The 114859-nt window shown below is 59.3% G+C and carries 104 protein-coding genes, 2 tRNA genes and 1 pseudogene (1 of these 107 cut by a window edge); 45 read left to right on the top strand and 62 right to left on the bottom strand.

Translation table 11 applies throughout. The annotated features are described in order from the left end of the window. Positions 1-1431, bottom strand: the 5' portion of a protein-coding gene (locus AC097R_RS18400; protein WP_479599670.1) for a hypothetical protein. It extends 57 nt beyond the left edge of the window; only the first 1431 of its 1488 coding nucleotides appear in the window; it begins with the start codon at positions 1429-1431; the stop codon falls past the left edge of the window. Positions 1432-1959: 528 nt separating this feature from the next. On the opposite strand from AC097R_RS18400, the gene AC097R_RS18395 reads away from it, so the two are divergent. From AC097R_RS18395 to AC097R_RS18385, 3 genes are read left to right on the top strand one after another with little or no spacing between them, the layout of a single operon-like run. Then, positions 1960-3528, top strand: coding sequence for a recombinase family protein (locus AC097R_RS18395; RefSeq protein WP_479599669.1), 1569 nt, complete (start codon positions 1960-1962; stop codon positions 3526-3528). Beyond that, positions 3528-4421 (top strand): plasmid partitioning protein RepB C-terminal domain-containing protein, encoded by an 894-nt coding sequence (locus tag AC097R_RS18390; RefSeq protein WP_479599668.1) that lies wholly within the window; start codon positions 3528-3530, stop codon positions 4419-4421. The genes AC097R_RS18395 and AC097R_RS18390 overlap by 1 nt, the downstream gene beginning before the upstream one ends. Beyond that, entirely contained in the window at positions 4418-5314 is an 897-nt protein-coding gene (locus tag AC097R_RS18385; protein WP_479599667.1) for a plasmid partitioning protein RepB C-terminal domain-containing protein, read from the top strand. The genes AC097R_RS18390 and AC097R_RS18385 overlap by 4 nt, the downstream gene beginning before the upstream one ends. Before the next feature lie 145 nt (positions 5315-5459). Here the strand turns inward: AC097R_RS18385 and AC097R_RS18380 are convergent, their stop codons facing one another. Both AC097R_RS18380 and AC097R_RS18375 read right to left on the bottom strand, forming a co-directional pair. Then, positions 5460-5690: a helix-turn-helix domain-containing protein gene (locus tag AC097R_RS18380; protein WP_479599883.1), complete on the bottom strand. Its 231-nt coding sequence runs from the start codon at positions 5688-5690 to the stop codon at positions 5460-5462. 520 nt (positions 5691-6210) lie between these two features. After that, on the bottom strand, positions 6211-6423 hold the full coding sequence (locus AC097R_RS18375) for a hypothetical protein (RefSeq protein WP_479599666.1): 213 nt from the start codon (positions 6421-6423) through the stop codon (positions 6211-6213). 117 nt (positions 6424-6540) lie between these two features. Here AC097R_RS18375 and AC097R_RS18370 point away from each other — a divergent pair, with 117 nt between their 5' ends. The 10 genes from AC097R_RS18370 (at position 6541) to AC097R_RS18325 (ending at position 16851) form a co-directional block, all read left to right on the top strand. Continuing rightward, on the top strand, positions 6541-7809 hold the full coding sequence (locus AC097R_RS18370; RefSeq protein ID WP_479599665.1) for an AAA family ATPase: 1269 nt from the start codon (positions 6541-6543) through the stop codon (positions 7807-7809). Positions 7810-7923: 114 nt separating this feature from the next. Continuing rightward, on the top strand, positions 7924-8727 hold the full coding sequence (locus AC097R_RS18365) for a metallophosphoesterase (RefSeq protein WP_479599664.1): 804 nt from the start codon (positions 7924-7926) through the stop codon (positions 8725-8727). 1 nt (position 8728) lies between these two features. Further along, the gene (locus tag AC097R_RS18360; protein WP_479599663.1) at positions 8729-9391 is read left to right on the top strand and encodes a hypothetical protein; all 663 of its coding nucleotides are present in this window, start codon (positions 8729-8731) and stop codon (positions 9389-9391) included. Further along, complete coding sequence (locus tag AC097R_RS18355; protein WP_479599662.1) at positions 9388-10185, top strand: metallophosphoesterase; 798 nt, start codon at positions 9388-9390, stop codon at positions 10183-10185. The genes AC097R_RS18360 and AC097R_RS18355 overlap by 4 nt, the downstream gene beginning before the upstream one ends. A gap of 444 nt (positions 10186-10629) precedes the next feature. Beyond that, positions 10630-10938 carry a hypothetical protein gene (locus tag AC097R_RS18350; RefSeq protein ID WP_479599661.1) on the top strand — a complete coding sequence of 103 codons (309 nt, stop codon included), beginning with the start codon at positions 10630-10632 and terminating at the stop codon, positions 10936-10938. Between the two features lie 147 nt (positions 10939-11085). Further along, positions 11086-11967 carry a Tn7 transposase TnsA N-terminal domain-containing protein gene (locus AC097R_RS18345; protein ID WP_479599660.1) on the top strand — a complete coding sequence of 294 codons (882 nt, stop codon included), beginning with the start codon at positions 11086-11088 and terminating at the stop codon, positions 11965-11967. An 81-nt stretch (positions 11968-12048) separates the two neighbouring features. Further along, positions 12049-14034: a hypothetical protein gene (locus AC097R_RS18340; protein WP_479599659.1), complete on the top strand. Its 1986-nt coding sequence runs from the start codon at positions 12049-12051 to the stop codon at positions 14032-14034. A gap of 9 nt (positions 14035-14043) precedes the next feature. Continuing rightward, positions 14044-15033 (top strand): TniB family NTP-binding protein, encoded by a 990-nt coding sequence (locus AC097R_RS18335; protein WP_479599658.1) that lies wholly within the window; start codon positions 14044-14046, stop codon positions 15031-15033. Continuing rightward, on the top strand, positions 14990-15940 hold the full coding sequence (locus tag AC097R_RS18330) for a TniQ family protein (RefSeq protein ID WP_479599657.1): 951 nt from the start codon (positions 14990-14992) through the stop codon (positions 15938-15940). The genes AC097R_RS18335 and AC097R_RS18330 overlap by 44 nt, the downstream gene beginning before the upstream one ends. Next, the gene (locus tag AC097R_RS18325) at positions 15928-16851 is read left to right on the top strand and encodes a TniQ family protein (RefSeq protein ID WP_479599656.1); all 924 of its coding nucleotides are present in this window, start codon (positions 15928-15930) and stop codon (positions 16849-16851) included. Before AC097R_RS18330 ends, AC097R_RS18325 begins: the two co-directional genes overlap by 13 nt. A gap of 73 nt (positions 16852-16924) precedes the next feature. On the opposite strand, the gene AC097R_RS18320 is transcribed toward AC097R_RS18325, so the two are convergent. Together AC097R_RS18320 and AC097R_RS18315 are read right to left on the bottom strand one after the other, a co-directional pair. Continuing rightward, positions 16925-20602 carry an SIR2 family protein gene (locus tag AC097R_RS18320; RefSeq protein WP_479599655.1) on the bottom strand — a complete coding sequence of 1226 codons (3678 nt, stop codon included), beginning with the start codon at positions 20600-20602 and terminating at the stop codon, positions 16925-16927. Positions 20603-20874: 272 nt separating this feature from the next. Beyond that, entirely contained in the window at positions 20875-21165 is a 291-nt protein-coding gene (locus AC097R_RS18315; protein WP_479599654.1) for a hypothetical protein, read from the bottom strand. 211 nt (positions 21166-21376) lie between these two features. Here AC097R_RS18315 and AC097R_RS18310 point away from each other — a divergent pair, with 211 nt between their 5' ends. Continuing rightward, entirely contained in the window at positions 21377-22345 is a 969-nt protein-coding gene (locus AC097R_RS18310; RefSeq protein ID WP_479599653.1) for a Bug family tripartite tricarboxylate transporter substrate binding protein, read from the top strand. A gap of 15 nt (positions 22346-22360) precedes the next feature. Here the strand turns inward: AC097R_RS18310 and AC097R_RS18305 are convergent, their stop codons facing one another. The 12 genes from AC097R_RS18305 to AC097R_RS18250 form a co-directional block, all read right to left on the bottom strand. Further along, positions 22361-24292, bottom strand: coding sequence for a YhgE/Pip family protein (locus AC097R_RS18305; RefSeq protein WP_479599652.1), 1932 nt, complete (start codon positions 24290-24292; stop codon positions 22361-22363). Between the two features lie 218 nt (positions 24293-24510). Continuing rightward, entirely contained in the window at positions 24511-25638 is a 1128-nt protein-coding gene (locus AC097R_RS18300) for an FAD-dependent oxidoreductase (protein ID WP_479599651.1), read from the bottom strand. Between the two features lie 12 nt (positions 25639-25650). After that, on the bottom strand, positions 25651-27939 hold the full coding sequence (gene selD / locus AC097R_RS18295; RefSeq protein WP_479599650.1) for a selenide, water dikinase SelD: 2289 nt from the start codon (positions 27937-27939) through the stop codon (positions 25651-25653). Then, on the bottom strand, positions 27940-30123 hold the full coding sequence (locus AC097R_RS18290) for an FAD-dependent oxidoreductase (protein ID WP_479599649.1): 2184 nt from the start codon (positions 30121-30123) through the stop codon (positions 27940-27942). After that, a complete protein-coding gene (locus AC097R_RS18285) occupies positions 30120-30725 on the bottom strand; it encodes a CDP-alcohol phosphatidyltransferase family protein (protein ID WP_479599648.1) in 606 nt (201 codons plus the stop codon). Before AC097R_RS18285 ends, AC097R_RS18290 begins: the two co-directional genes overlap by 4 nt. An 8-nt stretch (positions 30726-30733) precedes the next feature. After that, positions 30734-31240, bottom strand: a complete 507-nt coding sequence (locus AC097R_RS18280) for a TlpA family protein disulfide reductase (RefSeq protein WP_479599647.1) — start codon at positions 31238-31240, stop codon at positions 30734-30736. An 80-nt stretch (positions 31241-31320) separates the two neighbouring features. Next, complete coding sequence (locus AC097R_RS18275; RefSeq protein ID WP_479599646.1) at positions 31321-31950, bottom strand: ATP-binding cassette domain-containing protein; 630 nt, start codon at positions 31948-31950, stop codon at positions 31321-31323. Further along, positions 31947-32348: a Rieske (2Fe-2S) protein gene (locus tag AC097R_RS18270; RefSeq protein WP_479599645.1), complete on the bottom strand. Its 402-nt coding sequence runs from the start codon at positions 32346-32348 to the stop codon at positions 31947-31949. The genes AC097R_RS18275 and AC097R_RS18270 overlap by 4 nt, the downstream gene beginning before the upstream one ends. 36 nt (positions 32349-32384) lie before the next feature. After that, on the bottom strand, positions 32385-34007 hold the full coding sequence (locus tag AC097R_RS18265; protein WP_479599644.1) for an ABC transporter permease subunit: 1623 nt from the start codon (positions 34005-34007) through the stop codon (positions 32385-32387). 8 nt (positions 34008-34015) lie between these two features. Continuing rightward, a complete protein-coding gene (locus AC097R_RS18260) occupies positions 34016-34669 on the bottom strand; it encodes a peroxiredoxin (protein ID WP_479599643.1) in 654 nt (217 codons plus the stop codon). A gap of 68 nt (positions 34670-34737) precedes the next feature. Beyond that, on the bottom strand, positions 34738-34983 hold the full coding sequence (locus AC097R_RS18255; RefSeq protein WP_479599642.1) for a hypothetical protein: 246 nt from the start codon (positions 34981-34983) through the stop codon (positions 34738-34740). A gap of 31 nt (positions 34984-35014) precedes the next feature. Beyond that, entirely contained in the window at positions 35015-35947 is a 933-nt protein-coding gene (locus tag AC097R_RS18250; protein ID WP_479599641.1) for a class I SAM-dependent methyltransferase, read from the bottom strand. A gap of 130 nt (positions 35948-36077) precedes the next feature. On the opposite strand from AC097R_RS18250, the gene AC097R_RS18245 reads away from it, so the two are divergent. Continuing rightward, positions 36078-36581: a pyridoxamine 5'-phosphate oxidase family protein gene (locus AC097R_RS18245; protein WP_479599640.1), complete on the top strand. Its 504-nt coding sequence runs from the start codon at positions 36078-36080 to the stop codon at positions 36579-36581. A 26-nt stretch (positions 36582-36607) separates the two neighbouring features. Here AC097R_RS18245 and AC097R_RS18240 read toward each other — a convergent pair whose 3' ends face one another. Beyond that, positions 36608-36934, bottom strand: coding sequence for a plasmid stabilization protein (locus AC097R_RS18240; protein ID WP_479599639.1), 327 nt, complete (start codon positions 36932-36934; stop codon positions 36608-36610). 171 nt (positions 36935-37105) lie between these two features. Between AC097R_RS18240 and AC097R_RS18235 the strand changes: the two genes are divergently transcribed. After that, positions 37106-37381, top strand: coding sequence for a hypothetical protein (locus AC097R_RS18235; RefSeq protein ID WP_479599638.1), 276 nt, complete (start codon positions 37106-37108; stop codon positions 37379-37381). 31 nt (positions 37382-37412) lie between these two features. Here AC097R_RS18235 and AC097R_RS18230 read toward each other — a convergent pair whose 3' ends face one another. After that, positions 37413-38822: a DHA2 family efflux MFS transporter permease subunit gene (locus AC097R_RS18230; protein ID WP_479599637.1), complete on the bottom strand. Its 1410-nt coding sequence runs from the start codon at positions 38820-38822 to the stop codon at positions 37413-37415. 151 nt (positions 38823-38973) lie between these two features. On the opposite strand from AC097R_RS18230, the gene AC097R_RS18225 reads away from it, so the two are divergent. The 5 genes from AC097R_RS18225 to AC097R_RS18205 all read left to right on the top strand — a co-directional run bounded on the left by AC097R_RS18225 (position 38974) and on the right by AC097R_RS18205 (position 42237). Further along, positions 38974-40209, top strand: a complete 1236-nt coding sequence (locus tag AC097R_RS18225; protein ID WP_479599636.1) for a zinc-binding metallopeptidase family protein — start codon at positions 38974-38976, stop codon at positions 40207-40209. After that, entirely contained in the window at positions 40145-40384 is a 240-nt protein-coding gene (locus AC097R_RS18220; RefSeq protein WP_479599635.1) for a hypothetical protein, read from the top strand. Before AC097R_RS18225 ends, AC097R_RS18220 begins: the two co-directional genes overlap by 65 nt. Before the next feature lie 52 nt (positions 40385-40436). Beyond that, positions 40437-40832, top strand: a complete 396-nt coding sequence (locus AC097R_RS18215) for a BON domain-containing protein (protein ID WP_479599634.1) — start codon at positions 40437-40439, stop codon at positions 40830-40832. A 189-nt stretch (positions 40833-41021) separates the two neighbouring features. Beyond that, a complete protein-coding gene (locus tag AC097R_RS18210; RefSeq protein WP_479599633.1) occupies positions 41022-42008 on the top strand; it encodes a diguanylate cyclase domain-containing protein in 987 nt (328 codons plus the stop codon). A gap of 10 nt (positions 42009-42018) precedes the next feature. After that, positions 42019-42237: a DUF2835 family protein gene (locus AC097R_RS18205; RefSeq protein ID WP_479599632.1), complete on the top strand. Its 219-nt coding sequence runs from the start codon at positions 42019-42021 to the stop codon at positions 42235-42237. A 19-nt stretch (positions 42238-42256) separates the two neighbouring features. On the opposite strand, the gene AC097R_RS18200 is transcribed toward AC097R_RS18205, so the two are convergent. From AC097R_RS18200 to ftsY, 8 genes are all read right to left on the bottom strand, one after another. Continuing rightward, positions 42257-43525 (bottom strand): Hsp70 family protein, encoded by a 1269-nt coding sequence (locus AC097R_RS18200; protein WP_479599631.1) that lies wholly within the window; start codon positions 43523-43525, stop codon positions 42257-42259. Then, positions 43522-44199: an alpha/beta hydrolase gene (locus AC097R_RS18195; protein ID WP_479599630.1), complete on the bottom strand. Its 678-nt coding sequence runs from the start codon at positions 44197-44199 to the stop codon at positions 43522-43524. Before AC097R_RS18195 ends, AC097R_RS18200 begins: the two co-directional genes overlap by 4 nt. Before the next feature lie 109 nt (positions 44200-44308). Then, positions 44309-44743: a DUF2846 domain-containing protein gene (locus tag AC097R_RS18190; RefSeq protein WP_479599629.1), complete on the bottom strand. Its 435-nt coding sequence runs from the start codon at positions 44741-44743 to the stop codon at positions 44309-44311. Positions 44744-44839: 96 nt separating this feature from the next. After that, a complete protein-coding gene (locus AC097R_RS18185) occupies positions 44840-45487 on the bottom strand; it encodes a hypothetical protein (protein WP_479599628.1) in 648 nt (215 codons plus the stop codon). 86 nt (positions 45488-45573) lie between these two features. Then, positions 45574-46686, bottom strand: a complete 1113-nt coding sequence (locus AC097R_RS18180) for an SMP-30/gluconolactonase/LRE family protein (RefSeq protein ID WP_479599627.1) — start codon at positions 46684-46686, stop codon at positions 45574-45576. After that, positions 46683-48128, bottom strand: a complete 1446-nt coding sequence (locus AC097R_RS18175) for a cache domain-containing protein (protein ID WP_479599626.1) — start codon at positions 48126-48128, stop codon at positions 46683-46685. Before AC097R_RS18175 ends, AC097R_RS18180 begins: the two co-directional genes overlap by 4 nt. Before the next feature lie 15 nt (positions 48129-48143). Next, complete coding sequence (locus tag AC097R_RS18170) at positions 48144-49337, bottom strand: ABC transporter substrate-binding protein (protein WP_479599625.1); 1194 nt, start codon at positions 49335-49337, stop codon at positions 48144-48146. Positions 49338-49339: 2 nt separating this feature from the next. Then, on the bottom strand, positions 49340-50407 hold the full coding sequence (ftsY, locus tag AC097R_RS18165) for a signal recognition particle-docking protein FtsY (protein ID WP_479599624.1): 1068 nt from the start codon (positions 50405-50407) through the stop codon (positions 49340-49342). 29 nt (positions 50408-50436) lie between these two features. Between ftsY and AC097R_RS18160 the strand changes: the two genes are divergently transcribed. Both AC097R_RS18160 and AC097R_RS18155 read left to right on the top strand, forming a co-directional pair. After that, positions 50437-51891, top strand: a complete 1455-nt coding sequence (locus tag AC097R_RS18160) for a M16 family metallopeptidase (RefSeq protein WP_479599623.1) — start codon at positions 50437-50439, stop codon at positions 51889-51891. A 16-nt stretch (positions 51892-51907) separates the two neighbouring features. Continuing rightward, positions 51908-53260: a M16 family metallopeptidase gene (locus AC097R_RS18155; RefSeq protein ID WP_479599622.1), complete on the top strand. Its 1353-nt coding sequence runs from the start codon at positions 51908-51910 to the stop codon at positions 53258-53260. 16 nt (positions 53261-53276) lie between these two features. On the opposite strand, the gene AC097R_RS18150 is transcribed toward AC097R_RS18155, so the two are convergent. Further along, entirely contained in the window at positions 53277-54707 is a 1431-nt protein-coding gene (locus AC097R_RS18150; protein WP_479599621.1) for an esterase-like activity of phytase family protein, read from the bottom strand. Between the two features lie 141 nt (positions 54708-54848). Here AC097R_RS18150 and rsmD point away from each other — a divergent pair, with 141 nt between their 5' ends. Genes rsmD through AC097R_RS18130 form a run of 4 tightly spaced genes read left to right on the top strand, consistent with a single transcriptional unit; the run spans position 54849 to position 56746 of the window. After that, entirely contained in the window at positions 54849-55481 is a 633-nt protein-coding gene (rsmD, locus tag AC097R_RS18145) for a 16S rRNA (guanine(966)-N(2))-methyltransferase RsmD (RefSeq protein ID WP_479599620.1), read from the top strand. A gap of 24 nt (positions 55482-55505) precedes the next feature. Continuing rightward, positions 55506-55994, top strand: coding sequence for a pantetheine-phosphate adenylyltransferase (gene coaD, locus AC097R_RS18140; RefSeq protein ID WP_479599619.1), 489 nt, complete (start codon positions 55506-55508; stop codon positions 55992-55994). A 15-nt stretch (positions 55995-56009) separates the two neighbouring features. Further along, complete coding sequence (locus AC097R_RS18135; protein ID WP_479599618.1) at positions 56010-56456, top strand: universal stress protein; 447 nt, start codon at positions 56010-56012, stop codon at positions 56454-56456. A 38-nt stretch (positions 56457-56494) separates the two neighbouring features. Continuing rightward, the gene (locus AC097R_RS18130) at positions 56495-56746 is read left to right on the top strand and encodes a YfhL family 4Fe-4S dicluster ferredoxin (RefSeq protein ID WP_479599617.1); all 252 of its coding nucleotides are present in this window, start codon (positions 56495-56497) and stop codon (positions 56744-56746) included. Between the two features lie 3 nt (positions 56747-56749). Here AC097R_RS18130 and AC097R_RS18125 read toward each other — a convergent pair whose 3' ends face one another. The 8 genes from AC097R_RS18125 to AC097R_RS18090 all read right to left on the bottom strand — a co-directional run bounded on the left by AC097R_RS18125 (position 56750) and on the right by AC097R_RS18090 (position 62912). Further along, on the bottom strand, positions 56750-57124 hold the full coding sequence (locus AC097R_RS18125; protein WP_479599616.1) for a hypothetical protein: 375 nt from the start codon (positions 57122-57124) through the stop codon (positions 56750-56752). Next, on the bottom strand, positions 57121-57771 hold the full coding sequence (gene pth / locus AC097R_RS18120; protein WP_479599615.1) for an aminoacyl-tRNA hydrolase: 651 nt from the start codon (positions 57769-57771) through the stop codon (positions 57121-57123). Before pth ends, AC097R_RS18125 begins: the two co-directional genes overlap by 4 nt. Before the next feature lie 91 nt (positions 57772-57862). After that, a complete protein-coding gene (locus AC097R_RS18115) occupies positions 57863-58492 on the bottom strand; it encodes a 50S ribosomal protein L25/general stress protein Ctc (RefSeq protein ID WP_479599614.1) in 630 nt (209 codons plus the stop codon). A 98-nt stretch (positions 58493-58590) separates the two neighbouring features. Continuing rightward, entirely contained in the window at positions 58591-59565 is a 975-nt protein-coding gene (locus AC097R_RS18110; RefSeq protein WP_479599613.1) for a ribose-phosphate pyrophosphokinase, read from the bottom strand. A 78-nt stretch (positions 59566-59643) separates the two neighbouring features. After that, a tRNA-Gln gene (locus AC097R_RS18105) sits at positions 59644-59720 on the bottom strand. Positions 59721-59751: 31 nt separating this feature from the next. Further along, on the bottom strand, positions 59752-60633 hold the full coding sequence (gene ispE / locus AC097R_RS18100) for a 4-(cytidine 5'-diphospho)-2-C-methyl-D-erythritol kinase (RefSeq protein ID WP_479599612.1): 882 nt from the start codon (positions 60631-60633) through the stop codon (positions 59752-59754). Between the two features lie 36 nt (positions 60634-60669). Continuing rightward, on the bottom strand, positions 60670-61176 hold the full coding sequence (locus tag AC097R_RS18095) for an outer membrane lipoprotein LolB (protein WP_479599611.1): 507 nt from the start codon (positions 61174-61176) through the stop codon (positions 60670-60672). Then, positions 61173-62912, bottom strand: a complete 1740-nt coding sequence (locus AC097R_RS18090) for a tetratricopeptide repeat protein (RefSeq protein ID WP_479599610.1) — start codon at positions 62910-62912, stop codon at positions 61173-61175. The genes AC097R_RS18095 and AC097R_RS18090 overlap by 4 nt, the downstream gene beginning before the upstream one ends. A 38-nt stretch (positions 62913-62950) precedes the next feature. Here AC097R_RS18090 and mutM point away from each other — a divergent pair, with 38 nt between their 5' ends. The 3 genes from mutM to mutY are packed head-to-tail and all read left to right on the top strand — an operon-like array spanning position 62951 to position 66840. Beyond that, positions 62951-63766, top strand: a complete 816-nt coding sequence (gene mutM, locus AC097R_RS18085; RefSeq protein ID WP_479599609.1) for a bifunctional DNA-formamidopyrimidine glycosylase/DNA-(apurinic or apyrimidinic site) lyase — start codon at positions 62951-62953, stop codon at positions 63764-63766. 54 nt (positions 63767-63820) lie between these two features. Further along, positions 63821-65794 (top strand): dynamin family protein, encoded by a 1974-nt coding sequence (locus AC097R_RS18080; RefSeq protein WP_479599608.1) that lies wholly within the window; start codon positions 63821-63823, stop codon positions 65792-65794. A gap of 2 nt (positions 65795-65796) precedes the next feature. Then, complete coding sequence (gene mutY / locus AC097R_RS18075; protein WP_479599607.1) at positions 65797-66840, top strand: A/G-specific adenine glycosylase; 1044 nt, start codon at positions 65797-65799, stop codon at positions 66838-66840. On the opposite strand, the gene rapZ is transcribed toward mutY, so the two are convergent. From rapZ to AC097R_RS18060, 3 genes are read right to left on the bottom strand one after another with little or no spacing between them, the layout of a single operon-like run. After that, positions 66832-67707: an RNase adapter RapZ gene (rapZ, locus tag AC097R_RS18070; RefSeq protein WP_479599606.1), complete on the bottom strand. Its 876-nt coding sequence runs from the start codon at positions 67705-67707 to the stop codon at positions 66832-66834. The two genes, mutY and rapZ, sit on opposite strands and share 9 nt — an antisense overlap. Next, positions 67707-69356, bottom strand: a complete 1650-nt coding sequence (gene recN / locus AC097R_RS18065; protein ID WP_479599605.1) for a DNA repair protein RecN — start codon at positions 69354-69356, stop codon at positions 67707-67709. Before recN ends, rapZ begins: the two co-directional genes overlap by 1 nt. A gap of 3 nt (positions 69357-69359) precedes the next feature. Beyond that, entirely contained in the window at positions 69360-70256 is an 897-nt protein-coding gene (locus AC097R_RS18060) for an NAD kinase (RefSeq protein WP_479599604.1), read from the bottom strand. A 39-nt stretch (positions 70257-70295) separates the two neighbouring features. Here AC097R_RS18060 and hrcA point away from each other — a divergent pair, with 39 nt between their 5' ends. Then, positions 70296-71300 carry a heat-inducible transcriptional repressor HrcA gene (gene hrcA, locus AC097R_RS18055; protein ID WP_479599603.1) on the top strand — a complete coding sequence of 335 codons (1005 nt, stop codon included), beginning with the start codon at positions 70296-70298 and terminating at the stop codon, positions 71298-71300. 91 nt (positions 71301-71391) lie between these two features. On the opposite strand, the gene AC097R_RS18050 is transcribed toward hrcA, so the two are convergent. Then, the gene (locus tag AC097R_RS18050; RefSeq protein WP_479599602.1) at positions 71392-72462 is read right to left on the bottom strand and encodes a hypothetical protein; all 1071 of its coding nucleotides are present in this window, start codon (positions 72460-72462) and stop codon (positions 71392-71394) included. Positions 72463-72639: 177 nt separating this feature from the next. Here AC097R_RS18050 and AC097R_RS18045 point away from each other — a divergent pair. Then, positions 72640-72716: transfer RNA gene (locus AC097R_RS18045), tRNA-Ile, on the top strand. 211 nt (positions 72717-72927) lie between these two features. Further along, positions 72928-75000 (top strand): AsmA family protein, encoded by a 2073-nt coding sequence (locus AC097R_RS18040; protein WP_479599601.1) that lies wholly within the window; start codon positions 72928-72930, stop codon positions 74998-75000. 76 nt (positions 75001-75076) lie between these two features. Here AC097R_RS18040 and AC097R_RS18035 read toward each other — a convergent pair whose 3' ends face one another. The 3 genes from AC097R_RS18035 to AC097R_RS18025 are packed head-to-tail and all read right to left on the bottom strand — an operon-like array spanning position 75077 to position 76657. Further along, the gene (locus tag AC097R_RS18035; protein WP_479599600.1) at positions 75077-75883 is read right to left on the bottom strand and encodes a cysteine hydrolase family protein; all 807 of its coding nucleotides are present in this window, start codon (positions 75881-75883) and stop codon (positions 75077-75079) included. A 14-nt stretch (positions 75884-75897) separates the two neighbouring features. Next, positions 75898-76371 (bottom strand): MerR family transcriptional regulator, encoded by a 474-nt coding sequence (locus AC097R_RS18030; RefSeq protein WP_479599599.1) that lies wholly within the window; start codon positions 76369-76371, stop codon positions 75898-75900. Further along, positions 76361-76657: an SCP2 sterol-binding domain-containing protein gene (locus AC097R_RS18025; protein ID WP_315478793.1), complete on the bottom strand. Its 297-nt coding sequence runs from the start codon at positions 76655-76657 to the stop codon at positions 76361-76363. Before AC097R_RS18025 ends, AC097R_RS18030 begins: the two co-directional genes overlap by 11 nt. A gap of 155 nt (positions 76658-76812) precedes the next feature. On the opposite strand from AC097R_RS18025, the gene AC097R_RS18020 reads away from it, so the two are divergent. The 4 genes from AC097R_RS18020 to AC097R_RS18005 all read left to right on the top strand — a co-directional run bounded on the left by AC097R_RS18020 (position 76813) and on the right by AC097R_RS18005 (position 81600). Beyond that, on the top strand, positions 76813-78423 hold the full coding sequence (locus AC097R_RS18020; RefSeq protein WP_479599598.1) for an acyl-CoA carboxylase subunit beta: 1611 nt from the start codon (positions 76813-76815) through the stop codon (positions 78421-78423). Between the two features lie 33 nt (positions 78424-78456). After that, on the top strand, positions 78457-79623 hold the full coding sequence (locus AC097R_RS18015) for an acyl-CoA dehydrogenase family protein (protein WP_479599597.1): 1167 nt from the start codon (positions 78457-78459) through the stop codon (positions 79621-79623). A 415-nt stretch (positions 79624-80038) separates the two neighbouring features. Further along, complete coding sequence (locus AC097R_RS18010; protein WP_479599596.1) at positions 80039-81088, top strand: hypothetical protein; 1050 nt, start codon at positions 80039-80041, stop codon at positions 81086-81088. Between the two features lie 56 nt (positions 81089-81144). After that, positions 81145-81600, top strand: a complete 456-nt coding sequence (locus AC097R_RS18005) for a helix-turn-helix domain-containing protein (protein WP_479599595.1) — start codon at positions 81145-81147, stop codon at positions 81598-81600. 487 nt (positions 81601-82087) lie between these two features. On the opposite strand, the gene AC097R_RS18000 is transcribed toward AC097R_RS18005, so the two are convergent. After that, the gene (locus AC097R_RS18000) at positions 82088-82576 is read right to left on the bottom strand and encodes an HAD domain-containing protein (RefSeq protein WP_479599594.1); all 489 of its coding nucleotides are present in this window, start codon (positions 82574-82576) and stop codon (positions 82088-82090) included. 139 nt (positions 82577-82715) lie between these two features. Beyond that, on the bottom strand, positions 82716-83006 hold the full coding sequence (locus tag AC097R_RS17995; RefSeq protein ID WP_479599593.1) for a helix-turn-helix domain-containing protein: 291 nt from the start codon (positions 83004-83006) through the stop codon (positions 82716-82718). Between the two features lie 106 nt (positions 83007-83112). On the opposite strand from AC097R_RS17995, the gene AC097R_RS17990 reads away from it, so the two are divergent. Further along, on the top strand, positions 83113-83415 hold the full coding sequence (locus tag AC097R_RS17990) for a hypothetical protein (RefSeq protein ID WP_479599592.1): 303 nt from the start codon (positions 83113-83115) through the stop codon (positions 83413-83415). Positions 83416-83526: 111 nt separating this feature from the next. Here the strand turns inward: AC097R_RS17990 and AC097R_RS17985 are convergent, their stop codons facing one another. Then, positions 83527-83853, bottom strand: a complete 327-nt coding sequence (locus AC097R_RS17985) for a helix-turn-helix domain-containing protein (RefSeq protein WP_479599591.1) — start codon at positions 83851-83853, stop codon at positions 83527-83529. Positions 83854-84131: 278 nt separating this feature from the next. On the opposite strand from AC097R_RS17985, the gene AC097R_RS17980 reads away from it, so the two are divergent. Then, on the top strand, positions 84132-84971 hold the full coding sequence (locus AC097R_RS17980; protein ID WP_479599590.1) for a metallophosphoesterase: 840 nt from the start codon (positions 84132-84134) through the stop codon (positions 84969-84971). A gap of 231 nt (positions 84972-85202) precedes the next feature. Here AC097R_RS17980 and AC097R_RS17975 read toward each other — a convergent pair whose 3' ends face one another. The 12 genes from AC097R_RS17975 to AC097R_RS17920 all read right to left on the bottom strand — a co-directional run bounded on the left by AC097R_RS17975 (position 85203) and on the right by AC097R_RS17920 (position 103104). After that, positions 85203-89138, bottom strand: a complete 3936-nt coding sequence (locus tag AC097R_RS17975; RefSeq protein WP_479599589.1) for an EAL domain-containing protein — start codon at positions 89136-89138, stop codon at positions 85203-85205. Between the two features lie 14 nt (positions 89139-89152). Then, entirely contained in the window at positions 89153-89422 is a 270-nt protein-coding gene (locus tag AC097R_RS17970) for a response regulator (RefSeq protein ID WP_479599588.1), read from the bottom strand. An 848-nt stretch (positions 89423-90270) separates the two neighbouring features. Then, positions 90271-93396 carry an efflux RND transporter permease subunit gene (locus AC097R_RS17965; RefSeq protein WP_479599587.1) on the bottom strand — a complete coding sequence of 1042 codons (3126 nt, stop codon included), beginning with the start codon at positions 93394-93396 and terminating at the stop codon, positions 90271-90273. Then, entirely contained in the window at positions 93393-94889 is a 1497-nt protein-coding gene (locus AC097R_RS17960) for an efflux RND transporter periplasmic adaptor subunit (protein WP_479599586.1), read from the bottom strand. The genes AC097R_RS17965 and AC097R_RS17960 overlap by 4 nt, the downstream gene beginning before the upstream one ends. Then, on the bottom strand, positions 94886-95878 hold the full coding sequence (locus AC097R_RS17955) for a TolC family protein (protein WP_479599585.1): 993 nt from the start codon (positions 95876-95878) through the stop codon (positions 94886-94888). Before AC097R_RS17955 ends, AC097R_RS17960 begins: the two co-directional genes overlap by 4 nt. A gap of 370 nt (positions 95879-96248) precedes the next feature. Next, positions 96249-96653, bottom strand: a complete 405-nt coding sequence (locus AC097R_RS17950; RefSeq protein WP_479599584.1) for a hypothetical protein — start codon at positions 96651-96653, stop codon at positions 96249-96251. 13 nt (positions 96654-96666) lie between these two features. Next, the gene (locus tag AC097R_RS17945) at positions 96667-99015 is read right to left on the bottom strand and encodes a heavy metal translocating P-type ATPase (RefSeq protein WP_479599583.1); all 2349 of its coding nucleotides are present in this window, start codon (positions 99013-99015) and stop codon (positions 96667-96669) included. A gap of 53 nt (positions 99016-99068) precedes the next feature. After that, on the bottom strand, positions 99069-99542 hold the full coding sequence (locus tag AC097R_RS17940; RefSeq protein ID WP_479599582.1) for a DUF411 domain-containing protein: 474 nt from the start codon (positions 99540-99542) through the stop codon (positions 99069-99071). 123 nt (positions 99543-99665) lie between these two features. Continuing rightward, the gene (locus AC097R_RS17935) at positions 99666-99995 is read right to left on the bottom strand and encodes a copper-binding protein (protein WP_479599581.1); all 330 of its coding nucleotides are present in this window, start codon (positions 99993-99995) and stop codon (positions 99666-99668) included. Positions 99996-100049: 54 nt separating this feature from the next. Beyond that, the gene (locus tag AC097R_RS17930) at positions 100050-100532 is read right to left on the bottom strand and encodes a cupredoxin domain-containing protein (protein WP_479599580.1); all 483 of its coding nucleotides are present in this window, start codon (positions 100530-100532) and stop codon (positions 100050-100052) included. Positions 100533-100564: 32 nt separating this feature from the next. Next, positions 100565-101968 carry a multicopper oxidase family protein gene (locus AC097R_RS17925; RefSeq protein WP_479599882.1) on the bottom strand — a complete coding sequence of 468 codons (1404 nt, stop codon included), beginning with the start codon at positions 101966-101968 and terminating at the stop codon, positions 100565-100567. Positions 101969-101988: 20 nt separating this feature from the next. Beyond that, positions 101989-103104, bottom strand: coding sequence for a hypothetical protein (locus AC097R_RS17920; protein ID WP_479599579.1), 1116 nt, complete (start codon positions 103102-103104; stop codon positions 101989-101991). Between the two features lie 141 nt (positions 103105-103245). Between AC097R_RS17920 and AC097R_RS17915 the strand changes: the two genes are divergently transcribed. From AC097R_RS17915 to AC097R_RS17905, 3 genes are read left to right on the top strand one after another with little or no spacing between them, the layout of a single operon-like run. Next, positions 103246-103932 (top strand): heavy metal response regulator transcription factor, encoded by a 687-nt coding sequence (locus tag AC097R_RS17915; RefSeq protein WP_479599578.1) that lies wholly within the window; start codon positions 103246-103248, stop codon positions 103930-103932. Next, the gene (locus tag AC097R_RS17910) at positions 103929-105320 is read left to right on the top strand and encodes a heavy metal sensor histidine kinase (RefSeq protein ID WP_479599577.1); all 1392 of its coding nucleotides are present in this window, start codon (positions 103929-103931) and stop codon (positions 105318-105320) included. The genes AC097R_RS17915 and AC097R_RS17910 overlap by 4 nt, the downstream gene beginning before the upstream one ends. A 38-nt stretch (positions 105321-105358) precedes the next feature. Continuing rightward, positions 105359-106552 (top strand): MFS transporter, encoded by a 1194-nt coding sequence (locus AC097R_RS17905; protein ID WP_479599576.1) that lies wholly within the window; start codon positions 105359-105361, stop codon positions 106550-106552. A gap of 9 nt (positions 106553-106561) precedes the next feature. Here AC097R_RS17905 and AC097R_RS17900 read toward each other — a convergent pair whose 3' ends face one another. From AC097R_RS17900 to AC097R_RS17890, 3 genes are all read right to left on the bottom strand, one after another. Then, positions 106562-107380: an FTR1 family iron permease gene (locus AC097R_RS17900; protein WP_479599575.1), complete on the bottom strand. Its 819-nt coding sequence runs from the start codon at positions 107378-107380 to the stop codon at positions 106562-106564. 16 nt (positions 107381-107396) lie between these two features. After that, positions 107397-107735: a cupredoxin domain-containing protein gene (locus tag AC097R_RS17895; RefSeq protein ID WP_479599574.1), complete on the bottom strand. Its 339-nt coding sequence runs from the start codon at positions 107733-107735 to the stop codon at positions 107397-107399. A 200-nt stretch (positions 107736-107935) separates the two neighbouring features. Further along, a complete protein-coding gene (locus tag AC097R_RS17890; protein ID WP_479599573.1) occupies positions 107936-108940 on the bottom strand; it encodes a sodium-dependent bicarbonate transport family permease in 1005 nt (334 codons plus the stop codon). Positions 108941-109024: 84 nt separating this feature from the next. Here AC097R_RS17890 and AC097R_RS17885 point away from each other — a divergent pair, with 84 nt between their 5' ends. From AC097R_RS17885 to AC097R_RS17875, 3 genes are all read left to right on the top strand, one after another. Beyond that, positions 109025-109921 carry a LysR family transcriptional regulator gene (locus tag AC097R_RS17885; protein WP_479599572.1) on the top strand — a complete coding sequence of 299 codons (897 nt, stop codon included), beginning with the start codon at positions 109025-109027 and terminating at the stop codon, positions 109919-109921. A gap of 184 nt (positions 109922-110105) precedes the next feature. Beyond that, complete coding sequence (locus AC097R_RS17880) at positions 110106-110573, top strand: glycine zipper 2TM domain-containing protein (protein WP_479599571.1); 468 nt, start codon at positions 110106-110108, stop codon at positions 110571-110573. Positions 110574-111067: 494 nt separating this feature from the next. Beyond that, entirely contained in the window at positions 111068-114319 is a 3252-nt protein-coding gene (locus AC097R_RS17875; protein ID WP_479599570.1) for a PAS domain S-box protein, read from the top strand. 287 nt (positions 114320-114606) lie between these two features. On the opposite strand, the pseudogene AC097R_RS17870 reads toward AC097R_RS17875, so the two are convergent. After that, a pseudogene (locus AC097R_RS17870) lies at positions 114607-114859 on the bottom strand (methyl-accepting chemotaxis protein); the annotation flags it as partial.

The raw sequence follows: 114859 nt of genomic DNA, 5'->3' as shown, positions 1-114859 counted from the left end.
CAAAGTAGTCATCTCTTGATTTCCGTTGACTACGCACTTGAGAACATCGGAAGGAGCCAGAACTACATTTGGTTGTCCAAGAGCATTTTCCGCAGTAAATGATCCAGAAATCTCGGGAATTGTCATAAGCCAGCGAAGTACGACGTCAATTTCTTTTTGATGAATGAAATCAAATTGCACGCTGCTGACAGACCCGGGATGGCGAGGAGCCTGCGCCAATATTTCCTGTGGTGTTTGCGGTCTAGGTTGTTTGAACAGTGGATTTCCTCCAATTTTCCCTCCCATGGTAGGACTGGCAGGCAACAGTCCCCCGACCAAATGAAGGTCTAACGTGTTTGTGATCGACCGAAACGTCCGCCGGTCCTCAGCCGGGCCGATGGGCAGAGGATGAGCATGGATGGCATTACCGGGGGCAATGCTCGCTTGTCGAGGTATTGCCAGCGGATGCCAGAGGATCGCATCCCAAGTAAAGCCGGCGAGCCCCGTCTCTGCTAGATCAAGCACCATCAGATTAATTGGCCACGCTCGCTTGTTCCTATATGGCTCTGCAAAAAAGATCGTAGCCACCGTTACTGGAAGTAGAAACTGGTAGCGGGAATAGTCCTTTGACAGAGCAAGTGTCTCCCCTTTCAGGAGCGAACGAATTGCCTTCGCGATCGCGGGGGCACGAGCAATAGTGCTCCAAGTTAGTACAGCCGGGGCACCTCCCTCTTGTATGAGCTTGGCACGGCTTTGCTCATAGATCTTTCCGGGATCCACGAACCGATCCGCCAGGCGCTGGTACTCCGGGGCATTGTGTGTATTGCTGTCAATCCAATCTTGAAGTGTAGATTGATCATCTTCATGGAGATATGAAAATGGTGCAGTACCTGCACCAGCAGCCTTTGCCGCTGCCACGATCACCCTAGACAAATCAACAGCAGTCCACGTCGTCGGCGCTTTACCAGTAAGCCTAATGTGGCGGAGTGCATGTACAGGTATTTCGCCAGGCCACACCTTGAGGATGCCATCTCGCATCGCCGAGTCATAGATAGCTTTTCTCTGGAGGGAACCATCTGGCATCACTGAGTCATAGATATCTGTTCTCTGAAGTCTTGGCAGTCTTCCATAGCGCCGCTCGAAGGCCTTACATGCTGCTTCGACCGCCGTTTCTGCTTGCAGATAGGCAGGACCAAGATCAGACATGTAGACTCGCTGGTCCTTTTTTATAAGTCGCCCGGCGACCTTGAAGTAGACGTCTGGTCGACGCGCATTCCTCCATAGCTCGACCCAGTCGGCAGCAGAATCCATCACATAGGGTGAGGATGCAGTTCCTTCCCCAACAATATTGGGAAAGAGATGCGCCTCCAGCATCAGCTTCTCAATAAGGACGAGCAAGTGAAATCCGTCGATGTAGACGTTCGACGTTCGGTGCTTCAAATAGCGCGGCATTTTCCTCCCCCAAAATTCTCTCGTCCCGCACGAATGCCCTCGTGGTGGAATTTTTTGTCATGTTAACCCGGCCAACCTGTTGCTTTGCCGTGGAGGAATTGACTTACGACTAACGAGCGCTGGCGGTCAGCAAACTCCAGTAGTACTTTGTCATCCCTTCTGCAAGTAGCCATACTTTTGTATTCAAATATGGGGGCGGGAACTTGCGCCTAACTCAACTTTCCGGAGAGCTCGAACTGCTTTCGTGGCTTCAGTAGCCACTTCTCCCACGATTCTTCCACCATGAGTCTGAAGTCACTGTTCAGGCTCACACGCTGCTGAATAAGGCATTGACAACCCGCTGAATGAGGTTCACGATGAATTGTTGCGTTACCGACACACAAACCTTTCACTGCTTTTGGCAATCCTAGGCGCGGAATAAATCTCGGGTAATTGCTCCAACTGGAAAACCGTCTGTGCGGGCCGATACTGCGCACAAACCGTCTTCCAGCAGCAAAACGAGGTTGCAATCTTTTCATAAGGATTGTCGTGGCCGCTGTGTCGTCAAAGAGTGCTTTGGGGCAACCTGAACAAGGTCTAGTACCTGTGGCTCAGTATGTACGCATGTCCACGGAACACCAGCGCTACTCCACGGAAAACCAAGGCATGGCCATACAAGAGTACGCCGACAGCCATGGCATGCAGATAGTCCGTACCTACGCGGATGCCGGAAAAAGTGGCCTCAGCATCCGTGGCAGAGCGGGCCTTCAACAACTGCTGCATGACGTTCAACAACCCAATCCCGGTTTTCAGGCCGTTCTTGTCTATGACGTAAGCCGTTGGGGGCGGTTCCCTGATCCTGACGAGGCCGGGGAATACGAGCGGACATGCAAGCGGCGCGGGATCAAAGTTATTTACTGCGCGGAGCCATTCGCCAACGATGGTTCCACTACTGGTAGCGTCATGGTGGGCCTCAAACGCAGCATGGCCGCTGAATACAGCCGCGAGCTGTCAGTCAAAGTCTTTGCAGGGCACAAAAATCTGGTGCAGCTTGGCTACAGGCAAGGTGGGGCACCTGGATTTGGCCTGCGCCGCCAATTGGTGGATGAGCACCATGCCGTTAAAACCATCCTCTCCCGCGGTGAGAGAAAAAGCATCCAAACTGACCGCGTTTTTCTGGTCGCTGGGCCACCAGAAGAAGTCACCGTTGTCCATGAGATTTATCGGCTATTTCTTGAAGGTGGCATGCCGGAGCGTGTCATTGCGTCCACTCTGAACCGGCAAGAAATCAAAAACGACACCGACTCCGCTTGGACACGGGGGACAGTGCATCAAATACTGACGAACGAAAAGTACATCGGCAACAACGTCTACAACCGCACCTCCTTCAAACTGAAGATACAGCACCAGAAGAATGCGCCAGCGGAGTGGATTCGCAAGGACGGGGCATTTGCCGCCATAGTTCCTGTGGAAGAGTTTCTGCGTGTTCAAGAAATCATCGCCAACAGGTCCCTGCATCTGGACAACGCGCAGATGCTGGAATTGCTCAAGCTGACGTTGGAGCGGTACGGTGCACTCTCGGGGATGGTGATTGACGAAGAGGATGGCATGCCCTCCAGCTCTGCCTATCGCAATCGGTTCGGTAGCCTCTTGAACGCGTACAGCTTGGTTGGGTTTACGCCAAGGCGCGACTACGCCTATTTGGAGATCAATCGTGAATTGCGGCGGCGTCACCCAGAGTTAATAACGGAGATGACCTACGGCATTCAGGATGCCGGCGGCTGGACACAGCGCAATCCCATTACGGATCTTTTGACCGTCAATGGTGAGTTCACGACCTCCCTGGTTATTGCCCGCTGCAAGTCGCTGCCCAGTGGAAACTTCCGATGGAATATCCGATTCGACGCCAGTTTAGAACCCGACATTACGGTGGTGGCACGGATGGACATCACGAATCAACGGGCACTCGATTACTACGTCTTCCCGTCCATCGATTTTTCACAGGACAGGCTCCCGACTAAAGAAGACAACGAATTCACATTGGATGCCTACCGGATGCCGACTCTGGAGTATTTCTACTCACTCGCTGGTCGTGTGCCGCTCAAGGAGGCTGCTTGATGACTGAATCCACCAAGGTCGAAATGATCCCGATCAGCGAGATTGTGGTCACCAACCCTCGCACCCGTAATCCCAAAGTGCATCAAGAGATCACTGACAATATAGGAATGGTGGGTCTGAAACGGCCTATCACCGTTCGGCGCAACCATTCAAAGCAAGGTGGTCAACAGTACTCGTTGGTCTGCGGTCAAGGGCGGCTTGAGTCCTGTCAGATGCTTGGAGAAACCGAAATCGCAGCCATAGTGATTGATGCTGACGCAGAAACCGGACATGTGATGAGCATTGTCGAAAACGTGGCTAGACGCATGCCGAGAGCCAATGAGACCATGGAACAAGTGAGTAGCCTGCGTAGCCGCGGATACAACGATGCCCAGATTGCGCTGAAGATTGGCTGCACCCCCTCATGGGTGAACAACGTGGCAAACCTAATGGAACGCGGAGAGAAGCGCCTGTTGGCGGCTGCGGAAGCCGGGCATATTCCCATGCATTTGGCGGTGATCATCTCCCGCGCAACGGAAGAAGAAGCACAGGTGCTCTTGCTCGAAGCCTATGAACGAGGCGACTTGAAGGGCAAGAAAATCAACGTTGTCCGGAAAATTCTGGATCAACGCATGCGTAGCGGTAAGAAGGGCTCCAACAACTTCACAAAGACGAATACCAAAAGGCATATGAGTCCAGACGACCTAGCCAAACTGTACCAACGTGACGTGGACCACCATCGATTGATTCAAAAGAAGGCGGAACACACGCAAAATGCATTGCTCCTGGCTCAGCAGATATTCCGAGAGCTGTTTGCAGATAGGGGTTTCTGCAACCTGCTCAAGGCGGAAAAGTTGACCAACATCCCACAACCACTTGCGGAGTTGTCCAGTCGCGCCAGGGTGCAAAGATGAATCGCCCAAGAAAGCCGGTTCAGCTTGGATTTGAAACCGATTGCGTCGATGTTCTGCTGGACATGATGCGGCCATCGAAGACGCTACCAGCGGGCGTCAAGACTTCTGTCAAATACCAGCAAATCTGTACCTCCATTGGGTCTCTTGGTTTGATTGAATCCATTGTGGTGGTTCCCGACACGGAGCGGCATGATGGTTACATGGTCTTGGACGGTCACCTTCGTGCAGAAGCCTTGCGAGACCTTGGACATACCCACGCACGGTGCCTTGTCTCCAAGGATGATGAAAGCTACACGTACAACAAACGAGTTAACCGGCTGTCCATTGTGCAAGAGCACAAAATGATCGTCAAAGCGGTAGAGGGAGGAACTCCGGTAGGAAAACTCTCCGAAGCTCTAGGTCTATCGGTCGATGTGATCCGTCAACGCTTCAAACTGTTGGATGGAATCTGCCCAGAGGCTATCGCCCTTCTGGCGGAGAAGCCCGCTACCCGTGGGATGTTCGGTGTTTTGCGGCAAATGAAGCCATTCCGCCAAATGGATGTGGCGCAAGCCATGATCAACCTCAACAACTATTCCCTCAAACTAGCCCTGGCCATGCTCAATAGGACTGCGGCAGATCAGTTGGTGGGGAAAGCCGCCACCAAAGCTCAAAGCACTGGCCCGTCGGAAACACTACGAAGACTTGAGCGCGAGCTGGCTGCTGTCCAGGCTGACACCAAGTTGCTGGACGAGAGCTACGGACCAGCGAACCTACAGCTCACCATCATCAAAACCCATATCAAGAGTTTGCTGGAGAACATCAATGTGGTGAAGTGGATGGCCAAATTCCACCGGGAATACCTTACGGAATTGCAACTGATTGCAGACATCAAGCGGCTGCCCACTGACTGAAATCCTTTGTATTGGCCTCTCGTGACGGAAAGTATGGGCACCTTGATGCTTGAAGCAGAGAAGCTGGCCGTCTGGCAAGTATCGAGACAACCCAATCCTGAAAGCAGCCGCGTAAATAGAAGAAAATCCGCAAATCCAGACGGACTTATAGCGACTCGTCGAACGCCGAAGCAAAATCCTCATCATCTGGTGGGACCAGCAGCATCCACGGCTTGGTACCCAGTGCATTCGCGATGACCTCAATGCTCGAAAGCGAGACATTCCAAACAGAGCGCTCCAGCGCCGACACATAGGTGCGATCCAAATCGCACTCCAGAGCCAGCCTTTCTTGCGACCATCCCAGTTGCACCCTCAGAGCCCTGATCCGATAGGCCACCACAGCGCGCAAGTCGTCGCTGTTCGGTAAGTTCTTGGGTGGTGAGGGCTTGGCTGACACCCTCTGAATATCTCAATCTGCTATATTTGCATCCACGGAGTTTGCTATTCATTTAAAGCCAATTTAACTATTGGCAGCGTGCAGTGAGTGACCTCCCGTATTTCAATGCCTTTCAATCAAGGGAGTAGCAGGGGATGGGAGAAAAAACAGTCGATCCTTTTCGTGGATACGGACCCAAGTGCGCGTTCTGTCACACGGCGGTACCAGCCGAAGCGTCCGTGTGCGCCGCGTGCGGTGCCCGAAAAGGCTCCACTGGTGAGAAATCACCCGGCATCGTGTTCATGGCGCTGGCACTCCTGTTCGGAATCGGCGCTGGCATCTGCGGGCTGTGGGCGACTGCAGTGAACTATTTCATCCCCTACTTGATGGGCCCCCTGTTCGGGCCTCCGACCATCACTGCGTGGATTGCGGGGATCGTGACCGGAGTGGTTCTCCTTCCGGTCGGTCTGTTGACGTTTCTCTATTGCTGGAAGATCGTGATGTACCCATTTACACAGCCCAGGTGGCGTCGTTGAAGTGCCGTGGAATGGCGCATTGAATAAGCGATATCGTTTATTTTTTGCACCACACTTTCATGGAAATTTCTGTAAAAACATTTGTCAGAGACCCACCAGACCGCTACGCTCAACCCCATGGCAAACCGCTTCTTCTCCACCACCAACACCACGGTCATATGCATGTCCGTCGTGGGTCGTGGCCGCGCGCCTAAGAACTGAACCCCAGTTCTGAAGCCGGCCCTTAAAAGGAGTCGGCGGTCACCACCACTGGCTCCAGCAACAGGAGTTTTGTGATGAGTGAATTTCAAGAATCCAAGATTTGGCACTTCGACAGCGAATCAGAGCGCATTGACCACATTGCGCTGTATCTGCCTCTGACCGTGTCAGAGGAGGTCCAAGACGCTACGCGTGAAGCTGCGCTCAGAGCCCGTACCGAATGCGATCAGAGAAAAAACGGACTCTCTGAGGGGCCAATGCCGGCTCCAGCTTCCGGAAGGAGCGCTGCGTTCGGTAGAGATGCGCCCAATGTCGATGAGACCAAACGCCTGCAGAACCGTGATCGATCCCTCTCACGCAAGAGGAGTACGGTCAAGATCTTCAACACGCAGGATGCGCTGACCCTCCTGGAGAAGTGCAAGCTGGGGGACCGTGAATCCCAGTCCACCAATACCTACTGGTACAGGACGCTCTTCAAGGACGGACTGGGCAGCACGCGTCGAACGATCTCCACTCTGCCGGCCGGAGATCTTGCGGCGTCCTTCGATGCCCTGTGCAATGAGTTCCCCCACTTCAGACACGTCATCGCGCACATCCGTGGGTGTTTCGAGCTGGCCCATGCCCGCAAGTCTCCACCCAAGATCCGACCGGTCTTGCTGGTGGGGCCACCTGGGGTTGGCAAGACACACTTCTGCGCGAACCTCGCCCAGCTGCTCAGGGTGCGTTTGCACAAGATTGCCTTTGACACGGAGGTGACTAGCTCCCGGCTCCTGGGAAGTGATCGCAACTGGGGCAATAGCGCCCCCGGTGAGGTCATTGAAGCGCTGACCGACGAAGTGGCTAATCCTGTGGTGCTGCTGGATGAGATCGACAAGGCCCGAGGTTCCGGGCAAGAGACGCACCAAAGTCCCATTGCATCGTTGCATGGGCTGCTGGAACCAGTGACGGCCACCAATGTTCAGGACATCGCACTGAGCCTGCGGTTTGACGCCAGCTGGATCACGTTTGTGGCCACGACCAACAACCTGGGCGCGATTCCCTTGTCCTTGCGGTCACGGTTCTCGGAGTTCCTGGTGCTGGAGCCCACGGGGGAAGATGCCCTGCGGTTTGCCAGCAACCTCCTCAACGTTACCCACAAACGGTTGGCAATCCCTGGCTTTGAAGCTCCCAGTCTGAAACTGAGCAAACACGCCGCCCATCTGGAAGCGCGTAGCCAGATCAAGGCCTATGAATCCGCTTATTCGGCGGCTGTGGGAGCCGGCAGGAATCGTCTAGAGGAGCGCGATCTTCTGGGTGCCCTGGGAGAAGTGTCGTCGGATGTGCTGGCAGGCTTGCGTCTGCATTGAGCGGTGCTCAGGAACAGACCGTCCAACCCCACGACCATGGTGATGCACCCCATGGGTGCATCGGAAGACAGGCAACCCATACGTCCCCAACACCAACCAACAAAGGCCCCTCTTATGAAAATCCACCTAGCCTCCGACCTCCACCTGGACCTCCTTCCCAGCTTCGACGGTCCCAACAGACGCATCATCCAGCCGATCCCAGGCACCGACGTCCTGATACTCGCCGGCGACATCCATGAAGCGTATGCCGGCATCGAGCAGTTTGCTAACTGGCAGGAAGGTACGGAAGTCATCTACGTGGCAGGCAACCACGAATACTACGACCACGTCCTTGGACCCACGGAAGCCAAGATGCGGGAGCGCGCTGCAGAGCTGGGCGTGCACTTCTTGGAAAGAGATGCCGTGGTGATCAAGGGGGTCCGGTTCCTGGGAACCACACTCTGGACGGACTACAAGCTGCGCGAACCCGCTTACACGTCCGGAGAAGCGGGGATGGAGGCAGAGCGGCGTCTGAATGACCACCGCCTGATCCGCACGGGCAGACGGTTGTTCACCAGCGTCGACGCACGGAAAATCCACAACGGTTCCCGGGCCTGGCTCCAGGCGGAGCTGGCCAAACCGTTTGAGGGCAAGACAGTGGTGGTGACCCACCATGGCCCGCATCCCTTGTCGGTTCATCCCAAGTACAGCGCAGAGCTGTTAAGTGCGGCGTTCGTCAGTGACCTGAGCGAACTGTTACCCGGCGCTGACCTCTGGATCCACGGCCATGTCCACGACAGCTTTGACTACCAAGTAGGCCGATGCAGGGTGGTGGCCAATCCGAGTGGCTACGTATTGAACCGCCGATCCATCACAAGCATGGACCAAGCGCTGTACGAGAACATGCACTTCGACCCCAACCTGATCGTGGAGGTCTGACATGAAAATGGAACCACCCCATGGCTTTGCCAACTGGCTGGACTACGCGGTCGCAACAATGGATGCTCGGCAGCTCCAGGTCGAAGAGGCGTTGTTGCGAGAAAATCTCTCGACCCAGCAGATTCGTGATGCTGCAGAAGATGAACTCGCGGATCTGCGTTTACGCTGTGCTTCGAGCAGCCGTGCAGTTCTCGCGCGCTGGACTCCCCAACTCGCTCAAAAACTAGGCCGACCGGTGGCCGATATTGCAGAAAACGGGCTCCTCGACAGTGACTTTGGTGACGGTGTAGTTCGAATCCGGTTTGGAGACGGGAGCCGAGTTGATTTCAACCATGCGTTTTCGATGGGGGAGCCCGAGCCAGATGGCGCTATCCATGTGTTTGCGGTGTTCACCTTGCAGCACGGGTATCACCAGCTCTGGATTGGTCCCAATGACCGTGTTGAAGTCAAACCGAGTGCTGACCGGATCACGGCTTGGACCGCTGTGTTTGAGAAAGACCCAGAGACTGGTGATGTAATCCTGCCCTTGGATGACGAGTTTCTTCGCCAAGAGGATTGGCGAACGAGCGATCGGATCCGGTTCGAGGATGTGAAGCCGGGAAGCATGACCCTGGTCAATGTCTCCAAGAAGGACCGAGAGAAGCCCGCGGGGGATGCAGGATGAAACTGCTTGTCTACTCCGACCTCCATCTGGACCACGGACCATTCAATCCTGTATTGTCAGATGGCAGTCGCGTGGATGATCAGGCGGATCTGGTGGTCCTGGCGGGTGACATTGACAATGGCCTCAAAGGGATTCGCTGGGCAAAGGAGACGTTTCCGAACAAACCGGTGGCGTATGTCCTGGGCAACCACGAGTTCTATGGTGGGCATTGGGATCGTACCCTGGACAAGGCCCGTGAGCTGGCCAGCCAGCATGATGTACATCTGCTGGAGAACGATTCCCTCACGATGGGTGAGATCACCTTCCTGGGAGCGAGCCTGTGGACGGACTTCCTACTGTTCGGTGAGGACAGGTTTGCGGCCATCCAGGAAGCCAGGGCAGTGATGAATGACTACCGCCATATCAAGATCAGCCGCAGTGCGGAGATGTACTGGGTCAAGAGCAAGCATCTGATCCCTGACCTGACCACTCGCCGGCACCGGGCTTCATTGGAGTGGCTGGATCGGCAATTGGAAGTGGCTGATCCACAGAAGACAGTGATCATCACGCACCACGCGCCCCATGCCAACTCGATTCCCGAGGAGTACAAGACGGACATCCTGTCGTGTGCCTACGCATCCGATCTCACCCGTTACCTTGGCAAAGGTGCACTTTGGATCCACGGGCATGTCCACACGTCTGTGGACTATGCGGTGAATGGGACTCGGGTGGTGAGCAACCCACGGGGCCACAGGCGGAACAACGGGGAGGAGCAGAACCCTGGGTTTGAGATGCGGTTTCTGGTAGATGTCTGACGATGGGACCGATAGTACGCTGTCCAAGGTGTTGGGAGCTATCTTGCCGCTTGGTATCCTCATCGGGACTGTGCTGGGGATCGCGATCTTGAGCAAGACCGGTAAGCGTTGGGTGATGATCGATCAGAATTTATAACAGTTACAAAAGCACCGGCAAAGTGTAGTTTTATATAGCAATGGGTTCAATTCGAGCCGTTGTAGATGACAGCAGGTATCAATTTCCTGCTTGTGGCGAGGTACGAAGGACCGCACACATATGCAAGTATTCGTGCGGACGTACGTATCGCACTTGATACTGACAAATTGAACAGAAATGTGATCGATTGGATTTAAGTGAATTCAGTTTGCAGAATTGTATATTTGCAAAAAAATTACTTATAAATCAATAACTTACGTAGAAAATATTTATTGCAGAATCGGGAATATCGTTGAATAATCCCGAAAATGAAAGTCGAGACCACTCTAGATCAACCTTCAGTTTCTGGCGCTGAAGAGGAGGTTGGGGCTTTGTCTCTTGAGGCCTTGACCTTCAAGCACCTGTTCGACAAACACGGCCCGATGGTGGCGGTGGACGATGCAATATTTCTACTAGGCTTTAACACCCGTGGCGCTCTTCAAAGGGCAATTAGTCAGGGGCGCCTTCCATTGCGACTAATCCGGCCGCAAGGACGAAAGAAGACCTTTTTAGCAACACAGGCCTTGGCCAAGTACATGGCCGACATATCAAGCGGAGCAGGGGAGGACACCATGTAAAAGCAAACGCCGACACCCCTCGCGAAAGGACTGCCGGCGCTAGCCGATGCGGTCGGAGCCGAATCTCAGGAATCTTGGAGGACACCCTGAGACGAAGTATCCGTCCTGTCATTGGTTGTGTCAACTCGTCCTTTCTTTTCCCAAGTTATGAAAAGCAAGGAATTTGTCATGACGAAAATGTCAAGAGTACGTAAGGTTGTAACCCGCTCTCCCAGCCGCAAGGTCGGTCTGATCAATTGCCGGTGGTTTCAGTCGTCAGCAATCGAGCACGAATCTCAACTAGAGAAGCGCTTCGTGCAAAGCGCAATGCTGTGCCGAGGCATAAAAGAAATCAAAAGCCAGCCTTTCAAATTAAAGCTGAAAACTGGGCAATACACCCCAGATTTTTGGATCGATTTCGGAAATTCCAAGGCAGTCATTGAAGTCAAACCAAGTACTAAGGTGTCGGCATATGTCGAGACGTTCAATGCCGCGTCAAAATATCTGTCCGACAAAGGACTGCTCTTCTATGTTGTGACGCAGAAAGGTATTGACCATGGCCATCTGGCTGTAGTCGCCGCGGAGATTCTTCGGTACGCCAAGGCAGAACTCCCATTGGCAGTAAAGCACATGGTGCTAAAGCAGGTTCCGACTCACGCTGCAATCACACTTTTTGATCTGGAGAAGAAGGCGGAGGTAACCCGGGAAGTCATCTTGCACCTAATTGCAATTCGTTGGCTTCAACTGGATGCAGAGGATTGTGTTGAAGACTATGCAAGGATCCGTCGCCATCACTATTCCCCAGAGCGGGACATACCGGCGTTCGAGCAGCGATTTCAAGTCAAGCCGTGGACACATACAGAGCTGTTGCCTGCTGTGCCTACCAAAATCGAGCGAAAGCGTGGGGCCATTCCCAAACGGCCAAGTCTGCGTCGAAGCTCCTTTCTTCGTGAACCCAGCGATGAGCTTCATGCGAAGGATCGGGACCCCTTGTCGGCTATAGCTGGCGGTCTTCCGCTCGCACCCAAGCAAAACGACAGCGACGCCTGATTTATCCCCAATTGTGATAGTTCCCTCCCAATCGATTGGGAGGGAACTCAATCGCATGTCCAAAACTCAAGGAGATAAACATTGGCAAATATATTTTCGATCGACAAATCGCTCGTCGTTCGATTTGGAAATACCACGTATCAGTTCGTTCGCTATTTGGAAGACCGAAGCAAAGTTCAGTTTGAAAATCAGCTTACGGGGGAATTCAGAGTCTTTGAGCTTCCGCGCTTCTTCTCAATGCTTGACAACGGTGAGCTACAAGTTGTACTGGGAAATGAAGAACCTAATGCGGTCAGTGAAAAGCCGAAAACAAGTCAACGAATATTGGATCTGAATTCGTTACCGGAGCACATTCGCAAGGAGCTTGAGTTTCGGCAGAAGGTCGTCCGTTTTATTAAAAAAAAGAATATACGTAGAGGGCAGCGTACTCGAATCGCCAAGGCATTGACCGAATTCTGGGAACTCCTACGCAATAAAAAGGAGGAATTGAAGCACCGGAAAGTATCCGATTCGACGGTCATGGAATGGCTCCGAAAGTATGAGACTTCGGGGAAGAATCCTGCTTCGTTAATTACGAAGAATCTCGATCGAAAACGACAGTCGAATATCCACCCGCTTGTCGAAGAAGCCATGGAGTGGGCATTGAAGACTTACTACCTCAAGCCGGAGCGCCTATCACTGACCTACGCTCATGAGCGGTTAGAGCGTAAGTTGCAGGACCTAGAGAGCCAGAAGAAGATTTCTGGTGCCCAGGCTAAGGTATCACTGGCGACTTTTCATCGTCGCAAAGATGAGCTTGATCCTTACGCGGTATCTGTCTCGCGATATGGAGCAGAGTATGCCAATCACCAATTCAGAGCCACGTATCGCGGGACAACCGTTCCGCGTGCAATGGCTCGGCTCGAGGTTGATCACACTGTACTCAACTGGATCGTAATTTGCGACCGCACGGGACTTCCTTTGGGAAGGCCCACTCTCACCGTCGTTGTGGATAGCTATTCCGGCTACATCGTGGGACTGTATGTGAGCTTCAATGGACCTGGTTTGACGTCCGTTGTGAATGCCATCAAAAACAGCATTCGGCCTAAGCACGATTTGGCACAGGCGGCTGGGACGTTGAAACCATGGATCTCATGGGGACTCGGCGATTGTTACTTGCTAGACAACGGCATGGAATTCCACTCACGAGCATTTCAATTAATGGCATGGGAGCTCGCGGTCGATCTTGAGTACTGCAGGGTGCGCTTTCCTTGGGTGAAGCCGCATGTCGAAAGATTTTTCCGGGAGTTGGACTTTTTGACTCTGACGAGCGGAAGAGTCTACAAGCCTATACCAAATATGTTGAATCTGGACCCCAGCAAAGAGGCAACCATTACCCTGAGTGCCTTCTGCAAGGGATTGATTATGTTTGCCGTTGACCAGCATGCTTTCACGCCGAACAGCAAGACGTTGGAACTTCCATTCGAGCGCTTCTCTGCAAGTCTTGCGAAAAATCCTCCACCACAAATGTTGGATACCCTGAAAGGTCTGGATTTCATCGCCGCATTGAGCAAGGAGCTTGTGGTGTCAAACGGTGGCGTTGCGTTCTATGGATTGAGCTATGCCGGCTCAGAATTGCGGGAACTGTTGATCTCGGCCGGGGGAAATTTCAAGACGTCGGTGAAATGGAATCCAGACGATCTTGGATGCCTCCATGCCCAGCATAGCCGCACAAATGAATGGGTAACTCTGACATGCACTCGCCCTGACTATGCGAACGGCCTCTCTTGGAACCAGCATCGTCTGGTGCGAGATTTCGCTCGGAAGCAGTTGCAAATGAGCGGAACTGTTGAGCATCTTTTGCTCGCAAAAGAAAGACTGCATGACATCTGGGTTGAGCCCTTGGCACGGAAAAACCGCCCTTTGGAGTTTGAAAGTGCCAAACGCATGGGGCAGCTATGTGCAACGGCGTCTACGTTGCAGACAGCTGATTCACGACAGCCACTTTCACCAAGCAACGTTCTATCTGAAAAAGAGATGGTGTATGTGGAGAGGGAAATTCCTGACTTCGACGCAATTTCCATGTAAGGAATCATAATGGCCAAAGAAACTATTTCATTCAATGAACTGCCAGGCTTTGACGAATTGGATGGTGAGGAGAAAGATATCCAGATTCGACGGATCAAGACCTACAGCAAAGTGGCATTGAAAGCTGGGCAAAAGATAGATGCACTATACGTTCTTCATTCCCAGTTCAAATTGCCGTTGGACTCTTGCGATCGAATATTTCAGATTTCTCGGGAGCTGAAAATCCCACATGGCATGCGTCTGATTGGTGCACCAGGGACTGGAAAAAGCTCTGTATTCAAATATTTCAGAGACTCACTGCCATCATCAACGCTCTTTGCTCCAGGCTGGGGAGCTATTGGTATCCGAGCCTATCAGAGGGCAACTGTTGGACATATGGTCGCCGCACTTTTGCGAGCCTACAAGTACCCTTTCAGTCAAATTTCTGAGAAAAAAGTATATCTGCGTAGAGGGTTGGTGTTTGAATTGGTAAGGCAGAAAGGAACGCGACTGATCTTCATTGATTCGGCACATTACCTTCTCATGCATGGGCAGACAAATAGTATAGAACCTACGGCCAATGATTTCATTGTGGAGCTGATGGATGAAACTGGAGTAGGCGTAGTTTTGGCAGGCAATGAATTGCTTGGGAAAGATGATCTCTTCGATTCCGAGTTGAAGAGTCGCATTGTGGAGCGCAACCAAATGAATAACTTCCCTCCCAATGAGCAATGGGAGGGGTTTCTGAAGTCATTTGTGAAGTCGTGCTCTTGTTTCGATATTTCATTGCTGTTGTCATCTGGCATTCCCAAGATTAGTCATGGCGCGTGTGACGGAAATCCACGCGCTTTCAAAAGACTTCTGACCGAGGCGGTAATGGTTGGTGTGCAGGACGGAGCAACTGCCTTAGAGCAGCGTCATCTGGAGTTGGCATTCACGCGTGTTTATGGGAACGCAGCGTTGCGCATGAATCCTTATGTTCAGTCCTCAACTACCGTTGAATCTCCCCCCGTCCGCTGACGAGTCCGGACTTGGGGCATGTTTGCGAATCGCAACTAAAAACCATGTCAACTTGCACTGGTTAAGACGGACTGCTGGTATTCGAGAATGCGGTGCGTTAGTGTCTCGGGATTCATTTGTGCTGGCTGCAGTCCTGCAGATTAATCCTCAGTGGCTGCATGACCATCTTGTGAATCAGATAGTACGTGGAGGACAGAGGTACTACATGATTCATGGACATCAGATGAGGGCAAGGAATCATTTGAGGCAATTCTCTCCTCAAGTGTGCCCAAAATGCGTTAATCATTTCGGCTATTGCCAGGCGAATTGGGAGTACGCGCTAGTCACCATGTGCCCCATACATGGAGAAATACTGATTGATCGTTGTGAGCGATGCAGGAAACCGCTGCGATGGGATCGACCGAGTGTTGATATTTGCGCTTGCCGATGGCCAATTTCTCCTTCCTCAGACGCACTTTCCGACGCCGAAATGGCGATCGGAGAAATAGTGCAGGCTTGTGGCGAAAGAGAACCGATACGGTCGCTGTTGTCTCGATACGGATTCCCCCAGTTTTTGGAGTCATTGTCCTTAGATGGATTCTTTTCAGTGGTGCATGCCTTTGGGGCCCTTCAAAACCCTATGTCACGTACATCGGCTGGCATAGAGACGCGGGGAATGACAACTCAGTATTGGAGGACGGTCGGCTCACGTGCATACGAACGCCTGCGGGGACTGAATACTGACGTGGCTATGTCTAGATCATCAATCTGTATTCCCATCTTGATGCAAATGTTTCGGAACGGCGTCAATGAGGGCGACCGGAGGATTGCGACTTCCTTGCTGCAAACTATGCCGTCTGCCTGCGTTGGGTTCAAAGCTACTCCAGAGATACTCAAACAAGGAGATCTATTCGAATGGACGAATTAGTTCCAGAGTTCGAGGTAAGGCAATCTAGAAATCCGGAGGTCGAATTTCGGTGGGACAGGCGGCAGGTCCTTGTGGGTGTTCCTATTCCTGAGCTCGCAGAGTCACCGTCATCATGGATCACTCGAGCGGCGCTAGCTCAGGGTGTGTCTGTGAAGGAATTGACGGAAGTTCTTGGTTTTCTACAACTCAAGGACTTTGATTTGGGATTTGTGCGAAACAGAAAAAAGCACTTGGCAGCACGATGTGGAATTCCAGAAGACGCTTTTGATTTGATGTGCACAATGTTTGGCCGTCTGATCAGCATTGACGTGGCGGGGAAAAAATATCTACTCAGTCAGGATGAATTTCCGCGCTACCGTTATTGCGCGCAGTGTCTGGTTGAGCAGAGGGTGAGTTTTTTTCCGATTCAATGGCGATTTAAGGCGTGGCGCTGGTGCCCGATACATGACGTTTTGTTAAATGATCGATGCCCTCACTGTTCCGCAGTGGTGGTCCTTCCCAACGATCAAATTTATGGTGGTGCGCGCAAAGCGGGGATTGCCAAGGTCTGCGACTGCTTCGTTTGCGGAAGAGGTCTCTACAAAGGAGGTTCAACAGGCGATATTGATCTGTCACCCTCCCATTTTGGCCCTGTTGAGAGGATGCTCGTTCGAAATGGGCGGGCTTTGCTTGCTGCTTTATTTCACGGCTATGTCATTCTCGGGCGCAATCAAAGCCCTAGAGATTTACGGAGTCTTACGGCGATTGAAGCAGCAGGTCTGCTGCCTCATGAAGAAATGCATTACGAGAAAAAGAACGGTTCCTACGTGAAATACCGTCATCCGGAGACGCACAAATTGGTTCACATTAACAAGGAGTCTTCCGAGAGTTCAAAAAATACTCCTTGGATATGTGGACTTTTTGATGGATAGTCTCATTGCTGTTCGGCATATGCCAATGTGCTTGAGAAGAATGACTATTCGACTTTTGTAGCAGGTGACTCAGCTAGTCATTTTGTGCAATTGCAAAGCGTACTTCAGGTAACGGATCTCCCTTAGATTCTTGAACGAGACGATGGAGTCCGTGCGCATCAGGATGCAGAATGAGTAGTGCAGAGGCCAATTTCACACACGCCTGTCGTATGCTCGAAGCACTAACGGCATCTCGCCCTTTGGGATCGATATGCGCGTAGTGCGCAGCGTTGAATGCATTCGGTGTAGCCTCCACCAAAGTGGCAACTTGCTCCTCTGTTAACCATTGTGTCTTTAACAACTTCGCAGCTAACGTTATAAGTAACGGCAGGCCGACGGTTCGACCAGATTCGACGATGGCAATCAATCGCGATATCAATCGCCGTAGTTGTGGATCTTCATCTTTCGAAAGTTGGCTCCATTTCTCTATGGCAACGGTTGCATAGGCCACTCTTCCGGCGTCCCGATCCTGCATGAATTTCTGGATGATCTTTTCCACAGTTGATGCAATCCCTTCGTCAATCGGGACGAAATATATGAGTGCAGGGATCACGGAGAAGGCTCCTTCAATCTCATCCACAAAGAGTCTCAGTTTTTTAAACCTCTCAAATGTCTTGTCCTCAATCGGTAGTGCAGGAGTTATCGCGTAAGAAAGCGCCTTGCCGAGGCTGTCAGCAACTTCTCCCCGAGTGTGGATGACTTCATCCAAGAAGTCATCTTTGACTTCTTGGGGACGCCACGCAACCAATTGATCAAATAATATGGAGGCTTGTGCTGACGTTGGAAACATACGTGTCGTCACACTGGAAGCAGCATATGCCATTCCCATATGAACCATTACGATTTGCTCTATTTCTGGGGACGGAAACTGACGCAGCTCCTTCTGCGCATCCATCAAAACTTTGGCGCTGCGCTCGTAGAGGCTCTGCCGAATTAGAAATTCCATGCGAGACTTGTCTTGGGCGGGAAAACACATCAGTACACCAGGGAAAAGATTCGTTGCAGGCAAGTGTTCATAGTCGGGGTTGTTGCCCCAGATTGCAACTGCTAAAGCCGTGCATTCGGCTTGTGTGAGAAACCTATCTTTTTCTACTAAGGGTAACAATCTGACTAATGCATCCGTTCTAGAAGTAGAGTCACTTTTAGCTACGGCCGCTATCAGTTGATGAATACGGGTATCTAGATTGCTATCCACATTTCGTTCACTGGGAGTGTCGACGTGTGGGTTTGGCCAGCGCAATAGAGGGCGATTAACTAATTCATCTTGCAGAGGAAAATTGAGCGTCTCAGTAAGCAAATCACCTTGCTCCGATTCTGGGATGCTACTCAATGAATGACTGAGAAGGTGATCGGTGGCAGCGTGTAGCCAATGATGCTGAGTTTCCGGTTGATGTCCAATTGAAAGTGCTAATAGGAACACTCGCTTGGCTTTTTCGGGGGAGACGCGTACGGTTAGGCGTGACAAGACCTCCATCAATACCCGTAACGCCGAAGGTGCATGACTTTGTTGGTCTTCCGTCCCATGGCTGTTTTTCAGACGCCAGTAGTCGATGGCGGTGACAAGGCGATCGACCAATAGCTCGACACATTCTTTAGGTGCGCACGCCACTCCAATCCGGCTAAAAACTTCCCCTAAAGATCGCGAATCCTCGCTGCTGGCAGCACGAATCGCCAATGTGTAACCCCGAATGCCGGCACCATCGGACATTGCCAGTTTTTCAGCGGACTCGGTAAGTAAAGGAACCCGCAACCAACTGCTACCAGAACGCAATGGAATGCCCGCATTGCCAGTCAATCCTTCGAACAGTAGATATTCCGAGACACCATAGTTGTACGTGCGCGAATTTGTGTTGTCCCTATAGTGACCTTGTCCAAATAGCGGTTCGATTGGGTTTCTGTCTTTGAAGAGCGATGCCTCTCTCTTGTTCGCCATTTCTTCAATCTCGTCAAGCCATACGCGAGGGTCACATTTCCATTTTCGGAAATTTCTCTCCACGAAGTCTGGCAACTCTTCTAGTAATTGATCCCGGCTTCCTCTTTGCGCAGCGTTGAGTAGAAAATGGGCCCAAGTCAAACGGCTAAGTATCGGTATTGAATGGAGATCTCGTCGATGAATTCTGCGCAACTCTCCATATGCAACCGCGATGAGTTCTTGACCCTCATCGAACCGCCCCAACGTCATTAGCAATGCGGCTTGCCGAAGTTTCCAGACGGGATCTTCACCCCTGACTTCTACAATCAAAGCTTCCAAGGCCGCGTAGTCGAAATTGTCCCGTGCAATCAGGCATCGGTAGTACGCGAGTTCCGCTGGACCGTCTGGCAAAGAATGCCCATTTCTTTCCAAAAGGGCCGTCAAAGCTTGTACATATTCCTCCTGAGGCGTTTGGTTGGTATCCTCATTTTCCATAGACCAACGGCTGTTTTTGAGCAAAGTCAGGGCTATCTCCATTCGCTGACGTTTGCTGAGCACACAGGGCTCATTTTCATTGGCTACCTCAAGAAGGAGCTTGACTAACCAGGGTTGGATGTATTCAAAGGTAATGCTGTGTCGCCATGCAATCTCGTAAAGCAGTTTTACTCGTTCGTTGGGGGCAAGCGCGGCAATGTTATTTGGATTGGGTCGTGGGTCAATGATTTGGCCTTGCAGCCTCAATCGAAGTCCCGGTGGGCACACAAGCCACCCAGGGTAGGACTCCCGACTACTTTGCAGGGCAGCCAAGTGCGCCTTTAGTAGTTCAGCGGCATGCGCATGGTCTTTGAATGTGCGCGTGTGATCTTCTGACGTAATTTGTTGCCGCTGAAGGCTCACCGGGCTCCATTCATGTGGACTCGCTTTGGCTTTGCCCGCTTCATGCATCGCTTCCAGAAACATCTGTATCGCTGTTTGATGCCTGAGATCTCGGTCGAGAATATGCTCGACAGCACCCCACAAATCTACCGGCGCAATGTTTATCGACTCCAAATAGACCCGCTGGGGAGCCGATAAATTCAATGCACCGACGAGGTAGATTTTTCGCGCATGACTAGCCAGATGATCTCGTACCCATCCAACCCACTGCAAAAAATTAGGGTCCTCCCCTGAAAATCCCAAAAGACAAAGTTCATTTTCAATAAATGCCTGTCGAGCAAAATTGACGAATGGTGCGAATTTCTCTGGATATGTGCGAAAGTCTTCTTGTGTGGCGATAAAGGTATCTGTAATACCAATCGTTCCGTGAAGTTTGACGATCCTTGGCGATGGCGCCCAAGCCAAGTCCGAAGGACGGGTCACTGGGGTGTAGTAGGGCCCATGAATAGGTTCTGCTGCCCGTTCCAGTAACGTGTCCCAATTTGTAGTCATGACCTCGGACCAAGGTAGCTTCAACAGCGAGTCGTACAGTGCACTCGGTTCCCATGCTTCGTCATTGATCTGTGCGCGGATCTGGTCGTTCAATGCAGCTTGTCCGAAATACGCGCGATATTCCTCTGCCACTCGCAACGGATCCGAAAAACTTACATCTTTCTCGCTTGGATTGAGCTCTGAGAGCAGTTTCTTGCTGAAAGCATTCCACAAGGGCATTCGTCTGTCGTCACCGACATGGCGGGCGGCAGTTCGACTAAACCCAGCACCAATCATGATGGCTGCGCCATGCTGGTTGCTCCCCAGTCTATGCAGTGCAGCTGCCAGCTTCTTTATGGCGGAATAGTCTGGAAGGCTGGTGAACTTATGCATGATTTGTGACAGGAAAGAAAATGCTCTGGATTTTTACTTCTCCGAGTATTAAATGTGATTTCCGGTCAACGTAAGTGCTGGCTCCAAAAGATTCAAAGTTAGCTGAGAAAAATGACCGAAAATCCAGAGTTAAGTGAGAAATGAGTTCAACGTTGAAGTCGAAGTACTCTCGTAACCTATTGATTTTTAATAGGTTCCTATTCAGACTTCATTGAGAATCAACACCATCCGAAGATGGCGTGAGATTCAGCGCAGACGGGATGGTCTGGCGATCAGGCGGCCTGGGTGGCCAGGGCTTCGCGTTCCACCCGGTCGGCCATGGCGTACAGGTCTTGGGCAAAGCCGGGGTCTTTGGCCAGGGCGTCATCGGCCAAGCCACGCAGGTAGTTCACTTCATCCGGAGCCGTAGGCGCCTTGGCTTGCACGGGGGTGCGGGCAGTGGCCGTGTTCCACAGCGCCAGGGCCAGGTGCTGGGCCGATACGCCCAGCGCCCGCAGGGCCTCGCCCACGTTGTGGCGGGGGTCTTGGGCAAAACGGGCGGTTGGCAGGGCGGTGGTGGTCATGGTGGCTTCTCCGGAAGGAACGATGTTGCACTGCAGTATAGGGTAAACCCTAGTGTCTTTCAATCCCTGGGCCTGAATTCCCCTATTTCTGCGGTTGGCACCATCGCCAAGGGTGTGCATGGTCTTGTACTCAGCCACCGGCCTTGCGGCAGAATCGGTGGCCTCCGTGCGGATTGCGCGGCCCTTTCCTGTCTATTCCCTGGAATTCACTATGTTGAAAAAGTTGCTTGCAATGGCTTTGGTTTCCGTGGCGGTGCTGCCCGCTGCATGGGCGCAGGGCAGCTATCCCACCAAACCCATCCGCATGGTGGTGCCTTTTCCTCCGGGCGGCGGCACCGACATCCTGTCGCGCCTGGTGGCCAACAAGCTGACCGAAGCCAACCACTGGACCGTGGTGCCCGACAACCGCGCCGGAGCCGGCGGCACCATCGGCATCACCGAAACCGTGAAGGCCGCCCCCACGGGCTATGACATCGTGATGGGCCAAAAGGACAACCTGGTGGTCGCCCCCTGGCTCTACGGCAACCTGCCCTGGGACCCGACCAAGGACTTGATCGCGGTGGCCCACGTGGCCTACACGCCCGTGGTGATTGCCACCAGCGCCGGTTCCCGCTTCAAGACCCTGGCCGACGTGGTGGCCGCTGCCAAAGCGGCGCCCGACGCCATCACCTACGGCTCACCCGGCAACGGCACCACCATCCATTTGGCGGGGGACCTGTTTGAAAAAGCGGCGGGCATCAAGATCCGCCACATCCCGTACAAGGGCTCCAACCCCGCGCTGATGGATGCGCTGGCGGGCAACATTGACCTGCTGGTGTCGTCGGTTCCGTCGGCCATTGCGCAGATCAAGGCTGGCAAGTTGCGTCCCTTGGCCGTCACCTCGGCTGCGCGCAGCAGCTCGCTGCCCGATGTGCCCACCGTTGCAGAATCGGGTTACAAGGACTTTGATGTGAGCACCTGGTACGGTGTGTTCGTGCCCGCGGGCACGCCGGCCGCCGTGGTCACCACGCTGAACACCGAGATCAACAAGCTGCTGGCCAACCCGGAGGTCAAGGCGGCCATTCAGGCCCAGGGCGCCGAGCCCCTGGCCATGAAAACCGAGCAGTTCTCCAACCTGTTGAAGACCGACTACGCCAAGTGGAAGGGCATCGTGCAGGCCTCTGGTGCCAAGATCGAATAAGGCGACAGGCAGGTCTTACAGGTCTACCGCGGGCCGCATGCTGCCCGCTTTGACATAGCGCCAGCGCCCCAGGTAGGCCGCTACCAGCAAGGCGACGGTGCCTGCGGCCGCGACCAGTACCAGGGGCTGTTGCCAGCTCCCATCGTAGGCGCCGAACATGCTGGCCTTGATGGCCCGCACCACCCAGGTCAGCGGCAACCAGGGGCTGATCTGGGCGAACAGGCCTCCACTCAGCTCCACCGGCAGCACACCACCTGACGAAGACAGCTGCACCGCCAACAGCACCATGGCCAGGGCCTTGCCCGCGTCGCCAAAGGCCTTGGTCAGCAAAAACACCAGCGCCAAAAACGTCATGGCGGCCACCCCCAGCGTGAGGGCAAAGGCCTCAGGTGCCAGCACGCGAATCTTCAGCAGGTACAGCACCGTGGTCCACACCAGCGCGGCCTGCACAAGCACCACGGCCATGGGCAATACCAGCTTGCCCAGCAGCCGTGCCGCGCGGGAGAACCGTTGCGCCTGGCGTGGCAGCGAGCGCACATGGATCAGAAACGCCGCAATGCCGGCGCCCAGCCAGAGCGACGCGGGGATGATGTTGGCGGCAAAGCCGCTGCCACTGTTTTGCACCTGGGCTTCCACCTCCATCACGGGCTGCACCGAGTTGGCCAGGCCTTCGGCACTGCCCTCGGGTGTCTCGATGGTGGTGGGCAGGGAGTTGGCTAGCAGCTCCAGCCCGCCATGCAGGGTCTGGCTGCCTGACTTCACTTTTAGCAAGCCCTCCGCCAGCGCATTGCTGCCGCTGGCCACAGCGCTCGCGCCCGTTCCCAGCTCGTCCAGCTGGCCATCCTCCGGCAGCTTGGACACCGCAGTGCGTATGCCCCCGGTGAGGGCCCGCACGCCATTGGTCAGCGTGCCCACGCCAGCGCTGAGGCGGCTGGCCCCTTCGCTCAGTTTTTGCTGTGCTTCGGCCGCGGATTTCAGGCCGTCGTCCAGTTGCGTCAGGCCACTCGACAACTGGCCAATGTTTTCCTTGACCTTGGTGGGCACCAGCATGCTGTTATTGGCCTCTTCCTTGAAGCCATTCACGCCTTCCTGGATTTTCTGGGCGCCGTACTGCAGTGCCTCCATGCCTTGGCCCAACTCCACATGGCCTTCGGCCAGGGCATCGGCCCCGCTCTTGAGGCGGTTGAGTTCGGAGTTCGGCGGGCGGCGTGCGTCCATGGTGCGCAGGCCGGCGCCCAGCTGCTTGACCCCGCTGGTGAGCAGGCCCACGCCATCGCTGACGCGGCTGGCGCCATTGGTCAGCGTCTTGGCGGCGGTGGCGGTTTGCGTGGTGCCTGTGCTGAGTTCCTGGGCCCCCACCTGCAGCTGGTGCACGCCCGCGCGCAGCTGCGACACGCTGCGCTGCGAGCCCGCAGCGTTGGTCAGCACCAGTGCCCAGCGGCGCTCGTTCAGGCTTTCGTTGACCTCGTGCCCCAGCTCGGTGGCAAACTGCCGTGCGATCGACGCAGCCTCGTAGTTGTTGCCCTCGGACGCGTAGATCACCAGCTTGCCGCCACCGGGCTGTGCGCCCGGAATGGCGTTGGAGCTGAAATCGCGCGGAATGATGAGCGCAAACGCCAGCTTGCCCTGGCGCACGCGCTGGCGGGCCTCCTCGGCGTCGTGGTAATCCACATAGCCGAACCGGGCCGAGTGCTTGAGTTTGGACACCACCTGCCAGCCCACGTTGAATACTTGGTCGCGGTACTCCACCCCGTCATCCAGGTTAACCAGCGCCACCGGCAGTGCGCCCGTGTTGGCCGAGGGGTCCCACACGCTGGAGAGGTAGATCACCGCGTACAGCGCCGGCAGCAGCGCCACCGCCACAGTGGCCAGCATCAGCTTGGGGTAGCGTAGAAAAGCCTGTGCCTCATTGCGCACCACATAGGCAATTTGGTGAAAAAACGTCATGGGGTGTCGCCGGGTTGGGCGCGGCCGAGCACACCAGCCAAACAGCCCAATGCGATCAGGCACAAGGAATACAAAAAATTCATGGCTGCTGCGGTAGGGGGTTGGTAGCAACAACGGTGTTGCGGTCTGCGCCTTTGCAAACCATTGTCGCTCAGCCGCAGCCCCTGTGTGGGCCAGCGCACCAAAGCAGTGTTACCAACCGGTTACTAAGCAAACGCTCAGGAACTGCCTTGCAGGTAGCGTGCCACAAAGCGCCGGTCGGCCCACTCTTTGAGCCAGCCAATGGGCCGGCCCTGGGCGCTGTACGTGCCCCAGCTGGCCACCGCCTGGTGGGCACCGCCAAACATCAGCTGCAACGCCTGCGAGGCGTGGCGCGGCGTGTGCAAATGTTTGCCGGTGGTGGCCGCTGGCAGGTTGTGCGCCAAGGCCAAGCTGCCGTCGGTCACCGAAAACACCTGTGGGTGGCTGGTGCTGCGCTGGTAGGCATCAGTGGCAATCTGGCCATGGGCATCCAGCGCCAGCGCACTGCGGGCCAGCCAGGCCGGGGTTTGCCCTTCGATGGCCAGAAGCGGCACATCGCAGGCCAGACGCGCACCGCAGCCCAGCTTGATTTCATCCGCTTTCAGGCTGACAGCGGTGTCATGCAGCACGGTGATGCGCTGGGTTTTCATGGCGGCAATCAGCCGCAACTCGGTGGGGCTGGGCACCCGGCCATCTGCGGGCTGCGGGGGGGCGACCAGCGTCACGGCGCTGTCGGTCAGGCGCTGGCGCACCGCCAGGGCCAGCTCCATGGCGGCCGTGCCGCCGCCGACCACTGCCACCCGCAGCGCGCGGGCCTGGCCCAGCTCGCACACGCGGGGCCACAGGGCGGCAAAGGTTTCCATGGGGTGCACAAACAGGCCGTGCTCGCGCGCGCCGGGGATGTCGCGCTCGATCTGTTCGCGGTTTTGCACCGGGCCGGTGTTGACCGACAGCCAGTCGTAGTGCTGGCGGCTGCCGTCGTCGAGTTCCAAGGTCTGGGTTACCGCGTCCAGCGCACGCACAGTGCGGGGCAGCCAGCGGATGCCGGCACGCCGCACCAGCGGTTCCAGCGGAATGGCGCATTCGTCCAGCGCGTATCGGCCGGCCACAAAGCCAGGCAGCATGCCGGGGTAGATGCTGCGCGGGTAGGGCGCCACCAGGATGATGCGCATCTCGGCCAGCGGCTTGGCCGCCAGGCTGGAGAGCAGCTGCAGATTCGCCATGCCACCGCCCAGCAGCACCAGCTGCCGCGGCTGGTAGCCGTGGGCGTCGGTGCCATGGGCCGAATCGGCATGGTCTTTGAGATGCGCAGCCAGAGCGTTCATGGCGCTATTGTTTCATGAGTGGGCCGCCAGCACCACCGGTGCCAGGGCATCGCCTTGGGGGGCCACATGGCCGATGGCGCAGGCCTGTGCATAGCCCTGGGCCCGCAGCGCGGCCACGCAGGCGCTGGCCTGGGCCGCTGGAACGCTGGCCAGCAGGCCGCCGGCGGTTTGTGGGTCAAACAGCAGCGGGTAGCGCGGGTGGTTCACCCAGCGTTCTTGGTCCCGCAGCGCGCGCCGCAGCCGCACATTGGCGCTCTGTAGGGAGCTGACGATGCCCTTGGCCACGCAGTCCTGTGCACCGTCCAGCAGTGGCAGTGCATCGAGGTTCAGGTGCGCATCCACGCCGCTAGGGCGGGTCATTTCCACCAGGTGGCCCAACAAGCCAAAGCCGGTCACATCGGTGCAGGCCGTGGCACCGTGGGCGTGCAGCGTGAGTGCGGCCTGTTGGTTGCTCTGCACCATGTGGGCCAGGGCCGCCTGCACCCAACGGCCCTTGGCTTGCAACTGCGCATGGGCGGCCATCAGCGTGCCCGTGCCCAGCGGCTTGGTCAATATCAACACGTCGCCCAGTTGCATGCCGCCCTTGCGCAGCACCGTGGGCAGGCTGCCGTCAGGGGCCACGTCCACCAAGCCGTTCACCGCAAAGCCCAGCGCCAGCTCGGCGCCTTCGCCCGTGTGGCCGCCCACCAGCGTGCAGCCGGCGGCGTTCAGTACCTCGACCGCCCCCGCCATCATCTGGCGCAACGTGGCTTCCACCTGGCGCTCCAGGCCGGGCGGCACGGTGGCCACAGCCGTGGCCGTGTGGGGCCGGGCCCCCATGGCAAACAGGTCGCCCAGCGCGTGGTTGGCGGCAATCTTGCCGAACAAATAGGGGTCGTCCACGAAGGCGCGGAAGAAGTCCACGCTGTGCACCAACGCCTGGCCTGGCGGCACGCGCACCACCGCCGCATCGTCGGGCGCATGCAGGCCAATCAGCACGTCGGCATTCGCCGCAGGCTGCAAACCGCTGAGCGCTTGCGACAGCACCGTGGCGCCCACCTTGGCCCCGCAACCGCCGCAGCGCATGGCGATGGCCGAGATAGCCTGCTGTGATTCCTCGGCGCTCAGGGGCAGAGCCTGCGAGGGTGCGGGGGCCATGCCAGGGCGGGGCTGGTAGTCGTTGAAGCGGCGCATGAAGCGCTGGTCAATCTGGTCCTTCCAGCGCCAGACCCAGCGGCCCGCAAAGCCCAGCGTGCCACGCGAGGCCACGGCGTACTGGTCGCCGGTGCTGATGAGCGCCAGCCAGCGGCGCTGTGGGTGGTAGGGCTGCAGCGGCTGGCCCTGCACCGCACGCGCCAGGTTCTTGGCTAGCGGCATGCCCATGCGCACGGCAAATACGCCGGCCTTCTCCAGCGCATGCGGCAGGCTGGCCACATCGCCCGCGGCAAACACCCGGGGGTCGGTGGGGGACTGCAGGCGGTCGTTGACCTGCACAAAACCCTGCGCGTCCAGCGCCAGGTCGGTGCCGCGCAGCCAGGTCGCACCCACGGCGCGCGTGACCCAGACCACCTCGTCGGCCTCAAACCACGCGCCATCAGCGGTGCGCAGGCGGCCGGTCTCCACCTCGGCCACGGCGGCATGCGCGTGCACCTGCACGCCGCGCTGCGCCAGCACCTGGGCAAAGCGGCGCTGCACGCCCGCGTTGTGCGTGGGCAGCAGGCTTTCAGCGCTGAAGAGGTGGAAGGTGAGGGCGTCCGGGTCGTGGCCCAGGGCCTGCAATTCTTGGCGCAGACGGTAGTGCAGCGCCAGGCACAGCTCCACACCGCCTGCGCCGCCGCCGACCACGGCAATCGTGGTGCGGCCCGCGTGGTCGCGTACGCGGGCTAGCAGCGCCAGCCAGCGTTCGTTGAACTGGTGGATCGGTTTGACCGGCACCACATGCTGCTCCGCGCCCGGCACGGTGTGCGTTTGCGGAGTGGAACCGGTGTTGATGGACACCACGTCGTAGGCCATGTCGGGGCGGCCGCGCAGCTGCACGGTGCGGGCGTCGCGGTTCAGCCCGGTCACTTCGGCCTGGATGAAGCGTGCGCCCACGGCGGCGCACAGGCGGCACAGGTCGATGTGCACCGCGTCGTAGCTGTAGTGGCCTGCAATGTAGCCGGGCAGCATGCCCGAGTAGGGCGTGTGCGCGTCGGTGCAGATGAGGGTGATGCGCACGCCGGGCAGCGGGTGCATGCCGAAGTGGCGCAGAGCGACCACATGGCTGTGGCCACCGCCGACCAAGACGATGTCACGGCTGATGGGAGTTGTCGGCGTTTGCACCTAGCCGCGTCTCCAGTCGTGGAAGCGGCGCACCCAGGCCAGCAGGCGCTCTGGCTGGTGGGCACGCTTCCATTCGCCGGCCGCGTATTTGTTGGCCTCGGAGAATGTAGGGTAGGTGTGGATGGTGCCCAAAATCTTGTTGAGCCCCAGGCCGTGCTTCATGGCCAGCACGTACTCGGCCAACAGTTCGGCAGCGTGGCTGCCCACAATGGTCACGCCCAATATGGTGTCTTTGCCGGGTACGGTCAGCACCTTCACCCAGCCTTGCACTTCGCTGTCGCAGATCGCGCGGTCCAGGTCGTCGAGGTGGTACTGCGTCACTTCGTAGGCCACGCCCTGTGCGGTGGCGTCCTGCGCGTTCAGGCCCACGCTGGCTACTTCGGGCGCGATGAAGGTGGCGCGCGGGATCACGCGGTAGTCAGCCTTGAACATTTTGAAATCACCAAACAGCGCGTTCACCGCCGCATACCAGGCCTGGTGCGATGCGGTGTGGGTGAACTGGTAGGGGCCGGCCACATCGCCTGCGGCATAGATGCTGGGGTAAATGGTCTGCAGGTACTCGTTGGTCTGCACGGTCTTGTCGGTGGGGATGCCCAACTCTTCCAGGCCATAGCCGCTCAGGCGCGCGCTGCGGCCCACGGCACACAGCAGCTCGTCAAACGCAATGCGCAGCTCTGTGCCACCGTGCTCCACCACCAGCACCTTCTCGCCCTCCGCCTGCTCACAGCGCAGGGCCCGGTGGCCGGTCAGCACCCGCACACCATCGGCCTGCAGGGCCTGGGTGGCCATCGCGGCCACGTCATCGTCTTCGCGCAACAGCAGGCGCGCCGCCATCTCTACCTGGGTGACCTGCGCCCCCAGGCGCGCAAAGGCCTGCGCCAGCTCACAGCCAATCGGGCCACCACCCAGCACCACCAGGCGGCGGGGGATCGCGTCCAGCTGGGCAAAGCGTTCCCACAGCGTGTCGCTGGTCACATAGCCCACGTCTTCCAGCCCAGGCAGCGGCGGCACCACGGGCCGGGCGCCCGCGGCAATCACGATGCTGCGCGTGGTCAGCACCTGCATACTGCCGTCGTTGAGTGCAATCTCCACGGTCCAGGGGTTGACGATCTTGGCGTAGCCCTGCAACACCTCCACGCCCAGCGCGGTGTAGCGCTCCGCGCTGTCGTGCGGTGCAATGGCGGCAATCACCGCCTGCACGCGTTGCATCACAGTTTTGAATGAAAACGGTGCCTGGCCCCCGTCGCTATTGTGCGAGGTGCTATGTAAACCATAGCGTTCTGCGTGCCGCATCTGGTGCGCCAGGGTGGCGCTTTTGATCAGGGCCTTGCTGGGCACACAGCCAAAGTTCAGGCAGTCGCCACCCATTCGCTGTGCTTCCACCAACGTCACCCGGGCCTTGACGGCGGCGGCAATGTAGGCCGACACCAGCCCGCCCGCGCCGCCGCCGATGACGATGAGGTTGCGGTCAAAGGTCTTGGGCCGTACGGCGTTCCAGCGCGCGTAGACCTTGCGTTTTTGCAGGGCGGTCATCACCGCCTTCGCCACCAGCGGGAACAGGCCCAAGAGCACGAACGCCCCCAGGATGCCGGGGCTGGCAATGTCGCGCAGCGACTGGATGCTGGCCAGCTGCGTGCCCGCGTTCACGTAGACCGCGGTACCTGCCAGCATGCCTAGCTGGCTGACCCAGTAAAAGGTCCAGGGTCGCAGGGTGGTCAGGCCCATGAGCAGGTTGATCACAAAAAATGGCACCACCGGAATGAGCCGCAGGCTGAACAGGTAGAGCGCACCGTCGCGCGCCACGCCCTGGTTGATGTCCGTCAGCCGCTTGCCAAAGCGCACCTGCACCGCGTCGCGCAGCACAAAGCGGGCGGCCAGAAACGACACCGTGGCGCCGATGCTGGACGCAAACGACACCAGCAGCAGCCCCCAGCCCAGGCCAAACACGCCGCCCCCGGCCAGCGTGAGCACGGCCGCCCCCGGCAGCGACAGCGAGGCCACCGCCACGTACACCGCAAAGTAGGCGGCCCGCGCGCCCCAGCGGTGGTCGGCATAAAAGCCTTCCAGCGCGGTGTGACTCTGTTGCAGGGCGTCCAGGCTCAGGTATTGGCCCAGTCCCAGCGCAAAGAAGGCGGCCACCAGCGCCGCAAACCCCAGCAGCAAAAGCCATTGGCTGCGCTTCACTGAAACGCTTCCCAGCCCCACCAGATGCGGGTGACGATGGTGGCGGCGCACAGGCCCGCGAAGAGGTAGGCCAGGAGTGCGAAGTGTGCGGGCCACAGGCACATGGCCACAAAGAAGGCGATGGTCTCGGTGGCCTCGGTCAGGCCGCCCAGAAAGTAAAACGATTTGCCGGGCGTGGCCAGGTCTTGCACACCGCGCTTGGCGGCCAGCGCCGCAAACGCCAGAAAGCTGGACCCCGTGCCGATGAAGGTGGCCAGCAGCACCGCCGCGGCCAGCGCGTTGTCTGTGGGGTTGGCCAGCGCAAAGCCCAGCGGAATGGCGGCGTAAAACAGAAAGTCCAGCGTGATATCCAGAAAGCCCCCGGCGTCGGTGGTCTGCGTCTCGCGCGCCACGGCGCCGTCCAGTCCATCGCAGATTCTTGAGGCTAATAGGGCTATAGCCCCCGTGGAATATGCGCCAGTAGCTATCAAAAACGCAGCAAACAGGCCAATGCCAAACCCCGCCAGTGTGACCGCATTGGCGCCCACGCCGGCCCGCACCAAGACGCGGGCAACCACTTGCAGGGGCGGGCGAACCAGGGTGGTGAGGTAGCGGTCGAGCATGGGGGCTCCTAGGGCAGCATTTCGGCCACGCCGTCCCACACCTCAGGGGCCAGCCGACCTTCGAAGCGTGAGATGACTTTGCCCTGCGGATTGACCAACAGGGTCACGGGCAGGCGGGCGGCGGGCGGCGTGTCGGCGCGTTGGTGCACGCTGATCCAGCCACTGCCGGGCATTTGGGTTTGGCCGACGGCGGCTTCGTAGGCCAGCCAGTCTTCGGTCTTGCGGTCCACATTCACGCTGACCAGCGCAAACGGTTTGCTCTGCCAGCCGCGCAGATTGGCCCGCAGCTCGGGCAGGCTGTCGCGGCACACGGGGCAACTGGTAGACCAGATGAAGACCACGGCCACCTTGTTGCGGATGGCTGCGGTCTGGAAGGCCTGGCCCTTGGTGTCGCTGGCGCTGAGCTGCAGGGCGCTGCCGGGTAGCACGGTGGTGGGCGAGGGCTGCTGCGCTTGCACGCTGGCGCCCAGGCAGAAAAACACCAGGGTGGCGAGCCGTAGCAGGGGGAGTGTCATGGTGGGAAGTCTAAGGTGGATGGAGGGGGCACACACCTTGGTCGCATCCGGGGCCGAATTCTTACGCGATTCGCCGGCGTTCAGACGGACCTGAGCTGGGTGCCCCGCGCCTGGTCGGCTACATCGGCCGCGTCGTGCGTGACCAGCAGTGCCGGAATCTGGCGGGCCTGCACCAAGCCAAACACCAACGTGCGCATGCGGCCGCGCAGTGCAGCATCCAGCTTGGAAAACGGTTCGTCCAGTAGCAACGCCCGGGGCTGGGCCAGCAGGGCGCGCGCCAGCGCCACACGGGCGCGCTGGCCGCCCGACAGCGTGGCGGGGTTGGCGTGCAGCGCGGGCGCCATCTCCACATCGGCCAGGGCTGCCACTACGGCGGCTTCGCGCGGGGGCTGCTGGCCGGCGGGTACGGCAAACAGCAGGTTCTCGCGCACTGTCATGTGGGCGAACAGCAGGTCTTCCTGGAACAGAATGCCCACGCGCCGCGCCTGGGTCGGCAGGGTATCGATGCGCTGACCGTGCAGGGTGACCTCGGCCTCGCACTGCATGCCGGCGTCCAGCGTGCCGCACACCGCGGCCAGTACGCTGCTTTTGCCCGAACCGCTCTCGCCCATCAGCGTGTGCACGGTGCCCGGGGCAATGTGCAGTTGCAGGCCTTGTACCAGTGTGGCGCTGGGTGTGGCCAGGCGCCTGATATGGATGTGCAGGCTCATGGTGCGGGCTCGTCGCCGGCCATGCAGATGTTGCCTTGCGCATCCAGCTGCACCGCAATGGCTGGCAGGGCCTCGCCCACGCAGTCGCCGGATTCGCAGACGCCGTCGCTCCAGCGGTAGCGCGCATAGTGCACATTGCAGCTGATGCTGGTGTGGGGCTGGAAGATCAGCAGGTCCTGCCGCGCTGCCAGTGGAACGCCAAAGTGGGCGCAGCGGTTTTCATAGGCCCGCACCGTATCGCCACTGCGCAGCAGCAGGTAGCGAAAGGGTTTGTGGGCCAGCGCGTCGGGTGCGGGCAACTCTCCCATGGTGGCGCTGCCGTCGGCCAGTGCGTCCAGCCGGCCCAGCACGGTGCCCGCGGCGGGTGTGTGGTGCGCGAGGGGCGGTGGAGTGTCCATGGCGCAATGGTATCGGGTGGTGGTGGGCGCTGCGCCTCAGAACCTGCGTGCGCGCCCCAGCCGCGCGGCCAGCGCAAACACCAGCACCGGCAGCAACCACTGCAACCAGGCATAGGCCGCCGTCAACGAACGCTGGCCGCCAGCGGCCAGGTTCACAGCCTCGGTGGTCACCGTGGCAAAGCGGCCCGCGCCCACGTAGAGCGTGGGCAGGTACTGCGCCACGCTGACGGCAAAGCCAATGGCTGCGCTGGCCGCCAGCGCGCTGCGCAGGAGGGGCCACTTCACACGCAGCAGAAAGTGCCAGCGCCCATGGCCTAGCGTGGCGGCTACATGGCGCAGCCGACTATCAAAGCTCTGGTAGGGCCCCTGCAGCGCAATCAGCACATAGGGCAGGCAGGCCAGCGTGTGCGCCAGCCACAGCCCCGTGCCCGTGGTGTCCAAATCCCACGCCAGGCTGAGCCGGTGCAGGCCCACCACCCAGAGCACAGCGGGCAGCACCAGCGGCAGCATCAGCAAGGGGCGCGCGCGCTGGTGCCAGTGCGCCGGCGCCCACTCCAGCCAAGCCACGGCCCATAGCAGCGCCGCGCCGCTGCTGGCCAGCGCCAGCCATACCGTGGTCCACAGCGTGGCGCTGCTGCGCAGCACATTGCGCCACGCCGCCCACGTCCAGGCGTCGGGCAGCAGTTGGGGGAAAGGCCAATTGCCAACCACGCTGCCCAGCAGCAGTGCCAGCATCACCGCGCCATAGGCGAGCAGCAGCACAGCCAATACCCCGGGCGTGCGTCCTTGGTTCTGCGCCTTTGCGGGCCATCGTGGGGCACCGCGTGTCCACCCCTGGCGCCACTGCGGCGCGCGGTGCAGGCCCCAGGCCAGTGCCGCGCACACCGCCAGCACGGCGGCCAGCAGCCAGGCCGCGGCGGCGCCCTGGGCATTCGTAGCGGAGTCTGCGTCTTGCAGCCACTGCCACGCCAGCACCGCCAGCGTGGGGGGCGAGGTGGGGCCGATAAGCAGTGCCACGTCCACCACTGTCAGGCTGTAAGCCAGTACCGCCAGCAGCGGCGCGGCCAGGCGCGGCAGTAGCTGCGGCCAGCCCACGCGCCACCAGGCGGCACGCGCGCTGTATCCCAGCGTGTGGGCCAGGCGCAGCTCCTGCTGCAGGCGGCGGGCCACGTCGGGGCGCTGCAGGTGGGCCAGCGCGGCCCACAGCAAAAATGGAATCTCTTTGCACACCAACGCGGCGATCAGGCCCAGGCCCCAGGGGTCTTGCGTGGTGGGCCAGGGTGGGGGCACATGCAGGCCGGTAGCCCAGGGCGACACAATGCGCAACACCCAGCCACTGGGCGCCAACAGCGCCAGCAAACCAATGGCAAAGGCCGCGTGCGGCACCGCCAGCAGGGGAGACAGGAAACGGGTGAGTCGGTTGGTCTGTGCCGTGGTGTGCAGCCGGCCCACCGTGCCTGCCAGGGCCCATGCCGTGGCGGTGGCAGCCAGCAGCGTGGCGGCCAGGCCGGTCCACAGGCTCATGGCCAGGGCACGCACGACCTGGGGCTCGTGGGCCAAGGTGGCCCAGGCCACGCTATCGCCCGCGGCGGAAACGGCCTCCCACAGGCTCCAGGCCAATGGCACTGCCACCGTGAGCAGCAGTGCAATCGGCGCCATGCGGGGCTTTACTTGGGCGCGTGGGTGGTGCGCAGGTAGGGCAGCTTGATGTCGAGGTTGCCGTACTTCTCGCGCGCTTGGTCGTCGTTGAGCGACAGGGCCACGATGACGTCCTGGCCCACGGCCCAGTTGGCAGGGGTGGCCAGGGGCACGTTGAAGGTCAGTTGCAAGGCGTCCAGCGCGCGTAGCACTTCGGCAAAGTTGCGTCCCACCGACATGGGGTAGGTCATGGAGAGCTTGAGCTTTTTGTCCGGGCCGATGATGAACACCGAGCGCACGGTGGCGGTGTCGGCAGCGGTGCGGCCATCGGGCAGGTAGGCCTCGGCGGGCAGCATGTCAAACACCTTGGACACGGCCAGGCCTTCGTCCGCAATGATGGGGAAACCGGCCTTGGCGCTGGCAAACTTTTCAATGTCGCCTTTCCACTTCTTGTGGGCCTCCACGCCGTCCACGGACACGCCAATCACCTTGGTGCCGCGCTTGGCCCACTCGTCGGCCAGCTGGGCCACAGCGCCGAATTCGGTGGTGCACACGGGGGTGAAGTCTTTGGGGTGGGAGAACAGAATCGCCCAGCCTGTACCAATCCAGTCGTGGAAGGTGATGGGGCCTTGGTCAGTGTCGGCCGTGAAGTTGGGGACGAGATCGTTGATGCGCAATGCCATGATTTTTCCTCCGGTTGATAAGCGTCACTCAGTTTGCCAGAAGTTGGCCCGGTGCGCCGCTGCCAGGCTCAGGTGATCTTGAAGACGGTGAGCACCTTTTTGCCGCCCGTTTTTTCCTCATAGGCGGACCATTGTTTGATGCCTTTGACCAGCACGGTGTTGCTCACGTCCTTGACGGGCTGCTTGGCCTTGAGCTTGGCCGTGACCCAGTCTTGCACGTGGGGCAGGGTGGGGCCGTGTTGCCCCGTGGGGATAAGCAAAGCCTTGCCAGCAACGGTGCCGGCGGCGGTGACCTGAATTTCAGTGGCGGGCATAGGACGGTTCTTTCATAGGTGGGCGGCGGCGCTATAACGCAGGCGCTTGGTACACCAGCACCTTGAGCGCGCGCTCGGGCGACACATCGGCGAACGCGGGCGGGTTGGGCAGGCGCTGCACCCAACGCAGTTCCGGCGCCAGTTCCTGCATATGTTGATGCAAAAACATCGTATCCAATTCGGGAGCGTTCAGACACACCAGCGCGTGGCCTTCGGGTGCCAGCAGCTCGGGCAGGCGGCGTACCAGGCGGGCATAGTCCTTGGTGGCCACAAAGCTGCCTTTTTGGTAGCTGGGCGGGTCCAGGATGACCAGGTCGTACGGCCCACCGCGGGTGATCTTGCCCCAGGTCTTGAAGATGTCGTGTGCCAGAAAACTGGCGCCGGTGTTGAAGCCGTTGAGCCGGTGGTTTTGCTGGCCAATGGCCAGCGCGCCCTGGCCCATATCCACGTTGACCACCTGCTTGGCGCCCGCCTGCAGCGCCACCACTGAGAAGGCGCAGGTGTAGGCAAACAGGTTGAGCACTTTGAAGGCATAGGTCTTGGGGTGCGCGGCCACATGCTGGCGCACCCAGCACCGGCCCTCGGCCATGTCCAGAAACAGGCCATGGTTTTGCCCGCGCAGCACGTGTACCTTGTATTGCGTGCCGGCTTCAGAAACCACATGCGGGTCCGGCACGGCACCGGCCATCAACCGGGTCTCTGCTTGGCCTTCGGCCCGGCATTGGAACACCCAGTTCAGCGGCTGCCCGGGCGCGATCTGCGCCCAGCGCGTTGCCAGCGCGGCGCTGACCGTGGCCAGCGCGTCATCGGCCACCGGCTGAAAGCTGGTGAGCACCAACACGGGCGGGTAGGCGTCCAGCGCCCATTGCTCGCAGCCGGGGTGCAGGCCACCCCGGCCATGGAAGAGGCGTTGCGCGTCGGTGGGCAGGTCCATCGCGGCGATGGTGTCGAGCAGGGCTTGCAAGGGGTGAACGGGGTAAACAGTGGGAAGGCTGTGAGTGTAGGGGGAGTGCGCGCGGTCTGTGTTGGACACACCACAGACCGCGGGGGCCGGGCGAAGCACCATGGGGCTTCCAATGGAACAGGAGTGAAGCATGAAAATTGACACCCAAACTGCGCCGGATTTGCAGAAGATCCGCGACCTGATTGAAGGCATGCATATCGCCATGCTGACGAGTATTGATGCGGATGACCGACTGGTAAGCCGCCCCATGTCTGTCTTGAAGATGGACAGCGAGGGCGTGTTCTGGCTTTTTGCCGACACCCACTCCACCACGGTGAATGAGTTGGACCGGGTCAATCTGAGCTTCTCCGATGAAGGGGATTCGACCTACGTGTCCATTGCCGGCCACGGCGAGGTCAGCAAGGACCGCTCACTGGTGCATGAGCTGTGGTCGCCGCTTATGAAGCCCTGGTTTCCGGATGGCGAGAACTCCCCCAACCTCGCGCTGCTGAAAATCCAGGCGCAGACGGCCGAGTACTGGGATTCGGGCCACAGCAAGATGGTGCGCCTGTTCGCCATCGCGGCCTCGGTCGTTGCCAGCAAACCCATAGGCATGGGCGAACACGGAACTATCGATCTGCTCGAAAGCCCCTGAAGGCGCTTCGCGCAGGTGTCGTCTGGTCAGGCCTTCAAGGCCTGTTCCAGTTGCGCTTTGTTCATGCTGGAACGCCCCTTGATTCCGCGCTGGCGCGCTTCGTTGCGAAGCTGCTGCACCGTCCGCCCGCCCGCGCCTCGGTGTGAGCGCAAGCCTCCGCGCCGAGAAGAAGGCATGTCGTTGAGGGATGAGGGACTGGCCTCGATTGATTCGCCGTGTTGGGCGCGTTCCTTGTTGACCACCCGTGCGGCAATTTCTTGGGCCACAGGCTCAGGCTTGCCACGGTCTTCCAAGCTTTTCTTGATGTGTTGGTATTGGCGTTCGCGCTTGGCGCTCCAGGCAGCTTTGGGCATGGGGGTGTCTCCAGAGATGTGTCCACCGTGCCATTTCACCCGGCGCATCCCCTTGTGTTGGTTCGCTGCTGCACCATGCGGAGCGCTTTGACGGGCCGTGTTGCCGGATAGGATGCTGGTGGGGAGCGGGGTGTAGCCATTCCCCATCCTTACCCTCAAGAAAGCGAGCACATGTTCAAAATTTACTGGACCGACGACGACCAGCAGGTGCACGGCGAGGAGACCGCAGAGCTCGTCCAGGCTCTGCAGATCACCAAAGCGAAGCGCGATGCCGGATACAGCTTTGTGACCATGGCCAGCGAAAACCCGCAGCACGCCGGCAAACCCGGTGTGGACACCATCGTGGACGGCAAGACACCTGACGGGCAGGACTACGACTGGTCCAAGGCGGGCCGCGCTGGCCGGCCCCGCAAGAACGATCGCATCATCACCAACAAAGACCGCTGAAGGCGGGCGTGGCGCTGGCGCGTTCCATTCGTCAAGCCGCTGGGGCTGATCCTTGACTCACTGCATCTCCGTCACCTGGCTTCAAAGCCCAAAAGGACAGCGAAGAAATGATGGTGATGGCACCCAAGGTCATGAACGCATGGTGCAGCGCACTGCTCACCGCCAGCCTGTCGGTCTGGGGCACGTCGCCCAGGTACCAACCTGTGACCAGGGACCCACAGGCCAGGCCGAAGCTCATGGAAAGTTGTTGCATGGAGCTGCCAATGGTGCTGGCCATGCTGGAGTCTTTGGCCTCTATGTCGGCATAGGCCATGGAGTTCATGCTGGTGAACTGCAAGGAATTGAAAAAGCCCTGGGCCAAGCCCAGGCAGGCAATCAGCCACAGGGGCGTGCCGGCCGCAACCAACGAGAACAGAGACACAGTGAGGCCGATGCACACCGTGTTGACGATGAGCACCTGGCGGTAGCCAAAGCGCGCCAATACTTTGGACGCGACGAGCTTCATGCCCATGGCCGCCACCGCCGCCGGCATCATCAACAGACCCGATTCCCAGGCCGACAGACCCAGACCCACCTGGTACAGCAGGGGCAATAGAAACGGCATGCCACCAAGGCCCAGCCGGGTCACAAAACCACCGAGCACGGAGATCCGGAAGGTGCGCACCCTGAACAGGGTGAGGCGCAGCAGCGGAAACCGGGTGTGCCCCGCATGAAAGCCATAGCCCAACAACAGGCCGATGGACATCACCACCAGCAATGATGCCGTGGCGCCGTCTATCTGGTGCTCGCCAAACACCTCGAGCACCCAGGACAGCAGCGCGGTGCCCGAGCTGAAGAGCAGCAGGCCAATGACATCCAGGGAGCCGCGGTGTGGGTCCCGGTAATCTGGCATGTAGCGATGGATCAGCCACAGCCCAGCCAGACCCACGGGAACATTGACAAAGAAGATGTCGCGCCACGACAGCCAGTGAACGATGAGCCCGCCAATGGTGGGGCCTAGCAGTGGGCCGATCAAGGCGGGGATCACCACGAAATTCATTGCCACCAGAAGTTCAGACTTCGCAAAGGTGCGAATGATGGTGAGCCGCCCCACCGGCATCATCATGGCGGCGCCAATGCCCTGCAAAATGCGCGCCGCGATCAGCATCGGAACGTTCACTGACAGGCCGCACAGGATCGAAGACACGGTGAAGATGGCCACCGCCCAGGCAAACACTTTGCGGGTGCCGAATTTGTCGGCCATCCATCCGCTGATGGGAATGCCCACCGCCAGGCTCAGTATGTAGCTCGCCACCACTCCCTTGAGGCTGAGTGGCGACACATTCAGGCTTGCGGCCATGGCCGGCACCGCCGTGTTGACGATGGTGGAGTCCAGTTGCTCCATGAAGAGCGTCGTGGCTACCACCCAGGGCAGGTAGCGTTTTACGGTGGCGGTTTCCATCGGGCCCTTCGTCGGTTCTTGAGCGTCTCGCCCAAGAATACACCTGCCGAATACACCTGTCCCAGGGCCATGCCGCGTCCCGCCGTAGTGCCGCTCGAACAACGTGCGCAAACGCACAGAATGGCTCCTCCCATTTGCATAGTCTTGGGCCATGAATATGGCAGATTTGCACGAAGCACCGGGGCACCGGCAACCCCACACCCACCGCATTGGCCAGTGCCAGTGCGGCTACCCGGTCTTTTTTCGCAACCACCTGTGTTTGCACTGCGGCAGGGCGCTGGGCTACGAGCCCGACACGGCCACCATCCTTCCGCTGGAAGCCTTGGACGAGGCCGGCAACTGGCGCGCAGCCGGCGCTGCGGTGGCGCAGGGTGGCGTGTACCGCCGCTGTGCCAACTTCAGCCTCGCGCCGCACTGCAATTGGCTCATCACGGCCGCCGAGGGGGAGAGCCAGGACTTGTGCCGCTGCTGCCGACTCAATCGCACAGTGCCGGACCAAAGCGTTGCGGAAAACGCATCCCTGTGGCGTGCGGTGGAGGTGGCCAAGCGCAGGCTGGTGTCCTCATTGATCGCCATGGGCCTGCCGGTCGCGTCCCGTATCGATGAAGACCCGCAGCAGGGTCTGGCCTTCGATTTGCTGGCGGATGCCGGCCCTAAGCCGGTAACTACGGGTCATCAGGACGGCATCATCACCATCAATGTGAACGAGGCGGACGATGTGGCCCGCGAAGCCATCCGGTCAGCTCTGCATGAACCCTACCGTACCGTGCTGGGCCATGTGCGGCATGAGTCCGGGCACTACTACTGGAGCCGCCTGCTGGAGGGAGGCCCCTGGCACGAGCCGTTTCGCGCGCTGTTTGGTGACGAGCGCCAGGACTACACGGCGGCGCTGCAACAGCATTACGCCAACGGCCCTGATCCCGCGTGGGCGCTGACCCGTGTCAGCGCTTACGCCAGCGCACACCCTTGGGAGGATTGGGCCGAAACCTGGGCCCACTACCTGCATATGGTGGACACCCTGGACACCGCCTTGGGGGTGGGCCTGGGGCGCGACACGGTGGACCTCTTGAAAGACCCTTTTGATACCGATGTGCTGTACCGCTTACCCGGCGAAGACGAGACGGTGGACGAGGTCTTCCTGGCGTTCTTTAACGCTTGGGTGGGGTTGACCAGCGTGCTCAACGAGTTCTCGCTGGGCATGGGGTTGCCCGACTTTTACCCCTTTGTACTGAGCAAGCCCGCCATCACCAAATTGCACTTTGTGCACCGGTTTATCCAGGCATCCCGCCTGCCACCCGCCATCCAACCCCAGGAGCCATCCCATGAACTCTCTACCGACCTTGCCCAACCAGACGGACTGCAGTCTGGAGCAAGTGATTGCGCGTGAGCACTATGAGCGGTTGAGGTACCGGCTGGTGGCGCTGCAATCCGCGCCAGACAGCAGCGCGGTGGACATTGACGCCGTGATCCAGGCGTTAACACTGGCCCAGATGATCTACAAAGCCACCCATGGTCTGGTCGGCAACAACCCCATTGAAAGTCCGCCGCTGGACGCCGCGTGAACACGCCCTGGAGGACTTGACCATGTGTTTTCAACCCTACTGAGGAACTGACATGTCAATGTTTACATCTCCCCGCACGTCTTCCCTCTACGGCACCCTCGTGCGCTCGGCATTCGGAGGGCTGGCCCTGGTGGCCTGCGCAGCCGCGGTGCATGCAGCCGCCAAGGAGCCGACCACCACGACCGAGAAGATCGAAAAAGCCGAAGATAAGGTGGAGACGGTAGTTTCTGACAGCTGGATCACGACCAAGGTGAAGTCGGAAATCCTGGCCAATAGCGCCTCCAAGGCGTTCAAAGTGAGCGTCACCACCAAGGCAGGTGTGGTGTCGCTCAAGGGCAAGCTGCCTACGCAGGATGCGCTGGACCTGGTGCGGAAGATTGCCGAGGGGGTGAAGGGTGTCCGCAGCGTCGATGTGTCCGGGTTAGCCGTCGAAAGCTCGGGCAGGTAACGCGTAACGCAGGGCTGGCACAGAGGCCTCCATCGGGCGAAATTTTATGGGGCAGGGTCGCTCGAACTGCGATTGACCGCGATAAAGTATCGACGTCCTCCTTGTAGAAATTGCCCAAAAGCCGTTGGACGCTGTGGCAGGGGTAGGACATCTCGAAAGGTCACTCCAGTGCCATCACCTGAACAATTGATGGGTGTCATCAAACTCCAGACCGAGGTCGCCCAGCTCGGGTTGGACCTCGGGGGCATGATGGCCATCGTCGTAGAGCGCATCGCGTCCTTGATCGGCGCCGACGGAGCCGCCATTGAGCTGGCCGAAGGCGATGAGATGGTGTACCAGAGCGCAACCGGCATTGCGCGGGGACAGGTGGGCTTACGCATCCAGCGTGCAACCAGCCTGTCAGGTTTGTGCGTGGCCACAGGCCAGACTCAGCGCTGCGATGATTCGGAATCGGATCCCCGGGTGGATATCAATGCCTGCCGCCGCATCGGATTGCGCTCCATGGTGGTGATCCCGCTGAAACACAACGGAGCGCCGGTCGGGGTTCTGAAAGCCATGTCGGCCTTGCCCGCCAAATTCTCGGACGATGACGTCACGGTGCTGAACCTGGTGTCCGACATGCTGGGGGCGTCGATGTATTTCGCGACCCATTACGGCGCGGACAATCTGTTCTACCGTGCCACCCATGATGCGTTGACAGACTTATCGAACCGATCGCTTTTCATGGACCGGTTGCGCAATGCCATTGTGCAAAGGGCCCGCGACCAGAGGTCGATTGCGGTCCTGATGATTGACATGAACGGCTTCAAGCAGATCAACGACACCTTTGGGCACCGGGTGGGCGATGCGGTGCTGCAGGAATTTGCCAACCGTCTCAAGTCTTGCACCCGGGATACAGACACCGTGGCCCGTTTTGGGGGTGACGAGTTTGCGGCGATCCTCACACCCGTGGATATGCCCCACGGCGCCATGACGCTATTGCGTCGCTTGCAAAGTGCGATCGATGTGCCGTTTGTGTTCGAAGGGCATTCCCACCTTCTGAAGGCCAGCGTCGGTTGCGCCTACAGCCCGGGCGATTTCGTTGACATCGATCCCTTGCTCGACTTGGCAGACAAGCGCATGTATGCCTCCAAAACGGAGCAAAAGCGGCTGGACAGCCTTGGGGCCAAGGAATAGCCCGCGCGCCATGCACCGCTTCGAATTCGGGCTCAGCATTTCTGCCCAGGACTATCTGCAGTACTACCGTGGCGAGGTGAAAAATGTCCTGGCACGCTGCCTGGACGGGCGCACCGTCCAGTTCCCCGCAACGCTGCTGACGCCGTTTGTGACGGGCCGGGGCATCCATGGCAGTTTCGTGTTGACGTGCAACGACGAGGGCAAAGGGTCACGGCTCTTGCGCCAGTAGCTACTAAAACAGTAGCAAACTAAAACTGCTGTACCGCACCTGCCCAGGCCAGCCCTGCGGCCACACCGCCAAAGCGGTTGCCCTCCACCAGCGTGGCTTCGGGCATAGCCAATCGCAGCGCCTCCATCAGCGTGCGCAGGGCGGATGAGCCACCGGTAAGGTAGACCGCATCCACGCCTTGCAGGCCCGCAGCGGCCACGCATTCCTGCGCGCACTGCACCACCTGGGCGATGGACGTGTGCAAGGCCAATTCCATGCTCTGGGCATCGATGGTGGGCGTGAGTGTGCGGTCCAGAAAATCCAGGTTCACCACCGCGCTGTCGCCGCTGATGGAGCAGGCGATTTTGGCGGCCTCCACCCCCGCCAGCATGCGGTGGCCGTGTTGTTCGTCCAGCGCATCCATCAGACGGCGGTGCAGGGCTTGGTCGGTGTAGTCGGTCCACAGCTCTTTGGCAAAGTGCAGGGCCTTGCGTGTGTAGGCCTGGTGGATCAGGTGCCAGGTGCTCAGGTCAAAAAACACACTGCTGGGCACAATGCGCCCGCCGGTGCCCACGTGCTTGTAGCCCAGGTATGGCATCACCGTGCTCAGGTCCAGCAGGCGGTCGAAGTCGGTACCGCCGATGTGCACGCCGGTGGTGGCAAGAATGTCCGCCGTGCGGTCGCTGTGGGTGCTGCGCGCGGGGTTCAGGCGGATAACGGTGAAGTCGGACGTACCGCCACCAATGTCTACCACCAGAGCGGTGGTCTCTTGCGCCACGCGCTGTTCATAGTCCAGCGCAGCGGCAATGGGTTCGAGCTGGTAGGCGATGTGGGTGAAGCCGGCTTCCAGCGCAGCGCGGCCCAGGGTTTCTTGTGCCAGCAGGTCGCGCTCCGCGTCGTCGTCCACAAAGTGCACAGGGCGGCCCAGCACGGCGTGGGTCAGCGGCTGGCCCACATGCGCTTCGCAGCGACGCTTCAGCTCTTTGAAGAACAGCACCACGATGTCAAAGAAGCGGATGCTCTTGTCGCCCACGGCGGTGTACTCGTCCATGAGGCGGCTGCCCAGCAGGCTTTTGAGCGAGCGCAGCAGGCGCCCCTCGGTGCCGTTCAGGTAGGCCTGCATGGCGGCCGCGCCGTAGAGCACAGTGTGCGTCTCGCTGGCAAAGAACAGGGCCGTGGGCATCTCGGCCCGGGTACCGTCCAGCGGGATGACCTGCAGCGCGCCGCTGGCGTCTATCAGCGCAGCGGCGGAGTTGGAGGTGCCGAAGTCGATGCCCAGAACCAGGGGGCGACTCTGCTCCCCGCTCACGCGGCAGTGCCCAGCACCTGGGTCAGGAAGGCGGAGATATCGGCAATCTCGCGCGGGTGCACGCTGTGCGGCATGGGGTAGGTGTGCCACTGCACGGGATGGCCCAGCTTGGCCAGCGCGTCGCGCGATTCTTCGCCGCGCTGGATCACGACTACCGGGTCTTGCGTGCCGTGCGCCATGAAGATGGGGGTGTCGGCGTTGGCGGCGTGGCGCTCGCTGGGAAAGCGGTCTGCCAGCGGCAGGTAACCCGACAAGGCCATGACACCGGCAATTTTGTGCGGCAGGCGCAGCGCGGTGTGCAGCGCCATGGCACAGCCCTGGCTAAAGCCGGCCAGCACGATGTGCTCGTACGGGATACCTCGGGCCACTTCGTTCTCGATCAAGGCATTGATCGCCCATTCGGACTTCTGAATGCCGCGGTCGTCCTGCTTGCTCACCAGGTCCATGCCATACAGGTCGTACCAGGCGGGCATCACATAGCCGCCATTGATGCTGATGGGAATGCTGGGCGCGTGCGGGAAAACAAAACGGATGGGCGGGCAGCCCACCAGGTCCAGTTCGGGCACCAGGCCCGCAAAGTCATTGCCATCCGCCCCCAGGCCGTGCAGCCAGATGACGGCCGCTGTGGGGTTGGGGGCAGATTCGAGTTCGATGCGGGGGAGGAGGGCGGTCATATTCGCGGAGTAGTCACCAATTCGGGAACTGGTGATTGTCCGCGAAAGCCCGCAAGTATCGCCACGGCGTCTCTAGCCCGCAAATGCTGCAGACTAGAGAGCGGGATGTTTACTTGGTTTCAGCCAATTTGGTTTCCAGCACACCCTTTTGCCCGGTAGTCTGGTCTACGACCTGCAACTTGGAGCGTGCGCCGAAGAATCCCATTTTCACTTCTTGCCAGATGTAGAGAATGGCGCCGGGCTTGGCTTCCACCTCGATCGTGCTGTCGTTTTCTGCTTGTGATGTGATCTTGTGCTTGCCGGGCGCGACTTCCTTGTACAGGTAAGTGTTGGCGGCCGTCTGTCCAATAGAAGTGCCATCGACTGTGACGCCCATTTTGATGGCAGCACCCATCGTCTCATTGCGGTAGATATACAGGGCGGCCTTGTCGGCGGACCCCTTGAAAGTCTTCAATGCGGCATCTTGCTTCGCATCTCCCATGGAAACGGATGCACAGCCAACCAAGCTCAGGCTCAAAAATGCTACGGCGAGAATATTTTTCATGTGTAAGTTTTGGTAATAAAAAAGGACCGAGCGGAGTCTAAGCGCATCGCCCTAGTGCAGCCCATCCCCCAAATGGGTGAATTTGGGGGGCGGCCCTTACATCAAAGCGGGCGGCGTGAGCAGAATCAGCGTCGCCTCTGATGCCTTTCCCGAGTCTTTGTGCACTCTAAAGCGCAGCTGGTAGCCATTGCCCAGCCAAGTACCGCGCAGGTCTTCGGGCGGCGTCATCTGGATCTGGTATTCACTCTCGGTCTCCACCACCTCGGCCCGGCCTGCCGTCAGGTCTCGCGTCCCTAGTGGAAATTGGAAGCGCAGCACGACGCCAGGCAAAGGCCTGTCCATGGCCACGGAGATGGCCCCTGCCTTTTGCAGCGCGGCATTCAGAAACTCGAGTTGGGCTGCAAAGTGCCGGTTGCCGGGGTAGAAGCCGCGCCGGTGGGTGGGCAGTGCGCCCGGCTTGGCGCCATCCACCAGGTTGGGGCGGTCGTAAATCGGTTCGGTCTGGATGGCGCGGCCGGTGGCCGTCATCCAGATGCGGTGGGCCATCACATAGGCGGATTTCCACGGTACCAGCGTGGGGTATTCATCCACCGCCACATCGATGCGGTACACGGCGTCCTGCCATTCAAAATCTTCGATGCTGACGCGCCAGTGCGCGGTGTCGATGGCGTTGCCGAATGGCGCGTAAAAGCGCAGCACTTCGGCAACGGCTGCGTCGTGGATGTGCTGGGGGTAGGCAGGCATGGGGCGTGAAGGTTTGGGGGCTTCAGCGCGTGCGCCTACAGTCAAGGCCAGGGCGAGGCCCAGCGTGGCGCGGCGCCGCAGGGCCACTACTTGTTGGCCAGCCAACCCAGTCCGTGCGCATGCAGGCTTTGCACATACAGCCGGTCTTTGGTCTCGGTGATGGCGGTGGTCTCGGGGTAGGCGCCGCTGGGGTCTTGCAGGTCGGCCACCACCTTGCCGTCTTCGGTGAACGCCAGCACATGGCCATAGGCCTTGGGGATGGGCCACAGCGCGCGTGGCAGGCGTAGCGTCAGGCTGCGCAGCCAAGGCTTTTGCGCCAGCTTGTCGATGGTGGGGTTGCGTGGCTTTGCCAGGCCCAGCCAGATTTTGCCGTTCAGGCCGCGCATCAGGTTGTCGGGGTAGCCGGGCAGGTTGTCCAGCAGCACGCTGGCCTGGGCACTGGGTTCGGTGGCCAGGGTGCCCAGATCCAGGTTGTTGGCGGTGACGGCGATCTTCCAGACGCGGTACTTGCCGGTCTCGTTCACAAACAGGCTTTGTTCGTCCTGGCTCAGTGCCACGCCATTGGCAAAGCTGATGCCCTTGGCGACGACACGCGTGGTTCGCGTGGCGGGGTCAAATTCCAGGATGCGGCCCGTAGCGGCCTGCTCCAGAATGTCCAGCACGCTGGCCTCAAAGGTGCCTCCCCAGTCCTTGGGGGCAAAGCGGGCCGATGCATCGCTGAGGTACAGCTTGCCGGTCTTGGCCACCACTACGGCATCGGCGTAGCGGATCGGGTCGCCATTCACGCTCTCCGTCAGCAGTGTGACTTTGCCTTCCGGATTGATGGACAGCAGGCCCTTCATGGCATCGGCCGCAACCAGGTTGCCCTTCGCGTCAAAGTCAAAGCCCAACACGCGCCCGCCCGTGTTGGCAAACACCTGTTGCTCGCTGCCATCGGCATTCATGCGCAGGATGTTGCCGCTGGCCACCGTGGTGTAGAGCTTGCCGTCGGGTCCAAACTGGATGTGCTCGGGGCCCACTTCGCCCTTCAGGTCGATCATCTGCAGGTTGGCCAGCTTGGTGTTGACAGCGTGCGGGCCGGTGTAGCCCGGCGCGGTGGTGGCATCCCATGCCACCGGCGTAATCGGCACAGGCCAAACCAGCAGATAGATGGCACCCAGCGCCAGCAGGACGACAACGCCCAGGATGATTTTCTTCATGGTGTGTCTCCCGTTTTTTTATGTGTGCTCTGAGCGGCTTGTGCATCGGCCAATGCCGCGCTGAGCTGGGCATACACCCCGCGCAGTTCGGCGGACCGGGCGCTCAGCTGTGCTTCGTGTTCGGTGGTGGCGGTGTGCTGGGCTGCCAGCTGCTGGGCCACCTGGGCCTCCAGCTGGGTGGTGCGCTGGTGCACGCCCAGCATTTGTTCACGCCGCAGCAGGGCTTGGCGGGTCACGCGGTCAAACCAGGGCTTCCACAGCGGGGGCACGGGCGGTGCGCGCTTGATGGTGGGGCCGTCAGTCTGCTGCACATAGTCGGCCAGTTGCAGCGCGGGTTGGGTAAAGCGCTGGCTCAGCCACAAGCAACTGGCCACCAGCGCCAGCAGGGCGACCACCGCCAGCGCGATGAAGGGCAGCATCTGGGTGAGGGCCTGGCGGCTTACCAAGGTGGACGGTGCTTGCACCAGCAGCGCCCAATCGGTGCCGCGTAACGCAAAGCGCAGCCAGCCAGCGTCGGCCACGTAGGGGCCTGCGGGCAGTGCGTCCTGGGCTTTTGGGTTGCTGGTGGCGAGGACTTGCCCCTTGGCGTCTACGACCCAGGCATGGCCCAGCGGCAGGGGGTGCTGCACCAACACATCGCTGAGCGTACTCAATGCCAAATCGGTGCCCACCACGCCGGTGTAGTTGTTGCCGCTGTAGACCGGTGCCAGCACCGACACCACGGTGACTTTCTTCAGCGGGTCCACATGCGGCGCGGTCCACACCAGTTCTTTTTGCGGATTGCTGGCGGGGCCGGCTGCCTCCAGCGGCGTGGTGCCTCCGGCATCCCACAGCACGCGCAACGCGGCACCCATGTCGGGCTTGCCGGTCGCAGTCAGCACTTCATCGCGCGCCTGCGCGGGGAAGACCCAGCGCCATTGCTTCTGTGCATCGTAAAAGTAGCTCCATAGCAGGCCTTTTTGCTGGGCGTGCGTAGCGGTCACCTGGGCCAGTGCGCCCAATGGGCCTACCAGGTCACGCCGGTAATCGGCGCCAGATGATGGATCTACATGCACAGAGCCGACCTCTTTGGCCAAGTCTTGCGGCAGCCGGTCCCAGGGGGCATCGCGCAGCGGCGCCAGGTTGCGCCGCTCCACGCGGTCGGCCAGGCCTGCATCGGCCAGTGCGGGCTGGCGCAAGTTGCGCTCGGTCGACTGGCGCATGGCCGCCACATGGGTGCGCGCCACGTCCAGGTTGGTGTTCAGGGCCAGCTGCAGTTGTTCGCCCTGGGTGCTCAGGCCCCACCACAGCGTGCTGCGCTGGCGTGCATAGGTGCTCCAGCCAAAGGCCAGCATGGCCAGCGTGAGCACGGCCACAATGATTGCCAGCGTGGCGCTGTGGCGCCGTTGCAGTTGTTTTGCTGAGGGAGCCTGCGGCTCCTGGAATGGGACGGTGTCGGACATGACCGCCATTGTGGTCTAAGCGCCGTAGCGCCGAACCCATTCCTTCTCAATCGGCTCCACCCAGCTGCCGTGCGGTTCCGGGATGGCGGGGGCACTCTTCTCCACCTGGCCGGGCAAGGGCTTGGCGGCAAAGCGCGCGCGTTCTGTGCTACTCAGTTTGTCCAGCGCCAGCACCGTTGGGTCGCCCCAAACGGCAATGTCGGCCTTGCGTGCTTGCGCCTCGGGGCTGAGCAGGAAGTTGGCCAACACCTGCGCACCTTCCTTGGCGGACGCATTCACCGGGATGGCCACAAAGTGCGTGTTGCCAATCGTGCCGCTACTGAATTGGTAGCTGATCACGCTGGCGGGAAGCCGGTTGGCGGTGATTTCGTTGGCCGCGTCGTTGGGGTTGAAGGTCAGTGCCAGCTGCAGTTCGCCATCGGCCAGCATCTGGCGGATGGCCTCGGCGTTTTGCGGAAACTGTTTGCCTGCGCGCCACAGGTGCGGGTGCAACTGGTCCAGCGTGGCCCACAGCGGCGCCGTGGCCTTGGCGAATGACTCCATGGCCACGGGCTTGTAAAAGGCGCTGCGGTACTCGCTGCTGTCCACCAGCAGCTGTTTCAAAAACGTGGTGCCGTGGAAGTTGGGCGGGCGCGGGTAGGTCACACGGCCCGGGTTGGCCTTGGCAAAGACCAGCAGCTCGGCCAGGCTGCGCGGGGGCTTGGGGGTGCGCTTGCTGTCGGCCATGAAGGTCAGCTGGGCCATGCCCCAGGGCGCTTCCAGCCCTTCGGTGGGTTCTGAGAAATCCAGGCGCGTGGTGGGCTTGCCCTGCACATCCACCAGCGCGTACGCAGGCAGGCTTTCCGCAAACGGGCCAAACAGCAGGCCTTCGCGCTTCATGGTCAGAAAGTTTTCCCCATTGATCCACACCAGGTCCACCGTGCCGTTAGCTTTGCCCGCGGCTTTTTCGTTGCGTACGCGCTTCACCACATCGGCCGTGTCCGTCACCTTCACGTGCTCCACCTTCACACCAAAGCGCTGCTGTACCTCCCCTGCCGCCCACTGGATGTAGGCGTTGATGGTCTCCGCCCCGCCCCAGGCGTTGAAGTACACCGTCTGGCCCTTGGCCTTGGTCGCGATGGCGCTCCAGGCGGGGGTGGTTTGGGCGAAGGTGGGGGCGGCGATCGCTGAAGTGGAAAGTGCCAGCAGGTGGCGGCGGGTGATGTTCATGGTTATGCCAATAGGGCCTGCGCAAACTCCCGCGCGTTAAACGTTTCCAACTCGTCGAGCTGTTCGCCTACGCCTATGAAATACACGGGGATAGGCCGTTCGCGCGCGATGGCGGCCAGCACGCCACCCTTGGCGGTTCCGTCCAGCTTGGTGACGATGAGGCCCGTCAGGCCCAGCGCGTCGTCAAAGGCCTTGACCTGCGCCACGGCGTTTTGGCCGGTGTTGCCGTCGATGACCAGCAGCACCTCGTGTGGCGCGGTGCCGTCGGCCTTGGCGATCACGCGTTTGATCTTTTTCAGCTCTTCCATCAGGTGCAGCTGCGTGGGCAGGCGGCCTGCGGTGTCGATGAGGACCACATCTTTCTTGCGGGCCTTGCCGGCCGTCACCGCGTCAAAGCTCACAGCCGCAGGGTCGCCGCCTTCCTGGCTGACGATTTCCACCGTGTTGCGGTCGGCCCAGACGGTGAGCTGCTCGCGCGCCGCAGCACGGAAGGTGTCAGCCGCAGCCAGCAGAACGCTGGCGTTGCTGTCGGCCAGGTGCTTGGTGAGTTTGCCGATGCTGGTGGTCTTGCCCGCGCCGTTCACGCCCGCCACCATGATGACGGTGGGCTGCTGTTGGCCAATGACCAGCGGCTTTTGCAGCGGCTGCAGCAGCTCGGTCAGCTCGGCGATCAGGATATTCTTGAGCGCGATGGGGTGTGTGACACCGCTTGCCTTCACCTTTTTGCGCAACGCATTCGTCAGGTGCTCGGTGGCGGCCACGCCAGCATCGGCCATGAGCAGTGCGCCTTCCAGGTCTTCGTACAGCGCCTCGTCGATCTGGCTACCGCCAAACACGCCCGAGATGCTACTGGCCGTCTTGCCCAGGCCGGCCTTGAGCTTGTCCAGCCACTTTTGTCGCTCGGGCGGCGTGGCGCTGGGCTCGGGAATGGCGATGGGCGCGACCAGCGCGCTGCCAATCAGGGAGCCTGCGGGCAGGGTCTGTGCGGGGGCGTCAAACGGGTCTGGGGCAGCGGCGGGCGCCACTGCGGGAGCAGGGGGTGGAGTTTTTTTCTTGAAAAAGCTGAACATTTGGGGCGTTCTTAGAATCACACCATTCTATGAAACACCTATTCCCCTGGCCGGGACAGCGCATTGCCGCTGTTGGCGCGGTCCTTCTGGCCCTCTCCTCCCTCACCGTTTCGCCCTCTGCAGCCTTGGCGGCAGAGCCTGTGGGAGTCCAGCAATTCGTGCTCAAAAGCGGCATGACGCTGATCGTCAAACCCGACCGGCGTGCGCCCACCGCGGTGCACATGCTGTGGGTGCGCGTGGGGGCCATGGACGAGGTGGATGGCACCAGCGGCGTGGCCCATGTGCTGGAGCACATGATGTTCAAGGGCACGCCCACCGTGAAGGCGGGTGACTTTTCCCGCCAGGTGGCAGCCTTGGGTGGGCGCGAGAACGCGTTTACGGCCAAGGACTACACAGGTTTCTACCAGCAGATCCCAGCGGGCAAGCTCGAAGACGTGATGCGCCTGGAGGCTGACCGCTTTGCCAACAACCAGTGGAGCGACGAGGTGTTCGCCAAGGAGCTGGAGGTGGTGAAGGAAGAGCGCCGCATGCGCACCGAGGACAACCCCCACGCCCGCCTGCATGAGGCCATGGACGCCATGGTCTACCAGGCTGCCCCCTACCGCCGCCCCGTGGTCGGCTGGATGAGCGATCTGGATGCGATGACGGCGCGCGATGCGCGGGACTTCTACCGCCGTTGGTACATCGCGAACAATGCCGCGGTGGTGGTGGCGGGCGATGTGGATGTGGACCAGGTGCGGGCCCTGGCTGAAAAATACTATGGCAGCCTGCCCACCCGTTCCGCTCCCATGCGCAAGCCACGCGAGGAGCCCGAGCAACTGGGCCTGCGCCGCCTGGACTTCAAGGCACCGGCCGAGCAGGCCTATGTGGCGCTGGCCTTCAAGGTGCCGGGCATGTCGGCCGAGGGCCTAGCGGCCAGCGGCTCGGCCCAGCCCGAAGCCGACACCGAAGAGGCCATGGCTCTGACCGTGTTGTCCGCCGTGCTCAGCGGCTACGACGGCGCGCGCCTGCCGCGGGCCCTGACGCTGGAGGCCAACCCCGTGGCCGACGACGTGGGGGCCTACTACGGCCTGAGTGCACGCAGCGGCCCCCAGCTGTTCACGCTCTCGGGCGTGCCCGCAGCCGGCAAGACGGCGGCCGAGGTGGAAAAGGCCTTGCGCGCCCAAGTGGCCCTGGTGGCCAAGGACGGTGTCACCGAAGCCGAGCTGGCCCGCGTGAAAAACCGCTGGGTGGCCGGTGAGGTCTACAAGCAGGACAGTGTGTTCAACCAGGCGCGCCTCTTGGGCGTGAACTGGATCAACGGCTACCCGCTGGGCAGCGACCAGCGCCTGCTGGACCGCCTGCGCACCGTGACGGCCGCCCAGGTGCAGGCCGTGGCCGCCAAGTACTTTGGCGATGACGCTCTTACCGTGGCCACACTCTTGCCCCAGCCCGTGGACAAGACCCGCAAACCCCGCCAGCCTGTGGCCGGTGCGCGCCACTAAGCCACGGACCCCTACCATGATCACTATCAAATCAGTAGCTGCTCGCGCAATGTTGACGGGGGCTACAGCCCTGTTTTGTATAAATTCTGCCTGGGCGGGCATTCCCATCCAGCATTGGACCCAGCCCAGCGGCGTGCGGGTCTACCTGGTGGAGAGCCCGGCCATTCCCATGGTGGATGTGCAGATTGACCTGGATGCCGGTGGTCGCCGCGACCCGGCGGACAAGCCCGGGCTGGCCAACCTCATGGCGTCCATGACCGCGAATGGCGTGCGCGCTACGACCACCGAACCCGCGCTGGACGAACACGCGCTGACCGAAGCCTGGGCCGACCTGGGCGCGTCGTTTGGTGGTGGCGCGGGCAGCGACCGCATGAGCTTCTCGCTGCGCAGCCTGACCTACCCGGACCTGCTGGACAAGGCCGTGGTGCTGGCGGCGCGCCAGCTGGCCGAGCCCTCGTTCCCCGAAGCGCCCTGGCTGCGCGACCGGCCCAAAATGGTTGCCAGCCTGAAAGAGGCCAACACCCGCCCCGCCACGTTGGCGGCACGCGCCTTCAACCGCGCGGTGTACGGCAGCCACCCCTATGGCTGGGAGATGAACGAAGAGAGCCTGCTGCGCATCAATGTGCAGGACCTGCGCGCGCTGCACGCCAGCGCCGTGCGTGCCTGCGATGCACGCGTGAGCATGGTGGGGGCGCTGACCCGGGCCCAGGCCGATGCGCTGGTCACCCGCCTGTTGTCGCGCCTGCCGAAGACCGCGTGTGCGCCGCAGCCTGACGTACCCGAGGTGCAGCCGCTGACCAAGGCGTCTGAGCAGCGCATTGCCTTCGCCTCGGCCCAGGCCCAGGTGCTGCTGGGCCAGCCCGGCTACAAGCGCAACGACCCGGACTTCTTCGCGCTGACCGTGGGCAACCACATCCTGGGTGGTGGTGGCTTCACTGCGCGCCTGACCGAAGAGGTGCGCGAGAAGCGCGGCCTGACCTACAGCGTCTACAGCTACTTTTCGCCCGGCTTGCATGCGGGCGCGTTCACCATCGGCCTGCAAACCCGGCCCGACCAGACCGAGCAGGCGCTGGGCCTGGTGCGCGAGGTGCTGGCCAAGTTTGTGGTCGAGGGCCCGACCGAGAAGGAACTGCAGGCCGCCAAGGACAACCTGATCGGCGGGTTTGCGCTGCGCCTGGACAGCAACAAGAAGTTGCTGGACAACGTGGCCAACATCGCCTGGAACGGCCTGCCGCTGACTTATCTGGACACCTGGACGCAGCAGGTGGACAAGCTCACGGTGGCCGACGTGCGGGCCGCCTTTGCCCGCAAGGTACAGCCCGACACGCTGGCCACGGTGGTGCTGGGGGCCGCGGACCCCGCGAAGTAAGCCCGCGGCGCCTGGCTCAGCCGCGGCGGTTGCGGCGGCGCGCCACGGCAGCAATCAGGCCCAGACCCGACAGCAGCATGGCGTAGGTTTCTGGCTCTGGCACGGGCGAAATGTTTTGCAGTTGCACGCGGGCCAGGTCCTGGTCAGTGAACGAGAACACATAGACCTTGTTGGTGCCCGCCACATTGGGCACAAAGTCGTTGTCGTTGGCCACATACAGCGTGTGCTTCTTCACGCCATTCACGGTGATGTCTTCGCCAAACGCCAGGCCTTCGAGCTTGGCTGGAATCTGGCCGGCGGGAATGCCCATGGCAATCAGCGCGGCACGCAGATCCAGGAACTGGGTCTTGGTGGGGGCAGCGGCCAGCAGGGCGGCTTCGCCGGTCAGGTTGGACACATCGCGTGCACCGGTCAGGTCCACGCGGTAGATGCCTTTCATTTTGGCATCGCTGCCATCGCCCAGGCCCTTGCCGTCGCGCTCAAGCACCAGAAACTCATGGTCGTTCACGGCCAGGATTTCGCTGCTGTTATAGGCCTTGCCCGCTACCAGGTTGTCATAGGCGTATTGGTGCGTGGCGCCCGTGGCCACGTCAATGGTGACGATGCGGTTGGCACGGCCGCCATCGCCGCCGTCTTGTGCCAGCGGGCTTTGCATGAAGCCCACCAGCGTTTTGCCGTCGGGTGTGATGGCCAGGCCTTCCATGCCCTTGTTGGTCACGCGCCCAGTGGGGTTGTTGGCGATCTCGGTCGCGCCGACGGGGCTGAGGTTGGCAATGGCGAAGGTCTTGGGCAACTCGTAGCTGCGCAGGCGCTGGCCCGTGGCGCGGTCAAACTGGTAGACGTAGGGGCCGTACTCGTCGGACACAAACACGCTCTTGCCATCGTTGGACACGCGCACGCCCTCGGGGTCCAGGCGGGCATTGTTCGGGTTGGTGGACAGGCCCGCGGCGTAGTTGTCCGAGCGGCCGCTAAAGTACTGCAGGCTTGCCGTGTTGTTGGCTGGAGTGACCGCGCCGTAGTTCAGCGGCGTGGTGCTGGACAGCAGGGTGGTTGCGGTCAGCGTGGGTGTCAGCGTGTAGGCCAGGGTGCGGCCGGCGATGGACGTCGTGTCCTGCGTGGCGCTGAGGTTCATGGTGATGGTGTGAAAGCGCGCGATGTAGGACGTGGTGTTGTCCAGGCCCGCATTCCAGCTGGTGGCGTTGGGACCGCGGTCGGGTGTGGCGATGAAGGTGTTGCCACCGGCCCAGGCCAGGCCGGAGCCCACGCCGCCCAGCAGGTTGGCGGCCACACCGTTTTCCAGCGTGCCGCCCAGGCCCGACAGGTCGGCAAACGAGCCGGCCGAACTGCCGTTCAGCGAGCCAATGGCGATGAGGTCAATCGAGGCGTGCGCGGCAGACGCGCCAAAGATGCTGGTCAGGGCCAGTGCAAGAACGTGTTTTTTTGTCATGGGGTGTCTCTCTCGGGTGGTTTCGGGTGATGGTGGCCAGCCCCGGATTTTTCCGGGCCAATATGTCAGTACGACTACAAACGGCGGTGCCAACGGCGCTGCGGCATAGTCCGTTCGGATGCGCTGCGTTAAGCTCAGCCCATGAAAGCCAAACCCTCTTCTTCCGCGCGCGATGCCACAGGCGCGCCCAAACGCCCCCCGCGCCCCCGCGCCATCCAGACCCACGAGATCCGCATCATTGGCGGGCTGTGGAAACGCACCAAGCTCAAGGTCGCCGACAAACCCGGCCTGCGCCCCACGCCCGACCGCGTGCGCGAGACCCTGTTCAACTGGCTCAACCAGGACCTGACAGGCCTGCGCTGCCTGGATGCCTTTGCCGGCACCGGTGTGCTGGGCTTCGAAGCCGCCTCGCGCGGGGCCAAAGACGTGCTGATCGTGGAGCAAGACAGTGCGCTGGTGGACCAGCTCAAGAAGACCCAGACCCAGTTGCAAGCCACGGCCGTGCATGTGCTGCGCGGTGATGGCGTATCCGCTATCCGCCAGGCCGCGCCGGGCAGTCTGGACGTGATCTTTATCGACCCGCCGTTTGAGGCTCCGCTGTTCGAGCCCGCGCTGGGCGCCTGTGCCCGCGCGCTGGCGCCGGACGGCTTGGTGTACCTGGAGTCGCCCACCAAGTGGACCGACGAGCTGCTGAGCCCCATGGGGCTGGTGGTGCACCGCCACCTGAAGGCTGGCGCGGTGCATGCCCATTTGCTGGCCCTGGCCGCCGCATAATTCCTTTATGTTTTTGGAGCGCCCATGAGCAAGTCCGTGATCGCTGTGTTCCCTGGCACCTTTGACCCCATCACCCTGGGTCACCAGGACCTCATACGCCGCTCGGCGCGCCTCTTTGGCATCGTCATCGTGGCCGTGGCCGCAGCCCACCACAAGAAGACGATGTTCACGCTGGACGAGCGGCTGGACGCCGTGCGCGAGGTGTTCCAGCCGATAGACAACGTGCGTGTGGAAAGCTTTACCGGCCTGGTGCGCGACTTTGCGGTGCTGCATGGCGCGGGGGTCATGGTGCGCGGTGTGCGTTCTGTCACCGACTTTGACTACGAAGCCCAACTGGCTGGCATGAACAAGGCGCTGGCGCCCGAGGTGGAAACCGTGTTTTTGACGCCCGACTCGCGTTTTCAGTTCATCTCGAGTACGCTGGTGCGCGAGATCGCCACACTCAAAGGGGACGTGACCCCGTTTGTGGCACCGGTGGTCCACACGCGTTTGATGGACAAGTTACGCCCCTAACCCGAGGAGGCTGCCATGAAGATTCTGCTGCCAGTCGATGGATCAGAGTTGTCACTGGAGGCGGTGCGCTACGCCTTGCGCCTGCGACAGGATGGGCTGCAGGTCTCCGCGCTGCTGGCCAATGTGCAGGAACCAGCCAGCCTGTACGAACTGCTGGTGGCCCACGACCCCGAGATGATTGACCGCGTGAGTGCCGAAGCCGGCATGGACGCCCTCTCCACCGCCATGGGCCTGCTGGACGCCGACGGCGTGGACTATGAGTGCGAGGTGGCCAAGGGCGACCCGGCACATACACTGATCGACATTTGCGAGCGCTTTGGCTGCGACATGATTGTCATGGGCGCCCGCGGTGCCAGCGCGACGCGCAGCGCCCTGCTGGGCTCGGTCTCCAACGAGGTGCTGCACGCCAGCGGGGTGCCCGTGGTCATCGTCAAACCCCCACAAGAGGAAGAGGGTTCCTAGGCCAGCGGCGATAATTGGGCCATGGAGCGTGAACTGCCGTGGCACTGTTAATTACCGACGAATGCATCAACTGCGATGTGTGCGAGCCCGAGTGCCCGAACGAGGCGATTTACCTGGGTGAGCAGATCTACGAAATCGACCCGCACAAGTGCACCGAGTGCGTAGGCCATTTCGACGAGCCCCAGTGCGTGCAGGTCTGTCCCGTGGCCTGCATCCCGATCAACCCGAATTTCATCGAAGACAAAGAGACGCTGTGGCAGAAGTACCGCCGCCTGCAGGGCGCGGTCTAGGCTTTACTTTTTGGGCTCTGGCGCACCCTTGGCGGTGAAGTACTCGGGTTCCTTGCTTTTCTTCTTGGCCGCGGTGGTCTTCTCTTTCGCTGGCTTGGTCTCGGCCTTGGCAGGCTTGTTTGCTGCTGCGGCTTGTGCGTCGTCCTTCAGGCGGGTTTTCTCCAGCTCTTTGGCCTGGGCTGCTTGTTCCCGCGTGGTCTTGTCCGCGGCGGCCCGCTGCGCTGCCGTGCGTTCGTCACCGGCCTGCAGGGCCACACCGCCCGGGCAGGGGATCTGGCTGTAGCTGGAGCCACATTTGTAGATCCTTTGACCCACAGCCCCCGTAGATATTGCGCTGGTAGCTATCAAAATGAGAGCGTATTTGAAGACTGAAGTCATGCGTCACTCCGAGGTGGTGGTTCTGCAGGGGCCACCACAGCCTCGGCCGGCGGCCGCGGTGGCTTGGGGCGTGGTGGTTTGCTGGTGTGGATCAGCATGGTGGCTTTGTCCATCTCGCCGGCCAGCAAGTGGGGCAGGGCCTTCATGGAGCGGTCTATGCACTGGTCGATCGCAATGCGGTGGTCCAACGACGGTTTCTTCAGCACCCAGTTCACCACCTCAGACTTCACGCCAGGGTGGCCCACGCCCAGGCGCAGGCGCCAATAGTCGCCTGTGCCCAGCTGGGCGTGGATGTCGCGCAGGCCGTTGTGGCCCGCGTGGCTGCCACCGAACTTGAGCTTCACCTCGCCCGGAACAATGTCCAGCTCGTCATGCGCGACCAGAATTTCCTCGGGCTGGATTTTGAAGAAGCGCGCCAGCGCTCCCACCGATTTGCCTGACACATTCATGAAGGTCTGGGGCTCCAGCAGCCAGACCGTGTTGCCCTGCACGGTGGTGCGGGCCATCAGGCCGTGGTAGCCCCGGTCCATGGACAGCGACACCTTCAGTTCGCGCGCCAGCGCATCGACCCACCAGAAGCCTGCGTTGTGGCGGGTGGCGTCGTATTCGGGGCCGGGGTTGCCCAGGCCAACAAACAGTTTGATCATCGGGAAAATTATGGCTTACAAAAAGCGGAGAGCCGAAAAGCAAACGGCCCACCGAAGTGGGCCGTTTGCAGCGAACGAGCGCGGGGCAGAATTACTTCTTGCCTTTGCCCTTGCCCTTGGCATCAGCAGCGGGGGCAGCAGGAGCGACTTCAGCCACTTCTTCCACCGGAGCCACCACGGCCACGATCACGGGGTTGGCCTTGCCGTGGGTGACCACGGTCACGCCCTTGGGCAGAGCCAGATCCGCTGCGTGCAGGGACTTGCCCTTCACCAGACCGGACAGGTCCACATCGATGAACTCAGGCAGATCGGCTGGCAGGCAAGCCACTTCCAGGTCGGTCACGACGTGGTTGATCAGGCAGGAGTCGGTCTTCACGGCAGGCGAGTTTTCTTCGCCGTTGAAGTGCAATGGCACCTTCATATGCAGCTTGGTGTTGGCTTCTACGCGTTGGAAGTCAATGTGCAGGATCAGTTGCTTGAAGGGGTGCATTTGCACGTTGCGCAACAGAACCTTGCTTTCCTTGCCAGCGAATTCCATGTCCAAGATGGAGGCGTGGAATGCTTCCTTCTTGATGGCGTGCCACAGAGCGTTGTGGTCCAGTTCGACCAACAGGGGCTCGGCGGAACCGCCGTAAACGATGCCGGGGGTACGGCCAGTAATGCGGAGACGGCGGCTCGCACCCGTGCCCTGCTTAGCGCGCTCAAAAGCGACAAATTTCATATCTAACTCCAGTGAGAGTCCACCGCGACCAGTGTGACTCCGATTTAAAAAGACGCCTGCCAACCCTGTGGGTCAGCGGCGTCGGCTTTTTGTCCCGATCAAACGCTGTCTTGATCCGAGAACAAACTCATGACCGACTCTCCGCGGGCGATGCGCTGGATGGTGTCTCCAATCAGCGGTGCCACGGACAATTGGCGAATCTTGGTGCACTGCGCGGCGGCAGCGCTCAAAGGGATGGTGTTGGTCACCACCACTTCGTCCAGCGCGTCGCCGCTGGAAATACGTTCAATGGCAGGGCCGGAGAAGATGGGGTGCGTGCAATACGCATAGACCTTCTTGGCGCCACGGGCCTTCAGCACCTCGGCGGCTTTCACCAGCGTGCCGGCGGTGTCGATCATGTCATCCATGATCACGCAGTTGCGGCCTTCGATCTCACCGATCACGTGCATCACTTCCGACACGTTGGCCTTGGGGCGGCGCTTGTCGATGATGGCCAGGTCGCAGTTCAGCTGCTTGGCCAGCGCACGGGCACGCACCACACCACCCACGTCGGGCGAGACCACGATCAGGTCTTCGTAATTCTTCTGGCGCAGATCGCCCAACAACACGGGGGACGCATAAATGTTGTCCACCGGGATGTCAAAAAAGCCCTGGATCTGGTCGGCATGCAAGTCCATGGTCAGCACGCGGGCCACGCCCACGGTCTGCAGCATGTTGGCCACCACCTTGGCCGTGATAGGCACGCGGCTGGAGCGGGGGCGGCGGTCTTGCCGGGCATATCCAAAATACGGAATCACTGCACTGATACGCTCGGCCGATGCGCGCTTGAGCGCATCCACCATGATCAGCAATTCCATCAAATTCTCGTTCGTGGGAGCGCAGGTGCTTTGCACCACGAACACATCACGCGCACGCACGTTCTGGTTGATCTCGACGGTGACTTCACCATCCGAGAAACGGCCCACCGTGGCGGCGCCCAGGGAGATGCCCAAGTGCTTGGCAATGTCAGCAGCCATGCCAGGATTGGCATTGCCAGTGAAAACCATGAAATCAGGGGGAGTGAAGGCCTGCATGTGGAATCCAGCGAAGAGAATTTGGGTTTATGTCGTCACTATGCGCATGCTGAAGCGGGACCGACCCGAACAGCAATTTGGCAGGGGAAGAAGGATTCGAACCTTCGCATGCTGGAATCAAAATCCAGTGCCTTAACCAACTTGGCGACTCCCCTACACAGGTTGACAGCGCAATGCTGCCCACCGCTAAACCTTGATTTTTCCGTCGCTGGCTGCCCACCCTAACAGGGGGTGAACATCCAAACTGCTGCACAACCTGACTTGAAACGCGCTGGGCGCGTCACTCACATCGATGTCGTGCTGCAAGTGCGCAAATACCGCGCTTCCAGAGCCTGTCATCCTGCCACTTAAACCCTTGTCATCGAGCCACTGAAGGGCTTGATTCATACCGGGGCACAGCTTCTGGGCAACGGCTTGCAAGTCGTTTCGGCCATAACTAAAGGGATTCCTCAAAGTCATTCCGAATGCGTCTGCAGCGAAGCCTGTGATTATAGCTGGTTCTGAATCGCGTTTCAACTCCGGGTCAGAAAAAATCAATTTAGTTTCGAGTCCCGCGTCCGGTTTGACCACCACCCAGCGCGAATCCGGCAGTGTCAGCGGCGTGATTTGTTCACCGATGCCCTCGACCCAGCCGTGGCGCCCGCTCAAGAAGAACGGCACATCCGCCCCCAGCGCCAGTCCAATAGTCGAGAGCTGTGGCACCGACAGTTTCAGGCCCCACAGGCGGTTCAGCGCCAGCAACGTAGAGGCCGCGTCGGACGAGCCGCCGCCCATGCCGGCCTGCGCGGGGATGGATTTGAGAACACCAATGTGCGCGCCCTGCGTGCAGCCTGTGGCTTGCTGCAGTGCTCGGGCTGCGCGTACGTTCAGGTCGTCGTCGGGCAGTGGCACGTTCAGGTCTTCCCGGCTGATCTGGCCGTCACTGCGCAGCGAGAAATGTAGGGTGTCGCACCAGTCAATCAGCATGAAGGCCGACTGCAGCAGGTGGTAGCCATCGTCCCGCCGCCCGGTGATGTGCAGAAACAGATTGAGCTTGGCGGGGGCGGGGATGTCGTAGAGCGACTGCATGGTGGGCAGAATTATCGGCGCAGGGGCAGCGCCTGCTCAGCGTTGCAGGATGATTTTCAGGTCCACCGCGGGCAGCTCTGCGGCCTTGCGTTGTGCGTTCAGCCGCCCTTCGGGCAGCTGGCTCAGGTCAACCTCCCAGCCCGCCGCAGCGGTAGGTGTGCCCTGCAACCAGTCAAACAGCGCGGCCACGGGCAATTCGGCGCCTGTAGCCTGCCGCACCAGTGCCTGCAGCGAATCAAAGGACTGGGGTTCGCCCGCGGTGGTGAGCTTGGCAACGCCCGGCGCCCATTGCATGAGCGCGAGTGTGCTGCCCAGCGGCGTGTGCAGCGACAGGCTGCCGACCTCGCCATTACCTTCCAGCGCAAAGTTGGACGCAAACGCCTGCACCGGCGTGGCGTAGACCTTGAGCGCCAGACGGCCTTCCCACCGGGTTTGGGATGAAAAGTCGGTCCTAGCCCCCGTCGTTGTTGCGCAAGCAGCTATGAAAAGTGTAGCAATGGACGGGATGAGCAGCAGGCCGAGTCGGCGCAGCAGCTCCCTCATGGCTTGGCACGCAGACGACGCACGGTTTCCTGCAGGGTTTCGTTGTCCTTCTGCTCCTGCAGTGCCTGGCCCCAAATGGTGTTGGCCTGGTCACGCTGGCCCAGGGACCACAGCACCTCGCCCAGGTGGGCCGCAATCTCGGCGTCCTGGCGGCTGGCGTAGGCCTGTTCCAGCAGGCGCTTGGCTTCAGCGGCGTTGCCGCTGCGGAACTCCACCCAGGCCAGACTGTCCACGATGAACGGGTCATTGGGCGCAAACTCCAGCGCCTTCTCGATCAGCTTGCGCGCCTCGGGCAGGCGCACATTGCGATCGGCCAACGAGTAGCCTAGCGCGTTGTAAGCGTGGTGGTAGTCGGGACTGGCGGCAATCACCTGGCGCAACAGCTTCTCCATGTCGTCCAGCTTGCCCAGTTTCTCGGCAATCATGGCCTGGTCGTACATCAGGTTGGTGTCGTCGGGGTACTGCTTGAGCGCTGTGGCCAGCACCTGGTAGGCGGCGTCCAACTGCTTGTGGTCGCGCAGCAGTTGCACTTCGGCAGAAATCTTGGCGCGTGCGTCCTCGGCCTGGGTTTCGGGTGCAGAGCGGATCAGGGCGCGGGCCTCGTCCATCTTGCCCTGGCCCGCCAAAATCATGGCGCGGCGGGTTCTTACCTTCAGGGCATCTTGCGGGCTGTTGATGCGCTGCAGGTAGGCGTTGGCCTCGTCCAGTTGGCCGCGTTGCTCGGCAATTTGGGCCAGTAGCAAATAGGCTTGCACCATGCCACGTGAGGTCTCGTTGCCATCGGCGGCGGGGGCTTCATTGGGCGCTACCAGTTGGGTGAAGCGCTTGAGCGAGCTTTCGGCCGCGCTGTTGTTGCGGTCCTGCAGTTCCAGCGAGCCACGCACCAGCCAGGCATCGGCAAAAGTGGGGGCCTGCGTGTTCAGGGTCTGCATCTGCACCAGCGCTTCGGAGTAACGCATGGTGTCTATCAAGCGGCGTGCATAGGCCATGCGCACCTCAGGCAGCGCTTGGCCCGCCAGGTAGCGCAGTACCAGGGCCTCGGCGCCGGGGGACTTGGCCTCCATCAGGTTCAGCGCCAGCACTGCGGGTTCCTCGGCGCGGGCATTCAGGGCAGAGCCGCGCTGGGCGGCTTCCATCCCGCCGGGCACACTGCCCGCGTTCAGGCGCAGCAGGCCCACCGCCGACCAGGCGGCGGGGCCGGTTTCGGGCGACGTGAGGTCGGCGGCCAGGGCCTGCTCGACGATGTTGGCGGCCAGCGGCTTGTCGGTCACGCGGCCGAAATAGCGCGGCAGCAGGTTGATCGCGGTGATGCGGTCCTTGCCCGTGGTGCCTGCCAGCTCTTTCTTGATCGGTTCCAGCGAATCGCTCACGCGGTTCAGGCCCAGCAGGATTTGCAGCACATAGCGGTTGGCCTCTTTCGAGGTCGGAAAGGCCCGTTGCCAGGCGCGTGCGGCGTCCAGCGCCGACTCGCCGCTGCGGGCGCCTATCGCCATTTCCACGGCGCGTTCGTACAGCTTGGCCGAGTTGGCCTTGCGCGCCGCATCGAGCATGCCGAGGTAGGCATCACCGATTTCGCCGTTGGTGGCGTAGATCTCGCTAAGTAACAGTTGGTAAAAAAGCTCGCGGTTCAGGTCGGAGTTTTTTGGCTCGTCGGGCTCGGCCGCAAAGGCGGGGCCGCACAGGCCGATGCAGGCCGCCAGCAGGGTCGTGGAGATGAGGCGTTTGGGGCTTGTCATCAGACCATAATAATCCAACATCATGAAGCTGAGGCCCCATGCCTGAATTGCCAGAAGTTGAAGTCACACGCCTGAGTTTTGCCGACCGCATTGCAGGCGCGCAGGTGCAGGCGGTGCACGTGGGCAAGCCCCTGCGCTGGCCGCTGCAGTGCGACCCCGACCACCTGGTAGGCCAGCGCGTACTGCAGGTGCGCCGCCGCGGCAAATACTTGCTGCTGGACCTGGATGGTGGCCTGCTGCTGGTGCATCTGGGCATGTCGGGCAGCGTGGCCTTTGGCGGGCGCATTGTGCCGCCCGGAGTACACGACCACTTTGACCTCGTCACCACCCGCGGCACCCTGCGTCTGAACGACCCGCGCCGCTTTGGTGCTGTGGTGTTTGCCGCGGGCGAGGCCGACCCGGTGGCGCACAAACTGCTGGGCCACCTGGGCATGGAGCCGCTGGACGGGGGCTTTGACTTGCTGGCTTTTCAACAAGGCATGGCGCAGCGCAAGGCACCCATCAAGCAGGTGCTGCTGGCGGGCGATGTGGTGGTGGGTGTGGGCAATATCTATGCGTCCGAAGCCCTGTTCTTGGCCCAGATCCGGCCCACCACGGCGTCCAGCAAGGTGAGCAAGCCACGGCTGAAAAAGCTGCACACCGCCATCCAGGATGTGCTGGCCCGCGCGGTGGCTAAGGGCGGTAGCACGCTGCGCGATTTTTCCAACGCCAAGGGCGAAAGCGGCTACTTCCAGTTGGAGGCCACGGTCTATGGCCGCGAAGGCCAGCCCTGCCGGGTCTGCACCACGCCAATCAAGGCGATTCGCCAGGGCCAGCGCTCTACGTTTTTCTGCCCGACTTGCCAAAAACCCTGAGGGGAGCAGCCGCTGGCGATGCTATATTGAACTATTCACGGGGGACTCCTGCTCTTGGCTACTTCATTTAACGATCAGTTTGACCAGCACGGCACGTGGCGGCGTGAGTTCGCATTGCGGCTGAAGCTGCTGGCCGAGTGGATGAAAGACCACGAGCTGCTGGACGCCGCGGTGGAAGAGCGCCTGCGCCGCCTGGAAGCGCAAGTGCGCTCCGACAAGGTGATGGTGGCCTTTGTGGCCGAGTTCTCGCGCGGCAAGTCCGAGATGATCAACGCCCTGTTTTTTGCAGGGTATGGCCGGCGCATCATGCCGGCCAGCGCAGGCCGCACCACCATGTGCCCCACCGAAATGGGCTATGACGCCGACGTGCCGCCCTGCCTGCGCCTGCTGCCGATCGAAACGCGCCTGCAGCCCCAGGCGCTGATGGAGTGGCGCATGGCGCCCGAGAAGTGGACCCGCATCGACCTCGATGTGAACAACCCCCAACAACTGGCCAAGGCCCTGGAAAAAGTGGCCGAGACCCGCAAGGTGACGCAGGACGAAGCCCGCGCCCTGGGCTTCTGGCACAACCAGGCGCCCGAAGATAACCCCATGGTCGATGCCCAGGGCATGGTGGAAGTGCCCAAGTGGCGCCACGCGCTCATTAACATCGCCCACCCGCTGCTCAAGCAGGGCTTGGTGATTCTGGACACGCCTGGACTCAACGCTATTGGCGCCGAACCCGAACTGACCGTGAGCCTGATTCCGCAGGCGCATGCGGTGGTGTTCATGCTGGGCGCTGACACCGGCGTGACCAAGTCTGACCTGGCCATTTGGCGCGAGCACCTGATCACCGAGTCCACCGACCCCGACGCGCGCCTGGTGGTGCTCAACAAGATTGACACGTTGTGGGATGCGCTGAGCACGCCCGCACAGATCCAGACCCAGATCGAACGCCAGAAGGCCAGCACTGCCGAAATCTTGGGCCTGCCCAAAGACAAGGTGATTGCGGTCTCCGCCCAAAAGGGCCTGGTGGCCAAGGTGACCGAGGACGACGAGCTGCTCAAGCGCAGCTGCCTGCCGGTGCTGGAAGACGTGCTGGGCCGCGGCATGATGGGCAAGCGCCAGAAGATTCTGGGTGCGGCCATGGCCGATGGCATCACCGGCCTGCGCGTTGAGACCGGCCGCGTCATCAACATCCGCAAGCGCGATTTGACCGAGCAGATGATGGAGCTGAAGGGCTTGCAGGGCAAGAACGCCACCGTCATCAAGCACATGCGCAACCGCATCTCGCAAGAGCAGGCCGAATTTGACCAGGGCGGCGCCAAGATCCACGCAGTGCGCTCGGTGCACCTGCGCTTGCTGCGCGAGGTGTTTGGCATTCTGGGCTCTGGCGCGCTGAAGAAAGAAATGGCGCAGCTGACCGACACGCTGATGCAAAAGGGCCTGAAGCTGGGCGTGAAGCGCGCGTACGGCGATACCTTTGACCGACTGCGCGGCAACCTGCAAAAAGTGCAAACCCTGTGCGCCGAAATCCAGTCCATGCTGGTGGCCAGCTTCAAGCTGCTCAACGGTGAATACGGCTTCTCGTTGCAGGCGCCCGGCGAGCCCGACATGGGCCGCTTCATGGCCGAGCTGGACACGATTGAACGCAACCACCTGCAGTACCTGGGCGTCGGCAATGCCTTCAAGCTGGCCCAGCCCGAGTTCTCAGACCGGCTGGTGCGTGCACTGTCCACCCGCCTGCGCTCGGTACACGAAAACGCGCTGGCCGATGTGGAGCTGTGGAGCAAATCGGCCGCCGCCCAGTTGGATGCGCAGTTGCGCGAACGCCGCCGCAACTTTGCCCGCCGCATTGAAGCCATCGACCGTATTTCGCAGGCCGCAGGCGGGCTGGACGACCGCATTGGCGAGATCGAGCAACAAGAAACCGCGCTGGACCAGCTGGATGCCAAGCTGTCCGAGCTGACCGCCTACCTGATTGCCGCCCAAGACGCTGCCAAGCTGTTGGCGGTGGCTGCTGCCGCAGCCGACGTCGCCGTCGCCTGAGCGTGGCTGCCAGCAACTTTGCCACGCAGGTGGTGGCGTGGCAGCGCCAGCATGGCCGCAATACGCTGCCCTGGCAAAACACCCAAGACCCTTACCGCGTGTGGTTGTCCGAGATCATGCTGCAGCAAACGCAGGTGGTCACCGTCATTGGCTACTTCGCCAAATTTCTGGAGCGCTGCCCCACGGTGGCTGATCTGGCTGCTGCCAGCAGCGACGAGGTCATGGGCCTGTGGAGCGGCCTGGGCTACTACAGCCGGGCGCGCAACCTGCACCGCTGCGCGCAGCTGGTGGTGGAGCTGCATGGTGGCCAGTTCCCGCGCGACGCCGCCACGTTGGCCACGCTACCGGGCATAGGCCGGTCTACCGCGGCGGCCATTGCCTCGCTGTGCTTTGGCGAGCGTGTGGCGATTCTGGATGCGAACGTGAAGCGCGTGGTCACCCGCGTGCTGGGCTTTGACGCGGACCTGGCGTCTTCTGCCAACGAGAAGCAGCTGTGGGATGCCGCCACCGGCCTGCTGCCCGCCGCCCAACATGCGGCGGCCGACATGCCGCGCTACACGCAGGGCATGATGGATCTGGGTGCCACCGTGTGCAGCCCCAAAAAACCCAGCTGCCTGCTCTGCCCCGTGCTGAGCCACTGCGCCGCCGCCAAGGCGGGCGACCCCGAGCGCTACCCCGTGCGCACCCGCAAGCTCAAGCGCAGCAGCCAAAGCCTGTGGCTGTTGTGGGTGCAGCGGGCGGATGGTGCGGTGTGGCTGGCCAAGCGACCCACGCCCGGTGTGTGGGCGGGGCTGCAATGCTTTCCGCTGTTTGACAGCGAAGATGCCTTGCGGGCGGCGCTACCAGCGCAGACGGCCAAGGGTGTGGAGATGTTGCCAGTATTCACCCATGTACTCACGCACAAAGACCTATTTATGCATGCAGCCCGCGTAGACATTGCGCTAGCAGCTATGGATTTAGGAGCGGGCGCCTGGTTCTTGCCGGCGGAGTGGGCCGCGGCGGGCCTGCCCGCGCCAGTGCGCAAGCTGCTGGAAAAATCAGCCTAGACCGGACTGAAGTGCGTCCATCTCGCGGTGGCGCTTGAGCGTGCTCCGCGTGCCGCCAAAGCGTTTGGCCAGCTGCTCCACGAGATAGACCGAGCGATGTTGCCCGCCGGTGCAGCCAATGGCCACGGTCACGTAGCTGCGGTGGTCGCGCACCAGGGCGTCCAGCCAGCTCTCCAGAAACTGGCTGATGTGGTTCAGCATCAGGTCCACATCGGCCTGCGCTTGCAGGAAGTCGATCACCGGCTGGTCGCGCCCGGTCAGGTGCTTCAGCTCGGGGTTGTAGTGGGGGTTGGGCAGCATGCGCACGTCGAACATATAGTCCGCATCCGTCGGCACACCGCGCTTGAAGGCAAATGACTCAAACACCAGCGTGAGCTGCCCGCCGGGGGAGGCGATCAGCTCTTTGACGTAACCCTGCAACTGCGACGGCCGGATGATGCTGGAGTCGATCACATGGGCCTGCTCGCGCAGGTCGGCCAGCAGCTCGCGCTCCAGCTCGATCGCGTCGACCAGGGCACGGCGCTCGTCGCCCGCCGCTTCGACTTTGGACAGTGGGTGCTTGCGCCGTGTCTCGGAATAGCGGCGCACCAGCGTGTCGGTGGTGGCGTCCAGAAACAGCGACTTCACCACCACGCCCAGCTGGCGCAGGGCCTGCAGCTGCTGCGGCACCAGGGGCAGGGACGTGGCGCTGCGCACATCCATGGCGATGGCTACGCGCTGGGCCTGGTGCTTTTGCTCCAGCTCGACAAAGGGCAGCAGCAGCTCGGGCGGCAGGTTGTCCACGCAGTAAAAGCCTGCGTCTTCCAGCGCGTTCAGCGCCACCGATTTGCCGGAGCCGGACATGCCGGTGATCAGCACGATCTCCATTACAGCCCCGCCTGCAGCATTTCCTTGGCATGGGCCAGGGTGGTGCTGGAGAGTTTTTCGCCACCCAGCATGCGGGCAATCTCGCCCACGCGCTGTTCGCCGTGCACGGCCGCCACGGTGCTCAGCGTGGCCTTGCCCTGCAGGGTTTTGGAGACGACCAGGTGGTGGTCCGCGCAGGCGGCCACCTGGGGCAGGTGGGTGACAGCCAACACCTGGCGGTCGGTGCCCAGCTGCTGCATGAGGCGGCCCACGGTCTCGGCCACGGCGCCGCCCACCCCGGAATCCACCTCGTCAAAAATCAGCGTTTGCGCGGTCCCCAGCTGGCTGGTGGTGACCGCAATGGCCAGCGCCATGCGCGACAGCTCGCCGCCGGATGCTACCTTGCCCACGGGGCGCGGCGTGCTGCCGGCGTGGCCCGCGGCCAGAAACTGCACGTCTTCCAGCCCGCTCTGCTGCGGCTGGGCCAGCGGCTCCAGCGCTACCTGAAACTGCCCGCCCTGCATGCCCAGCCCTTGCATGGCCTGGGTGATGCTTTGGGCCAGCAGCGGCGCGGCCTTGGCGCGTTGTTTGGAAATGCTCTTGGCCTCGGCCAAGTAGGCGGCTTGGGCTTTGCGCGCGGCGGCTTGCAGGCCTTCCAGGTCGGCGGCAGCGTCCAGCGCGGTCAGCTCGGTCTTCCACGCGGCCAGCACGTCCACCAGCTCTTCGGGCGGGCGCTTGTAGCGTCGCGCCAGGCTGACCCATAGCGCCATGCGCTGGTCCAGCTCGGCCAAGCGGTCGGGGTCGAGCTCGGTGCGGCGGGCGTAGCTGCGCAGGGTGTGTACTGCGTCTTCCACCTGCGCCAGGCTGGAGGTCAGCGCCTCCACGGGGTCTTTGAATTCGGCTTCCAGATGCGCCTGGGCCTGCAGCAGCTGCAGCGCGGCGTGCAGCGGGCGCAGGGCACTGCTGTCGTCGTCTTCAAGCAGGTTGACGGCGCCTTCAGCCGCGTCCAGCAGGGCCTGGCCGTTGGACAGGCGGCTGTGGCTGGTGTTGAGCTCGTCCCACTCGTGGGGCTGGGGCGCCAGCTTGTCCACCTCGCCAATTTGCCAGGCCAGGCGTTCGCGTTCGCGCTGCAAGGAGTCTTGCGCTTCGGTGGCCTGGGCCAGCGCGGCTTGGGCGTGGCGCCAGGCAGCCCACAGCTGGCTTAGCGTGGCGGTGCTCACCTTGGCGTAGGCGTCCAGCAGGCCGCGCACGGCCTCGGGGCGGGTCAGGCTTTGCCAGGCGTGCTGGCCGTGGATGTCCAGCAGTTGTTCGCCAATGGCGCGCAGCTGCTGGGCGGTGGCAGGGCTGCCATTTACCCAGGCGCGGCTTTTGCCCTGCGTGTCTACCGTGCGGCGCAGCAGCAGGGTGTCGCCGCCTTCAAAGCCGGCGTCATCCAATATGGCTTGTACGCCGGGGGCCGTCTCGAATTCGGCGGACACATCGGTGCGCGCCGCGCCCTCGCGGATCACGCCGGTGTCGGCGCGTGCGCCGGTGACCAGCTGCAGCGCGTCAATCAGGATGGACTTGCCCGCGCCGGTTTCGCCGGTCAGCACCGAGAAGCCGGACTCCAGGTCCAACTCCAGTTCGCTGACGATGACAAAGTCACGCAGGACGATTCGCTTCAAGGCCATGGTTCAGGCCACTCCTTCATTCCAGTGCATTTTCTGGCGCAGGGTGTCAAAGTAGGTCCAGCCCTTGGGGTGCAAAAAGCGCACCCGGTGCTCCGACAGCGTCACCTCGATGCGGTCGCCGTGCATCAGGCTGGCCAGACTCTGCATGTCAAAGTTGGCGCTGGCATCGCGTCCTGCTACGATTTCGATAGCTATCCGCGCAGTGTTGGAGAGGACAATCGGCCTGTTTGACAATGTATGGGGGGCAATCGGCACCATCACCCAGCCGGGAATGGCGGGGTGCAACAGCGGCCCGCCGGCCGACATGGAGTAGGCCGTGGAGCCCGTGGGCGTGGCGATGATCAGGCCGTCGGCCCGCTGGTTGGACACAAAGTTGCCATCCACCTCCACGCGCAACTCCACCATGCCGGATGTCGCGCCGCGGTTCACCACCACATCGTTCATCGCCAGCGCCGAGAACACACAGTGCCCGTCGCGCATCACGCGGGCGTGCATCAGGCTGCGGTCGTCCAGCTCGTAGTGGCCGGCCAGCATGGGCAAGAGGGTGGTTTTGTATTGCTCGAAGCGGATGTCGGTGATGAAGCCCAGCCGCCCCTGGTTGATACCGATCAGCGGCACCTTGTACTGCGCCAGCTGGCGGCCTATGCCCAGCATGGTGCCGTCTCCGCCCACCACCAGCGCCAGGTCGCAGCTGGCGCCAATGCCGGCCACGTCCATGGTGGTGTAGCCCGTCAGATCGGTGTTGGCGGCGGTGTTGGCCTCGATGACGATTTCACAGCCCTGGTCCATCAGGAAATGGGCGATCTCGTCCAGCGACTCGCGCGATGAGGCACCGACGGCGCGGGCCCCCGTGGATTGGTACTTGCCAATGAGCGCGACCTGTCGGAATTTGGACAACATCCGCAAATTAGACACTAAATAGATCACTAGAATGGACCGATGCTCGATGATCGTTCCAAGTTGTTGCTGAAAGCGCTCGTAGAGCGTTACATCGCCGATGGACAGCCCGTTGGCAGCCGCACTTTGTCCAAGGCCTCAGGCCTGGAACTCTCGCCCGCCACCATCCGCAACGTCATGTCGGACCTGGAAGAGCTGGGCCTCATCGTTAGCCCCCACACATCGGCCGGGCGCATTCCCACGGCGCGCGGCTACCGCCTGTTTGTGGACACCATGCTCACCGTGCAGCCCGGCCAGTTCCAGGCGCACAGCCTGGCGCCAGACCAGCCGCAGCGCGTTATCTCCAACGCGGCGAACCTGCTGTCCAACCTGTCGCAGTTTGTGGGCGTGGTCATCTCACCGCGCCGCACGTCCGCCTTTCGCCACATCGAGTTTTTGCGCCTGTCGGAGAAGCGCCTGCTGGTCATCATCGTCTCGCCCGATGGCGATGTGCAAAACCGCGTCATCTACACCGAGGTGGACTACGCCCAAAGCCAGCTGGTGGAGGGCGCCAACTTCTTGAACACCCACTACGCCGGGCTGGAGATTGAAGAGGTGCGCAAGCGCCTGCAAAACGAGGTGGACAGCCTGCGCGGCGAGATCGCCACGCTGATGCAGGCCGCCGTGCACGCCAGCTCCGAGGCCATCAATGAGTCGCAGGACGAAGTGGTGATTTCGGGCGAACGCAATCTGTTGTCGGTGTCTGACTTTTCCAGCGACATGGGCCACCTGCGCCGCGCGTTTGACCTGTTTGAACAAAAAGCCCAGCTCATGCGCCTGCTGGACGTGACCGGCCAGGCCGAAGGTGTGCGCATCTTCATTGGCGGCGAGAGCCAGGTGGTGCCGTTTGAAGACCTGTCCATCGTCAGCAGCCCCTACGAGGTGGACGGCAAGGTGGTGGGCACGCTGGGCGTCATCGGTCCCACGCGCATGGCCTACGACCGCATGATCCAGATCGTGGACATCACCTCCAAGCTGGTGAGCAACGCGCTGAGCCACCACAAATAGAAATGGTTGCGTGGAATGCGGTCGATGTTGAATACCTGTAAGTCAGCGTACTCTCAAGTTAGACCAATCTGATCGTTTGTTCATGAACTTCTCACGCCTTCATGGCTTTAACCATATTGGTTAATTGTTCAAGCCCGTCAAAAGTGGATGGGAGTTTTTCGTCACTTGACACGATTCCGGAAAAAATGACGTTCTCAAACTTTGAGAGGGCATCGCCGTTGCTTTTTTTCAGCTTCTCTGAATAGTCTCCGTAGCTTTGAATGAAGCGGCAGAGTGTCTTTCGAAGTTCGATTTGGAGCAATTGCGATCTTGCCGCCTCAGAGTTGCGCAACACGATTTTGAAGAAATAGATTAATAGGACCGTAAACGAGAGTGCAGGAATAGCACCTGCAATGAGGCCCCATTTCAGTTCTTCAAGTCGGTCAAAGTTGGAATAAAAAATTGCCAACTCAATTATCAGAGGGAGTAGTGCAAATGATCCAAATATGACAAGCCACTTTCGTAGCGAGTTGATTTCATTAACTTTTGCTTTGGACAGATCATCAAAACCTTGATGTAAGCCTACAAAGTTGAACCCCGTCGTATATTGGCGCAATGAATCTTCGAGTTGCTTTGCTGCGCCCTCTTGAAGAGCCAACTTTTTGTCCCAGTCGGTTACTTGTGCACTGATTCTTTGAGAAAATTTTTCCAAACTCTGAAGATTCTGGAGAACGTCGCTTCCCAGCAAGTGTTTGGTTATGGCAATAGGCATTTCCTGCCTTGCAAAGTCGATGTCCTGGCGCACGCTTTGTGAAAACTTATCGCGATTCTCCAGAACATAAGTTTGGAAACGGCGAAGCTCCATGGAAAGAGCATTCTTAATAGATAGATCGAATTCGACTAAGAATCTGTACAGGCACCCAAGAAATTCATCAATCAACTCTTGGGTCGTCTCTCCGGAAACGACTTTCGAAAGTAGAGCCTGAAGGTGATTGCCTATCCAAGAGATATTCACTTGGCATTGTTCATCGAATTGCTGTGCATTGGAAAGAACGATCGCCAGTACTTCATTTAGGCGAGCATTTCTTGGGTTCGCCTCTCCACCATCGAAGACTCGTAGCTTCGACATCAGAAGCTCCATATCAGTCCTGATATCCGAATTTTGGAAAAAAGTGACGCTCATTTTTTGTCTCCCCCGTGTTTGTATTTGACACATACAAGTGTTCAAAAAGCTTGGAATGCATTTTTAGTCTGTATGCCAGATCAATTGTAGGAACTCATCGGATGGTGCAGTGAAGATGCGTCCCTTGACCGCATCTCAGATATCACTCCGGCGCCCGCTACAATTCCCGGTTCGGTTGGGGCGTTAGCTCAGTTGGTTAGAGCAGAGGACTCATAATCCTTTGGTCCACGGTTCAAGTCCGTGACGCCCTACCATTCAATGAATGCATCAAGCCCGTAGTTCGCAAGAACTGCGGGCTTTTTCGTTGGCGTGTTCCATCTCAAATGTAGAGTTCAGTTTCTTGTCGTCCATGCGCCTCACTGCCATGTCTATTCCTGATTGGTATGCGGATGTAAGCGGCCTGCGGCACCACCTAACGCGCCTCTAGAATGGACTTTTCCGGTTTAACTTGGATCAGGGATTTTCATGAAAATGCTTCGTTTGGTCGGTATCGGCGTGGCCGCGCTGTTGGGTGTGTTGGTGTTGGCTGTGGGCGTGCTCTACGCCCTGTTTGACGGCGACAAGATCAAGGCCGAGATCAGCCGCACGGTGCTGGAACAAAAGCAGCGCACGCTGGTGATTGCGGGCCAGCCCAAGCTCTCCATCTGGCCCAACGTGGGCATTCAGCTGAACGGCGTGACGCTGTCCGAGCATGCCAGCAAGACCGAATTTGCCGCTCTGGATTCGGCCCGCATCTCGGTGGCGCTGATGCCGCTGCTGAGCAAGCAGGTGCAAGTGAGCGCGCTGGAGGTGGATGGCCTGAAGCTCACGCTGGTGAAGAAGAAAGACGGCACGCTGAACATTGCCGACCTGCTGGGCGAGCCCGCCGTGCCGGAGGTTGGCAAGCCCGCAGAACCCGCCAAGCCTGCCGAGCCCCTGCAGATTGATATTTCCAGCATCCGCATTGCCAACGCCCAGCTCACCTGGCGCGATGAGAAGGCGGGCACCAGCGCCACGCTGTCGAACCTCAGCCTGTCCACTGGCCAGGTGCTTGCTGACACGGGCAAGAAGACCGCCGCCGTGGACAAACTCAGCCTGTCGGCCAAAGGCCAGAGTGGCACCGATGCCTTTGCGCTGACGCTGGACGCGCCCAAGCTGAGCCTGTCGCCCGAGAAATCGGGTGGCGAGGCCATCACGCTGTCTGCCACGCTGCAGGGTGCGGACCGCAATGCAGTGTTGAACCTGGTGTTGAACGGCGTGGAGGGCAATGCCGATGCGTTGAAGATTGCCAGCCTGGCGCTGAAGCTGGATGCTAAGGCGGGCGACGCGGCCATCAAGGGCCAGCTCAGCTCCCCCGTCGCGGTGAACGTGGCCGGGCAAAGCGTGGTGCTGGCCAAGCTGGCTGGTGGCCTGGACGTGGTGCACCCCGGCATGCCCATGAAGAGCCTGACCCTGCCCATCAGCGGCAGCCTGAAGGTGGACGCGCTGCAGCAGACTGCGGCGCTGGAACTGGCCACACAGTTTGACGAATCCAAAATCATGACCAGCGTGAAGGTGGCCAAGTTTGCACCGCTGGTGCTGGCGTTTGACCTGGACGTGGACAAGCTCAACGTGGATAAATACCTGCCACCCAAGCCCGCTGCCACCACGGCACCTGCCAAAGAAGCTGCTGCGGCCAAAGAGGCGCCCATCGACCTGAGCGCGCTCAAGGGCCATACGGTGAATGGCGCCATCCGCATTGGCGCGCTGCAGGTGTCCAACCTGAAGCTGGAGAAGATCAACGCCAAGCTGGCGCTGGCCGGTGGCAAGCTGGATGTGGCGCCCTTGTCGCTGAACCTGTACGAGGGCAGCACCAGCGGCAGCCTGTCGGTCAACGCCAATGGCAATGCAGTGGCCATCAAGCAGGCCCTGGTGGGCGTGAGCATCAACCCGCTGATGAAAGACTTGGTGGCCAAGGACCTGCTGGAAGGCAAGGGCAATGTGACGCTGGATATCACCACCCAGGGCAGCACGGTCACGGCGATGAAGAAGGCGTTGGGCGGCAGCGCGTCGCTGGCGCTGAAAGACGGTGCCATCAAAGGCATCAACCTGGCGCAAAGCCTGCGCGACCTGAAAGCCAAGCTGGGCCAGGCCGACAGCACGCAGGCCGCCAATGCCAACCAGAAGACTGATTTTTCGGAGTTGACCGGCTCCTTCAAGATCGCCAACGGCGTGGCGCACAACGACGACTTGGCGATGAAGTCCCCCTTCATCCGCCTGGGCGGCGCGGGCGACATTGATGTGGGCGCAGGCCAGATGAACTACGTGGCCAAGGCCACAGTGGTGGCCAGCGGCGAAGGGCAGGGTGGCAAAGACCTGGGCCAGCTAAAGGGCCTGACCGTGCCCGTGCGCGTCAGCGGACCGTTTGAAGCCCTGAGCTACAAGATCGAATACGGCGCCATGCTGGAGGACGCCACCAAGGCCAAGGTGGAAGAGAAGAAGCAGGAGATCAAGACCAAGGCCGAAGAGGCCGTGAAGGACAAGGCCAAGGACTTGTTCAAGGGCTTGCTGGGCAAGTAAGCTGCCCGCTGGATTGCGCAGCGTGCTCCTGTTTTAGGAGCTGCTTGCGCAATGTTTACGGGGGCTAGAGGCTGATTTACCTAAAAGTTGCGCCGGCTTGCGCGCTGGCCATGGTCTCTGCACCCCAGACGCGGGCACGTTGCACAAAGGCCTCCTGGTCTGCTTCGAATCCGGTGACCGGGCTCATGCAGTCCGTCAGCAAAACCACGCGGGGGCGTGGTGCGGTGGTGCTGTTCAGGTAGCGGGCCAGCTGGTCAAAACTGGAGGCCACGCAGTGGCTGCCGGCCTCCCCAGCGATGAATAGCACATCCACCCCGCGGGTCAACTCTGCGGCCAGCGCGCTGTTGAACTGCGTTGACGGCACGGCCTCGTTGGGGGCATCGGCCTCAAAGACGCCGAAGTGTTCGGTCAGAGGGTATTCGCCCTTCAGCACCTTGCGCACCGCGCGCTGCCGGGTGAATTCCCACTGGGCCAGTTGGTCGGCCAAGGCACCATAAATGTTGTGGCCCCAGGTGCCGGTCACGCAGTGCACAGGCCAGACCACCAAGCCGGGCCGTCCGGCCTGGGCGAGTTGCGCGAGCATGGTCAGGACTTGCGGTGTGAGGCTTGTATCGCGCGGTGTCATCTGGCCGCTGGCAATATCGGCTGCGGTCACGAAGCTGAAGGGGGCTGGGGAGGCACCATCGGGCGTCTTCCAGAAGGTGGTGCGTTCCACAGCCACGCTGGCATGCGAATCCAGAGTGACGGTAATGCCGTCCAGAGGGTTGACCGCAATGAAGGACACCAGGCGTTGCAAGTCGGCACTGGCACCCTTGACGGGCAGGGCGGCACCGGGGATGTCGCAAAAGTCGTTTTGGGGATCGATGATGAGTAATTTCTTCACGATGCCCATTGTGCTTATTTTTTGCCCGTGCGCTCGCGTTCGGCCAGATGGCCGCGGCAACTGGTGTTGATGACCCGCAGCTCGGCCAGCGTAGCGTCGATCTGGGCGCGTTTTTTCTCCAAGTCGGCAATCTCGGCGTCGGTGCGTTCTATGACGTACTGCAGCTGCTGCACGCGGCCTTCGCCCTGGTCGCCATACAGGTCCAGGTAGCGTTTGATCTCGGACAGCGGTGAGCCTATCGCCTTGGCACGCAGGATGAGGGCCAGGCGCGCGCGGTCGCGCCGCGTGTAGACGCGGGCGCCGTTGATGCGGCGTGGGCTGAGCAGGCCCTTGTCTTCGTAAAAACGCAGCGCGCGCAGCGTGATGCCGAACTCGCGGCACAACTCGGTGATGCCGAAGAGCTCGGCCGTGCCCTCGTCGCGGTGGGAGGCGACAAACGCCTGCGCGTCTGCCACCGCTGTGTCGGTGGCCACCGATTTAAATGACACGTTGCAGGCGCATGGCCACGCCCATGTCGCCGCTGACCTTCAGCTTGCCGGCCATGAAACCGGTGGCGGGCTCCAGGTCGCCGTCCAGCAGGGCCTGCAGGTTTTCCAGCGTGATGCCCACGGTGCAGTCCACGTCGGTGTTGTCGTTGCTCACGCTGTTGGGTGTGCTGGCGCCGTCAATGACGATGACGCCGTCGGCACCCATGTCGAACTTCAGGGTGGCATTGAGGCCGCTGTCGGCGCCCACTTTGGCGCGGATGGCTTCGGTTGCGGAGGCGAGGGACATGGGGTTTCCTTGGGGAGGTTGGACAAAGGGATTCGGGCTGGATGGTATCCGCGCAGCATAACGTAAAGCATAGTGAAAACACCTATACGGTAACTGGTTGACGTTAACGTAACCATGACCTCTAATGCCGTAAGACCTTTGAAGGACCTGTTGCCATGCCCGCTCTCCGCTCCAAGATCAACCCCCGCTCGGCCGGCTTTGCGGCCAACGCCCAGCGCATGGCCGAACTGCTGGCCGAGGTGCAGCGCCTGGAGGGGCTGGTGATTGCCGAGTCCGAGTCCAAGCGCGAGAAGTTCGAGAAGCGCAACCAGCTGCTGCCGCGCGAACGCGTGGCCCGCCTGCTGGACCGCGGCACACCCTTCCTGGAGCTGAGCCGCTTGGCCGGCTTGAACATGCACGACGACGACGGCAAGAAGGCCGTGCTGGGAGGCGGCTCCATCGTCGGCATTGGCGTGGTGGCGGGGCGACGCTGCATCGTCTCCGCCAGCGACAGCGCGGTGAAGGGCGGCACCGTGGCGCCCATGGGCCTGAAAAAGGCGCTGCGTGCGCAAGAGATTGCGCTGGAGAACAAGCTGCCCGTCATCTACCTAGTGGAGAGCGGCGGCGCCAACTTGATGTACCAGGCCGAGATTTTTGTGGAGGGCGGCCGCAGCTTTGCCAACCAGGCCCGCATGTCGGCAGCCGGCATTCCGCAAATTGCGGTGGTGCATGGCTCATCTACCGCGGGCGGTGCGTACTTGCCCGGCCTGTCGGACTATGTGGTGCTGGTGCGTGGGCGCAGCAGCATCTACCTGGCGGGCCCACCACTGGTGAAGGCCGCCATGGGCGAGGACTGCACGGACGATGAGTTGGGCGGTGCCGAGATGCACGCGCAGGTCACCGGCCTGGGAGAGTACCTGACCGAGGACGACGCGCACGCCATCGCCACGACGCGCGAGCTCATGGACAAGCTGAACTGGGACACCACACCCGCTGCCGCGCCGTTTGCTGCGCCGTTGTTTGACGAGCAGGAGTTGATGGGCATCGTCCCCGCCGACGAGCGCGAACCCTACGATGTGCGCGAGGTGATCGCGCGCCTGGTGGATGGCTCGGACTTTCTCGAATTCAAGGCCAGCTACGCCCCCGAAATGCTGTGCGGCCACGCGCGCATCGAGGGGCGGCTGGTCGGCATTCTGGGCAACAACGGCCCCATCCAGCCTGCGGGCTCCACCAAGGCCGCGCAGTTCATTCAGCTGTGCGACCAGAGCGGCACGCCACTGATCTTTTTGCAGAACACCACGGGCTATATGGTGGGCTCGGTGGCTGAGCGCAGCGGCGCCATCAAGCACGGCAGCAAGATGATCCAGGCCGTGGCCAACGCCCGCTGCCCGAAGTTCACCGTGGTGCTGGGTGGCTCCTTTGGTGCGGGCAACTACGGCATGTGCGGCCGCGGATTTGACCCGCGCTTTATCTTCAGCTGGCCCACGGCGCGCACCGCGGTGATGGGCGGCGCGCAGGCCGCCAAGGTGATGGACATCGTGAACCGCGCCAAGCTGGAGCGCGTGGGTAGCGAGGTGAACGAGGACGCGCTCAAGGCCATGTCCGACGGCTTGCGCCTGCGGCTGGACAAAGAGAGTGCGGCGCTGTTTGGCACGGCCCGCCTGTGGGACGACGGAATCATCGACCCGCGCGACACGCGCCGCCTGCTGGGCCTGTGCCTGGCGCTGGCCGCCGAGGCCGAGCAGCGCACGCTACGCGCCAACACCTTTGGCGTGGCACGCCTCTGATTGCAAACCATAACAACGACCCGGGAAGACACCATGAAATTCACGCCTGAACACACGCAGATCTCCGACACCGTGCGCAAGTTTGTTGCCAACGAGATCAACCCCTTCACTGCCGAGTGGGAGAAGGCCGGCATCTTCCCCGCGCACGAACTGTTCAAAAAGATGGGCGACCTGGGTCTGCTGGGCATCAAGTACCCGACCGAGTTCGGCGGCATGGGGCTGGACTTCAGCTACTCCATGGTGGCGGCGGAAGCGCTGGGCGACTGCAATGTGGGCGGCGTGCCCATGGCCATTGGTGTGCAGACCGATATGTGTACGCCGGCGCTGGCACGCTTTGGCAGCGACGAGTTGCGCGCGGCGTATCTGGCCCCTGCCATCGCGGGCGACATGGTGGGCTGCATTGGTGTGAGCGAAGTGGGCGGTGGGTCTGACGTGGCTGCGCTCAAGACCACCGCGCGCAAAGACGGTGGTGACTACGTCATCAACGGCTCCAAGATGTGGATCACCAACGGCATGCAGGCCGACTGGTGCTGCCTGCTGGCTAACACCAGCGAAGGCGCGGTGCACAAGAACAAGTCGCTCATCATCGTGCCCATGGATGCGCCCGGCATCACGCGCCAGAAGATCGAGAAGATCGGCATGCACAGCAGCGACACCGCGCAGCTGTTTTTTGACAACGTGCGTGTGCCGCAGCGCAACCTCATCGGCCAGGAGGGCATGGGCTTCACGCTGCAGATGCTGCAGTTCCAGGAAGAGCGCCTGTATGGCGCGGCCGGCAGCCTGCGCTCGCTGGACAACCTGATCGACCAGACCATTGCCTACACCCGCGAACGCAAGACCTTTGGCCAGCCGATTCTGAACAACCAAGTGGTGCACTTCCGCCTGGCCGAGCTGCGCACCGAGGTGGAGTGCTTGCGCGCGCTGACCTACCGCGCGGTGGAGTCGTATGTGAGCGGCAAGGACGTGACCAAGCTGGCGTCCATGGCCAAGCTCAAGGCCGGGCGCCTGTCGCGTGAAGTGGCGGATTCGTGTTTGCAATACTGGGGCGGTATGGGCTTCACGGCCGACAACCCCATCTCGCAGGCCTACCGCGACAGCCGCCTGATCTCAATTGGCGGCGGTGCCGACGAGATCATGTTGGGCATCATCTGCAAGCTTGACATGGGAATTGATCCTTTTCCAATGCGTACTGGGAATTAATATAAACGGACAAAATATTTCACGTTGAGTCTGTCCAGACATCCTGTTTTAATGGACGACGGAAGAGTCATTGATCACACCTGTGCTTTTGCAAGTTTTTGATTTGATCGAGTAATCCTGAACAGACCGACGAGTGCGTATTACGGTTGACCTGACCACTTATTCCGGGAATCACTGAGCAGTTTGTCGGTATTGACCATTGCCTGGGCTATGCAATGCGCCTGCGTTTGAGGATCTTTGTAGACCAATATCTTCTGCATGAAGGTTTAGTCTGTGTATCTGTTTGATACCTATCCAATCGAAAAGACTGACTCCAAGAGTTGATCAGCGCTCGGTGCAATTCAACCAGTGCGCAGATGCAGACCAATCTGACTTAGCATGCTAAAGTAGCTACTAATCGTTTAGTAGCTACTTTATGAGTATCAAAAATATCACGACTAACCGTGACGTTGACCGCTGGCCAGGACCAGCAGGTGATGTGCTGGTGGAAGTCAAACGCAGTAGCAATGCGCGCGATGTCCGTGATGCCTTCATCGGCTTGGCCTATGCCCTGGATCAGGAACCCGCGAGCAGCCAGGCACTTTGCCTTCTGGGGCGCTCACGACTCACACCTCAAAGGCTGCAGGAAGAAATAAAGCAGTTTCGCAGCATCGTCCGCTCAGACTTAGCCATCCGTATTTCACTGGCTTCCGTCACCGCAGAAGGACGCATGCTGGGTGACATTCCACAGGATTGCCCCTCCCTACGGTCGTACCTCACTAAGCGCACTCGCCTTGAGCTCCATGCTGGTGGAGAACGGGTCAGTCGCGAAGCCATCAAGGCCCACCTGGTGCACCTATGGATCAACGGCCAAGGGCCCCTGTCTCAGGCCCAACTCAGCAGGGAGACCAAGGCCAGTGCACCCACTGTGGCGGCCGCATTGCGTGAATTGGAGCAGCAAAACTTGCTGCATGCCACTCCTGCTGGAGTGGCGCTCCGCGAGCCCAGCTGGGAAGCTTGGAAGCGCCTAGTAGATGCTTATGGTGCTAAGCGCACAACTATCAGGTACACCGACCCCAGCAGGCTGCCCTATCCACCTTGGGAGATGGTCAAGCGTCTTCACAAGCTTCAGAGCCGAGGCATAGCAACCTCAGTGGCAGTTGGCGGCGTGGTCGGCGCTACGCATTACGACCCGGACTTCGATCTGACTGCTCCGCCGCGGGTGGATCTGTGTGTGTATGACGGGGACACCGACTTTATGCAGAAGCTTGATGCGGGACTTGTGGTGACCACAGACCTGAAAGCGAAGGCCATTGTCGTTGTGCATCAGATCCAGAGCGATTTCGGCTGTGTAACCGATCCCAATGGGCTGAGGATTGCTTCCCCCATGGACTGCCTGGCGGATGTTCTGGAGTTTGGTTTGACGGCGCAGGCGAAGGAGCTGGCCATGTTTTTCGCTCGACAAGCAAAGTCTACGAGTCCATAGCCAACCACTGCCGCATTTTCTTATTCAACCAAGTTTCATGGGCTACCATCTTCTGTATGAGCTCATTGATCAACTCCCTCAAGTCTGAAATTGCCCGCGTCGCCCGCAAGGAACTCAAGGAGGAGTTGCTGGCCCTGCGCAAGGCCACCACGGCCCACCGATTCGAAATCGCGGCACTCAAACGGCAAGTCAAGTCCCTAGCCTCGGCACTCAAAGCCAGCACCAAGGCAACCCGTGCGAGCAGCAAAGACGCAGCGGCAGATGAGCCCGCTACCCGTGGCACACGCGGCATCCGCTTCAGTGCGGAGCGCCTGGCCGACCTGCGAGCCAAGTTCGGCATCACCCAGGCGCAGATGGCAACACTGCTGGGCGTGTCCTACCTGTCGGTGCATAAATGGGAAGCCGGGGCTGCCAAGCCGCGTGCCGCCCAGCTGCAGAAGATTGCCGCGGTGATGAAGATGGGCAAGCGAGAAATCCAGAAGACGCTGCATGGTGAGACTGGCTCGCCCTAGGAAAAGCACCCGCCTATGTCTTGGACGACATCTTTAGGCAAGAACGGTCTCTGCCAACTTCCTCCAGCCAGCAAGTTCAAAGTGGGGCAGCGAGTGTATTTTTCTTTCTCTCGGAGTTCTGAAGGCCTAATGATCAGCGACAAGCCAGTACGCACATTCCAGGGGCGGATTTTCTCTAGCAGGGTAAAACTTCTGTCCAAGCCATACAGAGATGCCTTGAAACAGCGGAAACACTGAGACCAGTAAAAACGACTGTCTGACTCCGTTTTTGCCTGTTATTTGCGCAGAAAGTGCCGTTTCTTACTGCAGCTATGGCCATGAAGTCTTGCTGGATTGAGTCCAGTCCAGACTTTTACTCGGAACGTTTGGTGACCGCAGCAGACGTGGAGTATCAAGTGTTGCTTATGGCTGGCCAGCTCGCCCTAGCGGGATACAGTTTGGCGCTGGCTACATCTGGATTGGCCTTTCGAGCTTTGAGACGTCATGATCACTGCGTGGCAAGGTGCGTCGTCAATGCGTGAGCGGCGTTGGTGTCAAGACCTACATCGCCATTCAGGAGAAAGACGTTGCGATTGAATGGCCTGAAATTCCAGGACCGGTCATCTAGGGCCAGCCAGGAGTGGTGGCTCCGGCCATTTTGCTTAAGCCATGCCACACACTCAGCCTCTCGCTCATAGCCAACAAGCCGATCCGGGACATCTTCCAGCAGCGCATAGAGTGGGGTTGCCCCAATTACCCTGGCAGCTACATCTTCAGAAAACAACGCCTTGAGATCCTGGAGTTGACGCTTGATGCGCCAAGTACTGGATATCACAAGGTCAATGTTCGGAAAGCTCCGGACAATCGTCTCAAAGGCATCCCGATGCATGAAGTGCTTGGATTCATGGCAAAACTCTGGGTGAAGTACGCCATCAAAATCTACGAACAGAACCTGAATTGATGAGTTTTGTTGAACTGGTAGCAGGGAGGTTGCCATGTTGGAGCGAATAGAGCGGCTCAAGTCTAGCAATTGCCGCTTGCCTCAATGCTCGTTACGCTTTTTGCCTCTCGTCAAACCCCGCCCCCAAATTTTCTATCAACGCTGACCGCCGGCAATCCTGCCACCCGCAAATGCGCTACCGCCTATTGCCCGCTCCTCTGGGCAGACGCGTGCGAGCACTATGAGCGTCCCATTGTTTTGTTAGGGTGTCCAGGAATGCGGGGAAATCCACATTCAGTGCCTGTAGCCAGGCATGAAGCTCGACCACATCTAGCCGCCTGACGCCTGTTTCGCATTTGCTGACAAATGTCTGGGGCTGATCCAACTTGGATGCCAATGCCGCCTGAGACACCTGTAGCGCTTCCCTCGTTTCTCGCAGCAGAGAGATGAATATTTTGTACTGCTCTGAGTGGAAGGAATCGGGCATTCTGAGGGTCTTTAAAACCCGCAGAATCAATGCCAAAATCGAATATGCGAAAATCGGTTAGATCCTAAAACTCTTGTTATCCAGTAATTGACCTTGGCGGAAGAATATGAGATTCCCACTACGTGGCCGCGCACTGCAGGTGGCGCTCAATTCCGGCAATGAGCACGTCATCACAAACCTCAAAGACTTGGGATTTACCCCCGACCGAGCTGCGGACGTGGCTGCTGCCGCCAAGAAGTACGCCGAAGAAGAGACGGCTCTGCTGGTGAGGCAGTTGATCCCAAAAAGTGCATGGTCCGGAGTCGTCGTAGTTCGCCGGCACTTCATAACACCGCGTGAAGAGACGTTGTTAATGCTGAAATACGAAAGCAGGAACGGTTGGAATCTTGACTCAGCCCTGTTTGTCTAAGGACAGGATCTGGTTTCTCGTAGGACGGAAGTGCAGTCGATCAATGTGCGTTGGGCGAGTTCTGCATATTCTGGAAATTGCTGCGCACGGCATTCAGGACTGGCAGGCCAACTAAAGTGGTTTGGCCGTGTGCAGAGCATCTACTTTTTTGGAGGCACGAGCCCGCTGGCGGGTACCTCCGGCCTTTGGAATATTTAACGGGCTGATGGTGGCCCCCGGGGCAATGTTGCGTAACCAGTCTTCCCGGCCTAGTGATCGAACGATGGCAATCAGCGTACGCAACGTCGAGCCGTTCCCAGATTCAAGGTTCTTCAAGGCGCTTACGCTGCAACCAGCGCGCGAGGCCAAAGTGGTTCGTTCGATGTTCTTCCTCAACCGCAGTGATTTGATCTGCTCGCCAATGTCTATTTCGAACTCTTCAATGGTATTCGCGGTCATTTGTAAAAGACTCAAATAAAGCCATTAATTTAATAAATGTTTGATTATGGCTTTATTTGCAACTCTTATGTTGACTCGCTCAGTCGGCGACAAATCTGCTTTAGATTACGCCACAGTTTCCGCGATTCGGTTGCTATGTTGAGGTGCAGTAGATCAGTAACTCCCGGAAGGGATGCTCAGGCACACCGGAATACGCAATTGCTCCACATGAGCCGTTAGTCACAAGACAGGCCTCGAAACAGAGGCACTATTAGCCTTACTTGCCAAAACCTTCACCCATGAAAATCCAGCTCGCCTCTGACCTGCATTTGGATCTCTTGCACCCGCGTTGGCCCGAGGAGCGACTGGTCTCACGGGTTGAGGATGTTGACGTTCTGGTCCTAGCTGGGGATATCCACCAAGGTGCACTGGCCATGGATACCTTTGCGCCATGGGCATCTGACAAGAAGGTCCCCATCATCTATGTAGCCGGCAACCACGAGTTTTACGCGGACACACTGGGCGACGTGGATCAGCGCTTGCGGGAATCCTCGGCCGCCACGGGCATTCACTACCTGGAACGGAACGTGGTTGTCATCGGTGATGTGCGCTTTCTGGGCTGCACGATGTGGACGGACTACCGTCTGCGGTCCATGTACACCCAGGAACACGTGATGGAGGACATCCAGAGGCGGATGATGGATCACCAGCGGATCCATACGAAGTCAGGACTGTTTACTCCACGGGATGCATTGGAACAGCACCTGGCATCGAGGCAATGGCTGGCGGAAGAGCTGGCCAAACCATTTGAAGGGAAGACCGTGGTTGTTACGCACCATGGGCCTCATCCTTTATCGGTCCATCCACGGTATGTGGGAGACAAGCTGAATGCAGCCTATGTCAGCGATCTATCCCAGCTGATGCTCCATGTGGACCTGTGGCTCCATGGCCATGTCCACGATTCCTTTGACTACCAGGTTGGGCGGTGTCGGGTGGCCGCTAATCCCGCAGGGTATATCCGCAACCGGGCTTTGGCTGCATGCAGAGAGGACTTTGTGTTCGAGAACCAGGCCTTTGACAAGCGACTGATGATTTCCTTAGGTGGACACATCACCCATTCTGATCTGTCTATAAATTGATCAACATTCTCCGGTCGTGAGCCCGGAATGGTGAAAGTCCGCGCTGGGCCAGGAACAGTCACTTGCGGATGACTGCTTACCAGCTGTTCGACTCCTTGCACTTCGCGACCACGAAAACAACGACGACTGGCTCCTCCAAGCCCAAAGCGGCAATAGTCGTTTTTAATTTATCCTTTCCAAAGCGGAGGTTGGTTTGGGATGAGCCTATGAAAACGCAGGGACGAACGTGCGTCAAGTCCGAGCGCAGAATGTCCCAAAGTCTTCCTTTTTCAGGGGGGGGCTGAAAAAGTACCCTTGATAAGAATAGCAACCGTTTGATTCCAGAAACTCTCTTTGCGCTTGAGTTTCCACACCTTCAGCAATGACGTTGATGCCCAGTTTGTCACCCAGTGCAATAACGGTTCGGACAATGGCCGCATCGCTGGCATCCAACAGAATATCCCGTACAAAACCCTGGTCGATTTTGAGTTGATCAAGCGGCAAACGCTTGAGATAGGCCAGCGATGAGTATCCCGTACCAAAGTCGTCCAGAGAGAACGTGACGCCCTTGGCTTTCAGAGTATTCATTTTTTTAACGATACCGTCCACGTCTTGTGCCAGCAGGCTTTCCGTAAGCTCCAGCTTGAGCAGTGCAGGGTTGGCACCAGACAACTCCAACTCCGACAGCACCTGGCTTACAAAGTCCGGGTGGTGGAATTGCTTGGCGCTGACATTGACGGCCACCGTCAGGCCAGCCGTTGCAGGCTCTGACTGCCATTGGGCCAGAGCCAAACAAGCAGTATGTAAAACCCATTGCCCAATTTGCAAAATGAAACCGCTGTTCTCTGCGGTAGGAATAAACTGCGCTGGTGAAACCATACCTCGCTGCGGATGCGCCCAGCGCAACAGTGCCTCGGAGCCCACAACGCGACCCAGCCGGTCAACTTGAGGCTGGTACACCAAGAACAATTCATTATTGTGAACACATTGGCGTAAATCACGTTCCAGTTCGGATTGCGCTTCAAGTTGGGCCTGCAGTTGCCCATCAAAAAAGCGGAACGTATTGCGTCCTTCGGCTTTGGCCGAGTACATGGCAGAGTCGGCCCGGCTGAGCAACTCATCAACCTTCATATCTGACTCGCCAAACAAGGCAATGCCCAGGCTGGCCGATGTGAAATGCTTACGCTGTTCTATCGTAAAACTTTGCGCAAACGCCACAATAATCTTGCTGCACAACTCTTGAGCAGTCACTGATGCGCAAGCCTGGTCTCGACCCGCATCAGAGATGAAGATCATGAACTCATCACCGCCTAAGCGAGCCAGTAAGGCACCCGGGGGGATACATTGCTGAATCCGCAAGGCAACCTGCTTGAGCAATTCGTCTCCAACTCGGTGCCCCCATTGGTCATTGATGCGTTTGAAGTTGTCCAAATCAAACAAAATGCCAGCGCTCCACTTGCCGCTCGATGTGTTGTCACGCAAAGCCTGATTTGCGAAGTCTAAAAACTGGGTTCGGTTGGGCAAGTCAGTCAGGGTATCGTGATAGGCCAAGTGCTGAACCTTGGCCTGAGATTTCAATTGCTCCGTGATGTCGTTGGCGAGAATAAGTACGGCGGGTCGTTCCTGAAAATCTATGGCGTGCGAGTTGATCTCAACCTGTATCTTGCTGCCGTCTTTGCGCTGATGCGTCCAAACCTCCGAATTAGTTGAACGCGTGTTTATGTCCTGGGTTAACAGTGCTTCAAGCCTGATCAGATCTTCAGCGGGCTGAATGTCTCGAATCGTCATCTGGAAAAATTCTTCTCGGCTGTAACCGTAACTGGTAATGGCGGCATCGTTCACTGACAAAAAGGCTAGAGTTTCGGCATCAAAAACGCACATCGGTTGCGGGTTGTTCTCAAACATACTGCGGTGGCGCATTTCGCTTTCACGCATGTTTTCTTCGAATTTCTTGCGCTCAGTGATATCGCGCATGAATCCTGCGAACATCAGTTCGCCACCGATCTCCATGCTGCTGAATGCAATTTCAACCGGAAACTCGCGGCCGTCTTTGTGCCTTCCGATCGTTTCTACTGCCCGCCAGTCCATGGATCTTTGCGTGGTTTCCAGATGGCGTCGCATCCCTTTCATATGGCCGGCCGCCAGATGCTGCGGTTGCAGCAGGGCCAGACTATTTCCGATGAGCGCGTCCGGTGTGTGGCCGAAGACTTGTTGCAGCGCTGGATTTGCGTAGCGAATGATGCTGTTGCGGTCCATCAGCACGATTGCATTGGGGCAGGTCTCCCATAGCAGACGGAAGCGATCCTCGCTCTCTTCATGCGCCAGTTCGGCCCGCCTGCGCTCGGTGATGTCGCGAGTTAAAAGTATGAAATGTGGCTCGACGTTACCGACCACTGGCATAGCAGCTGCGGACAATTCAAACCAGGTTTCTCCTTGCTGCAGCGGCAGCGAATAGATGCCGCCTGCAGACCATCCTTTGTTCGCGGCTTCTTTTATCGCGCTCATGCACACTTCGGTAGCTGCTGGTGGAAAAACGTCGGAAAAGCACTTGCCCATGAACACTTCGGGCGGTGCGGCCAGTAAATCGCTTCGGTGAGCGTGGTAACTGAGCACGCGCCCATTGGCATCGACTTCAAAAAGCAGATCTGGGATGGCGTTCAGTGTGGTTTGCAAATGATCTTTGGCACCGCGCAAGGCTTCTTCCACCCGGTATTTTTCGGTGACATCACTGAACACCAGCACCACACCCACAATGCCATTCGTCGCATCGCGGATGGGGGCGGCACTGTCGGCGATTTGGTATTCCTGCCCACCACGCGCTATCAAGACGGTGTGGTTAGTCAAGCCCATCACCTCACCACGCTCCATGACACGTTGCACCGGATTGACGGAGGGCAGGCCCGTCTCGGCGCTGATGATACGAAACACCTCCGTCAAGGGGCGTCCCAGTGCGTCGGCCAACGGCCAACCGGTTAGGCGCGCGGCCACCGGGTTCATGCGGACAATCAAACCGGTCGCATCGGTGGCAATGACTGCATCACCGATTGAGTTGAGCGTGATGGCCAGGTTCTGCTGACTGTCTGTGAGCGCCGCCTCGCGCTGCGTCCAGGTTTGCACAATCTGGTTGAAGGCCGCCACCAGCTGGCCGATCTCGCCGGGCAGGCGCTCGGGCAGGAGCGTTGGAGTTCGCTTGACATCGGCCAGGGCAACCATGGCCTCTGAAGTGGCCACCAAGGGGGCGAGCTGGCGCCGCAACACCCACCAGATCAGCGCACCGGTGATCAGCGTCAGCAGCAGCGTGGCCCGAAGCAGGTTTTGTTGAAGCTCCTGCATCGGGACAAAAGCTTCTGCGGTGGGTAAGCCAAGCAGGATGTACCAGTCCCACGCAGGAAGCTGCTTCACCGATGCCAACTGCTCCTCACCCAGCGCGTTGACCAGCACTGCATAACCCTCGTAACCTGCGATGTTGCGGTCCACATAGCGGTTGATACCCGGCGCGGGCAGCACTTCCATGATGCGTTTCGGGTCAGTGGCCGTGATGATTTGTCGCGACTGCCGGTGAATCAGCAAATACCCGCCCGTCTTGCCATACGGGTTGAGTCTCAGGTTATCCAGAAAACTGAGCTTTTCTAAATTAGTGACGCCGACAAGCGCGCCAATCACCTTGCCCTGGGCATCGCGTACGGGCACGGCCATGGCGAAAACGGGGGCTTTAAGCTGCTTGCCCATGACCGGTTGGCCAACGGCTTCCTTGCCCTCCTTGAGCGCTGCCAGCATGAAATCCCGGTCTATGAAATTGACGCCCACGCGATTGGCTGAGCGCGGCACGTCGGCCATGGTGGTGCCATCCAGGCCGGCCACCCAGGCGCCGCCATTGAACAGCAGCTGCAGTAGGGGGAGCTGCTCCAGGCGGGCTTGCACTGCCGGCGGACTGCGCAGCAGATCGGCATCCATCTCTTTGGCAATCATCCGCAGGGCCTCCATGCGGTTGAGCATCTCCCGGTCGACCTGTTGGGCCATCGCCGTGACCACCGAAAACTGCTGCTCGCCCAGCAGCCGCTCCGTACTGGCCTGCAGGCGGCTGCTGACATAAGCCGACGTCGCCCAGATGCCCAGCACAAACACCAGCAACGTAAACGCCGTGGCGCGGGTCCTCAATGACTGCCAGGGGGCGAGTCTTGAAGTCATGTTTATGCCCTCAATTATGGGTTGAGCAGAATGTGGTCCGGAATGCCGACCTTGCCAATGTCATGCAGCGGAGCCGAGCGGGCCAGCAACTCGATGTAGTGTTTGGTCAGTAGGTGCGCAAACCGCACGCGCCCCCTGGACAGCACCAGCATCGGTTGGATGGGCTTGCTGATGCAGTCTGCAACGCCTAGCTCCAGGCCGCGTTGCTCGCTCACAGACTCCGACAGCGCGGTCACAAAAATCTCTGGTGAGCGGGTTGGCGCGTAGTCTGGTAAGTGCAACATAAGCGTCGAGCTCGGGCATCATGATTTCCAACAAAATCAGATCAAGCTTTGGGTCGAGTCCTGCCACGCGCAATGCGCACTCTCCTGAGTTTGCAGCCAACAGGGTACAAAAGGGCAGAGGCAAGTCGCTCCGTACCTTCAGGTAGTCCGGGTTGTCATCCGCCAGGAGAATCGTTGGTATTGAATGTGCCATCATAGATATCCATGCCACCTTGTTCGGAATGCGATTACCTATCTTTAATATGCCAGCGTGGCGAACGCCAGATGCATTCAATGTAGACGATTACTGAGGGTCTATGGCGGATATCAACTTTACTAAGAACTATCCAAATAGTTGACGGCCACACGGTCGAAACCTGTACTCGCTCTGGAGGAGCCGAATCACGGACAGCTACTTCCGCATTGTGCGGTCAAACGCATTGGCTTTGGAACCGCGCCTAAGTGGCAAATTGGGTGACACTAAAGCTGACTTTCAAAGTGGGTACATCTGTTTGATTCACGGATTCGACCCGCTAGAAAAGTATGGCTGGTACCGCAGCAAACATGAAGACTGGGACTGCCTGCTGACAAGTACCAGGTGGACTTCAGATAACACGCTATTCATCAGTATCGGAAAACGCTTCATTCCAGTCAACCACCCGAGCACTGCTATCGGATGTAAGCTTTGTGGCGATGAGTTCTAAAGTCTGTATTCGGCTTTGGGTCGACCGCGGCTGTAGGCCAGGAGCGGTTGGCCACGACTGTTTGCTTTCTAGACTGTTGTCAATCATTTCAAAACTACATAAAAACAAATGCTTGGTAGCACTAGCAAAGGCGAGGTCTTGACCTTGCCATTCTCATCGCCCACTTCAACTCATTTTCAGAACTCGCATCAAACGATACGCCGCTGGAATAATGAAAAGCGACAATAGTGGCGCCGTGACCATCCCTCCCAGCATGGGAGCCGCAATCCGGCTCATCACTTCGGAGCCAGTTCCACTACCCCAGATAATGGGAATCAAACCCGCCAGGATCACCGCTACCGTCATGGCCTTGGGACGCACCCGAAGCACCGCACCTTCGCGGATGGCATCCAGAACCATGACGACTCCGGGGGCTTCATCTCGGGTCGTTCGCTCGGCCAAGGCTTGCTTGAGATAGAGCAGCATCACGACACCAAACTCAGCAGCCACACCGGCCAGTGCAATAAAACCGACGCCGGTGGCCACCGACAGGTGGTAGCCCATCAGGTACAGAAACCAGACCCCACCCGTGAGTGCGAATGGCAACGTGGCCATGATCAGCGCAGCCTCGTCCAGCCGGTTGAAGGTCAAGTACAGCAGCACGAAGATGATGAGCAAAGTGGCCGGCACCACGACTTTGAGTCGCGCATTGGCCCGTTCCAGAAACTCGAACTGGCCTGAGTAAGTGACGCTGACCCCAGGTTCGAGCTTGACCTGCTGGCTCACCGCCTGACGTAGGTCATTGGCGACGGAAGCCAGATCTCTCCCGCGTACGTCCACATAGACCCAGTTGGAGGGCCGCGCGTTCTCGGTCTTGAGCATGGGCGGACCATCCGTGATCCTGACTTTGGCCACCGTACCCAGCGTGATTTGCTGCCCCATGGGTGTGAGGATCGGAAGTTGAACCAGTTTTTCGGGGGTGTCTCTCCACTCCCTGGGGTAGCGCAAATTGATGGGGAAGCGCGCCAAGCCCTCGACGGTTTCCGCCACATTCTCTCCACCAATGGCGCCAGAGACCAGGGTTTGCACGTCATTGATATTCAAGCCATAGCGACCGGCCGCCACTCGGTCGATCTGCACATCGACGTAACGCCCTCCGGTCAAACGTTCGGCCAAGGCGCTCGACACACCGGGCACGCCTTTGGCTACCTGTTCGATCTGGCTGGCGATGCGGTCAATGGTGGCCAGGTCAGTCCCGTTGACTTTGACGCCAATGGGGCTTTTGACACCGGTGGCGAGCATGTCAATGCGGTTGCGGATCGGTGGGATCCAGATGTTTGAAAGTCCCGGCACCTGGACAGCCTGGTCCAGCGCTTCGATCAGTTTCTCCGGCGTTATACCGGTACGCCATTGGTCCCGGGGTTTGAGCTGAACGGTGGTCTCGAACATCTCCATGGGTGCCGGGTCAGTGGCGGTCTCCGCACGACCCGCTTTGCCAAAAACGCGCTCAACTTCGGGCACAGTTTTGATCATGCGGTTGGTGATCTGCAGCAGCTCAGACGCTTTCTGCGCCGAGAGCCCCGGCAAGGCCGACGGCATGTAGAGCAAATCCCCTTCGTCCAAGGGTGGCAGGAACTCCCCGCCCAACTGGCTCACAGGCCACAGCGTGGTGGCAAAGACCAGAACAGCAATAGCCAAAGTGGCTTTGGGCCACTGCAGCACCCACTCCAGTGCGGGGCGGTACACCGCGATCAGGGCCCGGGTGATGGGATTGCGCTGCTCATCCGGGATGTGCCCTCGGATCCAGTACCCCATCAGGACGGGGATCAAAGTCACCGAAAGTCCTGCCGCCGCTGCCATGGCATAGGTCTTGGTAAAAGCCAGCGGGCCAAACAGGCGTCCCTCCTGGGCCTCCAACGTGAACACCGGGATGAAGGACAAGGTGATGATGAGCAAGGAGAAGAACAGCGCAGGACCCACTTCTACGGCCGCATCGGTGATGACGCCCCAACGCGCTTGACCCACCAGAGGCTGCTCAGGATGGGCATGCTGCCAAGCCTCCAGTTTCTTGTGGGCGTTCTCGATCATCACCACGGCGGCATCGACCATTGCACCGATGGCAATGGCAATCCCGCCTAGGGACATGATGTTGGCGTTGATCCCCTGGATATGCATCACGACGAAGGCTGCCACGATGCCCAGTGGCAAGGAGATGATCGCCACCAGGGCTGAACGCAGGTGGCCCAGAAACAGCACGCACACCAGTGCCACTACGACGAACTCCTCCACGAGCTTGGCAGACAGGTTGTCGATGGCCCGCTCGATCAGGGCGCTGCGGTCGTAGGTGGTGACGACCTCCACTCCTGGTGGCAGGCTTTTTTGCAGTTCGGCCAGCTTGGTTTTGACGGCACGGATGGTTTCCTGGGCATTTTTGCCAGAGCGCAGCAGTACGACGCCACCAGCGACCTCTCCCTGTCCATCAAGTTCGGCCACGCCACGGCGCATTTCTGGTCCGACCTGTACGGTGGCCACGTCCCCAAGCCGAACCGCAATGCCGCCGCGGCTGGACAGTGGGATGGCCCGAAAATCGTCCAGGGTCCGCAGGTAGCCATTGACCCGCACCATGTACTCGGCCTCGGCCAGTTCCAGCACTGAGCCGCCTGTTTCCTGATTCCCGCTTATCAAGGCCTGGCGAACCTGCTCGTAGGTGATGCCATAGCCATTGAGCTGGAGGGGGTCCAACACGACCTGGTACTGCTTGACCATGCCGCCTACGCTGGCCACTTCAGCGACATTGGGCAAGGTCTTGAGTTCAAATTTCAGGAACCAGTCCTGCAATGCCCGCAGTTGCGACAGATCATGTCCACCAGTACGGTCCACCAAGGCGTACTGGTAGATCCAGCCCACACCGGTGGCATCGGGTCCTAGGGCCGACTTGGCACCTGCGGGCAGCCGTCCTTGTACCTGGTTGAGGTATTCCAGAACGCGGGAACGCGCCCAGTAAAGATCGGTGGAATCGTCAAACAGGATGTAGACGAAGGAGTCCCCAAAAAAGGAGAAGCCCCGCACTGTTTTGGCGCCAGGTACGGACAGCATGGTGGTGGCCAACGGGTAGGTGACCTGGTTTTCCACAATTTGTGGTGCCTGTCCGGGGTAGCTGGTACGGATGATGACCTGAACATCGGACAGGTCCGGCAAGGCGTCGATGGGTGTGGAACGCACGGCCCACAGGCCAGCACCCGCCAGAAACACAGTGGCGAGCAGTACCAAAAAGCGGTTTGAGACTGACCAGCGGATGATGGCCGCGATCATGGCTTCACCCCCTTGAGCGCCACCACCTCATATTCGTCGCCAACCGCCCGAAACTGGAATTGCACGGTGTCCCCAACTTTGAAACCAGACGACTGCAACTCTTTCGCACGCTTGAAGCCCATGGTCATGGCCGGCCATTTGAGAGCCGGCACGGGTTCGTGGCGCAGCTTGATGTTGGAGGCATCCAGTTCCTCGATTACTCCCTGCGTTTCAAAGGCAAAAACCTTTTCCATACTGGGGGCAGCAGGACTCATCGAGGTGGAAGGCGGGCTCGATGAAGGAACGATCCCTCGCATGCTGGCTTCCGAATCCAACAGAAACTGACCCGATGCCACCACTTTTTGGCCTGCACTGAGGCCTTGGCGTATGACCAACTGCCCCTCACGTTCCGCGCCGAGCAGTACGTCAACCGGTCTGTATTGGCCCCCGTCCTCGGCCAGATAAACCAAGGCGCGCTTGCCGGTTCGGATCACGGCGTCTGAGGGCACCAGCAGGACAGATTCTGTGGGGCCGTGCAAGGTAGCTGTGGCCAACATGCCGGCACGCAACCTCTGGCCGGGATTGGGAAGTTCGACCCTGATGCGCAAGGTTCTCGTGTCCGGGTTGGTTTCTGTCAACACCGATGTCACCTTGCCCTTGAGGATGGTTTCAGGTGCGGTAGCGAGGCGGGCCTCCACCGCTTGTCCGATTTCCAGCGTGGATGCCTGGGCCTGCGGAACGGCCAACTCCAGCCATACCGTGCCCAATCCGGTGATGCGTGCCAATGTCATGCCGGGGCTCAGGCTCATTCCCTGGCGCACCATCAACTCGGAGATCACACCCGAACCAGGTGCCGTGATGGTGGTCACCCCCAGGGGGCGATTGCTGCTGTCAACGCGCTCGACCAATGCGGGGGGCATGCCTAGCAGTACCAGACGCTGACGGGCCGCCTGCGTCAAAGCAGCGTCGCCCATCGCTTTGACCACAAGAAACTCTTGTTGCGCGCCCACCCATTCCGGATTGGTGACGTCGGCCAGAGGGCTGCCTGCGGCAATGACATCACCAGGTGCACGGGCGTAGACGCGCTCGACAAAGCCACCGGTACGGGCCTGGACGATGCTGACATCCCGTTCGCTGAGTTGCAGGGCTCCGGCAACTTCTACCGTGTTGGAGATGTTCTGTTGCACAACGGTGGCCAGGCGCATTCCCAAACTTTGACTGGCGTGTGTGGAGACAGCCAGTGCGCCCGTGTCCGCTCCGCTTTCGTCGGCATAGCGTGCTACCAGTTGCATGTCCATGAACGGGGATGGGCCAGGTTTGTCGAACTTGGCATCGGGTTTCATGGGGTCGTACCAGTACAGCACTTTGCGTTCTGACTTGGAAGATTCGGCGGTGGCAGGTGACATGTTGGAACTGCGCTTGGTCCACCAAGCACCACCTGCAGCACCCAGAGCCAAGATCAGCAGGCCGATTGCGGTAAGGGCGAAATTCTTTTTTATGGATGCAGAGTTCATTGCGCACCTCCGGTCAGTGGGGCATCGTTGGTGAAGTACAGGCTTGCGCTGATGGTCTGACGCTCTCCCTGCAAGGCAAGGAATCGCAGTTGGGTTTCCAGGGATTCCCGGCGTGCCGCCAGGTGCTCTACCAAGCTTCCTTTTCCTGCCTGGTAGGCTGAAAGTGTCAAGGCGACCTTGTCGCGCATCAGGGGCTGCAGAACTGTCTGGTTGCGCTCCACGGCCAGATTCAGGCGTTCCAGCTCAGCCCATTGAGTGTTGAGTTCCTGCAGGTGTTCGCGCCGCAGAAGCTCCAGCTCTGCATCCAGGCCCAACCGCTCTATCTGCTTGGCTGCGATGAGCGGATCCTGGCGCTTCGCTGGTGCCGTGGGAAGGTCAAAAGTAACTTTGACCGAGACCATGTCACCAAACTGCTCCCCACGGCGCTGGTAGGCGAGCTCCAAACCCCAGTCTGGTTTTTTTGCGGCCTGCGCTTCCTGGAGCTCGGCGTCCAGCACACGGCTGGTGCTGCTGAGCAGGTTGACATCGGGATGGTCTTGAATGCGGTGGGCCAAAGCCTCACGGTCCAGTGCCCAACTGGGCGGTTCGCCCTCCAGTGATTCACCGGCGGCAGCTCCAATCCAGCGTTGCAGTGCGGCTATGGCCTGTGCACGCTGAGCTCGCAGCTCGTCCAGGCGCTCGGCCAGCATGGCCGCCTCCTGCCTGGGCATCAATACGTCGGTGATGGTGCCGCGCCCACCGGCCAGTTGTGCCTGGACCGCCGATTCCAGGAGCTTGTTTTGTTGGAAGAGACTGTCAAACAGTGCGATCTGTCGCTCCAAGGCATAGCGGCGGATCCACGCCATGGCGGCTTCTCTGCGCACGGTCAACGTTGAGAGCTGTTGTGCCGATTCGGCTTGCTGGACTTTGGCCTGGGCCACGGCAACGCGGGCTTCCCGTTTGCTGCGGTTGGGAATGTCCTGCATGTAAGCGATGCGCTGCATCGTCATGAAATCACCAGTCAGGCTATACCGATCTGGCCCTGCGACGGGCAGGTTCTCGACACCGACTGCCAGCTTTGGGTCTGGCAGCTCTCCAGCCGGAGCAGCGGCTGCGCGTGCGGTATCCACCCTGGCCTGAGATGCTGCAAGGGTGGGCGCTCCCCGGATAGCCAGGGATAAGGCTTGCTCAAAGGACAGTGGCGTGGCCCATAGCGGCAAAGCCACTGCGAGCGGGAAGGCAAATGCAACCAACCTGCGGCTGACACGGTGCCCAAGGGGGTGAACGGAACAAGGCATGTCCCAACTCCTGAAATATTGCGCTTGCGCGCGACGACCCGGCCGCACAAAGACGGCAAGGCACGGATTCAAGGGGTTGGGGTCAGGCTGGCGGACGCCAGATGGGGATGTGGCGAGGCTCTATGGCACGGTCGTTCAGACGGGCCAAGAAAGTGTCTTTGCTGAAAGCTTCGGGGATTGCGGGGAAATGCACAGAAAGGCCCAAGCTGCCGATCTTGCAGTCTTGGCCTACTTTGCAGGTTTTTCCCGTTTTGAGCAGGGTTTCCATGTCATTGCAGCAGTCCCCCAATTTGGCTACGGGTGTCTGCTCCATGTCGGCACCGAGCTGCAGTTCTGCAATGGCGGCCATTTCCATCGGGCAAGGCATCTTCGGCACGCCCAAACCCGCATATCCCGCCAAAGGAATTGCCAGGCTGAGCATCATCAACAGAATGAGACGAACGGTGCGCACGATCCGATTAAACCCGAAGTGGAAGTTCAACGCCAAACCAGGGTTCCGGCTACAGCGTTTTGCCCCTTAAACGCAGTGCATTCCCGACGACGGATGCTGAACTGAAGCTCATGGCCAATGCGGCGACCATGGGCGATAGCAGCCAACCGGTGAATGGGTAGAGCAACCCAGCGGCCAACGGAATCCCCAAAGCGTTGTACAGAAAAGCAAACATGAGGTTTTGCTTCATATTGCCCACCGTGGCGTTAGACAACCCCAATGCAATGGAAATGCCGCGCAGATCGCCTTTGACCAAAGTGACCTGAGCGCTATTCATGGCGACGTCCGTGCCCGTTCCCATGGCAATACCGACATTGGCCTTGGCGAGGGCTGGCGCATCGTTGATTCCGTCACCGGCCATGGCCACGATGCGGCCTTGCTTTTGCAGCAACTCCACCAAGGCCAATTTATCCTGAGGTTTGACTTCGCCGTATACCTCCTCAATTCCGAGCTTGGCGCCAACGGCTTTGGCGGTGGTGACGCCATCACCGGTCGCCATCACGATGCGCATGCCGGCGGCTTTGAGTGAAGCCAAGGCTTCCATCGTGCTGCTCTTGATCGGATCCGACACAGCCAGCAGACCAGCCAGCTTTCCGTCGATGGCGAGGTGCATCACGCTTGCTCCCTCGGCGCGCAGTGCTTCGGCTTGAGTTTTCAGAACATCCACGGAGACGTTGATCTGTTGCATCAGTGCAGTATTTCCCAAAACCAGATGACGCCCACTCACCTGGCCTTGAACGCCGATGCCAGATCCTGATTCGAAGTTCTCTGGTTTGTCCAACACCAGCTTGCGCTCGCGTGCTGCCGCCACGATGGCCGCGGCCAAAGGATGCTCGCTGCCTTGGTCCAGGCTGGCTGCCAAGCGCAGAACTTCGTCTGCATCCAATCCGTCCATCGGGATTGCCTTCTCAAACCTGGGGCGTCCTTCGGTCAAGGTCCCGGTTTTATCGATGATTAGGGTGTCTACCTTGCGCAGGTTCTCAATGGCAGCTGCATCCCGGAATAACACGCCGTTGGTAGCGCCCTTGCCAGTGGCAACCATGATGGACATGGGGGTAGCAAGGCCCAGCGCACATGGGCAGGCAATGATCAGCACAGCAACCGCATTGATCAATCCATACACCCAACTGGGTTCGGGACCAAATAGCCCCCAACCAAGCAAAGTCAGCGCGGCAATGCTCACAACGGCAACAACGAAGTAGCCCGCCACCACGTCGGCCATGCGCTGCATGGGCGCTCTGGAGCGTTGGGCCTGGGCCACCATCTGCACGATCTGGGACAGCACGGTGTCGGATCCGACTTTTTCCGATTTCATGACCAAAGAGCCGCTGGTGTTGATGGTCGCGCCGATGACCTTGTCCCCAACCCGTTTGGTGACTGGCAGCGGCTCACCAGTGAGCATGGATTCATCGACTGCACTGCTGCCTTCTGTGACCACCCCATCCACTGGCACTTTCTCACCAGGACGCACACGCAGCAGGTCGCCAAGGTGGACGTGGGTTAGTTCAATGTCCTCTTCTGTTCCATCTGTCTTGATACGCCGCGCAGTCTTGGGAGCCAAGCCCAGAAGAGATTTGATCGCGGCAGAGGTCTGGGAACGGGCCTTGAGCTCCAGCATCTGGCCCAAAAGGGTCAGGGAAACGATGACGGCTGCTGCTTCAAAGTACACCGCGACCCGACCCATTGACACGAAGGAGTCGGGAAAAACCCTTGGAGCTATGGTGGCCACCACGCTGTAGAGGTAGGCCGCACCCGTACCAAGACCGATGAGCGTCCACATATTGGGGCTGCGGTTGGCAAAGGATTGTGCGGCGCGAACGAAAAATGGCCATCCCGCCCACACCACGATGGGGGTGGCCAGTGCGAACTCCACCCAGCTCTGCACCGCCATGTCCATCCACTGCAGTCGGTGCCCAAACATGGCAAGTACGAAAACTACGGCGGTGAGCGGCAGTGTCCACCAGAAGCGGTGTTCAAAGTCCAACAATTCCGGGTTCTCTTCGTCGTCCAACGAGGGCATGACCGGCTCCAATCCCATGCCGCATTTGGGACAACTTCCCGGATGGTCTTGGCGTATTTCCGGATGCATCGGACAGGTGTAGACCGTTCCGGCGACGACCTGCGGTGCGGGTGGCTTCTCATGAGGCGCTTCCGTATACTGCATGGGATTGGCGTCGAACTTGGCTTTGCACTTGGGGCCGCAGAAAAAAAAGCTCTGCCCCATATGCTCGGAATGGTGGGGTGACTGGGCAGTTACCTTCATCCCACACACTGGGTCTTTGAGTGCGTTTGCGTCGTTGGGTGGTCCAGCCTGCAGAGGGTCTGCGTCCTGATGCCCGCTATGCGTCGAATGGTCCATTTTTTTACTCCCTAAAAACTTACCAAAACACCTCAAACCCGCGGAGTGCCTACTTAGCGATAGCCTTGAAACACGCGCGAACTGCCATCTTTGGAAACCAGCAAGACGTCATAGGGATCTTTCCGCCCACCATATACCGCGCCATCCATACCAGGCGAGCCCACAGGCATCCCCGGCACGGACAAACCGATCGCTGCGGGTTTCTCTTTCAACAACCGTTTGATGTCATTCGCGGGCACATGCCCTTCAATGGCGTAGCCACCGACCAGTGCCGTGTGGCAAGACCCCAATTGCCGTGGCATGCCCAGTCGCTCGCGCACCACATCGTTCCCGTTTTGGTTGACCTTCACTGTGAAGCCGGATTTCTCCAGGTGGGCAACCCAGTCCTTGCAACACCCACAGTTGGGGTCTTTCCAGACCTCGATGGAGGTGCCGTGACTGGCAGCATGTGCGCATGGCAAAGCCAGAACCAAAACGGATGCGAGCAGCATTCGACGCTGCAGTTGTGTCTTAAAGGGAGTGTTCATGACCTGATCCTCTGTAGTTTGGATGGAAAGCACCATTCCCGCTTTGACAAATGACAAAGCGCCATATCGGCGCCTTGTCATTTCCGGAAATTGTGTGCAAGCCTCACTTGCCAATAGGTGGGCTTATTTAACCGTCTGAATATCGGTGACCACCATTTTTCCGCCGTCGTTGATGACTGCGAACTTGACCTTGTCACCCGGCTGGACCTTGTCTAGAAGGGATTTTTCCTTGGCAGTAAACACCATGGTCATGCCCGGCATCTCCAGGTTCTTGATCTCGCCGTGCTTGATGGTGACCTTGCCAGCGTCCTTGTCTACTTTGCGGATTTCTCCGTCGGTCATTTGGCTCATGTCCATCTTGCTGTCCGCCTGCGCGTGCACAACTGTGGGGATCGCTGCCAAAGTGACCAAGGCTGTGGCAATGGTGGCAAGTGTTTGAGTGAATCGGTTCATGCAGTGTTCTCCTGAATCAGTTGAAAGTGGGATGTTTCACGAAATGGGGCGCTCTTACTGACCAGCTACCTTGACCTGGCCCTTCATGCCGGCCTCGTAATGACCAGGCATCAGGCATGCAAAGTTCACAGCACCGGCTTTGGTGAATTGCCAGATGATTTCGCCTTGGGCGCCCGGAGCCACTGTCACTTTGCTGGGTTCGTCATGTTCCATGTCAGGGAACTTCTTCATCTGCTCCAGATGTTCCAGCAGCTCCTTCTGGGTACCCAAGCTCAGTTCGTGTTTTACCTTGCCGGAGTTTTTCACTACAAAACGGATGGTCTCTCCCTTTTTGACCTGAATGTCGGAAGGTGTGTAACGCATGGTGTCGGCCATATCCACGGTGATCGTGCGAGTGACTTTGGAAGCTACACCGGCCTTGCCAATGGCAGAGTCATCGTGACCACCTGCGTGGTTGCCGTTTGCAAGGGCGGCGGTAGATAGCGCAGCGACGGCGATTGCGGTCAGGATGGGCGCGAAGGATTTAACGAATGTCATGAAGGGTTCCTGGGTTAAAAAATGAGAATGGGCTAGTGACCAGCGTGACCGGTCGGTTTGCGGGCATTGAGTACAGTGGTGGGTGTGGCTTTGCCGGTGGCCGGTGTCCCCGCACTGATTTCGGAGCGGAAGCGGGCGGGTTCAGACAGGGGTTCGGTGTATTCATGGGCAACCGTGCCTGCGGGATATTTATAGGGGCCCGGATCGCTGTAGTCACCGGACTTCTGGTCCTTGCGTACTTTGAGGACGCTGAACATGCCACCCATCTCAACCGGGCCATACTGGGCTTGTCCGGTCATCATCGGCGCGGTGTTGTCAGGGATGGGCATTTCCATGTCTCCCATGTCCGCCATGCCGCGCTCACCCATGAGCATGTAGTCCGGCGCCACTTTCTGGATCTTCTTGATCAGACCACGGTGGTCCACACCCACCATCGTGGGGACGGTATGTCCCATGGCGTTCATGGTGTGGTGGCTCTTGTGGCAATGGAAGGCCCAGTCGCCTTCTTCGTCAGCTACGAATTCCACCTGGCGCATTTGTCCCACAGCCACGTCGGTGGTGACCTCGTACCAGCGCGAGGATGGCGGAGTTGGGCCACCGTCTGTGCCCGTGACTTGAAACTCATGGCCATGCAGATGAATAGGATGGTTGGTCATCGTCAAGTTGCCCACTCGGATACGCACCCGGTCGTTTTGGCGCACATTGAGGGTGTCGATGCCAGGAAACACTCGGCTGTTCCAAGACCAGATGTTGAAGTCCGTCATGGTGTTGATCTTGGGCGTCTTGGTTCCCGGCTCCACGTCAAAAGCGTTCAGCAGGAAACAGAAATCCCGGTCCACCTCGCTGATATGGGGGTTCTTCTCCTTGGGATGGGTCACCCAAAAGCCCATCATGCCCATGGCCATCTGGACCATTTCATCGGCATGCGGGTGGTACATAAACGTCCCAGGTCGGCGCGCCACGAACTCGTAGACATAGGTCTTACCGACTGGAATCGCCTTCTGATTCAGACCGCCAACGCCATCCATGCCGTTGGGCAAGCGCTGGCCGTGCCAGTGCACCGTGGTGTGCTCAGGAAGTTTGTTGGTCACAAAAACACGCACACGGTCTCCCTCGACCACCTCAATCGTGGGGCCTGGGCTTTGGCCGTTGTAGCCCCACATATTGACCTTGAACCCTGGGGAAACTTCCCGTTCGACGGGTTCCGCCACCAAGTGGAATTCCTTGACACCGTTGTTCATGCGCCAGGGCAAGGTCCAACCATTGAGGGTGACCACGGGGTTGTAGGGGCGCCCGGTGGTAGGCACCAAGGGGGGTGCAGTATTGACTGATGTTTGAATCACCGGCTCAGGCAAAGTGGCCATGGCAGAGCGCGCCACTGCCAAACCGGCAACCGTTGTGGCTGCGCCGGCAAAGAATCGGCGGCGTGAATTGATAGGTTCCATGGTTTTCCTTGTTATTTGGTCGCAGCGTTTTCGCCACCGGCACCGGCCAGGCTGACAAAGCTGGTGGGGGTACCGCCCTGGAGAACGAATTGCAGATCCGTCTCGGCAATCAGGAAATCGCGTTGGGCGTTGATAGAGCTAATCTGGGCCTGCAGCAGCTCATTGGTCTGCGTCAACAGGTCCCAGACGCTGAGCAGCATGCCGTTGTAGCGAAGCACGACTTCATCGTTGATGAACTGCTGCAAAGTCAGTTCATCCTTGGCAAGTTGGGCAGCTTGGTGGCTTGAGGTGTAGATGTCGAAAGCCAATTGGGCATTGGTACCCGCTTTCAGGCCCTCGGAGCGTGGCAATACATTGCGCAGTGCAGACAGTCCTTGTTGGAAGACAACTGGAGACAGCGCTTGCTTGGGCATATCCGGCATAGCGTCCGCCAAACCTACCTTTGAGGAGACGCCCCACAGTTTGGTAGCTTTGAGCAGTGCTGTTTGGGTTTGCTTGGCTTCAATGTCCGCCCTGAGCGTTTGAAGTTTCATTTTTCCCAGCTTGGATTCCCATTGGGCCTGCTCCATCCGGCTCCAGTTGCCGACGCGGGTCATGCGACGGGCGAGCTCTGCGGCGGCGGCGGTGGTTTCCTGCATGTCACGCTGTTGCTTCAACGACAGGCTGGCCGCGACCGCGGTGAACCAGGCCTTGCGGGCGTCTGCAGCTACATCCAGAACAGTGTCAAAGTCCTCAACCCGGCGGCGTACCGCAGGTGCAACTTCCAACCAACGACCCTGCGCAATGCGCTCTTGGTTCTCGGCGCCCAGTTGGGACAGAGGACCAGCTAGCTCCGGGCGTGTACGCCAAGCTTGGCGGACCGCCGCATCGGCCGATTTGATCCAGGTATCAGGAGGTGTGTAGGGTGGACTGTTTTGCGCGTTGTCGTTGGCTGACTCCCACTTCAGCACATCTGCATGACCACGTTTGAACTGGGAGACTTCCTCATTGGCTTTGCGCCAATCGATGGAGCCTTGCTCCAGAGGCCCTTGGGTTGCCTGCTGGGCAGATACCGAACCAGCGAGGGCAAGTAGTGCGAACGTGGTCAGCCACAGTGACTTTTTCCGCACAATCGGAACACGGTGCATGGGGTATCCCTTTGGGGTAGTTGAAATCTGCCTGCACTCTATCGAGCAGCGCCCAACATCAAGCTGTCTTTTAGATTACAAATTTGTCATCTTGGTGGCTTCCTGCGCAATCGAGGCACACTTGCGCAAAGGACGTTGACTGTGAAGATATTGATCGTTGAAGACGAGCCCAAAACGGGCGAATACTTGCGACAAGGCCTCAAGGAGGCCAGCTTTGTCGTGGATTTGGTTCCCGACGGCAATGACGGGCTTCATGCGGCCTTGGAAGGTACGCACGACCTCATCATCCTGGATGTGATGCTGCCGGGCATGGATGGCTGGGAGGTCATGCGCAACTTGCGCCTTCAAGGGAACATGGTTCCGGTGCTGTTTCTCACGGCCAAGGACCAGATCGAAGACCGCGTCAAGGGGTTGGAACTGGGGGCGGATGACTACCTGGTCAAACCATTCTCTTTTGCAGAACTACTGGCACGTGTCAGAACCATTCTGCGGCGTGGGAAGTCCGGTGTGGAGGCAACGTCCCTCAAAGTGGCGGATCTGGAGCTCGATTTGCTGCGCAGGCGCGTGAGTCGTGGTGGCAAGCGGATTGACCTCACTTCCAAAGAATTCGGTTTGCTGGAGCTTCTGATGCGCCGACAAGGAGAGGTGCTGCCGCGGTCGCTGATTGCCTCCCAGGTCTGGGATATGAACTTTGACAGCGACACCAACGTGATCGAGGTCGCCGTACGTCGGCTGCGCAGCAAGATCGATGATCCGTTTGAACCCAAATTGCTCCAGACGGTACGGGGCATGGGCTACGTTCTGGAAATACCGCCCACCGCCCCATGACACAGCGCTTCTCACTGACAACAAGGCTCACGCTTTTCTACACCTTGGCATCCGCGGCGGTGTTACTGGGCCTGGGGTGGGTGACCTCTGTGGCCATGAACCAGCACTTTGAGGACCTGGACCGAGCGACGCTGGAGGACAAGATCCATTTGATTCAGGAAGTGGGTGGCAAAGCCCTCTCCAGACCTGACGTGCACCAGAACCTCGACGACATCCTGCATAGCCACGAAGGACTGTTTGTCAGCATCCATCGCAATGGCAAGCCCATCTACGCCACCTCTGATCTGAAAATCCCCAACGAGGCGGCAACCACTGTGGGAGAAGACCCTCAGACCCAGCCCGTACTGCGGTGGCAAAACGATGAGCACGAATACCGGGCATTGGGTGCGCTGCTACCAAGCACCTCGGCAGAGTCCGTTCCCACGACCGTGTGGGTCGCGCTGGATACGCAGCACCATGCCCATTTTCAGCGGCAGTTCCAGACCACGTTGATGGTGTACGTGGCTCTTGCCACTTTGTTCAGTGGTCTGTTGGGCTGGTTTGCAGCCCATAGCGGATTGGCCCCGCTACGCATCATGAAAATCCGCGCCCAGTCGGTGACTTCCAACAAAATGGGCGAACGCATGCCGGTGGAGGCCGTACCGGTGGAGATGGCAGACCTCGCCGTCACCTTGAATGACATGCTGGACCGGCTGCAGGAAGACTTTCGTCGCCTGTCAGAGTTTTCGTCCGACCTGGCGCATGAACTCCGTACGCCCATCAGCAACCTGCTCACAGAGACACAGGTCACGCTGTCCATGGTCCGATCCAATGCGGACTACCAGGATGTACTGGCTTCCAATTCGGAGGAGCTTCAGCGTCTGGCCAGGATGGTGTCTGACATGCTTTTCTTAGCGAAGACTGAAAATGGTTCGGCACTCCCCAGCCAAGAACACATCTCGGTCGCAAAAGAAGCCCAGGCGCTGTATGATTTTTACGAGGCCTTGGCTTCAGAAAAGGGGCTTCGACTAGAGCTAGTTGGCAACGTGAGCATCGTCGGGGATCGACTATTGCTGCGGCGCGCTTTGAGCAATCTTCTGTCAAATGCACTCCGCCATGCAAGCCCGAACACAGCAGTTTCAATTCATTTCCAGGCCCACGCTGACAACACCAGTGTGCGTGTAACCAATCGAGGTACAGACATCAACCCAGAAATGTTGCCAAGGTTATTTGACCGTTTCTTCCGCGTCGACAAGTCAAGAACCCATTCAGACAGCGACGGCGCAGGTTTGGGTCTGGCCATCACACGGGCGATCATGGAGGCGCACGGTGGGAGTATCTCCGTCACATCTGAGGCTGGAATTACGTGCTTCTCCCTGGATTTTCCCGCAAAACCGCCCCCTGTCTAGCCTACGTGACTCGTCGCATACGTCCCAGAAAGCCACCCATGAAAGTTAACATGAAGCCCCTCAAACGAATCCCCATCAGTATCTGGGTGCTAGGCTTTGTGAGCATGCTGATGGATATTTCCTCTGAGATGATCCACAGCCTATTGCCCATGTTTTTGGTGGGCGCACTGGGTGTCAGTGCTTTTACTGTAGGGATCATTGAAGGACTCGCCGAATCCACGGCACTCATAGTCAAGGTGTTTTCGGGCGCCCTCAGCGACTATTTGGGCAAACGCAAGGGCTTGGCCTTGCTGGGCTATGCGATGGGTGCATTTACCAAACCGCTGTTTGCGATTGCCTCCGGAACCGGCGTCGTGATTGCTGCACGGTTGATTGACAGAGTAGGAAAGGGCATACGTGGTGCGCCCCGCGACGCACTGGTGGCGGACCTTGCCCCGCCCGAGGTGCGAGGTGAAGCATTTGGTCTGCGGCAGTCTTTGGACACCGTGGGGGCTTTTCTTGGCCCCTTGCTGGCCGTAGCACTCATGCTTCTGTGGTCCGACGATTTTCGTGCCGTGTTTTGGGTAGCAGTTATTCCTGGGTTGTTGGCAGTAGTACTACTGTTCTTCGGTGTCAGCGAGCCTCAGCGGCAGAGCGGAACCAAAAAAACTAACCCTATTACCAGCGCAAACTGGAATCGCCTCAGCGGTCCCTACTGGTGGGTCGTTGGCATTGGGGCCGTTTTTGCGCTGGCGCGTTTCAGTGAAGCCTTTTTGGTCTTACGAGCCCAGCAAACCGGCGTAGCCGTCGCTCTGGTCCCATTGGTCATGGTGGCCATGAATCTGGTCTACGCGATGTCGGCCTATCCCTTCGGATGGGTCTCCGACCGTGTGAGCCATACCAAACTGTTGGTGTTGGGACTGATCGTCTTGATATTTGCTGACCTTGTACTCGCTAGTGGACGTGATTGGGTCACGATGTTGCTGGGTGTAGCGCTCTGGGGTATCCATATGGGCATCACCCAAGGGTTGCTGGCCACCATGGTCGCAGACACCGCCCCCGCAGATCTGAGGGGAACCGCCTATGGGGTTTTCAACCTGGCGAGCGGTGTTGCGATGCTGATCGCAAGTGGACTGGCGGGGTGGCTGTGGGATCGCCATGGTGCAGAAGCCACATTCCTGGCTGGAGCGGCATTCTGTCTTCTAGCACTCGTGGGTTTGGTTCTTCGATGGCTACGCGTGCACAACGGATAAATTTGGCGGCTAACGATTTGTCCGCGACCGCCTCGAAACCAATTGCATGCCCGCCGCAATGAGCACCAGTACCAACCCATAGGCGAGCACCTGCATTCCCGCTGGCTGCGCCTCGTAGCCAACCAGCCCGTGAAGAATGGTTCCGACTGCAGTGTTCTGGGAAAGTGCACCAGAGGTGTCCCACAGAGGCATTGCTAAGCTGGGCAGCAAGTCGGCTTGGATCAATAGGCGAGCAGCCTGTGATGCCATGCTCGCGGCCAGCAATAGCACCAAAATGCTGGTTACAGCAAAGAACCAACGCACCGGTATTCTGAGCAGCCCCGCATACAACAACGTAGCGACGATGGCCCCTGAGGCCAGGCCCATCAATCCACCGAGAAGGGTGTCACGAATACCGTTGTCCCCGCCTGTAGCCACTCCATAGAGGAAAAGAACCGTTTCCGACCCTTCACGCAGCACTGCGAGGGCCACCACGAACAAGATAACTGAACGCTCACGACTGCCGTCTGTAACCGCTCGCGCTGTGCTGGAAATCTGCTGGGCCAGCTGCTTCCCATGCACGGTCATCCAGATGTTGTGCCAGGCCAGCATGCCAATGGCGGTGATCAGAATGGCAACATTGAACAGTTCTTGTCCAACGCCATCGGCAAGATTCGCAATCATTTCCATGCTGGAGGCGACCACTGCAGATCCCACCAGACCCAGCAGAACACCGCCCCACACCCATCGCCCTCGGAAAGCAATTCCTCGCGTGGCAGCCATCATGATGCTGATGATCAGGGAGGCTTCCAGTGACTCACGAAACACAATGATGGCGGCAGCGAACATGGCGTTGTCTCAGAAGTTATTCGACGACGATCGTGCCCTGGGCGGCAGCTTCTGTTTCGTGGTATTCCTCAACAAACCCATAGCGTCCAGGCTTGAGCGGTCCCAGATTGATCGAGACCTTTGCCTTGCCCGGGATGACCTTTTCTCGGCCAAGCGGCTTGCTTTCAAACTCTGCCGGGGTCGCGTCTTCGTTCACCACCACGATTTTGATTTTCTTACCGGCCGGAACTTTGAGTTCTTTGGGTTCAAAGGCATGGTTTTTGATAGTCAGTGTGAACTCGTCTGTAGCAGCAGCGAACGCTGTGATTGTGGCGAGGGACAGGATTGCGAGAGCGATTTGCTTTTTCATACTCATACGGCCTTCTTTAATAAGAATGATTCGTATTGTAGTTGCAACAGAGCAATGTTTCCAAACCGTGTCGATGGGATTCCTCCGATGCCACATGGAGCGCTCAGTGTTCCGCTGGAGCAGTCTCCCGTTTCATCACCAAAAATGGAAAAATCTCTACTGAGCTTCTCACTTGCTTCTATTCTTTCTCATTCACTACTGATTGTTCAAAGGGTTGCCCGTGCAATCGCGACGTAGGTTGGAATCCCCACCACAATATTGAGAGGAAACGTCACACCTAGGCTCAGGCCGAAGTACAGCGAGGGATTTGCCTCTGGGAGCGCGTACCGAAGCACTGCAGGGACTGCGATGTACGAGGCACTTGCGGCAAGAACCATTAACAAAGCACCATCCCCGGCTGAGAGATGCAGCAAGTAGGCAAGTCCTAGGGCGAGACTTGCATGCGTGACAGGACCTAGCACTGCATATGCGACAAAGATGGGAGACTTCCCACGAATACTCGACAGATTGCGTGCAGCCATCAAACCCATGTCCAGCAGGAAGAACGACAGCATTCCTTTGAAGAGGTCGCCAGAGAATGGTTGCATGGCGGCTTTCCCAGTATCCCCAGTGATCAGACCGACTGCCATAGCTCCCAACAGCAGCAGTTGGGCCCCATCGGTGAATGACTCGTGCAAGATCTTGCCCACTGACGCTGCAGGTGGTCTCGCTTGTCCGTGAAGGGTCGCTATGCCACCGGAGACCGTCACCGTTCCTACGCTGGCTTTCTGTCTCAATGCATTGGCGAAGAATACGGCCATGATGATGGCGGGTGACTCCATCAACGCCATTGCAGCGGCCATGTGCCCACCATACGGAATCTGCTGATTTTCCAAGAATTGAACCGCAGTCACGAATGTCACTGCGCTAACAGACCCATAGGTCGCAGCGACCGCCGCGGCATCAAAGCTGGAAACGAATCGCCGCAGGATGCCGTAGCCCAACAACGGGACTGCAATGGCCAGCGCAAGGGCAGCAACAATGGTCACCCCCACTTTGTCATTCAAACCTGAATGCGAAAGGGCAAAGCCGCCTTTGAGGCCCAGAGCCATCAGAAGATAAAGGGATAGGAAACGTGAAATGGCTGGTGGAATCTCCAGGTTCGACTTGAGCGCTCCGGCCAGAACACCAAAAACAAAGAAAAGAATCGCGGGATCGAGCAGGTTTTGCATTGTGGTTCTCCTAGGTGCCATCCTAAAAATCTACCAATCATTTGTAAAATAGATTCTTATCTAGTTAAGAATAGATAAAACACTATGAATATCACCTTTAGGCAATTGAAGCTGTTTCTAGCCTTGGCAGAGACTGGGAGCGTCAGTTCAGCGGCCAGGGCCATGCATGTAACGCAGCCCACTGCATCGATGCAGTTGAAAGAAGTCGCGCTGTCAGTGGGGTTACCGCTCTACGAAGTTATCGGGAAGAAAATTTACCTAACCGATGTGGGCAAAGAGCTGGCCGTGACTGCACGCTCCATAGCCCAGACCTGGGATGCATTCGAGCAAGGAGTGGATGCCGCCAAGGGCTTGTCACGCGGCAGACTTCGGGTGGCCGTGGTCAGCACGGCAAAATATTTCATGCCACGCCTCATTGGCAGTTTCTGCAAAAAACATCCTGCCATTGATCTCTCTCTTGAGATCCTCAATCGGGACGGTGTGGTTCATCGTATGCGTGAAAACCTTGACGATATCTACATCATGTCCATGCCACCCACTGACATGGATTTGAGTGATGAGATTTTTATGCCCAACCCAATCGTGCTCATCGCTCCGGCATCATCCCCTTTGAGTAAGCAAGGCACCCTTGAACTGGCCGACCTTTCCCAGCACCGCTTTATTCTTCGCGAAAAAGGATCGGGGACACGGATGGCCGCAGATCGGTTTTTTCGTACCTCAAAGTTCCGACCCGATGTCCGACTGGAGCTAGGAAGCAACGAGGCAGTGAAAGAATCTGTTGCAGGTGGACTCGGAGTGGGCATCGTGTCTAGACATGTGCTGCACGGTTTAGAAAAGGAACATGGCGTGCGCACAATCGACGTTCAAGGCTTTCCGCTTCCATCAGCCTGGCACATCGTGCATCCTTCAAACAAGAAGCTATCGCCGCTCGCTTTGGCGTTCAAGCATCACTTGCTCGAAGAGGTTGATCGGCGTAAATGAGATAAGGCTATCTGTTAGCAGTGGAAGGTCGCACATCCGAGTCAATTGGGCTTGCCGTCTGAACCCCTTCAGTCGATGCGGCATACATCTACTTACAGTTGCAACACATTCGATACGCCCAAAATGCCGATTGAGCCGTTATCTGAACATACCCGAAGCGCGGGTCCACTCAAAGGAGCTCTTGATGAATTTCTCAAATCGCATTCACCCCTTGGTCGCAGTAGCGGCTGTATCTGTGACGTTGGTCAGTGCGTTGGGTATCGCGGCTATTACAGGCGTTTTGCCAAACTCCCACGGGTCTACGGTGGAATCAGTGCGGACTCCCGCGGAATTAGTTGTGGAATCGAAAAAACCAGATCAACTACCTACTGAAGCGTTGATCAAACACAAGCCTGCTGCTCACAATCTTGCTCAGAACACCCCCTCCAAGATGCCTCAGGCGACTAGCGACCAGGTTGCAAAAAATGAACCTTCTGCGCCTCCATCAAAAGCAGTCTCCCACAATAGCCCAGTAGGAATCGGTGTCGGTGCATTGATCGGCGGGGTTTTGGGGAACCAAGTCGGTAGTGGTGACGGCAAGACCTTGGCCACTATTGCCGGTGCGATAGGTGGTGGTTACATCGGCAACGAAGTTGCCAAGAAGAATCAGTAAATAGAGTCGATGGGCCGTGCAGTGTCGACAACGCTGCATAGCTCTACTTCATCATCTTTAACCGGAGGTTTGTTAGTCTCAATAGCGCTCACGAAATGCCTGTCGTCCCGTAAGCTGATACCGAGGTGAGGGCATTGAATCAAATCGCATTTGTCGCGCCCATGCTGATAGGAGTTTCCCCAAAATTGCCCGATCTCACCTCAGAGTTGACGACCACCAGTCTGACAAGGGCAACGGATGAGGAGTGGAATAAATCTGCGCTGTGCTTGGGGTTGGCAGAGCCAGTTTTTCACGCGCATCACTTGCGGCTTTGGAGCAACTAATGGCCAATTTGACAAAGAGGGCAACTGCCTGCAGTGTTCATTGCCAATGAAACCCACGCTGAGGTATTCCCCCCCCGTGTAGGCCCTCGATCATTAGGAATTGGATTGACCAAAAACTTGATTCCCTTACACTCAAAAGGACCCCGATCAATCCAGTAAGGAGTGAGCAGGATGAACAAACGGACCGATTCATCGGTGAGCGATCAGCAAGATCTGCCGGATAGGCCGAACGATTTCCGCTTTGCGCATTTGCTGTCTGAAATTGTTGCCTGCTTCGACCCGCAGCTGCGGCATACCTATGTGAACTCTGCGATGGAACTCTTCACTGGACATCCGGCCAGTGACTTTATTGGGAAGACCAATCGTGAGATAGGCATGTCCCCTAAGAAGGTGGAGCATTGGGACCATGCGCTAGGCAAAGTGTTTCGTAGCGGCCAACCGTGCGTGATCCAACTTTCGTTTGATACGCCCGAAGGCGAACGGCTATTCCTCTCCCAATTGCTGCCGCAAATAGATGCTCAGGGAATTGTCACTTCGGTGATGACAGTTGCGCGCGACGTCGGGTTCAGTCAGCTTGCGGGACTGACAGCGGAACACTTCAAAGCGATCATTGATTCCTCAGACGACGCCATTGTTGGAAAAACCTTGGATGGGACCGTCACTAGTTGGAACCGAGGTGCAGAAGTCATCTTTGGATATTCGCGGGAGGAAATGATCGGCCAGTCGTTGATGATCATTTTTCCCGAGGAGCGCAAGGACGAAGAGAAGTTCATCATTGAGCGCATTCTGCTCGGTGAGAAAGTGGATCACTTTGAGACGGTACGCATTCGCAAGGATGGAAATCCAGTCCACGTATCGGTCACCATTTCTCCGATTCGGGACGGTGACGGCATCATTATCGGAGCGTCTAAGGTAGCCCGCGACATCACGCCGCTTAAGGTCGAACAAGAGCGCCTGCGACTGGTACTGGACTCGGCGTGCAACGCCTTGTGGGATTGGGACTTGCGCACCGGGCGCGTGTACCGATCTTCGCACTTCTTCCAGATGACAGGATACGACACTGATGACAACACTCAGGCTCCAGCATTCTTACAACGCCTAGCGCATCCAGAAGATTGGTTGCGCGTGCAAGAAGTAATTGAGGGTTGCGTTTCCGGGCGCGCACAACAAATCGAATCTGAATTTCGCCTGATTTCCAAAACCGGAGAAACCGGACAGTGGGTGATGATCAGGGGGCAAGCCGTCGAGCGCAATGCCGAGGGCGCGCCGACACGCATCGTTGGTACGCTATCGGACATAACCCAGCGAAAACTTGCGGAGTTGGAATTGCGCGACCGGGAGCATCGCTTGAGCCGAGTTCTCGAAGGGTCAGAGCAAGGCTACTGGGATTGGAATATTCAAACGAATGATCTGGTCGTAAGTCCCCAATGGGAAGCCATGCTGGGGTATGCGCCTGGTGAAATGGACATGTCGAACGGCCAATGGGAGCAGGTCGTTCATCCCGACGACTTGCCTCAGACGATGGCCCTAGTCCATCAACACCTGCGTGGCGAGACTAGCGGCTTTAAGACGGAGATGCGATGCCGCACCAAGGCGGGTGATTGGTGCTGGGTGCTGTCACGCGGAAAAATAGTGGAGTGGGATGCAGGCGGAGAGCCGCTGATGATGTCGGGTACCCACTCGGACATTAGTGAACGCAAGAAATTTGAGCTGTCAAAGCGACAAGCCTTGACTGTGTTTACCAATAGCTACGAAGGCATTGTGGTGGTTGACGCGCAAGGGCTGATTGCCGACGTCAATCCGGCGTTCACGCGCATCACGGGTCATGCCCGTGAAGACGTGCTGGGAAAGTCACCCAAAGTACTGGCCTCTACGCAACAAAACACTGGCTTCTACCGGGAAATGTGGCAGACCATCGAGCAAAACGGATATTGGACGGGAGAGATTTGGAGCTGCAGAAAGAACGGCGAAAGCTACGCCCAAATGCTGTCCGTTTCCGCAGTGACAGATGGTCAGGGTGCAATAGAGCACTACATTGGAATTTTTTCTGACATCAGCGAGCGAAAGGCGCATGAGGCGGAGCTAGACCGAATTGCCCACTACGATCCACTAACGGGTACACCTAATCGGCGACTGCTGGCTGACAGGTTAGCGCAGGCTATTGCGCGCCACAGTCGCAGCGGGCTTTCGCTCGCAGTCTGTTATTTGGACCTGGATGGCTTTAAGTCGATTAACGATCAATATGGCCATACCTCAGGTGACAAACTACTCGTGGGTGTAACCGATAAGCTAAAACGAGTACTGCGTGCGGAAGATACGCTCGCACGCTTGGGTGGAGACGAGTTCGTACTTTTGCTGGCCGACATCGGATCACCGCAAGAATGCTCATTAATCTTGCAGCGCATATTGGGGGCGGTGAATGAGCCGCTACAGATTGACGGCAATGTTGTTGCTGTTTCAGCAAGCATCGGAGTCAGTCTCTTTCCAGATGATCATTCGGATGCTGATACGTTAATACGCCATGCAGACCAGGCCATGTATTTGGCCAAGGATGCAGGTAAGAATCGCTTTCATCTATTTGATCCAGATAGCGATCGCAAAGCTCAGCAGCACCGGCAATATGTCGATCGGCTGACTGTTGCGTTGGAGCAAGAAGAGTTTCGCTTGTACTACCAACCTCAGGTAGATTTGCTGACCGGGCAAATTGTTGGCGTAGAGGCACTGATTCGTTGGCAGCATCCTGAGATCGGATTGCGCAATCCATCTGAGTTCCTGCCCTTTGTCGAAGGTAGCAAGCTGGAATGCCGTGTTGGGAATTGGGTCCTGCACACCGCATTGCGCCAAGCGGCGAAATGGAAGGCGCAAGGAGCAGAAGTCAATGTCAGCGTTAATGTTAGTGCGCGACATTTGCTGTCTCCTGAATTCATAGGCGATTTGAGCCGGGCATTGGATAGCCACCCTGACATCTCTCCGGAAAATCTAGAGCTGGAAGTTCTTGAGAGCTCGGCAATCGACGACACTGCGGCTGCAGCATCTGTATTGCATCAGTGCCGAGCGATGGGGATTCGCCTCGCACTGGACGATTTTGGAACAGGCTACTCGTCACTAACGTACCTGCGCAAACTACCCTTTGATATGCTCAAGATTGATCAAAGCTTTGTACGCGACATGCTCAAAGATCCGGAGGATTGGAGCATCGTGGAGGGTGTTGTTCGCTTGGCCTCTGCCTTCAACCGCAGCGTCATTGCAGAAGGCGTTGAGACTATGCAGCATGGCGCAGAATTGATCAAACTGGGCTGCAGGCTCGCACAGGGCTATGGCATTGCTCGTCCAATGCCACCAGAGCAGTTTATTGAATGGTTGACGCGTTGGAAAGACGAGCAAGCTTGGCGTTCACTGGGGAACTTGGGAGGAGTGGCTTAAAACTTGGACTGCCATACGGTGTGAAACGCTCCCCGTTGCACAACAAAATGGCCGGTTACGTTGTAAACCTAGATTGGTGACTGGCGTCTTGCGCTTCGCCGACTATCAAAGGCCCATCCCAGAATATGTAGCTACCTACACACCTGGGCGCGTTGGGAATTAAGATAATGTGTTCTGCTAGGGCTAGCCATATCGCCAGAGGCAGGTTACCTAGAAAAACCCACAATGAGGCACCTAAGTGGATTTGCCTACCGCGCAACTCTGAACACTCGTATTTGATTTTGAAACTATCGAAGTTTTGGAATATGTGTTCCAAGGGATGGCTTGGCATTCGCTCTACGCTCTAACCCTTTGCGCACAGGCGGATTCATTGCTGTACGTGCCACAGGCTGGGAAAGCGTGGGGCGCGGGCTGCTGTGTTCGGCTGAGATCTTAAAAACCGCGACACCATCAACCAAATCCCTAGCCTGAGATTTCAGGCTGGACGCTGCGGCAGCCATCTCTTCGACCAAAGCCGCATTTTTCTGGGTAGTATGGTCC

This window comes from Rhodoferax sp. ZS1R25 (assembly GCF_056521335.1).
The sequence above is the reverse complement of the archived record's forward strand: the minus strand, read 5'-3'. Positions and strand labels throughout refer to the sequence as shown.

Excerpts from the sequence above, each read along its gene's own strand:
- AC097R_RS18125 (WP_479599616.1), bottom strand. The coding sequence starts at position 57,124 with ATGACTTCAGTCTTCAAATACGCTCTCATTTTGATAGCTACCAGCGCA.
- AC097R_RS18240 (WP_479599639.1), bottom strand. The coding sequence starts at position 36,934 with ATGCCCAAAGCTGCCTGGAGCGCCAAGCGCGAACGCCAATACCAACAC.
- AC097R_RS18160 (WP_479599623.1), top strand. The coding sequence starts at position 50,437 with ATGAAACACCTATTCCCCTGGCCGGGACAGCGCATTGCCGCTGTTGGC.
- AC097R_RS18175 (WP_479599626.1), bottom strand. The coding sequence starts at position 48,128 with ATGTCCGACACCGTCCCATTCCAGGAGCCGCAGGCTCCCTCAGCAAAA.
- AC097R_RS18325 (WP_479599656.1), top strand. The coding sequence starts at position 15,928 with ATGGACGAATTAGTTCCAGAGTTCGAGGTAAGGCAATCTAGAAATCCG.
- AC097R_RS18375 (WP_479599666.1), bottom strand. The coding sequence starts at position 6,423 with ATGACCGTGGTGTTGGTGGTGGAGAAGAAGCGGTTTGCCATGGGGTTG.
- AC097R_RS17965 (WP_479599587.1), bottom strand. The coding sequence starts at position 93,396 with ATGATCGCGGCCATCATCCGCTGGTCAGTCTCAAACCGCTTTTTGGTA.
- AC097R_RS18115 (WP_479599614.1), bottom strand. The coding sequence starts at position 58,492 with ATGAAATTTGTCGCTTTTGAGCGCGCTAAGCAGGGCACGGGTGCGAGC.
- AC097R_RS18300 (WP_479599651.1), bottom strand. The coding sequence starts at position 25,638 with ATGAACGCTCTGGCTGCGCATCTCAAAGACCATGCCGATTCGGCCCAT.
- mutM (WP_479599609.1), top strand. The coding sequence starts at position 62,951 with ATGCCTGAATTGCCAGAAGTTGAAGTCACACGCCTGAGTTTTGCCGAC.
- AC097R_RS18180 (WP_479599627.1), bottom strand. The coding sequence starts at position 46,686 with ATGAAGAAAATCATCCTGGGCGTTGTCGTCCTGCTGGCGCTGGGTGCC.
- AC097R_RS18205 (WP_479599632.1), top strand. The coding sequence starts at position 42,019 with ATGCACCGCTTCGAATTCGGGCTCAGCATTTCTGCCCAGGACTATCTG.
- AC097R_RS18350 (WP_479599661.1), top strand. The coding sequence starts at position 10,630 with ATGAAAGTCGAGACCACTCTAGATCAACCTTCAGTTTCTGGCGCTGAA.
- AC097R_RS17920 (WP_479599579.1), bottom strand. The coding sequence starts at position 103,104 with ATGCACCGTGTTCCGATTGTGCGGAAAAAGTCACTGTGGCTGACCACG.
- AC097R_RS17905 (WP_479599576.1), top strand. The coding sequence starts at position 105,359 with ATGAAAGTTAACATGAAGCCCCTCAAACGAATCCCCATCAGTATCTGG.
- AC097R_RS18265 (WP_479599644.1), bottom strand. The coding sequence starts at position 34,007 with ATGGCGCCGATTGCACTGCTGCTCACGGTGGCAGTGCCATTGGCCTGG.
- AC097R_RS18330 (WP_479599657.1), top strand. The coding sequence starts at position 14,990 with ATGTTCAGTCCTCAACTACCGTTGAATCTCCCCCCGTCCGCTGACGAG.
- rsmD (WP_479599620.1), top strand. The coding sequence starts at position 54,849 with ATGAAAGCCAAACCCTCTTCTTCCGCGCGCGATGCCACAGGCGCGCCC.
- AC097R_RS18020 (WP_479599598.1), top strand. The coding sequence starts at position 76,813 with ATGCCCGCTCTCCGCTCCAAGATCAACCCCCGCTCGGCCGGCTTTGCG.
- AC097R_RS18345 (WP_479599660.1), top strand. The coding sequence starts at position 11,086 with ATGAAAAGCAAGGAATTTGTCATGACGAAAATGTCAAGAGTACGTAAG.
- AC097R_RS18390 (WP_479599668.1), top strand. The coding sequence starts at position 3,528 with ATGACTGAATCCACCAAGGTCGAAATGATCCCGATCAGCGAGATTGTG.
- AC097R_RS17900 (WP_479599575.1), bottom strand. The coding sequence starts at position 107,380 with ATGTTCGCTGCCGCCATCATTGTGTTTCGTGAGTCACTGGAAGCCTCC.
- AC097R_RS17880 (WP_479599571.1), top strand. The coding sequence starts at position 110,106 with ATGAATTTCTCAAATCGCATTCACCCCTTGGTCGCAGTAGCGGCTGTA.
- AC097R_RS17930 (WP_479599580.1), bottom strand. The coding sequence starts at position 100,532 with ATGACATTCGTTAAATCCTTCGCGCCCATCCTGACCGCAATCGCCGTC.
- AC097R_RS18225 (WP_479599636.1), top strand. The coding sequence starts at position 38,974 with ATGAATATGGCAGATTTGCACGAAGCACCGGGGCACCGGCAACCCCAC.
- AC097R_RS17875 (WP_479599570.1), top strand. The coding sequence starts at position 111,068 with ATGAACAAACGGACCGATTCATCGGTGAGCGATCAGCAAGATCTGCCG.
- AC097R_RS17885 (WP_479599572.1), top strand. The coding sequence starts at position 109,025 with ATGAATATCACCTTTAGGCAATTGAAGCTGTTTCTAGCCTTGGCAGAG.
- AC097R_RS18285 (WP_479599648.1), bottom strand. The coding sequence starts at position 30,725 with ATGCTCGACCGCTACCTCACCACCCTGGTTCGCCCGCCCCTGCAAGTG.
- AC097R_RS18275 (WP_479599646.1), bottom strand. The coding sequence starts at position 31,950 with ATGAGCCTGCACATCCATATCAGGCGCCTGGCCACACCCAGCGCCACA.
- AC097R_RS17955 (WP_479599585.1), bottom strand. The coding sequence starts at position 95,878 with ATGACGATGCAGCGCATCGCTTACATGCAGGACATTCCCAACCGCAGC.
- AC097R_RS18195 (WP_479599630.1), bottom strand. The coding sequence starts at position 44,199 with ATGACCGCCCTCCTCCCCCGCATCGAACTCGAATCTGCCCCCAACCCC.
- AC097R_RS17970 (WP_479599588.1), bottom strand. The coding sequence starts at position 89,422 with ATGTTGCACTTACCAGACTACGCGCCAACCCGCTCACCAGAGATTTTT.
- pth (WP_479599615.1), bottom strand. The coding sequence starts at position 57,771 with ATGATCAAACTGTTTGTTGGCCTGGGCAACCCCGGCCCCGAATACGAC.
- rapZ (WP_479599606.1), bottom strand. The coding sequence starts at position 67,707 with ATGGAGATCGTGCTGATCACCGGCATGTCCGGCTCCGGCAAATCGGTG.
- AC097R_RS18215 (WP_479599634.1), top strand. The coding sequence starts at position 40,437 with ATGTCAATGTTTACATCTCCCCGCACGTCTTCCCTCTACGGCACCCTC.
- AC097R_RS18015 (WP_479599597.1), top strand. The coding sequence starts at position 78,457 with ATGAAATTCACGCCTGAACACACGCAGATCTCCGACACCGTGCGCAAG.
- AC097R_RS18355 (WP_479599662.1), top strand. The coding sequence starts at position 9,388 with ATGAAACTGCTTGTCTACTCCGACCTCCATCTGGACCACGGACCATTC.
- AC097R_RS18315 (WP_479599654.1), bottom strand. The coding sequence starts at position 21,165 with ATGACCACCACCGCCCTGCCAACCGCCCGTTTTGCCCAAGACCCCCGC.
- AC097R_RS18000 (WP_479599594.1), bottom strand. The coding sequence starts at position 82,576 with ATGGCAACCTCCCTGCTACCAGTTCAACAAAACTCATCAATTCAGGTT.
- AC097R_RS17890 (WP_479599573.1), bottom strand. The coding sequence starts at position 108,940 with ATGCAAAACCTGCTCGATCCCGCGATTCTTTTCTTTGTTTTTGGTGTT.
- recN (WP_479599605.1), bottom strand. The coding sequence starts at position 69,356 with ATGGCCTTGAAGCGAATCGTCCTGCGTGACTTTGTCATCGTCAGCGAA.
- AC097R_RS18025 (WP_315478793.1), bottom strand. The coding sequence starts at position 76,657 with ATGTCCCTCGCCTCCGCAACCGAAGCCATCCGCGCCAAAGTGGGCGCC.
- AC097R_RS17985 (WP_479599591.1), bottom strand. The coding sequence starts at position 83,853 with ATGACCGCGAATACCATTGAAGAGTTCGAAATAGACATTGGCGAGCAG.
- AC097R_RS18050 (WP_479599602.1), bottom strand. The coding sequence starts at position 72,462 with ATGAGCGTCACTTTTTTCCAAAATTCGGATATCAGGACTGATATGGAG.
- AC097R_RS17980 (WP_479599590.1), top strand. The coding sequence starts at position 84,132 with ATGAAAATCCAGCTCGCCTCTGACCTGCATTTGGATCTCTTGCACCCG.
- AC097R_RS18280 (WP_479599647.1), bottom strand. The coding sequence starts at position 31,240 with ATGACACTCCCCCTGCTACGGCTCGCCACCCTGGTGTTTTTCTGCCTG.
- AC097R_RS18190 (WP_479599629.1), bottom strand. The coding sequence starts at position 44,743 with ATGAAAAATATTCTCGCCGTAGCATTTTTGAGCCTGAGCTTGGTTGGC.
- AC097R_RS18235 (WP_479599638.1), top strand. The coding sequence starts at position 37,106 with ATGTTCAAAATTTACTGGACCGACGACGACCAGCAGGTGCACGGCGAG.
- AC097R_RS18370 (WP_479599665.1), top strand. The coding sequence starts at position 6,541 with ATGAGTGAATTTCAAGAATCCAAGATTTGGCACTTCGACAGCGAATCA.
- AC097R_RS17945 (WP_479599583.1), bottom strand. The coding sequence starts at position 99,015 with ATGGACCATTCGACGCATAGCGGGCATCAGGACGCAGACCCTCTGCAG.
- AC097R_RS18095 (WP_479599611.1), bottom strand. The coding sequence starts at position 61,176 with ATGAGGGAGCTGCTGCGCCGACTCGGCCTGCTGCTCATCCCGTCCATT.
- AC097R_RS17995 (WP_479599593.1), bottom strand. The coding sequence starts at position 83,006 with ATGCCCGATTCCTTCCACTCAGAGCAGTACAAAATATTCATCTCTCTG.
- AC097R_RS17895 (WP_479599574.1), bottom strand. The coding sequence starts at position 107,735 with ATGAGTATGAAAAAGCAAATCGCTCTCGCAATCCTGTCCCTCGCCACA.
- AC097R_RS18040 (WP_479599601.1), top strand. The coding sequence starts at position 72,928 with ATGAAAATGCTTCGTTTGGTCGGTATCGGCGTGGCCGCGCTGTTGGGT.
- AC097R_RS18320 (WP_479599655.1), bottom strand. The coding sequence starts at position 20,602 with ATGCATAAGTTCACCAGCCTTCCAGACTATTCCGCCATAAAGAAGCTG.
- AC097R_RS17910 (WP_479599577.1), top strand. The coding sequence starts at position 103,929 with ATGACACAGCGCTTCTCACTGACAACAAGGCTCACGCTTTTCTACACC.
- AC097R_RS18210 (WP_479599633.1), top strand. The coding sequence starts at position 41,022 with ATGGGTGTCATCAAACTCCAGACCGAGGTCGCCCAGCTCGGGTTGGAC.
- coaD (WP_479599619.1), top strand. The coding sequence starts at position 55,506 with ATGAGCAAGTCCGTGATCGCTGTGTTCCCTGGCACCTTTGACCCCATC.
- ispE (WP_479599612.1), bottom strand. The coding sequence starts at position 60,633 with ATGCAGTCGCTCTACGACATCCCCGCCCCCGCCAAGCTCAATCTGTTT.
- AC097R_RS17990 (WP_479599592.1), top strand. The coding sequence starts at position 83,113 with ATGAGATTCCCACTACGTGGCCGCGCACTGCAGGTGGCGCTCAATTCC.
- AC097R_RS18090 (WP_479599610.1), bottom strand. The coding sequence starts at position 62,912 with ATGACAAGCCCCAAACGCCTCATCTCCACGACCCTGCTGGCGGCCTGC.
- AC097R_RS18305 (WP_479599652.1), bottom strand. The coding sequence starts at position 24,292 with ATGACGTTTTTTCACCAAATTGCCTATGTGGTGCGCAATGAGGCACAG.
- AC097R_RS18310 (WP_479599653.1), top strand. The coding sequence starts at position 21,377 with ATGTTGAAAAAGTTGCTTGCAATGGCTTTGGTTTCCGTGGCGGTGCTG.
- AC097R_RS18385 (WP_479599667.1), top strand. The coding sequence starts at position 4,418 with ATGAATCGCCCAAGAAAGCCGGTTCAGCTTGGATTTGAAACCGATTGC.
- AC097R_RS18220 (WP_479599635.1), top strand. The coding sequence starts at position 40,145 with ATGAACTCTCTACCGACCTTGCCCAACCAGACGGACTGCAGTCTGGAG.
- AC097R_RS18010 (WP_479599596.1), top strand. The coding sequence starts at position 80,039 with ATGAGTATCAAAAATATCACGACTAACCGTGACGTTGACCGCTGGCCA.
- AC097R_RS18270 (WP_479599645.1), bottom strand. The coding sequence starts at position 32,348 with ATGGACACTCCACCGCCCCTCGCGCACCACACACCCGCCGCGGGCACC.
- AC097R_RS17940 (WP_479599582.1), bottom strand. The coding sequence starts at position 99,542 with ATGAACACTCCCTTTAAGACACAACTGCAGCGTCGAATGCTGCTCGCA.
- AC097R_RS18060 (WP_479599604.1), bottom strand. The coding sequence starts at position 70,256 with ATGTTGTCCAAATTCCGACAGGTCGCGCTCATTGGCAAGTACCAATCC.
- AC097R_RS18255 (WP_479599642.1), bottom strand. The coding sequence starts at position 34,983 with ATGCCCGCCACTGAAATTCAGGTCACCGCCGCCGGCACCGTTGCTGGC.
- AC097R_RS18360 (WP_479599663.1), top strand. The coding sequence starts at position 8,729 with ATGAAAATGGAACCACCCCATGGCTTTGCCAACTGGCTGGACTACGCG.
- AC097R_RS17975 (WP_479599589.1), bottom strand. The coding sequence starts at position 89,138 with ATGACTTCAAGACTCGCCCCCTGGCAGTCATTGAGGACCCGCGCCACG.
- AC097R_RS18365 (WP_479599664.1), top strand. The coding sequence starts at position 7,924 with ATGAAAATCCACCTAGCCTCCGACCTCCACCTGGACCTCCTTCCCAGC.
- ftsY (WP_479599624.1), bottom strand. The coding sequence starts at position 50,407 with ATGTTCAGCTTTTTCAAGAAAAAAACTCCACCCCCTGCTCCCGCAGTG.
- AC097R_RS18260 (WP_479599643.1), bottom strand. The coding sequence starts at position 34,669 with ATGGCATTGCGCATCAACGATCTCGTCCCCAACTTCACGGCCGACACT.
- AC097R_RS18135 (WP_479599618.1), top strand. The coding sequence starts at position 56,010 with ATGAAGATTCTGCTGCCAGTCGATGGATCAGAGTTGTCACTGGAGGCG.
- AC097R_RS18005 (WP_479599595.1), top strand. The coding sequence starts at position 81,145 with ATGAGCTCATTGATCAACTCCCTCAAGTCTGAAATTGCCCGCGTCGCC.
- AC097R_RS17935 (WP_479599581.1), bottom strand. The coding sequence starts at position 99,995 with ATGAACCGATTCACTCAAACACTTGCCACCATTGCCACAGCCTTGGTC.
- AC097R_RS18110 (WP_479599613.1), bottom strand. The coding sequence starts at position 59,565 with ATGCAGGCCTTCACTCCCCCTGATTTCATGGTTTTCACTGGCAATGCC.
- AC097R_RS18230 (WP_479599637.1), bottom strand. The coding sequence starts at position 38,822 with ATGGAAACCGCCACCGTAAAACGCTACCTGCCCTGGGTGGTAGCCACG.
- AC097R_RS18185 (WP_479599628.1), bottom strand. The coding sequence starts at position 45,487 with ATGCCTGCCTACCCCCAGCACATCCACGACGCAGCCGTTGCCGAAGTG.
- AC097R_RS18170 (WP_479599625.1), bottom strand. The coding sequence starts at position 49,337 with ATGAACATCACCCGCCGCCACCTGCTGGCACTTTCCACTTCAGCGATC.
- AC097R_RS18150 (WP_479599621.1), bottom strand. The coding sequence starts at position 54,707 with ATGACAAAAAAACACGTTCTTGCACTGGCCCTGACCAGCATCTTTGGC.
- hrcA (WP_479599603.1), top strand. The coding sequence starts at position 70,296 with ATGCTCGATGATCGTTCCAAGTTGTTGCTGAAAGCGCTCGTAGAGCGT.
- AC097R_RS17960 (WP_479599586.1), bottom strand. The coding sequence starts at position 94,889 with ATGAACTCTGCATCCATAAAAAAGAATTTCGCCCTTACCGCAATCGGC.
- AC097R_RS18245 (WP_479599640.1), top strand. The coding sequence starts at position 36,078 with ATGAAAATTGACACCCAAACTGCGCCGGATTTGCAGAAGATCCGCGAC.
- AC097R_RS18155 (WP_479599622.1), top strand. The coding sequence starts at position 51,908 with ATGATCACTATCAAATCAGTAGCTGCTCGCGCAATGTTGACGGGGGCT.
- AC097R_RS18335 (WP_479599658.1), top strand. The coding sequence starts at position 14,044 with ATGGCCAAAGAAACTATTTCATTCAATGAACTGCCAGGCTTTGACGAA.